The sequence below is a fragment of the Candidatus Omnitrophota bacterium genome (genome assembly GCA_028699255.1).
In the GTDB taxonomy this organism is placed as follows: Bacteria; Omnitrophota; Gorgyraeia; order 2-01-FULL-45-10; family 2-01-FULL-45-10; genus FEN-1322.
Window position 1 is genome coordinate 1 of sequence record JAQVUX010000008.1, and the last position, 114,348, is coordinate 114,348.

Here is a 114,348-nt window from a genome sequence, read left to right on the forward strand (position 1 = left end):
TATCAGAGCTGAGAAGATTATCAGGGCTGAGGAGGTTATCAGAACCAGTGAGATTATCTGAACCAGGGAGATCAAAAGTCAGGCCGAGGCTCGCGACTGGGATAGCGCCGGTTATTTTCAGGTCTCGACCGATATCAAGCGTTACAAACTTATCGCCTAATAAATATTTAAATGTGGCGCCTGCCATATCCGGGGTAATCCCGGTAAAACACGAGGAGACGAGCGTATAGCTTTTCAGGGAATCACTTGAACTTAGCGTCTGGGAATTTAGATTTGAATTCGTCGAGAGTTGTTTTTTGGTAGTAACTGAGATCTCCTTTTCCTCCCGGGCGAGGGATGTCGTGCCAGTATTGTCCGCAGACTCTGCACCGATATAAGTTATCGTCGCCAGACCAGGCAATAAGGTTGAGGAGCTTGAGTAACTCGTCTTCTTCAACAGACTCTCTATGCCTTGATTCTCTATCTCCTTCGTAAGTACCGTATATGTCCCGTCTTCCTTCGCAACAAGATCCCATATGAATTTTTCTCCTTTGTTATTGACACTGTAAATATGTTCTATAGATAAGCCTTTTAACTCAAAGTCCTGGATGGATAGGTTTTCAATAGCCCATTCCCTTGCTCCGCTTAAAGTCTTGCCTGTACCAAGATTGCCAAATCCGCGCTCCGCGGCGTTTATAGGTGTTGAAAGACCTAAGTCTTCGGCGCCTCTAAAGACAATAACGGTATCCACGTTAGTGCGAAGCTCTGTGGCCTCAAAATCTCTAAATAAACTGAATCTCGTCGCAATCTCTTCGGGAGTAATGGCATTGGCCACATCTTTATATGCGCCGATGAAAGCCTCGTTCCGGGTATTTTCACGAGCGAATTTTACTGTTCCGCCAAGAAGCTTTTCTGCGTTATTTGCGCTCATTGCCCTAGCGAATAGGCCGTCTTCAGGCAAAGGGTTGGCAAGTTTTGTAAAGAGCTTACCGCCGTCTGAGAGAACCGCTCCATCAGCCTTACCGAGAAGTTTGGATAAAGGCGAGGCCATGAGCTTTTCTCCGGCGGCAGGCATGACTACAGCCAGGCCTATCAGGAGAAATTTGTTATTCAGGCCGAACTCATCGTTTTCGGCGATGCTTAACGCCGTAACCCCGGGGAATACCCAGTCGGTTCCCAGATAATCGTTATCAAGGCCGGTGTCGTAATCACCTGCCGCCCAGTCATGAAGAGAGCTATAACCGGCAAACCCAAGCAGGCTATCGGATACGGATTCCACCCTGTTGGCGATGTATAGATTATACGACGTATCTATGGCCGCGTCCATAACGGAAGCGCTTGGGGACAACCCCGGTATGATGACAGAGGATAAGGCTTTACCAAACACCGTCGATAAGAAGCCTTCCAATGACGATGCCGCCTTTCTCACGGGAGCATCACCTCCGGCGGTAAGCTCCATGGTTATGGCCGAGGCAAGGTTAGAAGTTTTAATATAGTCTACAAGTTTCGTTTTAAACGACTCCGCCATATAATTAAGGCCTTTGGCTATGTAAAACTTCATCGAAAGATAGTTTACCAAAAGCCCTTTTAACGAATCGGATATAATGGCAGTCGAAACATACCCCGCAAGATCGGGACGGATACTCGATAGCGCCTGTGATAAGGCGATGAATGAGCCTACCGCGTCCCGCACCGAGACCGCGGTACCAGCCGGTCCTACACCCGGAACGGAAAGCGCCCAGAACTCTTCGGGGATATCGGAGGGCTGGAGGCTGTATCCCGGATCAGACAGGCGTAGAATCTGTTCGGAGAGTGCGGCCATAGCCTTACCATCGGTTCGTATATCGTTTGCCGGGACTGTGTCTGCCTCGTGGCCGGGATAGGTTTTTACCAGATTAAAAGATTTGAATGATCCATCGGAAAGCTCGGCAAAATAAGTCTCGGTTATGGATAAGAGAGAGCCTTCGGAATAAGCGTAGGAGCGGATCGTAATGAGCTCGCCTGTTTTATCGTAGATGTCTTCCTCTATAACGCGTCCTTTCAAATCCTTCGTGATATCGATTTCGCCTATCGATATACTGATAGACTGGTACTTCTGGCACTTGAGGCCTAAGTCGAGCGAGTAGGCGCCGGTAGCGACATCTATCGTGAATCCGATAGATGTGGTAGTGCTAAAGAGAGATTGCTTCGTCGCGGCTTCGCCGCTCCTCGCAATGACGGATGCTTCATTGATACCTAATTTAGCCAGAAGTCCCGGAGAATCCATGAAGACAGAGGCCAATACGGTTACGTTTATGACGTAATTCCCCTTGCCGTCTATCGCGAGCAGTATCTTGAAATCTTTTAAATTACTGCCCGCTATTTTGACGAGGCCGTCGATAGCCTGGGAGAGCTTATACTGGCGCAGGTCGCCTTTGGATAATTCCTTTATTATGGCCTTGATGTCGGCCGTATCGGTGCTTATCTTAATGGCTTCTATATCTACCTTGCTCGAGGAGATATCTATAGCGAATATGATAGAGTATTGACCGTCTTTTAAGAACGCGAAATTAGTATTCAAATAAGCGGTTACGGATTTTTTCAGATCCTCGTTTTTGATGGCGGTAGTGCCTTCCACTTCGAACGTCGCTCCGACTATCTCGGAGGAGGAATCGGGGGATATCCTCACGTCGATATGCAGGCTCTTCACGTCAGAGATAGCGATATTTTTCGTTATGGCGTCTTTGAGCTTTGAGACATCCTTGCGGCCGTCGGAGTGCGACAATAGCTTCTCGGCGTCTTTTACATCGAGGAAGAGATAGACCTCGCCTGTCTTCAAATCCATCTCGATATTAATCCTGTCGCCGGATTTAAGTCCCGACATGGCGGCCCAGTCTTTTGCAGTGCCTTTTAAGCTATCGAATCCCACCTCACCCTGTAGATACGCCTTCTGCCCATCCTCTGTCATCACTATGCGGGCGTAGTCACCTTCCTTTAGCGAGAAGTTGGCGTTGTAGCTCGCCCGCGCCTGGTCGGAAGCGAGTATATTGAGCACTCCTTCTATCTTCGTCGCAATGTCCTGCGATATGTCGAAGACGACGTAGAACTCCCCGTCGATGGAATTATATAAAAGAGTAACGGAGGTTATGTCGAGCGCCTGGGCTACTTCGAGAGCTTTACCGGTGAGGAATGAGGCATCTATTTCGGACATATAGATGAAGCCGGAGGCGGTTGCGTTTTTGTAAAAATCGCCTGCCCTGACGGAAGAAGCGGCCTCCTCGAGAAAATCGGCGGAAGTGTATTCGGATGCCGCTTTCGAAACGCTGTAAGCTTGAGCATATGTGTCCTGCAATATGCTGTTACGCTCCGTCGCTAACTGATAGAAGTCGGAGGTCGACCGAATGTCAAATGTCCGCAAATCATACGAATCAAGGTAGAAGTCTTTCGCGGGCTCGTATATATTATAGTCGAAAGCCCTGAGCACACTCGCTTCTTTGGCGTCGTTATAAAATCTCTCTTCGCTCGTCTCCTGATACTTATAACTATCGAGACATTTATCACTATTATAGGTCTGGTGTAATGAAGGTGTTTTCAGATAATCAAAATACCCGCCTATAACATTCTTCGTGACAGCCGAGAGCGCGCTATTTAATTCCGACGGATTCTGCTCGACGTAGTAGTCGATCGCGGCGATCGAGACAGACTCTATGGCGGCGAGCGTCATGTATACGTCACTACCCGCGGCGAGGTTTATTTTGCCTATCGCGTTATCGTAGCCATAACCTATCGCCATAGAAGCAAAGGATGAGACCGCCGAGGTAAGAAAAGTGTTCCAACCACAGGCGTCGCCTGCAATGACTATGCTCTTCGACACAGCCGTCTGGATGAGCCCTTTGCATACAGCGTTCCAATAATTTTCCGCGGTAGTCGCCGATTTCCCGGCATTGATGAGATTACTGAAAATACCCTGCACAGATTCGGGAAGTAATTTTTTTGCGGCGGCGAAAAGATTATCAAAGAAATGGTTCATTTGCAAAATATCTAACCCTATCGAAACACCGAAATTGACCCAACTAAATGTACCGTTTGCCATCGACATTATCGCGTCAAACACCGTGGCCAGGATACTGCCAACCCCCTGAAAGCCCGGGATGACATTGATCGCCTGGAGAAATACGTCTACTATCGACTGGAACCAACTGCCAAACGAATCCCAGAAGCCCGACTCCACGTCCATGTTGACATATTCATTTTTCGTCTGGGAGGTCTGCGCGCCGTATTTATCGTAGTCCGTCCATGTCTCACTGTGCTGGTGCACGGTAATGGTGGAGTCCTTGCCCTGGCTCTCGCTGTATGAATAGTCGTAGTAGTAATGATTTTGCGAAGTAAGGAGATTCCCGATAGAGTCATATGTATAAAGATTTTCACTGTAACCGTTTTCGATCGCGGTGTAATTTTCTACAAGTTGTCCTAAGCCGTTATAACGCGAGCTGTCCACATGCGAAATCGCACCGTCGATCGTGGTCGTGTAACTGCACTGCCGGCCGTTTGAGTCATACTGGATACCGTTGGTTATAGTGGTCTTGGCGGACAGCGTATTGCCGCTCGAATCTTTGGTCGTGACTATATCTTTTTCGTACAGGATGAGGCTATCGGTATTATAATACGTGGCCGTCCGCTGGGTGGTAATCTCGCGCCATTCCAGCGCGGAGCCGGAGGAGATATCGACGAGCCCGGTATCGGTCTCGGTGAAAGTCTTGATCCTGCCCGAGGCGTCGTAAGTCCCGTCGGTAGTAACTTTATGAGTGGTTATGCTGGTTACGTCGGTACGCGTCGTAGGAACCGTAATATCCTCCGTCCAGCCGGTAAGATTACCTTTGGCATCGTAAGTCATGTCGTATCGCACTGTCGCAGTGGTGACATCGATGGCGGCGGAGGTAGAAGAGTCGGTGCCGTAGGTGCGCGTTATTTCGGTGTAGCCGATTATCCTGCCGTAATCGTCGTAGGCCACGTTACTGAAAACGCTGTCGGTGATCTCATCCGGGGCGGAAGAGCTGACGGATACATCCTCGTATCCTGTGAGAATGCCGCCTTCGTACACCATATTCGAGCGCGTGGTAGTTACCGTAAAGTCGAGAGTACCGTCGGAGCTTACGGTATGCGCGACCTCGGTGTAGCCGGTAACTTTATTCGCCGTGTAGCCTGTGGCCGTCCAGGTCGTGGTGGTGGTAACGGTGCCCTCGCCGGTGTCGCCCCAGTAGCCGCTCCAGGCACACTCACTATCGACCTTTGTATATTGCAGTATGTTATTTTTTTCGTCGTAAACGTAATCCGATGTCTGGCTCGTCTTGTGGACAAGATTGACTGCGGTGTAGTCGTCGGAAACGGCCTGCATTTCGTACATGTAATGATAGATGTCTTCGTTACCGCCTCCGGCGCCGTCGTCCACCCTCTTGGCCTGACCGTAGAGTCTTACCTGTATCTGAGTAACACCCGTCCAGCCGGCAGAGTCAGTAACAACAGTATTATTCTGCGAGTAACCGCCGGACCAGTCGCCGCCGCCGGAGCCGAATTCATCGGCCAAGACGGTTGTTCCGCTATCCGAAGTTATGGTTATATATACGCCCCACGCTCCGGAGTTATTAGAGGCGCCCGACCATGTCTGGGCGAAACAGTACAAAAGCCATGACAATGATACTATGTCCTGGGGCGTCGTGAACGTCCATGTCCAGTAGGTATAGTTGCCGTTATAGTAATATCCGGAGCCGCCTCTTTCTCTGTAGTAATATCCACTGTAGGTATCCAGGTCCCCGTCGCATGCGTTCGAAGCCGAAGTGCTAAGACTGCTGACATACGAATTCACTGTAAGGATGGTGGACGAGCAGACATCGGTCACCTGCTCATACTGGTAGTCGTCCTCACTCGTTTCGGTTGTAGCGACGCGCCCTTCCTCGTCGTAAGTCGCCGCCCACGTCGTGCTGTAGATTACGGCTTCGGCGGCGCCGAATATGTTCATGTCGTCCGATGAAAGGCTCGAATATCCCCCGGCGGAAAAGATATCGATATACGCGGAGATATTCTGCGAAAGCGCGGCAGTGCCGTCGAAGAGACTGTAGGAAGCGGCCTCACACCTTATATCGGTGGAATAGACCGCGTGTCCGTCCGAATCGTAGGAACATGTCCATTTCGACACGTAACTACGCTCGTCGGCCTTGTGATAATACGTGACTATCGAGACCGGCTTTTCGTTTTCATCGTATCCTTCCACGCTATCGACTACGACGGCAATCGAGTCCTCGTAATACTCCTTATGCACAGACACCGTCAAGACATTACCGTCGGAAGTGTAAGTGTAGGAATACGTCTCAAGCCGCGTCGCTACGCCGGTAGAATCGGTCTCCTCTACGAGGACGCGCCGGCAATCCGCGTCATAGGTAAACTCCGCGGACGAGCCGTCGGAGAGGTTGGACACTGAAACGCTCAAGGCCCCGTCGGAAGAGTCTGTGTAGGCTATCGCCGCTATCGTATTACCGGAGCCATCCTGTAGCTCCGAGAACCTGTTGTCCGAATAAATGAATACGTTGCCTTTGGCGTCGGTGATTTTTGCAACCTCGCCCTCGGCATTATATTCTATCGACGTCGCGCCGGATAGGTTTATGTCCTGATAAGCCTCGCTCGCCTCAAGCACACTTATGATGTCGTTGAAATAATCCGCCGCGGAGGCCGAACCGGACCTTGAGCCGGCGGCCTCGTCCTCACCGCCGGATAAACTGCCGGAACCAATTAAGGCTTGGTAGCTTTCGGAATATTCGAAATATATGAGCCGGTTATCGGTGTCGTAGATAGCGGTGTAGTCGCCGTTTGTCACGACGGTGGTCTCAACTTCGCCTTTCGTATTATATTTATACGTGCGCAGGGAATAATTTTCGCCGAAAAATATCGTATCGTCACCGGAGGCCACCTTGTCCTCGATAATTTTGTCCTTGTCGTAAACGATGTCATAAACGGTCGATATGCTTATGGCGGAATCGTCCGACGTGGTAAGCGTATAGCTTTTCATGCGGCCGCGGCTATCGTAAACTATGCCGCTCTGTTTGGAATAATCGCCCGTCCGGACAAGGTTTTCGTCGAGCTCCCAGGTGGTTATCGCGCAAGCGTTATCGCCTGAATAATCGTCGAGAGTTACCTCCTTGTACGTGGTATCCTCGTTTGGGACTACCGTTATCACATTGTACGAGGCGAGGTGCTCGTCGGAGTCGTAAATGTAGTTTTCCTGTGTCGTGACCTCGCCTGTCCGGTCATACGCGAGCGTAGCATCATTCCAGACTACGACACTACGCACCATACGATTATAACGGCCGTCGGAGTCGAAGTCCGAAAATGCCACCTCCGTCGTCCGGGAGAGCGTACCGGAAGAAGCGTCCCACGCCCATTCACCACCGGGCGTGTATATCGCCTCGATATATCCCGTATTCCGGCCTTCGGAGTCGTAGGTAAAATCCGTCCTCGCGTAATAGTCCCACTCGGCGGTATCTTCCCCGGCATACTGGCAGGTCGTGCCCTCCATGTAGCAAATCTCTTCATGGCCCCTCGCGCCGGAATATTCGGCCATGCAGTTTTGAGTCAGTCCTGTCACATCGGATGAGCCTTCCGCGCCGTCAAAGTAGGTATACGATTTGGCAAGCGTCCACCCGGCGCCGTATTCATATATAACGGTAGACTCGATCTGCGCCACGGAGGAATCGGAAGCGGTGGTATGGGCTTGCGAAAAAAACATAACCTCGGCGCCTTTCAAGCCTTCATAATACGCAATATTCACAAGCTCGCCCGTCTGGTCATGCGTCTTCGCCGCGGTAAGCGCGTCCTGGACAAACGCATCCGGCGCGCGTAAATTATCAGGGCCGTAATAATAATATACTGTCGACTTCACCGCGCCGTCGTCATAATAATTTACCGTGTAATCGCTTATTTCAAAACCGGCGAGCCCCGCGAAATATGTTTCGGAAAGTTTTGTTGCGCCGAGCGAATCGTATGTTATTGTTTCCGCCAAAGCGCCGGATAAAGAATAAACGTAATTTGTTATACTATCGACGGCGCCGTTATAATAATTCGTGCAGGTGTCGGCTTTCTCTTCTCCTGACAGGCCTTTGTAAATCGTTTCGGATGTGATGTTGCCGTCGGAATCCGTGGCGATGGTAAGTAATAGGCTCCCTGTAACGCCATCGTAAGTATACGAGGTAATAGTATCAAGATATGGACTACCGTCGGGATCGACGCTATAGCTTGTTGTGAAAATTATTTTTTCGCTTCCCGATAGGCCGGAATATTCGCCTACCGATGTTACAAATCCTAAAGAGTCTTTCGTTATTGTTCCGGTTATAGCGCCGGATGTAGCGTAGGTATAGGTTGTGACACCAACGATGTTATAATTCTCGTCGAAGGTGGCAACGCTTGTTAATTTTTCGCATCCCGAGAGGCCTGAATAAGCCGATTCGGATGTAACAATGCCGCTCGAATTACTCATTACAGTTTTAGTTAACGCGCCCGAAACGTCATAAGAATAGATTGTGGCGGTTAATATATCCCCGAGTTTATCAAGGGTGGTGGAGCTTGCGATCTTTTCTTCGCCCGAAAGTCCGGAATACGCAGATACGGATGCGACGACATCCTCAGAGTCAACCGTAACGGTCAATACAAGAGCGCCGGACCCGTCGTACGAATAGGTTGTGACCGTTAAAGCATTACCTGCGTCGTCAAAAGTTGTGACTGCGGAAGCTTTCTCGTATCCCGATAGGCCTGAATACACGGATTCGGATGTAATAACGCCGCTCGAATTTTTAGTTACGGTTTTAGTCAAAGCGCCCGATGCGTTGTAAGAGTAATTTGTCATCGAAAGCATATCGCCGGACTTATCATAAGAGGTAGCCGACAATGCCTTCTCGTAGCCCGTAGGGCCCGAATATGTGGATTCGGATGTAATTATACCGTCGGGATCGGTCGTAACAGTCAGGATAAGCGCGCCGGAGAGGTCGTAAGTGTAATCTGTTTGGGTTAAAACATTATAGAGCTTATCGAAAGTTGTTACGGATGAAATTTTTTCTTCGCCGGTTAATCCTGTATAAAGAGTTTCGGAGGTAATTATGCCTTGCGAATCGCGCGTTACAGTCCCGGCAAGAGCGCCGGAGGCTGTATAAGAGTAGTTTGTAACTGTAAGAGCATTATGAAGCTTATCAAAAGTCGTCGACGACGTTATCTTCTCCTCGCCGGAAAGGCCGGAGTATGTGGATTCGGATATAATGATACCGTCGGGGTCAGTAGTTACTGTGCCCGCAAGAGCGCCGTAGGCATCGTAGGAATAACTTGTCGTCGAGAGGGCATTTTCCAGTTTATCAAAAGTAGTAACGCCCGATACTTTCTCTCCCCCTTCGCGGCCGGTATAAACAGAACTTGAAGTAATAATGTCATCCGCGTCTTTAGTTATAGTAGCTATCAGGGCGCCGGAGGCGTCGTAAGTATAAGCAGTGACCGATACAATATCATGAGATTTATCGAACGATATCGTGGATGTGATTTTTTCGAATCCAGAGAGTCCGGAATATACAGACTCGGACGTAACTACACCGTCGGAATCAACCGTAGCGGTCGAGGCTAATTCTCCGGAGGCGTCATAAATGTAGCTGGTCGCAGTAACGACGGTGCCGGAATTGTCAAAGGTTGTAACCGTAGAAATTTTTTCATATCCTGATAGCCCCGAGTATGCGGATTCGCATTTAATCATACCCGTCGAATCACTCGTTATTGTTTTCGATAAAGCACCGGCGTCATCATAGGAGTAGATCGTAGTAGTTAGAACATTGTCGGAAGCGTCATATGTTATGATGGACGATACTTTTTCCTCACCCGAAAGTCCGGCATATAAACTCCTGGAGGTAATAACTCCGTCGGAATCGCAGGCTACAATCGACGCAAGAGCGCCGGAGGCGGCGTAAGAATAAGCTGTGGTAGTTAATATGCTACCGAGATTATCAAAAGTTGTTGAGCTTACGATCTTCTCCTCACCTGATAGGCCTGAATAAACGGATTCAGATGTAGTAACACCGCCGGAATCGGTCGTAACGGTCAGAGTTAATGCGCCTGAAGCGTCGTAAGCATAGTTTGTAATAGTGAGGATATTGCCGGTTGCGTCAAAAGCCGTAACTGTAGAGGCCTTCTCTTCTCCCGACAGCCCTGAGTAAACCGTTTCGGATGTAATGACGCCACCCGAATCTTCTGTTACCGTTTTTATCAGCGCGCCGAAGGAATTGTAAGAATAACTCGTCGTCGCAAGAACATTGCCCGTTTTGTCAAAAGTAGTAACAGACGCTATATTCTCCTGATTCTCAAGGCCGGAGTAAGACGTCGCGGAAATAACAACGCCGGTCGAATCGGTAGCCGTAGCAAGTGTAAACGCCCCGGCTACATTATATGTATAGGAGGTGGTCGTTAAAACATTATGCGATTTATCGTATGAAATTACCGACGAGATTTTTTCATAACCCGAAAGGCCTGAATAAACTGATTCAGATATGATTATACCGTCGGAATTATTCGTGGCTGTCGATATAAGAGCTCCTGAGATATCGTAAGAGTAGGTTGCAATCGTTAAAATATTGCCCGATTTATCGTATGCCTTTACAGTAGAAACCTTCTCCTCGCCCGATAGCCCTGAATAAACTGTTTCGGACGTAACAACACCGGATGAATCTTTCGTTATATTTTTTGTCAGCGCGCCGGAGGCATCGTAAGAGTAATTTGTAATCGTAAGAATGTTATGGTTATCGTCGTATACGGCAACATATGAGATTTTCTCATAACCGGATAAGCCCAGATAGATCGTCTCGGATAAAATTGTGTCGGCAACATCAGAAGTTACTGTTTTCGCGATAGCGCCGGATGCGTCATAAGAGTAAGTTGTGATTGTAAGAGTGTCGTGCAATTTGTCAAAAATGGTAACGCTTACCACTTTTTCCTCGCCCGATAGCCCTGAATAAACGGATTCGGACGTAACTACACCCGAGCCATCGGTAGCGGCGGTTTTTGTCAGGGCGCCGGAGGCGTTGTAAGTATAATTTGTAATTGCAAGCGCCACTCCGGATTTATCGAATGTTGCAATCGTAGAAATTTTTTCGGCGCCGGAGGGGCCCGAATATACAACTTGCGATGTAATTACATCATTTGAATCGCAAGTTACAGTCGAGCAAAGAGCTCCGGAAGAGCCATAAGAGTAAGACGTCGCTGTAAGAATAACGCCAAGGCTGTCGAAAGTAGTGATGGTCGAGACATTCTCGTAGCCGGATAATCCTGAATAAATAGTCACGGACGTAACGATGCCATCGCTATTTTTTGTGATCGTCGACTCAATAGCGCCGGACGAGGCGTAAGAATAAGTTGTGATCGCGAGAATACTGCCTGACTTATCGTATGTTGTTGCGGTGGAGATTTTCTCTTCGCTCGACAGGCCGAAGTATGTAGATTCGGATATAATAATACCGTCGGAGTCAGTAGTTACGGTGCCCGCAAGAGCGCCGGAGGCCGCATAAGAGTAAGCCGTAGCGGTTAACACATTCCCGTTTTTATCAAAAGTCGCGGAAGAAATTATTTTCTCCGCACCCGAGAGGCCCGAATAAACGGTTTCGGAAAGCTTTATGCCATCGGCGTCAACCGTTATTGTGTTTATCAGGGCGCCGGACGAGGCGTATGAGTAACTCGTGGTTGTAAGAATAGCGCCGAGCTTATCAAGCGTCGTTACCGCAGAGACTTTCTCGTAGCCTGAAAGGCCCGAATAAACGGTTTCGGAAAGCTTTATGCCATCGGCGTCAGCCGTTATTGTGTTTATCAGGGCGCCGGACGAGGCGTATGAGTAAGCCGTAGCCGTAAGAATATTTCCGGACTTGTCGAATGTCGTAACCTGCGATATCTTCTCCCGGTTTTCCAGGCCGGAATAAGAGGCTTCGGACGTAATTACGCCGCTTGAATCGCAAGTTACCGTCGATGTAAGAGCGCCTGAGAATGCGTAAACATAATTTGTCTTTGTAAGAATTGTACCGGATTTATCGTACGATGTAACTACAGATACCTTCTCCTCGCCCAAAAGACCGGAATAAGCCGATTCGGATGTAACGATACTATCCGCATCGCAGGTTACTGTATTGGCAAGCGCGCCGGAGGCCGTATAAATATAATTTGTGACGGCAAGGATATTGCCGGATTTATCGTAACTCGTGACTGTGGACGTTTTTTCATAATCCGAAAGGCCTGAGTATGTTGTTTCGGAAGTTTTTATACCGTCGGCATCGCGTGTTATTGTCGAATCAAGCGCGCCGGAGGCGTCATAAGAGTAGCCCGTTGTGGTAAGTATACCGCCGATATGATCAAAAGTAATAACGCTTAATACTTTCTCGCACCCCGAGAGGCCTGAATAGACAGATTCAGACACGATAACACCGCCTGAATCTTTTGTAACCGTTGACAAAAGAGCGCCGGAGGCGTCATAAGAGTAACTTGTGATGGTGAGAATATTACCGGTTTTATCGTAAGTGGTGGTTAAAGATATCTTTTCCTGACTTTCCAGGCCTGAGTAATCTGTTTCGGAAGAAACTATACCGCTCGAATCGCAAGTTACTGCTTCAGTCAAAACGCCGGATACGCCATAGAAATAACTTGTGACGGTAAGAATAGTGCCGAGCTTATCGAGCGTTGTTACCGTGGAGACTTTTTCCCTGCTCGATAATCCTGAATAAACCGACTCGGATGTAATAATACCGTTCGCATCATAAGTCACGGTCGAGTAAAGAGCGCCGGACGAGGCGTAATCATATTTTGTCAGCGCGAGAATGTTACCCGTTTTATCATATGTAGTAACACTCGCTACCTTCTCGTCCTCTTTACGGCCCGAATATGACGTCTCGGACGTGATTACGCCGTCTGCGTCTATAGTTACGGTAGATTCCAACGCCCCCGCCGCGTTATAGGAATAATTCGTTACCGAAATAACATTGCCAATCTTATCAAAATTGATGGCCGACGCGATTTTCTCGTAACCCGATAGGCCGGAGTAGAAAGATATGGCCGTAATTATACCATCGGGATCGGCCGTCATCGTACTGGTAAGGGCTCCGGATACGTCATAAAGATAACTTATTATCGTCAATACGTTTTGCGACTTATCGAAACTTACGGCATACGAGATTTTCTCATAACCGGCAGGGCCGGCATAATAAGTCTCGGACGAAACCGCGCCGAAGGAGTCGTAAATTACGGTCGAAGTGATAGTTCCGGCAATATTGTAATTATAGAATGTGGTTGTGAGGATAGCCCCCGCAAGATCGTACGCTGTGATGGATATAGCTTTTTCACAGCCCGACCTTCCATCATATGTAGTCTCGGACGTCTTTATACAGTCGGTGTTATATATAACGGTTGTCTCGAGATTATTTGCTATTCCATAACTATAATACGAGATCGTAAGAATATCGCCTGAGAGATCAAAGCTTGTTACATTTGTTATCTTCTCCTGCCCTTCGGAACCTGAATATACGCTAAGGGATATCTTCACGCCATTTGGATCAAATGTCATTACAGTACCGAGAGAGCCGTTAGCATTATATTGGTATGCGGTCGTGGTAAGAATATTGCCTGAGAGATCGTAGCTGGTACCGCCGGAGGCTTTTTCATAGCCTTTATTGCCTATGTATAGCGTATTCGAAACGAGTACACCTTTTGCAGTATCATATCCTATATTCGAGTCTAATAGACGGTATGTATCGGTCTCGGTAAGGGCATTATTCACATATTTATAATCTGTGCGGACGGTAATGGCTCCAGCCGTAATATCAAACGTAAAGGTATGCGTTTTTAGCTCTTTACCTTCAGAGCCTTTATAAAAAGTTACCCCTTCCACCACAGCGCCTGTCAAGTCATAAGGATCGCTCGTCCCAACATATGCCGTAATCTTATCGAGGGTGCGCTTATTACCGTCTCCCCCTATCGCCGAATTATCGGCGTCTACGGCTAAATCATAATTATAAACGCTTACGCTCGCTATGGTCGCGCCATCGGGCGCGTAATCATAAGAAAGCGTTATTACCTCATAATCTTTCAAACCAGTATACTCAGCGCACTGGCTTAAAACATAAGCGCCTTCCTTTATATAATAAGTAGCGGTCTTTTCGAGATGGCCATCGGTATTATAGATATAGCTTGTCTGGTATGCGGCCTTATAACTATTTGTGGACGTATCAAGATAATACGATGTCAAAACACTGTCTACTACTTCATGGCCTTTTGCGCCTGTATAGTTTGTTTTAGAAATTAGGTATTGGTCGCAGGATTCGGAATTAGCTCTAAGATCTGTAAGACTGTCGGAAAGCGTCAAACCTTTTATGTTATACGCTCTCGTCTGACTTATGGCGTCGTCGCTGTTATAATCGTAGCAATCGATCCTTCCCGCGACACCATCGGCATAGTCACTTAAGGCGTAAGCTTCCTTCTCCTCACCTGACGAGCCTTCATATATGGCCTTTGAAACTAAAGAACCGCCGGTAGACAAATCGCCCTTCCATGCGTTAGAACCCGATGCTTCAAAGTCTATCGTCACAGCCGTTATATCGTAGGTATTTACTTCCGCAAGAGCCGAGGATGAGCCATATTCATAGATAGAGACAGATTCAGGCGTTCCGTCGACATAATCGGATAATATATATTCGATTTTTGCACTGCCCGATGAGCCGGAATACACAATAGTTTTTACTTTGAGCGAATCGGATAACTGGGTATAGTCGCCTGCCGTGTAACTTGCCATAACTAAGCTTTCGCCGTCTTCGCTCACCTTCTCAAGGCTCGAATTAGCCCACGACGCTTCCGCAAAATCACGGATGTCATACGAGGCTATCTTCGATAGGGCGCCTCCGGAAGTATATGTATAGACGTATATCTGTTGCGGCTTGCCACTGGGGTCATAATCGGTAAGAGTGTACGCGACCTGTTTGCCGGAAACCGCGGCCGAGCTCGAGCGTTTCTTCTGCAATACCAGTGACTCGCTCTGGACGGGCTGTTGGCTCTGGATGGTGTAATTGGATTGGGTCTCGACTAAGTTTTTCTGGCTTATGACCGCCTCGTGCCTGGCCTGCGCATAAACAAGATAGGCGGGCGCAATATAATTTTGGGATTTTTGAGAATTGTCGGGAAGAAGAGATTTGGATGCGGAATATTTGTATTTGTATGAGAATGTGTCGGCGGCGAACGCAATCTGATCCCACATAAAAGTAAAGGATAGGATCAAGCACATAGCTCTGAATAAAATATTTTTATTATTCATGGGCCGCCTTCTTCCTGATAATAACTCCGTAAATCAAAAATGTAAAGGCCAATATGATAAGGAATAGCTTGGTCAAAATATCGCCGTGCGCCGAATAGAACGTCTTTGCCTTTACCTTATATATATCGCCCCGCAAAACCCCCGCTTTGTCCGCAGGGATCTCTTTTATGACTTTACCGAACGGGCTTATCACTTCGGTTATACCGGTCTGTGTCACCCGTCCCAGATACCGCATACTCTCGGCCGCGCGAGAACGGGCGAAGAATGTCACATATCGCTTTAGCCAAGAATGATCCAGGTCGACGTCGCTTAGCATGGTGATAAAATATTCGGCGCCGGAGTTCACATAGGCCCTGAATATCTCCGGGCTGAATTCCTCCCAGCATATGGCAAGGCCTGCGTTATCTGCATAAAGCTTGGCGCTGAATTGCCCGGGCATGACATGTTTATTAAAAACAAACGGTTTGCACGAATAGTACGTTTCTTTAATATTACCGTCGGGACCTATAATAAGCGCGCTGTCATAATATGCGCCCTTTCTTACGGGGTCGTTGCGTATGGAGCCTATAATGAAAGTTTTCCCGGATCTCTTCACCTCGTCGAAAAGAGGCTTTGCCTTATCTGGAAAGCGGGCTATTATATCCGTAGGGAAAGTGTATTCCGGCCAGATCACGATGTCAACGCTGTCGTCCGCCGCCGCGCTCAACGCGGCATAACGCCTCACCCTGTCGTCGATATTATCTTTATATCCGAAGAACGTCCGTCCCGGTATAGCGCCCTGGACGAGCGCAACTTTCACGAGTTTTCCCGTCACATGCAGATAGCCGGGATCCTTGATCGTCGAGAATACGAAAGACGCGATAAAAACCACGGCCAGAATGCACGATAAGATGAACGACGAGCGGCTTTTATCCGCGATGAATTTCGCCGTAGCGGAATTGAATAAAACCACCAGTGCGGTAATCCCTATGGAGCCCGTATACCATATTACCGGAGCGGATACCGGGATCAGGACACCCACATCGAACATCGCCGACAACACCGATTTGAAATTGAAAACATAAAGCATCCCCGTCCATACAAAGCACGGGATAAATACCGTCGGAAAAGTATTATTAAACTTATGGATTAGAAATACGCTCGCCGCAAAAAACGTGAAAAGAAAGGCCGCAATGATAAAAACACCCATTATATAGATGAAGGGGTTATATAATATAACCGGCAGAAACGCCAGCATGGCGGATACGCCGGTAACTGTAATAATGGAGCGGGTGCCTGTTTTTTTACGCGCATCGGCGGAATAGGCTGTATAAAGAAACGGCACGAGGAAAATAAGCACCGCGTAATTGGAGATCGCGTAAGGACTGACCAGGAATAGGATAGACAGAATGTTCATAGCGCCACCTATGGAGTAACCGGAATTTTTAACGGTTTAGTTATCAATATACTGCTTATTTCAATATTTGTCAATGTCTTTTTGACAAATGACGAGAACCAACGCTTTTGCCGCCACAGTCGCATTATTTCCGCCCTGTGATATCCCAATAGGCCCGGTCTTTCCTTAAGATAAGCTCCGCGCCGAGATCGCCTAATTCGTGGTCCTCGACCTCTTTCTCGAATCTTCCCTTCTTAAGCGCGATAGCCATAGCCTCCGGATGCTTTCTCTGCCATAGAAGCTCCCTGACGTTTCGTATGTCATCCTGTGAGTAAAGCTTAACCAGAATGTTTTTCCCCGACGTTCCCGCTATCACTAATATTATACGCATCGTCACTCACCCCTTTCGCCAGTTCGGTTTTTTTAAACGCAATGACTTTATGGCGTCCGCCGCATTTGGAACACCTCACATATTTTGGCGCCGCCGTGAAACCTATACTGCCGCATTTGACGCAGATAACCTTTTTCACTTGAGTATCTACCTTTCCTAATGCCTAATTCAAATATACCATGTAAACGATTTTTGTCAATAGCTTCTAAAAACAAAAGTCGTTTTCTACATACGGTAAACGCCACATCTTATTCATGCCCAATATGTTACGAATTTCTGTTAAGATTTCAAATAGATATATATTACGATTATTTTCCATATTTTATTTCATGAAAAATCGTTTTTGCTATTGACAAAGATGGTTTGATGGTGTAAAATTTAGGCATGAAACTACATGAGAAGATAAGATATATACGCAAGAATGTTTTAGGGCTGACCCTAAAGGAGTTTCACGCGAAATTGGTCAGCATTTTTGATGATGATGCCCTCACCTACGATAGTCTTATGCGGCTGGAAAAAGGATATCGCGAGGATATCCGGTTGAGCAGTCTGGACCAGATATGCACAGGTTTGGGTGTATCTTTGAAGGAGCTAAAAGAGGGCACAGAAGCCGAAGGGTCGAAGCTCGTATCGATAATAAAATCATCCGATAGAAACGATAATAAGTATATATATAATGAGAAGGCCATCGCGGAGATCGTAAGCCCGGGGACTATAAGGTTCTTAACCATGGAACTTGAAATATTACCCGGGGGCAAAACACATCAGGAAGAAGATCCTGCAGACACAAATAGATACGAAAAACTGATAGTCATGCTCCAGGGGACATTACTCACGCATGTCGGCGGCGAGAGCCACCTGATAAAAAGAGGAGACAGCCTCGCTTTCGCAAGCTCCCTCCCCCATTACTTCGAAAACCCTTCCGAAAAAATAAAAGCGCGCTGTATGGTGATCCAAAACCCTAAATCTTACTGATAAACTGGCCGCGCGTCTTCAATATCTTTTGTATCTTCGATTCCAATACCTTTAAATTCACAGGCTTTACGGCATAATCGGTAGCGCCATTCTCAAATGCCTGCTCCGCCACATCATCACTCATGTAAGCCGAAACCACCAGGATATCGATCGTGGGGTTATATTCCTTAGCCTCTTTTATCACCACTACCCCGCTCTTCTTCGGCATCTTTATGTCGAGAAGTACAAGGTCGCAGGGATTGGATTTTATGTAAAGGACCGCCTCCTCACCGTCGGAAGCCTCCTGGAATTCAGCCTCGTACCTCATCTGCAAAAAGTCGCGCAGGGAGCTTCTTATCTCTTCTACGTCATCGACTATCAATATAACGGGCTTTTTCACGCCTTCTCCTTTAATAGTTCCTGTATCTTTTTGACTACAACCTCCTGCAGATATTTTACTTTGAATGGCTTAATGATATATTCATCAACGCCCAGCGCTTTTGCCTTTGTAATGGTCTCGCTATCGCCTTGAACCGTAAGCATGATAACCTTGATATTCTTATCTATCGCTTTGACCTTCTCGAGCACCTCGAGGCCGGTCATGCCCCCCATGACTATATCGAGAAAAACAATGTCGGGCCTGTCTTTATTTACAATGTCGAGGGCTTCCTCGCCGCTGTTTGCGGCAAGGACATGGAACTTCCTCTGTTTAAAAAAACTGCACAGTAGGTCCGTTATGCCCTTTTCATCGTCGACGGTTAAAAGCTTTATCATGCACCTGCCTCATTATTTTTATTTGCCATCACTTAGATGGAGTATATTCTATTTTGCCGGCGTAGTCAAATCTTTCCTGGGCTGATTACAAGCCTTATTCTTTTATTCCTTTAATCCGATCAATAATATTTTCCAATTGACGGTTGAATTCATCCGGAGATTCAACCATCAGGAAATGTCCAAGACCCGGCATTATTTTTAAATGATAGGACTTTAAATATTTGCTATTTATCTCCGGATAGCTCGGCCATAAATCCGCGTTCAAGCACCACAATGGCACATGCACATCAGCCAGGAGCGGGATAACCGGAGTGCCGAAATAACATTCGATAGTGCTAATCGCTATTTCCGGATTAGCCCGGGCGACATTTTTGACTACCTTATTAACCAGTTTAGGATCGGCGTTCTTAGTAAACATTTCCCGCATAAAAATACCGGAATTTTTTACGAAATCTTTTTTCATCGGATCAATGTATTTTATTTTATCTTCAGCGGTAGCCATATACTCAAAATTCTCCAGAGTATCGACGGCGACAAGCCCGTATACTTTATCTTTAAGAATCCGATTTGCTTCAAGAATTATCGTGCCCGACATAGAATGCCCTATAAGGATAACCTTATCGGCATTCTCCGCGTTTACCACCGCGGCCACATCTTCGCCAAAGAGTTCCTGAGTATAAATCTTTCTTTGGCGTCCGGATGCGCCATGGCCGGCCAGGTCCAAAGCAATAACCCGGTATTTCTTGGAAAAATACGGTATCTGTTTATACCAAACAGAGCGGCTACCGCACCATCCGTGCACAAAAACCAATGCCGGCGCTCCTTTGCCATACACAGAATAGGCTATCTTTACGCCGTCCTTGGAAAGAATGGTTTTATCCTTTACTGGCGCAAAAATTAAGAATACAGCCGTTACGCAAATAACCAGAAAACTCAAACGATAAAATAATTTCTTCATATGAACCTTCTCCGTTGAAACAAGTTTACACCTTAAGCAGGGTGATTTCAAATCAAAAACGAATACTATTAAGAAAAAAAAATTGATGATCACTCTATATAGGCATCATACCCTGGCATTTTTGTTATTAAGATTCTTTCCTGTCTTTGCCTGGGGCATAGATATCCACAATCGTAGCGCACCCTTAAGGGTGCGCTACTTGCTGAAAATAAATAACCCCTCGAAAATTGAGGGGTTTAGATTGTCCCACTTCGCTACTACCAGTAAATTGTAATGAAGCTTCGTAGAGACATTCTCCTTCGCCTGAGAAAGCGATATTCCTACGAAGCTTCATTACAATCTAACTGCTACAGCGAAGTAGAATGGTGAGCCGCGCAGGACTCGAACCTGCCACAACCACATTAAAAGTGTGGTGCTCTACCTGATGAGCTAGCGGCCCAGCGATTTTCTCCGAAAATCGCGCCTCGAAAACGAAATAATTTATTTTAAATTCTCTCTTGAGAATTTAAAATTCTAAAGAGGTTTTCGAGGTAAATAAATATTTTTATAGAGCGCCGACGAAGTAAATAACAACTCTAAAATCTACTACGCTTATCCGTTAATCTCTTTCTCTTTCGTCCCAAGGAGCGTATCGATCTCTTTTATATACTTATCGGTAAGCTTCTGTATGTCTTCCTGGCCCTTAAACTTCTCGTCTTCGGTTATAACCTTGTCCTTCTCGGACTTCCTGATATTCTCGATCGCGGCATGTCTGGCAGTCCTAACGGAGACGTGACCGTCCTCGGCTATCTTCTTCAAAACCTTGTCGAGTTCCTCACGTCGCTCCTGTGTAAGCGGCGGCATGGTCAGACGCAACACTTTACCGTCGTTGGTGGGAGCTATGCCTATATCCGATTTTAATATGGCTTTCTCGATCTCGGCCATCGAATTCTTGTCCCACGGCTGGATCACGATAAGCCGCGCGTCGGGAGTTGAAACGGCCGCCAGTTGTTTTAACGGCGTAGACGCGCCATAATAATCAACTCTGACGTTTTCGACTATGGCCGTCGAGGCCCTACCGGTACGTATCGTCGCGAAATCCCTGTGCGTCGCTTCTACCGTCTTCTTCATCTTAGTTTCCGCGTCATGCAAAATGTCTTTGGCCGTCATAATATCTCCTTCACCCTTTTACGATGGTGCCTATCTTCTCGCCCGTTATAACTCTCTTTATATTACCCTCTTTAAGAAGGTCGAATACTATTATCGGAAGCTTATTATCCATGCAAAGGCTGGTAGCGGTCGCATCCATAACCTTGAGCCCCCTCTTCAGGACGTCGATATACCTTAGCGTGTCGAATTTTTTCGCTTTCTTATCTTTCTTCGGGTCGGCGGAATATACGCCGTCGACCTTGGTAGCTTTCAATATAACCTCGGCACCTATCTCGATAGCGCGAAGCGCCGCGGTAGTGTCGGTGGTAAAGTAAGGGTTCCCCGTCCCGCCGACGAATATAATGACTCTGCCTTTTTCGAGGTGCCTTATCGCCCTGCGGCGGATGAAAGGCTCAGCCAACTGCTGCATCGCAATCGCCGTCTGAACCCTGGTAAATACGCCCACTTTTTCGAGCGCATCCTGCAAAGCCAGTCCGTTTATAACGGTAGCGAGCATGCCCATGTAATCGGCATTAACCCTGTCGATACCCCTGGCGCTTGCCGCCTCGCCCCTGAAGATATTACCGCCGCCTATTACTATAGCGACATCGACGTTCAGCTTGCGTATTTCTTTGATCTGTTTCGCGATAGAAGCCGTAACGTCATAATCGATACCGTAGCCCCAACGGCCCTGTAACGCCTCGCCGCTCAGCTTCAGCACAACTCGTTTAAAAATAGGCTTTGCCATTAATTTTGCCTGCCAAATCGTTGACTACAACTCTTCTCCAACCTGAAATCTCGTGAACCGGCGGACTATTATATTCTCGCCGATAGTGCCTATCTTGGAAGCGACCACGTCTTTGACTTTTAAGCTCGGATCTTTTACAAAAGGCTGTTCCATAAGGCATGCGTCCTCAAAGAACTTCGCAAGCTTGCCTTCAACTATCTTCTCGGCGGCCTGGGCGGGCTTCCCCATGATCTGCGCCTTTATTATCTCTTTCTCTTTCTCGATGGCGGATTCCGGCACGTCTTCCTTATTCACATACATCGGATTCGACGCCGCAACCTGCATCGCGAGGCTCCGGACGAATGCCTTGAAATCGTCATTGCGCGCCACAAAATCGGATTCGCAATCGACTTCGATCAGCACGCCTATCTTGCCGCCCTGGTGCAGGTAACTCTCGATCCTGCCTTCCTTGGTCTGCCTGCCGACTTTCTTCGAAGCAAGCGCCACCCCGCGCTTCCTGAGTATCTCTATAGCCTTCTCGATATCGCCGTTGGACTCTTTAAGCGCCTTTTTGCAGTCCACCACTCCGGCGTTCGTCTTTTCTCTAAGTTTCTTTATAGCATCTATCACCGTAGTACTCCCTTTTATGTTTTGCGTTCCCTCTTTTATTACATTTTACGCTTTTCGATTTTCGCTTTTCGTTTTATCGGCACATCCTTTGGCATGGCTTCGTCTTCTTTTAACTTCAGGTCGCCGGCAACAAGTTCTTCGACTTTTTCATCGATGACTTTAATGCTTTCCCCGGCTTCCTCCGCCGCTTCCTCTTCCGCGTCTTTCTTCGCCTGCGCTACTCCCGCGGCAAACGCCTTGCGAGCCCCGGCAACGCATTCGGACACCATCGAAGTGATGAGCTTTATCGACCGTATGGCATCGTCATTGCCCGGTATTACGTATTTGATAACGTCGGGATCCGAGTTCGTATCGACAAGCGCCACGACCGGTATACCGAGTATATTGGCTTCTTTCACCGCGATGTCCTCTTTCTTCGCATCGACTACGAACATCGCTTTCGGAAGTTTATCCATCGACCTGACGCCTTCCAGGTTCTTATTCAACTTATACATCTCTTTGTTCAGTTTCGATGCCTCTTTCTTCGAGAGCTTCGCCATGGTGCCGTCTTCTTTTATCCTCTCGAGCTCCTCAAGGCGCCTTAAACTCTTCTTTATCGTCTGGAAGTTCGTCAGCATACCGCCCAGCCATCTCTGGTTAACGTAGAACATCCCGCACTTGGAGGCCTCTTCCTTTATAATTTCCTGCGCCTGTTTCTTCGTCCCGACGAACAATATGGACTGCCCTGCCGCGACTACGCCCCTCAAAAACTCACAGGCCTTCTTTATGGCATCCTCGGTCTTTTCCAGATCGATGATATAAATGCCGTTCTTCTGGCCGAATATGTACTTCTTCATCTTAGGATTCCACCTCTTCGTCTCATGCCCGAAGTGGACGCCTGCTTCCAGCAAATTCTTCATTACCGTCGATTCCACCATTTTCCTACCATTCCCCTCTTTATAGCTCAAGATTTTTCAGAGGAAATCTTAAGTTTTACCTGCAATTTGATAAGCCCGGGCCTCGCTCTGCCAAGACCTGGGCTCGTATTTTGAGTAGCATATTATAAACCTTAACCACGGTTTTTGCAACAACTTATTTCAGGAGGTTTTCCTTGAACTGCATCTCGTAAAGGCGCTTATAAAGCCCCTCTTTTTGCAGGAGTTCTTCGTGGGAGCCCTTGTCGATTATACTTCCCCCGTCAATTACGTAGATAGTGGAGGCGTGTTTTATGGTGCTCAGGCGGTGCGCTATGACAAACACCGTCCTTCCTTTCATCATCCTGTCTATGGCTTCCTGCACGAGCATCTCGGATTCGGTATCGAGCTGGGAGGTGGCCTCGTCCAGTATAAGTATTGGCGGATCTTTAAATACGGCCCGGGCTATGGCTAAGCGCTGTTTTTCGCCGCCGGATAGACGGAAGCCGCGCTCACCCACTATCGTATCGTACCCTTGCGGCATCTTCATTATAAAATCGTGGGCATTGGCCACACGCGCCGCTTTTATCACAGCGTCCTTCGTATGGATACCTGATCCGTAGGATATGTTCGCGGCAACGGTATCGTTAAAGAGTATCGTCTCCTGAGTAACTATGCCTATCTGCTCCATGAGCGACTTTAACGTGCAGTCGCGTATATCCACACCGTCGATCGTAACGCGCCCGGCGGTCACGTCATAAAATCTCGGTACGAGATTGACAAGCGTGGTCTTACCTGTCCCGCTTGGCCCTACAAAAGCCGCGACATCTCCTATCCGTACATCAATATTTATATCTTTAAGAACATCTCTTTCTTCATATTTAAAATAAACATTTTCAAATCGAACGCCCTTCTTTATCACGGGCAATATCATAGCTCCCGGTTTCTCCACCACCGACGAAGGGGTATCGAGCGTTTCAAATATCCTCTCGGCCGCGGCCATCGCCTGCTGATTTATGGTATAAACGTTGGTGAGCCGTTTTATAGGCTTCATGAGGGAAAGGATGCTCGCTAAAAACGCCATAAAAGCGCCCGCAGAAAGCGCGCCCGAAATTATCTCTTTAGCGGCTATCCACAATATTATCGCTACACAGGCAATACCTACAAATTCGGTAATGGGGCTGATCACCGTCATTCTTTTAGTCTGCTTCATCGTAAGTTTATAAAGATCCTGATTCTGCGCGGAGAATTTTCGCGCTTCATAATCCTCCATCGAAAAAGCCTTAACGACGCGTATGCCGGATATCGTCTCATGCAGTGTCGTCGTCATATCGCCCACCTTCTCCTGCGATTTCCTCGATATCGACTTCAGGCGGCGGCCTATTCTCGCGATCGGGTATACAATAAGGAGGAATAAAAATACGCTGATGCCTATAAGCATCCAGGAGATCGAAAAATATATCTTAACGAAAAGTAAAAGCCCTGTGTACACCAATAACTGGACCGGCTGGTAGATAAGATCGGTTAGCCCCGTCGATATCGAGTCGCGTATTACAGCCGCGTCATTCGTTATCCGCGACATCAGTTTCCCGGTCGCGTTCTTCGAATAAAAATCCATTGATAGTGTAAGAAATTTCTTATATATGATAACCTTTACATCCCTTATTACGCGCTGGGCAACGTCGTTCATGAGATAGGTCTGGCAAAATTCGAAGAAGCTCTTCAATAGCCACAGCACTATAACTATGAGAATCATATTGTTTAAAAGTTGCAGTGGGGATAACGAATTCGCGAGATCGACGATGTTTTTTAACGGGCCTGGGAGCGCAATACCTTGCGGGATGATTATCTTCTTACCGGTTATTATATTGTCGACCAGAGGGATAATCATGCCGATAGATACGCCGCCGAAAGCAGACGATAATATCATGAATAGTCCGGCCAAAGCCAGCACCCATACATGCGGAAGAACGAATTTTACCAGTCTTTTATAGTTTTTCATAGGCGATAAAGTGCTATACTAACATAGAAGAAGGCCTTTGTCGAGGCAAAATTTATTGCAAATAATGGCCTCTTGATGATATAATTTTAACCTAAACAATAGGAAAACTATGGAAAAGATAAGGGTAGGGGTGGTGGGCGTAGGCCATCTGGGAACGTTCCACGCCAAAGTTTACTCAAGATTACCCAAGCACGTTAAGCTGGTAGGTGTTTGTGACTGCAATATCGAGCAATCCCTTGAGGTAGGAAAGAAATACCATACGGTAAGCTATTCCGACTACGAGGATCTTTTTGACAAGGTCGACGCCGTAAGCATAGCCGTACCGACGAGCCTGCATTATAATGTCGCCAAGGATTTCTTAAACCACAATATTCACGTCCTGGTCGAGAAACCCATTACTAAGACGCTTTCCGAGGCAGACGAGCTCATTGATATAGCAAAATCGCGGAATCTTATAATGCAGGTTGGCCATATCGAACGGTTTAATTCCGCGGTCCTTGCCATAGAGCCATATCTGAAGAAGCCCAAATTCATAGAATGCCAGCGTCTTGGTCCATTCCATAAAAGGGTCGAGGATGTGGGCGTCGTCCTGGATCTCATGATCCACGACATAGACATAGTGCTGGGGCTTATGAAGCAGGACGTCAAAAGCATAGAAGCGGTGGGATTAAGCACCATCTCGAACTACGAGGATGTCGCGAACGTACGTCTCACCTTCGAGGATGGCACCATCGCCGACATAACCGCCAGCCGGGTTACGAAAGATGTCGTCCGGAAGATGCGCATATTCCAGGAAGACTCATACGTTTCGCTCGACTATGTCACGCAGGACGCGGCCGTATTTGAAAAATCGGACGAGAAGATATTAAAAGAGAAGATCAAAATAAAGAAAAAAGAACCTCTTAAGAAAGAGCTCAAATCGTTCGTCGAATGTGTCCGGACCGGCAGGAAGCCGATCGTCTCCGGCGTTGAAGGAAGACGCGCGCTTCAGGTGGCGCTGGAGATAATAGATAAAATTAATTCGTCCGCGCATAGAGCCCGTTCATGACCCAAAAGAAGGTCCTCATAGTCGCCGGCGAACCATCCGGCGATCTTCACGCCTCGAACCTCGTAAAAGATCTGAAAAAACTAAAACCCGATCTGCGATTTTTTGGAATGGGCGGATCGCTCTTAAAAGATGCCGGTGTCGATACGATATTCGACATATCAAAACTCGCGCTTATAGGCCTGAGCGAGGTATTGAAGAATATATTTACCGTCGGGCAGGTGTATAAAGGACTGCTAAACGCCATCGAAACCGAAAAACCCGATCTTGCCATACTCGTAGATTACCCCGGGTTCAATCTCCGGCTTGCCAAAGAATTAAAAAAGAGATCTATACCCGTCGTCTATTATATAAGCCCGCAGGTGTGGGCATGGGGACGCGACAGGATCGGTATAATACAACAGTGTGTTAAAAAAATACTCGTATTCTTCAAATTCGAGGAAGAGCTTTATAAAAAATACGGCATAGACGCGGAGTTCGTAGGCCATCCGCTTCTTGATTCGACCGCTGTTTCCAGGGCAAAAGAGGATACGCTCAAGACCTACGGCCTGTCAAAAAACAACGCCACCATAGCAATCCTTCCCGGTTCGCGCGCCATAGAGATAAAACGGCTTTTGCCGGTAATGATGCGCGCGGCATCGCTCATAAAAAATCGCCTGCCAGATACTCAGTTCCTTATAGCCAAATATCACGGACTGCCGCGCGAAATGTATGAAAAGATCGTAAAGGGCACTGGAATTGATGTAAAGATAGTGGACGGCGATACCTATAATGTCGCCGGGGCCGCGGATCTTGCGATAGTCGCGTCGGGCACAGCGACACTCGAGACCGCGATAATAGGGACGCCTCTTATTATCGTTTACAAGGTAAACTTTATCACACACATGGCATATAAACTTGTCATTAGAATAAAATTTCTCGGGATAGTCAATATCATAGCGGGAAAAGAAGTAGCCCCGGAATTACTGCAGTATAATGCCACCGCGCAGAATATATCAAAAACAGCTATGGCGATATTATCCGACCCGGTAAAATTACGGTCTATGCGCGAAGACCTTTCTAATGTGAAAGCTTCTCTCGGCCGGCCCGGCGCAAGTAAACGCGCGGCGCAAGCCATACTTCCCTTACTACAGTAAGATCGATCTGTTTTAGATTATAATTATCGAGATATTCTTTTCGTCGGCAAGTTTTATCAGCGCATCTCTGTCCATGAGGAGCGTTTTGTCGGCTTCGAGGGCAAGGGCCGTGCCGCCGGAATCGGCAAGGGTTTTTACGGTATCGAGCCCGACGAGCGGAACATCGAAGCGCATATCCTGATTGGGCCTGGCAACCTTCACTACAACGAACCCGCCCTTCATCAGCCTGCCGGAGCGCGCTATCGTTTCATCTGTACCTTCGATCGCTTCCACAGCTATAACCGTCTTCTCTTTCACGACTATCGTCTGGCCTATATCGAAACCGGAAAGAGATTTAGCGACTTCTTTACCGTAATTTATGTCCGCGAGCTCTCCATCGGATGGGCTACGTTTTGTCAGCGTGCCTTTTGCGGGGATAAGCTCTTTCAAGTATGTCGTGGAATCTATAACCTCGACGCCGAATTTAGAAAGGATATTATTTATCTCGTTCAATACGGCGTAATCCTTTTTATCCTTTAGCTTATCGAGCATCTTCGCCGCAACCGGGTCGAACACTTTTTCATCGTTAAAAAGAATGTCTTTTTTAATCTTACCAAGCATTATGATTTTTTTTATCCGCTCGGTAGCCAGGAGCAGTATCGCCTTCTGCAGGCTTCCCCATGGCACCCAATGGAGTTTGTCGACATGCTTCTCAAGGTCGGGCGATGTTATCCCTTTAAGGCCGAACGCTATCACTGTATCGCCTTTTTCCCTGGCGAGGCGTGAAAATATTATCGGCAGTTTCCCTTCTCCGGCTACAAGGCCTATACGCGCCATTAAACAGCTACTCCTTTACTCACTTGGTGCCGTCGGGATTGATGAACGCGAACATCATGTCCGCTTCGGCCGCCACTTCATTATCAACTTTGGCCGTGCCGTGGATCTTCATAACGCCCATCTTTACTTTTAATAGATCGACTTCCATCCTTAAGACATCCCCAGGCAGTACCGGCTTGCGGAACTTCGCGTTATCTATGGTAAGAAAATATGCCAGCTTTCCTAAATTCGTCTTCAGATTAAGAGCGCCGACACCGCCGACTTGCGCCATCGCCTCCATTATCAAAACCCCCGGCATTATCGGATGCCCGGGGAAATGGCCCTGGAAAAAAGGTTCGTTTATCGTAACGTTCTTTATGCCTACGACCCTGTTCTCGCCTATCTCGATAATCCTGTCGACCAGTAAAAACGGATACCTGTGCGGCAGTATTTTTTGGATCGCGTTTATATCTAAAACTTTACCGGCTATATCGAGCCCTTCTGCGCCCATCATTTATCTCCTATCGTTATTTTATTTTTGTCTTAAGTTTCTTCACTAATTCCGCATTCAACCCATGGCCGCTCTTTATCGCGACCACATGGCCCAAAAAAGGCATACCCAGGACATATAAGTCGCCCATAAGATCCAGTATCTTATGCCGCACCGGCTCGTCGGGAAATCTTAATACCGTCTTGATCGGCCCCGATTTGCCCATCACCAGCGTATTATCGTAGTTGGCCCCTTTGCCGAGACCGCGCCTCAATAGCTCCTGCGCCTCTTCTTCGAGGCAGAATGTCCTGGCAGGGGCTATATTTTTTTCAAAGTTTTTTTCGTTAAGCGTAATACTGTAAAATTGTGTTCCCAGCGCCGGGTTCGCGTATGCCAATGTATATGATATCTTAAATTCTTCGGCAGGAAAAACCGCGATAAAGCGGTCGCCGTCTGCACACCATACAGGTTCATCGATCTTCAAAAATTTCCTCGGAAAATCCTGTTCTATTATGCCCGCATTCTGTATTATCTGCCCGAACTCTTTGGCACTGCCATCGAGACCGGGTAATTCAGCATTGTCGAGTTCTATTACAATATTATCTATCGATAATCCTGAGAGGGCGGCAAGAAGATGTTCGGTCGTCTGTATTTGGAGCGGGCCAAATCCCAGTATCGTTCTTCTTTTGCCTGGGTCAAAATCACCGGGGTTTATCGAGTTGAGGCTGAGTGTGGGCTTATCCGGGAGGTCGGTTCTTACGAAAATTATGCCGGTGCCGGCAGGGGCGCTCTTCATAGTCAAGCGCACCTTCGAACCGGTTTGAAGTCCTATACCGTCGATTATAGCCGGAGTTTTGATCGTTCTCTGCTTCGTCATAGCGCGGCTTCCGCTCACCATTACTTCTGCAATTCTTCTATTTTGGCTTCGAGCCGCCGGACGCGTTCGAATAATTTCGGGAGAAGCCCTAATGCCGCAAATTGTTCGCGCGCTTTATCTGCCGGTTTCGACGGATAACCGAAGAGCGTGGTATTTGATGGATAAGATTTATGGATGCCCGTTTTGGCGCCCGCGATTACAAAATCCCCGATCTTTACGTGGTCGGATACGCCTACCTGCCCGCCGAATATTACGTTCTTTCCGATCTCGGAGCTTCCGGCTATGCCGGACTGAGCCGCAACGACGCAATCCGGTCCTATTATGACATTATGCGCTATCTGCACAAGGTTATCGATCTTTGAGCCATGGCCGATAACGGTCTTATTAAACCTTGCCCTGTCTACCGTGACACAAGCCCCCAGCTCAACTTCATCCTCTATTATCACTGTGCCGATCTGTGGTATCTTTGCCTGCGTCCCGTCTCTCTGAACGTCATATCCGAACCCATCGCTTCCCACCACACTGCCAGGGTGGATAATAACACCGTTACCTATCGTCACTTCCTCGCGTATGGTTACGTTCGGATAAAATATGCAACCTTTGCCTATTTTTGCGTTCTTACCGATATAGCAGAAAGGATATATTATCGTCCCATCTCCGACGGAAGCGCCATCTTCTATAACCACATACGGCCCGACGCCAACATCCTTCCCGATGTTGGCGGTCTTTGAGATAACGGAGGTAGCGTGTATCCCTTTCGGATGCGGTATCCGCCCGGGCATAACCATCCCTATTATCCTGGAAAATGCTATGGACGGATTATCGACCTTTATCAGCGGTTTGTCAAATACTCCGGTGAGGCTCTTAGGCACTACGACACATCCTGCCTTCGTCGCATTTATCAGTTCGCCGCATCTCGGATTGAGAATAAAAGCCAGATCCCCTGCCCCGGCCTCCCTGACACCATTTATGCCTTTTACAAGAACCTCGCCGTCGCCGACAACTTCTCCGCCGACAAATCTCGCTATCTCTTTTACTTTTGCCTGCATCACTTCCTTTATTTCTTATTCAGCTTTTCCAGTATCTGGCTGGTAAGGTCATACTGTTCGGCTCCGTAAAGAAGCATACGTGAGTTGAGCACGAAATCATACCCGGAAGCCTTCGCGTAATCATTTACAACTTTTTCGATATCCTTCATTATGCCGGCGAGAATATCATTGCGCTCTTTTACAAGTTCATTGCGCGCCTTCATGTCATATTCCTGCAGTGCCTTTATCTTCGTATCGATAACGCCCTGCTTATCGGCTTTCGCTTTTTCGGAGAGTAGCGCCTGTTCGTCTTTGAGCTTCTTTATCTCTTCGACCAGCTTCATCCTCTCGGCCTCTTTTGCCTTACCTTTCCCCTCGAGTATCTTTTCCGAATCTTTAGTCTTGCCATATTCGTCAAATACCTTCGCAAGGTCAACATAGGCAAACTTCATCTCCTTAGCGAACGCCTTCTCGCATATCGGGCCCGCAAAAAGTCCCGCAACAAACAACGCCGCCGTCAATATCACTATACCTTTCTTCATCTTACTCCTCCTTTTTAATTTTTGTTTTCTGTTTCTTCATTATTAAATTCTACTTAAAATCCTCTGCTCATACTGAAATACACCTGACCTTCCCGCTTGTCCTCATGATTCTTGCTGAGCGGATAGCCATAATCAACCTTAACCGGCCCCAGCGGCGTCTTGACCCTGACACCGACGCCGACGCCGGCCTTGAACTGCGACGCCTCGTCGGCAAAATCGCCTATCTTTCTCCACACGTTTCCTACATCGTAAAAGACCGCTCCTTTAATAATCTTCTCATATACCGGGAATGTAACTTCCGCATTACCTATGAGTAGCGCATTACCGCCTATCGGATCATTGGAAGCGCTATCTCGAGGGCCGACATATCGTTCTCTGTATCCGCGTATCGTATTTGCGCCGCCGGCGTAGAACCTTTCGTATATCGGAACATCGTTACTGTTACCATATGCGTCCGCAAAACCCATCCGCGCTTTGCCTTCTAAAACTATTTTGTCGAAAATGGTATAGTATATGCTCGCCGACGCGGTACCCTTCCAGAAATTCTTATCTCCGCCGAATACGCCGCCGGCATCTTCTATGGTGCCGTTGATCACATATCCTTTGGACGGAGTATAAATATTATCCCTGGTATCCTGAGTTACCCCAAACGTCATACTGGAAATAATGTTACTGCCTTCTTCGTCTTTCATGTCCTGCGAAACATTGGAGTCAAGATTCGATATCTTTACATCTTCGACACGGTAATATATATCTCCTCTAAAGGTATCCGTAAACTCTTTCCCGACTTTAAGATCGCCGCCCGTCCTGGTTTCATCATACGACCATCCTACGTCGGAATCCTTATCATGCGAAGTCCTGTATACGTCGAACCCTCCGAGAAACGGGAAACCGAATATCCACGGATCGGACCATCCTATATTATAATTCGATCTGACCATACCTATCTCGCCCTTGATCGTCAGGCTCTGGCCGCCGCCGGTAAACGTCGGGAAGTTCAGGATATCGAAGTTTCTCTGTGTTATCTCCGCGAAGCCCATCAACATATCTATGGAACTGTATCCACCGCCGAAGGAGAACTCGCCCGTCTTGGTCTCTTTTACATTAACCACGAGATTCTGCACATTCGGGTCTTCGGTCGGCTCGGTATCAAAACTGACGTTTTCAAAGAATCCAAGATTATACAACCTCTCTTTTGAACGGCGTATTTTATCCCCGCTGAATTTATCGCCCGGGAAAAGCCTCAACTCTCTTCGCACGACAACGTCGCGCGTTTTAAGGTTGCCGCGGACATCTATCTTACCCACATAGACTACCTCTTTCGGGTCAATATTATATGCTATGTCTACACTGCTGGTCTGTGGATTGAGGTTCTTCTCGACATCGATTATGACATTCATATATCCGTATTTATAATAGAATTGCCTGATGGAAAAAATATCCTCGCGCAAAGCCCTTGTAGAAAACGGCTTGCCCTTCTTCATAAATATATTTTTTCTGACTTCTTTTTCCGGATAGACGAGCGCGCCGGAGAATGTTATGTCGCCGACCAGATACTGCTTGCCCTCTTTTACCTCGATATCTACGGCAAGAACCCTGCCCTCCTCGGAGTGATCGAGATGAGGTATGACTTCCGCATCCATAAATCCTATATCGTCATAAAGAGCTTTGATCTTATCGATATCGTCCTGTAACGTCTCCTCGTTAAAAACGCCGGGATTGAAAAGCCATGCGGGCTTAGTCCCTAATATCCGTTTTATCTCTTTCGTCTTGACGGCTTTATTGCCGGAGATCTTTACGCTCGCGACTTTGACATGCAATTTTTCGTCGATGGCAATCGTGATCACGGCTTTATTGGTTTCTTTATCCGTATCGATCGTATACTTTACGTCAACCTGAGGGTACCCCTTTTTCACATACATAGCTTTTATTTCACTGATGTCCTGGGCTAAAAGCGAAAGGTTGAGCATTTCATTCGGCTTCGATTTCATGCTTGTCTTAAGTTTCTGCGGCCTGAAAACGTTATTACCTTTAAATACGATATCGTCTATTACGGGTTTTTCCTCGACGACAAAAGCTACGGAGACCCCGCCCGCAGAATCCTCCACATCTATGGATATATCGGTAAAATACTGCGTTGCGTACAGTTTTTTAAGGTCGTCATTCAAGACCTCCTGGCTGAACTTGTCGCCCGGCTTGGTCCTTATCTTCGACAGGATGGTTTCAGCGCTGATCGTCTTGTTGTTACGAACGCTTATTGCCGTTATGGCCTTGCCCTCATTAGTAACGGGCGGCTGGTCATTATCTGAATACGCCGCAGTCGTTATAAAAAGAAGTAAAAATGCGGCAGACGTACGGACAATTAATTTTTGGTATATCGCTATCATGCATTCTCCATGTCTACGCTTACGAACTCTTCGCTCTTCGGCGCAAGATTTTCGAATCTCATATACTCGCCCAGGAATGCCAGGTTAAGGCTTCCTACCGGACCGTTTCTCTGTTTCGCGATTATAACTTCCGCTACGCCTTTATTCTCTTCGGTAGCATTATAATACTCTTCGCGTAAAAGTAACAACACTAAATCCGCGTCCTGCTCTATAGCGCCGGACTCCCTTAAATCCGAAAGCTGGGGCCTGTGGTCGGAACGCTGTTCCACCGCGCGCGAAAGCTGGCTTATCGCGATAAGCGGCACGTTAAGTTCCCTTGCGAGAGCCTTCAATGACCGCGATATCTCCGATATCTCCTGTTGTCTATTGTCGGTTCTCATGGGGCCCTGCATCAGCTGGAGATAGTCTAAGACGATGAGTTTAATGTCGAACTGCGCCTTCAGCCTGCGGGCTTTGGCGCGTATCTCCAATACCGTCGAGCCAGGCGAATCGTCGATATATATCGGCGCTTCCGAGAGTTTCCCGGCGGCGCTTACTAAACGCGGCCAGTCTGCCTGCGACAAAAATCCAGTCCTGACTTTATGGGCATCGACCCTGGCGTGCGAACATAGCATCCTCTGGACAAGTTGTTCTTTTGACATTTCAAGCGAGAAAAACGCCACCGGCTCCTTCTCTACGACACCGATGTGCTCGACTATGCATGAGGCCAAAGCGCTCTTACCCATCGACGGCCGCCCCGCTACAACTATAAGATCGGACGGCTGAAAACCGGCGGTCTTTATGTCAAGATCCCTGTAACCTGTGGCAAGGCCTGTTATATGCTCTTTTCTCTGATAAAGGCTGTCTATCGTCTCGATGGAATTCTTGATAATTTCACGCAGGGGCGAGAAACGCGATTCTACTTTTTTGGAACTTACGTCGAATATAAGTTGTTCGCTTCTATCGAGGATGGTATCAATATCTTGCGAGGTATCGTAACAACTGGAAACTATCTGGGTTGCCGTAGAGATGAGATTTCGGAGAAGCGCCTTCTCTTTGACTATCTTCGCGTAGTGAACAAAATTCGCGGTCGTAGGTACGCTTGAGGAAAGTCCCGTTATGTAGGCCGGTCCGCCCACATCGTCGAGAGAATTGGTTTTTCGCAGTTCTTCGATGAGCGTTATAATATCGACGCCTTTGTTCTCATCGAATAGTTTAAGTATGACAGAATAGAGTTTCTTATGCGCCTCTTTGTAAAAATATGAGGCGTTAAGCGTCTCTATAGCCTGCGATATGGAATCGCGATCCAACAGCATCGAGCCGAGTACTGCCATTTCGGCCTCGATGCCCTGAGGCGGTAGTTTTTCGATAGCGTCTTGTGCGGGCATTATACCCTATTTTTTAATGATGGAAACTTTTAAGCTTACCTTGATTTCAGGATGGAGCTTTACAACAACCTGATGCTCGCCCAACTTTTTGATGTGCTCTTCCAAAATTATACTACGCTTATCTATCTTCACACCTTCGGCGGCAAGCGCTACGGTAATATCCTCACCGGATACGGAGCCGAACAGTTTGTCTTCCTCTCCGGCCTGGGCCGCTATGCTCACGGTAAGCGCCGTCAACTTATCCGCCAGCACTTTCGCGGCGGCAAGTTCTTTGGCGTCTTCCACTGCCTGCTTCTTTTTCAGCAACTCCAATATCTTCATATTGCCGGCTGTGGCTTCCTGGGCCGCGTTTTTCGGTATCAGGAAGTTTCTGGCAAAACCCTCTTTGACATTGACTACATCGCCTGCCTTACCCAGCTTATCTATGGCTTTTAAAAGTATAACCTTCATGATTATAAACCTCTTTCGCTTATTCCGCTACGAACGGTAATAAAGACATTACCCGCGCTTTCCTTATAGCTTTGGCAAGTTGCCTCTGGTGCTTCGCGCAATTGCCGGATATTCTCGACGGGACTATCTTGCCGCGCTCTGTAAGGAATTTCTGGAATCTCAAATACTCTATGTAATCGAGATTTTCCACTTTATCCGCGCAAAATCTGCACGGCCTCTTTTTAAAAACCTTTTTCTTTGAAGGATCCTTTTTGACCCTTTTCTTTTCAGGCTTGCCAAACGGTTTATTGAACGGCTTAAACATCGTTATCTCCCTATTTTTCTCATATCAAACAAACTACAAACTACCGATCATAACAACCTTAAAACGGTACTTCCTCGTCCTGCGGGCCCGACGCCTCTTTTTTAACATTACCGGGCGCTTGAGCGGCATGCTCATCATTAAGATTTATCGTTTCCATTTCGTCGGCGGAAGAAGCCGTGGCGGGCTCTTTGGCCGCTTTCCCGCCGGCGCCTTTAAGAAACTGTATATTATCCGCGATAACTTCGACTGTGTTGCGCTTCTGCCCGTCCTGCGTTTGCCAATCTCTCGACTGGAGGCGGCCTTCGACAAAGACAGGGCTACCCTTAGACAGGTATTCTCCGCAAACTTCCGCCCTGCGCCCCCATACTACTATGCGTATGAAAGACGTCTGCTCCTTTTTCTCGCCTGCCTGATCCTTATATACCCTGTTAACTGCAACAGTAAACGTAGCGACCGCCGATCCGCTCGGGATATAACGCAGTTCGGGGTCTCTGGTCAGATTGCCTATTAACAGCACTTTGTTTAAATTTGCCATTCGACCCTCTCTTATCGCTTCGTCACCATAAGGCGTAAAATATCGGCATTGAGCCGGTAGCCGGCCTCAAGCTTAGCTATAGCGGCCGCAGGTGAAGTGAATTCAAGCTTAAAATAGTAACCTTCCTTGGCTTTATTTACAGGATAAGCGAGCTGTTTTTTGCCCCAATTATCTTCTTTTATTATAGTGCCGCCGTTCTTTATGACAGAATCGGTTATCGTTTTAGTGGCGGTTTTAAGCTCCTCTTCTTTAAGCTCCGGCCGTATTATGAAGAGTATTTCGTAATTATTCATCGTGTTCTATTCTCCTTATTTTATGTAGATTACCATACGGGATTTAATAAATCAAAGGATATTTCCTTTTACGATGTGCCGATCTTCCTTTTATTGAATTTGGTCATAGCCACCTCAATGCCATCCTCCATCATACAGATAATGGCGTCTTTTGCCATGGCCACCACATGCAGTACATTTTTATGCTCTTTATGTTTGAAAGGGCTCAAAACGTAGTTTGTTATATCGCCTTTATGCACTTCCGTAGCTATGCCGACCCGGAGGCGGGTAAAATCATCCGTTCCCAGGGTGCTTATTATAGATGCCAACCCTTTATGCCCTCCCGAAGAACCGGATGGTTTCAGACGGATACGGCCGAGCTCTATGTTTATATCGTCGCAGATTACTATAAGCTCGCTCATATCCTTCATTTCACGGCCGCAAACTTCACCGGCGGCTTTGCCGGACAAGTTCATATATGTCTGCGGCAGGACGAGTATGGCTTCCTCTTTGCCTATCCTCCCTTTACCGGCAACGGAAAATTTTAGCTTCTTATTAAGCTTTATCCCGTTCTCTTTGGCAAGGGCCATGACAACCTCAAAGCCGATATTATGCTTTGTGCCTTTATACTCCGGACCCGGATTACCCAACCCCACTATTATTTTCACGCGTTATTTCTTCTCTTCTTTCTTTTCCGCCGGCTTCGCAGCTTCCGCCGGTTTTGCCTCCTCGCCCTCGAGAGCGCCCTCCTCCTTCTTCTTCCTTATGAGCTCCGGCTCAACGGCACCTTCGGCGCCCGCTTCAGCCGCGGCGACCTCGACCTTAGGCGGTTTCACGATCATCGCTATCAATTCCTTGTCGTTAAGCACTTTAATACCTTCCGGCACTACTATATCTTTAACATGTATCGCATCGCCTATTTTGAGGTTGGCAACATCTGCCTCTATCTTCTCAGGAATAGCGGTCGGCAAACATTCGATCTGCAATTCGCGTATAACGTGCTCGAGAATGCCGCCATCCACTTTTACGCCAACGGGCTCGCCACGCGCGACGAGCGGAACGTTCACTTTTAAAGCCTCAGTGAGCGATATCTCGTTAAAATCAACGTGCAGGATATAGTCCCTAACCGGATCACGCTGTATCTCTTTAACAACCACCGTCTTGTCCTTACCCGCGGCTTCTCCTGTCATTTTCAGCGTTATAATTACGTTCTCGCCGGCTTTTGTGTGCAAAATACTCTTCAACTCATCCGCCGCAACCTGAAGACTCGTAGCCCCCTTGCTTCCTTTGTAGACATTGGCAGGGATAAGCCCCTTTGCCCTGAGGTCTTTTGCTATCTTTTTCCCGGCCCCGGTCCTTACTTCCGCTTTCAATATTATCTTTTCCATTGTAACTTCACTCCTTGGTTTTTAACGCGATTGCATCAGCTAAACAGAACGCTTATCGATTCTTCCTCGTGGATCCTCTTTATGGCCTCGCCCAGAAGCGAGGATACGGACAGGACTTTTATCCTGTCGAGTTTCTTCTCTTCCGGTAAAGGTATCGTGTCCGTAACTACAAGCTCCTTTAACTGCGATCTCTTAATCCGCTCTATCGCCGGTCCGCACAGCACCGCGTGAGTAATGGCCGCGTAGACGTCCTTAGCGCCTGCCTTTTTAATAGCGTCGACCGCTTCGACCAATGACCCGGCCGTAGCGACCATGTCGTCGGTTATCACCGCGTTCTTGCCTTTGACGTCACCCATTATATGCATGACTTCCGCTTTCTGATCATTCACGCGTCTTTTGTCAACAATGGCGAGCGAGCATTTAAGCCGCTTCGCATATGCCCGTGCCGTCTTTATGCCTCCGACGTCGGGAGAGACTATGACAAGATTTTTGTCGAGCTTGAGTTTCTTTATATATTCGGCAAATATCGTAAAAGCGAAAAGATGGTCGAGCGGTATGTCAAAGAAGCCCTGTATCTGGCCGGCGTGCAGGTCGATCGTGAGTACCCTGTCCGCTCCGGCGACGGTTAGCAAATTCGCAACGAGCTTCGCCGTAATGGGAACCCTCGGCTGGTCTTTCCTGTCCTGCCTGGCATATCCGAAATACGGCAGGACTGCCGTTATTCTCTGGGCGGATGAACGCTTAAGCGCGTCTATCATTATCAATAGCTCCATCAGGTTCTCGTTGGATGGCGAAGATGTCGGCTGGATCACAAAAACATCATGTCCGCGGACGTTGGCGTTTATCTTGGCGCGTATCTCGCCGTCGGAAAAATGATCGACCGCGGCATCCGCCAGTTTAACCTTCAGGAATTTACAGATATCTTCCGCAAGCTTCTTATTGGAATTGCCGCTGAAGATCAAGAGATTATTTTTCATCTATCTTCCCCTTATTATTTGCTTTTTTTATATACTCTCGCCGGCACTCCCACCACAACCGCGCCCGGCGGAACATTATGATTCTTCGGCACAACCGCTCCCGCGCCGACAGTAGCGCGCTTGCCTATCCTGAGGGGCGCTATCAGCACGGCACCGACACCTATAAATGCGCCGTCGCCTATTATTGTGGCATTCTTCGATTTACCGTCGTAATTTGCCGTTATCGTACCGGCACCGATATTGACATTCCTGCCTAATTGGGCATCGCCGAGATACGTATGGTGTTTTACCTTAGTTCCGTCGCCTATCTTCGTCCTGTTCACCTCGACGAAATTACCCACCTCTACGTTATTGCCTATTCTAACATGCGGGCGTATTCTCGCAAACGGGCCTATACAGCACCCTGATCCTATCTCCACATCCGACTCTATTACCGTATTCGAGCGTATAATCGTATCTTTCCCGATCTTTGCCCCCGGGAATATCGTCGTCGAGAAAGGATCTTCTATCGTTACGCCGGATAACATCAATTCCGCGAGAAAACGTTTTTTTAAGATCGCCGCGGACTCCGCCAAATCTATCCTCGTATTCACACCGACCCCCTCACCCGGATCGTCGGTCTGGAACGACTCTATCATTTTACCGGCATCTCTTAAGATGGCTATCGTGTCGGTAAGAAAAACCTCTTTCTTCTTATTGTCGGGGCGAACGCGTTTTAACGACTGGAATAATTCTACGGCCTTAAAGCAGTATGTACCGACATTTATCTCGTTTATGCGCCTTTCGGAATCGGAAGCATTCTCTTTCTCCACGATCCCCGTGACCCTGCCGATAGCGTCCCTGGTTATCCTGCCGTAACTTCCCGGATCATCGAGTTTGGCCGTAAGAATAGTCGCGGCCGCGCCTGATGAGACGTGCTTTGCAATAAGTTTTTTTATCGTCTCCGCGCGGATAAGCGGCGTGTCCCCGCATATCACAAGAACGTCGCCCGAATAATTTTTAAGCGCGCTATGCGCGGAGAGCACGGCGTCGCCGGAGCCCAAGAGCTTCTTCTGTACCACGATACGCGCGTCTTTAACGGTTTCGCGCAAAAGATGACTGCCGTAACCGGCCACCACGATAATACCGGACACCCCCGCATCGCCGACGGAATCAAGCACATACTCGATCATCGGCTTACCCAGGATCGCATGCAAAACTTTGGGCTCGTCCGACTTCATCCTCGTGCCCCGTCCTGCCGCAAGTATAACAGCTTTTATTTTAGTCATCTTTAATGAGCTTTTCTTATTTTACGTCGCATGCTTTTTTGATGATCCGTCAGCACCATATCAGCCAATTCGTTCATTAGCCTGATACCTTCCAACTTCTTTTCGGGCGATATCTTGAGAGCTCTTAAAATTCTTTCTTTTTTTGTTTCCCACCCGAATTTCATCTCAGGCTCCTTGCCTGTTTAATCATTTTTGCATCCTCTAAATCCTTATCCCTGCCCGCGGATGTTTTCATCTTTATAAAATCTTCCGGAGAAACAATAGTGATTTCCAATCCTTTTATTTTAACTTTTAAAGCGTTCTTTATAGCATTACCATAGCTGACAGGAGAGTCTATAACTATATCAACCTCTTCATAGCTTCTCTCCCCCTTATAAAAATTAAACGCTTTCATGTTTTTATTCTTAACCCATCCTTCACGAATTTTTTTATCGGCTATACCCATCGGGTCGATGGGTTGCTTCACATGGTAGCCTGCATTTTTTAATACCTTGACTATTTTACGAAGATTCACGTCCGTCATCTCAACAATGACGTCCATATCGAGAGTATTCCTCGCTCCTCCTAAAAGATTAAATGCCATACCTCCTACGAGGATGTACTTCACTTTTTCTTTCTGGAACGCCCGCAATATTTCCTCATAAAGTATCATAATATCGCCGTCCACCATCGAACCATGGTTGCCCAGCTAGGATTCGAACCTAGACCCTCAGCTCCAAAGGCTGGTGTGCTACCATTACACCACCGGGCAATGATTACAAATAATAAGAACCATTATCCCGCCAAGCATTAGACTCTGGGCGGGACCCCGCCCCGAGTTAGATAAATGGCGGGGCACCACCGGGCAGTAAACTCCAGATACGAACCACTAATCTTACAGCTCTATATCGTTATCTTCCTCGACCCCGCGGCGGGACATAACGCCTGCCGAAGCGCTGTGAGAGATGCCGGCTGAAGCGCTACTGGAAACACCGGCATGGGGCGATAAAGCGTTCTTTTCGTTTTCGTAAGCATCCAGCACCTTCTTCTGGATGTAGTCTCTGCATTCGGCCGTGATCGGATGAGCAATGTCTTTGTGTTCGGACTGTTTGCCCGCGTCATCTCCGGGCTGAAATGTCCTGGGTTCTGTCATTGGCAGTGATGCGCCGCACTGATTGCAGAATTTCGAACGGATGGCATTCCTGAAATTGCATTTGGGGCACGGGTCCTTCATCTTTCTCGAAGGCATGGCAACAAACATCCCCTTATTACCTTCTATCACTTTAACGTTCCTGACAACAAAACAGTTGTCGAAAGTCAACGTCGCGTACGCCTTAAGCTTCTTATCCTGCCCCTCTTTCAAAAATATCTTTACTTCCGTAATGTCCATGGTGTAAATACTCCTCAAATTTTCACGCAAATTTTTAATTATCTGTCCCTGCGATAAATACCTGCCAGGCTCTCCTTTGAACCGCCGGTATTTTACGGAATAACCGTTTCTTGGCCGATAGCGCCTCCTTTCTATTCCTGCATAGACAAAATACGCTCGGCCCACTTCCCGATACAATAGGTCTCACGTCAAGTTCATAGGCCAAGCGTTCTATAATACGCCCTAAAACCTTCTTTTTAGCTATCGCGATATGTTGTAAATCGTTGTAAAGCATGCGTTCCAATGTTGCGGAACCGGTAAAACAGGGATTTATTTTAACATTCCTGCTTTTACTTGTCAATAGGTCAAACGCTTCATAAATATCTTTGGTCGCAAGCTTAAATCCGGGATATATAACAAGGTGCCATAGCCGCCTGCCGGATTTAACGACCTTAAGTTTATCTCCTTTACCGGTGCCTATGGCAAAAGGCGCTCCCAGTATGAAAAATGGCACGTCCGCCCCCAGGCGAGCGCCCAACTCCATCAATTTGGCGCGTTTCAGTTTTAACCCGAATAATTCGTTTATACCCATAAGCACGGAGGCGGCATCGGAGCTACCCCCGCCCAGACCGGCGGCTATGGGTATGCGCTTCTTTATGCTTATTTTAACGCCTTCGGCAATACCCCTATGCCTCAGTATCGACTCCGCCGCTTTATACATAAGGTTGTCTTTGGCTTTGGCGGTAATAAATTTATCGGATTCGATAACTATACCGCACGGAATCCTGGAAATAGTGATTTCGTCGGCTAAGGATATTCTTTCGAAAAGCGTCTCGATATTATGGTATCCGTCGGGACGCCTGGATTGGATTTTCAGGAAGAGATTAACTTTCGCGGGTGCAGTGAGTGTGATCGAGCGCATCGATATCTTCTATGATTTCCTGCTCTTCATTAACAATACTTCTTTTGCGGATTTTACTATATCGGCGGCGGTAAGCCCGAAATATTTGAACAGCTCTTCCGGATCGCCGGAGACACCGAAACGGTCGCGCACGCCTACCATCTTTATCGGAACCGGGCAATCCTGGCTCGTCACTTCCGCGACAGCGCTACCCATCCCGCCCATGATCGTATGCTCTTCGGCGGTAACGATGGCTCCGGTCTCGAGCGCGGCCTTGATGATAGCGTCTTTATCGATCGGCTTAGGTGTATGCAGATTTATGACGCGCGCGCGGATGCCTTCTTTGGAAAGCGCATCGCACGCTACCAGCGCCTCGGAAACCATCTGCCCGCAGGCAATTATCGTCAGATCGTTTCCTTCCCGTAGCGTGTTGGCTTTGCCTATTTTAAAAAAATCGCTTTCTTTTGTAACTACCGGGACAGCGGAACGACCGAGCCGTAAATAAACTGGCCCCTTTATCTTCGCCGCTTCTATGGTTGCGCGTTTTGCCTCAATCGCGTCCGAGGGCACAACTACGGTCATATTCGGTATTATCCTCATGAGCGCTATCTCTTCTATCGCCTGGTGCGTAGCGCCATCCGGGCCGACGGATATGCCGCCGTGAGTCCCGGCTATCTTTACACCGAGGTTCATATAAGCTACCGAGACCCTTATCTGATCCCACGCTCTTCCCGAGGCAAACACACCGAAGGTGCACGCAAACGGTATCTTGCCCATAAGCGCAAATCCTGCCGCGACGCCAAACATATCCTGTTCGGCCACACCGAGGCCGAAGAAGCGTTCGGGAAACTCTTTCTTAAACCATGCCGCGCGCGTCGAATCGGTCAGATCCGCCGAGAGAACGACTATATCCTTATTCTGAGCGCCCAATTCGACCAGGCCATCCCCGAAACCGTCTCTAGTAGATGTTATCTTTCTTTTTTCCGCCATTATACCCTCGCCTTAGTTTTCCGATCGACTCAATATATTATCGAATGTAAGCTTCTTTTTTCTGAAATCTTCGAGCTCCTGGCGCGTAGCTTTCAGCGTCCTGCCGGAGGTCTCATCTACCAGCACTATGTATTCATAAGTATCGTAAGAATAGCCATGCAGAACATCGGCGGCAACCTCGAGCGATTTTTTAAATACCGTATTTACGACATCGCCACTACCCATCTGTGAAAATGCTTTGGATTCAAAGAGAAGCTCTATTTGAAAATAATGATTTCCGTTGCCGGAAGCATACGTCCCTTTGGATGCCTTGACCACGATCGTATCCGCAAGCGCCTTATCTTCGTAAAAGTCCATCCTTATGCGGCTGGCGACCTGCTCCGCCAGAAACTCCGGCATGGCTATGTCTTTTACGTAGAACTTGTCGTTCCAGTACCCGATATCGCCGAGAGCCGCCGGCTGGGCGCGAAAGAAGTCGTTCATGACCGCGTCCTGCCACTTATTGTCGAGGCCCATCTTCTCAAAGACCTCTTTTATCGCGTGCTCTTTCTTAGCCTGCGGATTTATCCGCTTATCGACGAGCATCCTCTTCGCGAATTCGCCGCGGGAGATGTCATTTAACATGAACCGTTTCACATCCTCCACGGATTTTATTATGATTATCTGTATTTCCGGTATGCGCATATCATGAGCGATAACGACGTAAAAATCGTACTGCGCGTCGGTCGATAGCGCCACCCTTGAGACACTCAAGATAACATCATTTATCTCTTCCCCCGCCTTTTGGGTAAGGGAGAATGTCATGTCCCATAGCTCCGGAAGCGGCACGTATATGGTTACCGTCTTACCGATAGTCGCAACCTTAACGTCGAGCTTATACTCGTCTTTACATAACCGGACGATCGAGTCTGCGAATTTTTCTTTCGGATAGGTTGGAGCACAACCGAATAAAGCGGTTACCAACAAACAATAGCCGGTAATAATTAAAAAAACAGCTCTGTTCTTCATGCCAGCTTTACGTGCGACTTGCCGTATTCATTGAATATGTTTTCTATCTCGTCGTATTCGAGCTCTTCTTTTTCGAGAAGTTCTTTTACGAACCGCTCCAGAAGCGGCTTCTCTTTAATTAAAAGCGCCTCGACGTCTTTAAGACATGCGCGGAATATTTTATTAACCTCTTCGTTCAACAGCTCTTTAGTCTTGTCCGACAATTGCGCTTCAGGAATAGCGGTATAATCGCCCAGATACTGGGCGTCGCTCATGCCGAACTTCCATACCATGTTATGAGCGACTATCATCGCCTGTGTGAAATCCATGGCGACACCGTCCGACGTCGTTCCGAAACGCATCTTTTCCGCTACGTATCCGCCGAGCGCCACTTTTATATCGGCCAAAAGGCGGTCTTTGTTATGCGTAAAGACCTCCTCGCGCGGCTGGTGATAAACAACCCCGAGTGTATCCCGCCTCGACGCTATGGACGCTTTAAATACGTCATCGATAGGATGGAGTATGTACAGCACTATAAGGTGGCCGGATTCATGATACGCGACCATCTCGCGCTCAAGCGGCTGCATCGTCCGCTTGTGTTTCATACCCATATCAACCCTTTCCATGGCTTCCGAAATATCGTCAAGCCGTATCACGTCGCGGCCGGATCTCGTAGCTACAAGAGCCGATTCTTTGATTATATTTTCTATGTCGGCCGGAGATTTATAAACGGCTTTCCGGGCGAGACGGCCTACATCTATGGAAGAATCATGCTGAACCTTGCCGAGATAATAAGCGAATAGCTTCTCCCTGTCTTCCAGTCCCGGCTTGTCGATATAGAGCTTTCTGTCAAACCTTCCGGGCCTAAGCAGGGCTCTGTCGAGATTATCTTCCGGCGCGTTGGTCGCGCCTATAACTATAACGTTCTGCGCGGTGCTGGGCTCTCCTTTTTTATCTTTTATCTCGGAAAGTCCGTCCATCTCCGCCAAAAGCTGGTTCTGGGTAGAGTTAGTCTCTTCCGTACCGCCGAACGCCGAGAATACCCGCTTCCTGGCTATGGCGTCCAGCTCATCTATGAATATGATACAACCGCCGTGCGCATACGCGAGTTCGCGCGCCTGTTTGAAAAGCTTTCTCACTCTCGAAGCGCCGACACCGACGAATATTTCTACAAATTCGCTTCCGGACATCGACAAAAACGGTAATCCGGTCTCGGTCGCGATCGCTTTGGCCAGGTATGTCTTGCCGCATCCCGGGGGACCGAACATCATGATCCCGCGCAATATCTTGCCGCCTATCTTCTTCACGCGGGCCCTGTCCCTGACAAGCTCAACGACTTCTTTCGCTTCTTCCTTCACGTTCTCCATGCCAATAACATCGGCCCACTTGACGTTGACAAGTTCACCCTGAACCTTAGATTTTGAAATCTTAGCCATGCCGCCCTGCAAAAATACCGTGTACATAAGTACAAATATGGTGGCATTGAGCGCTACCATTATCAGCTGAATCGGCATCGTAGCGAGAGTTATCTTCTGGTAGAACGATTCAAGCGACATCAACCCAAGGATCGATAACCGCACGAGAACATAACCACCGACTATGATCGACAACATTACCCAGCGGGATCTCATCCACATCTTCGCCGGCCGGTTTAGAAGGTATACTGCCGTCCCGGCCAGACCGATGACAAGATACACTAAAAGTTCGAATATAAGCCACGGTGTCATATTACCTCCGATTTACTATTGTTTGAGTCAGGTAAATCGTCCCGCCCCCGGTTTTCACTCCCGGCGGGACTATCATAATATTAACTCGGTAAATTTTCCCGCCCCCGGTTTTCACTCCCGGCGGGACTATCATAATATTAACTCGGTAAATTTTCCCGCCCCCGGTTTTCACTCCCGGACGGAACCTTTTTATCCTATTTTTGCCAGTTCAGCATCGAGCTCGACGCATGCGCGCTCGTATTCTTCTTTCTTTGGAGCGATGCCATGCCATTCCGCTTTATTTTCAACGAATGAAACACCCTTGCCTTTTATTGTATGCGCTATTATAACAGTGGGTTTTCCTTTTAACTTCCTGGCTTTATCGAATGCCTCTATCAATTTCGCGATATCATGGCCGTCGGTCTCGATAACGTGCCACCCAAAATCATTCCATTTGTTTACGTATGAGCCCATATCTTTTATCTCACAGCAAAAACCGTCGATCTGCAGGCCGTTAAGATCTATGACGGCACAAACGTTGTCCAATTTATAATGCGCGGCTGTCATCGCCGCTTCCCAAACCTGGCCTTCGTTGGTCTCGCCGTCGCCCATCAGGCAGTATATTCTTATATCCGAGTGGTCGAGCCTGGCGGCGAGCGCTATGCCGTTGGCTATGGATAGCCCCTGACCCAGGGAACCGCTCGACGCCTCTACGCCGGGGATACCTTTCTGCGCGTGCCCCTGAAGAGGGCTTCCGAGTTTACGCAGGCGCCAGAGCTCCTCCCTCGGGAAATATCCTCTGTCCGCCAGTACGGCATAAAGCGCCGGGCACGCATGCCCTTTGGAAAGTAAAAATCTATCACGATCTTTCATGCCGGGATTTTTAGGATCGTGTTTGAGTTCGTTATAATATAATGCTATTAAAATATCGACGATCGATAGTGAGCCGCCGGTATGCCCGGATCCCGCTATCATCAGCATCTTTAAAATGTCTTTGCGTATCTCTACCGCTTTTTTCTTTAATGTTTTGATGTCGGACTGCATCTCTTCAACTTTCTTTAATTTGTAATAAATAATGCCCATGGTGTAATGGGCCTGATGATTTTGAAAGCGTTTGGTAACGGCGGGGCAAAAACCTTAATCAATCCAGATTCGGAAGCTTGGTATTTATGCCTCCGAACCCGGATTGGAAGGTGGTTATTTCTTCTTGTGGCGGTCTCTTCTCATCCTTTTCTTTCTTTTATGCTTCGCCATTTTGGCGCGTTTTCGTTTCCTTCCGCAGGGCATGAGTCGATCACCTCCTCCTGATAAATTAGTAGATAACTTTATTCAAAGGGTACTCGATTATTCCCTGAGCGCCGGCTCTTTTTAATTTTGGTATCAGATATTTTACCGTCTTCTCGTCTATTATCGTATCTACATCCACCCAATCCGGATCGGAGAGCGCGGAAATCGTAGGTTTTTTCATCGCCGGTAGCAACGCCAGGATGGCTTTGAGGTCTTCCTTCTTTAAATTCATTTTGAGCCCGACTTTGTCTTCCGCAAGTATCGCGCCCTTTAAAAGCATTGCCAGGTTCTCGATCTTGCCGCGTTTCCACGGGATCATCCAGCTTTTTCTATTGGCAATAAGCTGTGTCGTAGACTGGCATACCGTTATCACTTCGCGCAGTTTGTTCGCCCGAAGCGATGAGCCTGTCTCGGTCACTTCCACTATAGCGTCGACGCCCACGGCCGCTTTAACCTCGGTCGCGCCCCAGCTGAACTCCACTTCGGCCTTAACGCCGTTTTTCTTCAAGAATGACTTCGTTACACTCACAAGCTCGGTAGCTATTCTTTTCCCCTTCAGATCCTTAACGCTTTTTATTTTGGATGCCTCCGGCACGGCCAGAACCCATCGGACGGGCCGCATGCTTTGCTTCGCATATATAAGTTCGGCGACTCTTATGACATTCGATGAATTTTCCAGTATCCAGTCATTCCCGGTAAGTCCTACGTCGAGAATACCGTCTTCCACGTAGCGCGACATCTCCTGCGCCCTGAAAAGTATCACTTCTATCTCTTCATCGTCTATCGACGGAAAATATGAGCGCTCGCTTATGCCCAGCGAAAAGCCCGCTTTCTTGAACATACGAACAGTGGCTTCCTGTAGACTGCCCTTAGGTATTCCGAGTTTTAATTTCGAATTTTTATCTTTCACCTTAATATTCCTTCCTAATCATACAATTCTACATAATATAGTTACAAATGTCAAATATTACCGGGCTTGCCTTAAGACCCCATCTTTATCGTTCCCAGCGAAACGCCTTCCCTTTCGGTCTGCTCCTTCACTTTGGTATCCATGTTTTCCTTCGCCTTAAGGGAGTCTTCGACCCGGGCTTTTAGATTGAGGTACTCGGCGTTGGCCTGGTCGCACTTTTTCTGCAGATCCGCCTTCGCGGCCTTTTCCGTCTCAAGTTGTGTTTTTAACGAACGCAGTTCATCCTCGCGCACCCGGAGGCTGGCAACATTGTCATTATTCGATTTTTGTTCTTCTTCGAGTTGCCCCGTTATTTTAGCTATCGTCTCTTCCTGGGTAGTAAGACGGGTCTTGAGTTCAATATTAAGTGTATCCGCGTCCTTTAATTTCGTCTCTAAGTCCTGTTTCACCGTTATAACCTCGTCGAACCGTTTCTGTAAAGCCTTCTTCTTCCCCTTTTCGGACTCCTCCATCGTGTAAAACGCTACGGTGGCATATAAAAGGATAAAACACGCTAAAATCAGGGAGATAACAACTGCTTTATTTCCGTCTTTTATCATAAAACCAACTCCTTTTTCTTTTAAATCTTCTCCGGCATAATATCATTATTCATTCGAAATATCCACACTGAAACGCTTATCCCCTGGACCCATCATCTTGGGAAATGACGGGAAAGGCGATGCGGCCTTGACTGCATTTATGGCGGCCGTATCGAGTTCCGGGTTCGATGACCTGACGATATCCGGCCCGCCCTTTATCTCGCCCTTTGGCGACAATAGGAAAGTAACCCGCACGCTACCCTTTTTTAAGGTACCGCGTTTTGCCTTCGGGAGGCTCGCATTTTGCATTATCAGGCTCTTCAGCGCGTAACCGTAATCCTCCGAAGTAGTTGTTACGAATTTTTTGGCGGCCCAGCCTTTTTCCAATTCAAGCGCAGGCTGTTTCTTGGTTTTAAACATACCGGGATCTATCGGATATTCATTCCTTCTCTCGAATGTCGGTTTCTCGTTCGTCGTAAATCCTTTTTCATTGATCGGATATGTTTCCGGCTGTTCCAAAAGATCGTATTCACCGGTTACTATATGAGGCGTCAAAAATACTACAAGCTCCTGTTTCTGCACTCTATCATTAGTCTTCTGGAACGCTTTACCTATGATCGGGATATCTCCCAGCACCGGTATCTTGTCAACGGTACTCGTTCTTTCATCTTTTATCAACCCGCCTATTATTATGGTCGTCCCATCCTTTACCGTAACGGATGTCTCCGCCTGTGTGGTCTGGACTATCGGAACGGTGGTGGAGGGGCTTCCGTAAGTATAATTATCCGTTGACGAACTGACTTCCGGCTTTATCTTCATAGTTACGAAACCGTCTTTATTGATGGTTGGCGTCACGTACAATTTTACGCCTATATCGATAAAGGTAAGATTTGTCGCAGTGGTAGCAAGGCCCGTCGTCTGAGTAACGGTATTTGTGGCGTATGGCTGGGATACACCCACCAGTATCTTCGCCTCCTGATTATTGAGCGCCGTTATCCTCGGGCTTGATAGCAAGTCAGTATTGCCGATGGTTTTTAATACCTGTATCATCAGCGCCCAGTCGGATTCACCGATGGCACCTATAACTATCTGAGCGCCGGGGACGAAAGCGCCCTGTACCGCCTGCTGGAACATACTCGATATATTGATACCTTTACTTGCCGAACCGACTTTCTGTATGACAGACGTCCAGTCGACACCAAGCTTATATTCGTCGGTCAACGTTATCTGCACTATCTTCGCTTCTATTAAAACCTGTTGGAGCTTATCATCAAACGCCGTAACAAGCGCCTCTACCTCCGACATTTTTTTATCGAGATCGGTAACGGCTATCTTATTCGTCCGCTCGTCGATCTGCATGGTGCCGATGCCTTTGGTCAGCGATTCCGATACCTTGGCTTTAAGATCCGCGGCCTTTGCGTATTTGAGCTCAAATACTTTCGTTACCGTCAGCATATCCATCTTGGCCAGTGCTTCCGATATCTGCTCCACCGTCTGCGGTGAATCGATAACAACTATGGTGTTGGATCCGTCATCCACCACTATCTTGCCTACCTTGGTCTTCATCTGATTCAGCGCTTTCGAAGCGTCACTCGCCTTCGCGTATTTCAGCTGGAACACTTTGACTTCTTTCCTGTCGCCGTACTTCTCACCGTAGGCCGTCTCATACTCCCTTTGCGACATGACATACACTATGTCGCCGCGCCTATCGCAGGCCAGGCCGTTGGAGGCGAGTATTATCTCGAGGGCATCCATGATATTGACGCTCTTCAAAAATATAGTAACGCGGCCTTTAACATCGTTCGAGAGGACCACGTTCATATTGCCTTTCGTCGCGAGCATCTTTATAACCTCCACGACGTCCATGCCTTTCAGGTCGAGCGATATCTTATCGGAAACAGACGTTTGGATCATGGGGCCTTTAACCACGGATGGCGTGGACTCCAGCTGGGCATAGGCCGGGCAGATATTGCCGGCGGGCAAAATAGAAGTAAAAGCAATCATGGTAATTATCGAAACTATCTTCTTCATAAAATCCTCCGTGTTTACGCTAAGCTTCTGGAATTGTTTTTTTACAAAAATAATGATATCTTCCGGCCGCCGTAATCGAGGACAACTTTGCCCTCGGATATCTCCTCGACGACATATCCATTGAAGGACTGGCCCTTATTAAGGTAGTACGTCTTCTGAGCCTTCTTATCCTCTACGATCGCCTGGGGATTGTCACCGGTTATTATGCCTACAAGCCCGAGCTTCTCGGAGATGCCGTCGGAGGATCCCACCTCTTCCGGAGTTGACGCCTCGCCGGGTGACTGGCCAAATACCACAGCCCCGCCGCCCGCGGTCGAATACGATGAATAATCCTTAACCACAACCGCCTTCTTGGCAGTGGCTTTCCTTGTCGATTCAGGAATTGGTTTGGAAATAAGCGCCTGGATGTTTTTATACGGCCTGACGAAGATAAGGTCTATCAATAAATATAAGGCGAGCACGCCAAGCACGATAAAGAGGTATTTGTTTAAACTTTTTAGTGTTTGCGGCTCAAAAGCCTTACCTTTGAATATATCGCTTTTCAACATACCGGATATGCGCTCATCCGCCTTCGACGCTATCGTGGCGGAAGTCTTCGCAATATCCGCCTGCAAAGCGGTCGGGCCATTAGACTTGGCCTTGTTTTTTATGAGTTTTAGCAATCGTTCTTCCGGAGATACGTCTTTTACCATCTATATGCTTTCTCTTTCGATTATCTTCGATATAAGGGTGCTGTCTACCACGGATTTATTGTGCATCACAAGCGCTTCAAGCGCATTATGGCATATGAGCGATGTCTTCCTCGGATATCCTTCGGTGTATTCGTATATGCTCCTGATCGCTTCATCCGTAAATACCTTCCTGGATCCGTCGAGGCCCGCCTCGACGAGGCGGAACTCTATAAGTTCTTTCGTCTCTTCTTCGTCTAGAGGATTGATAATATATTTTAGGGCGATGCGATCGTAAAAATTCTTCACCTTCTTTATGCGCGGCAAAAGTTCCATCTGCGACACAAGAACTAATTGTAGAAGTTTGTATTCGTTCGTCTCATAATTAAGAAGCGTCCTGAGTATTTCAAGAAACGGCGTGGACAGCTTCTGCCCTTCATCTATTAATAGCACCACCGTCTTATTCTCATCGACGCCCTTCTTAAAAAGATACTTCTCTATTTCTTCCCTGTAGTCGAGAGTAGAGCGGGCATCCGGCTTTATACCAAACATCTTGGTAAGGCTTTCTAAGAATTGAAACTCTGATTTATAGGATGGGTCGAGTATTATGTGGAATGTGTAATCGTCGTCGTTGGCAAACGTCTGCAGAAGCGCGCGCGACATCGTCGTCTTGCCGATGCCCACATCGCCCAGAATAACACTTAGCCCCCTTTTCAATCTTATTGCTATCTCCAGGCGTTGTATCGCCGTAGAGTGCGCGGACGAACGGTAAAAGAATGCCGGATCCGGGCTTGTCGAAAAAGGCTCTTTTTTTAGTCCAAGTATTTCGTAGTAACTCATGCTACTTCTTCCTTAATAATATTCTCTATCTTTTTCAACGACACTTTTTGATGGCGAAGCTCGATTATCTTCTTCAATTCTTCGAGCGTAGAATCGTCGAAGTACCTGAAATTAGTACCTTCGCTCCTCGATATTTCTTTGATAAGGCCAAGTTTGAGGTAGTATTTGATAGTATAAACGGATAGCCCTGAAAGGCTGGATAGGTCTTTAATAAGGTATATGTTCTTCTCGCTCATATCACTCTCTACTTGGAGAGTAGTATATTACTCTCTGGTTAGAGAGTATAGCATAACGACCTTCTATGTCAACAAAAATCTTCACAATAACGGTTATTCTATGATTATCTTGCTGATAATAAAACTTCCGCGGAGGGCGCCTTCCTGACCCGCTTTTGAGGTCAGTACGAAGTGGCGGACTTTGAGAATGGCTGATTTGGTATTTTCTATATCATATAAAAATTTGGTAAACTGGCTGAGGCTCCCTTCCGAAGAAAGATCGACCATTATCTCTTTATATTTACCGTGATCTTTAGTACCGACAGGCTTTATATTCAGTATAAGGCATGAGTCGGACCGCGATAGATCCTCGAGGTATGATAGAATTTCGGCCGCGGTTTCTTCCTCATTCTTCTCCGACTTAACATATTTGGAAAATTTCGAGTAGTCCGATTCCAGAGCCTTACGTTCCGCGAGTATGGCCAGATCTTTCTTAAGTGTGACCGCCTTCGACCTCATCTCGAAATTTAAAGCCTGCCATTCCCGCGCGATGGGCTCGAGGATCAACACATAAAGCGCGGATACGATGACTATGAGCACCGTAGCGTATGCTATCGAACTTTCACGCTTGGACATATTTTTTAAGATATGGCGCATATTATCTCGAAGTCGGCCGCATTCAAACTCTGGCCGATCCTTTTATTTGCGTATTTGACTTTGACGTTCTTAAAATACTGCGACTTGCCGAGGACACTCACATATTTGAATACCTCGCTCAAGCTCGAGGCGGCACCCCGGAGAGTAACGCTCTTGCGTTCTTCATACTCTACCATACCGAGCGTTATGCTTTGCGGTGTTATCTTGAAAACCTCGGTAACGAGATCTATCGCGAGCGGACGCTCCGAGAGCTTATCTGTAACGAGTTCTATGTCCTTCGCCATCTTTTTCGCGGCCTTGACGCGCGGAGCTATCTTTTTAAGTTCGGAATCTACGTAAGCGATATAGACACGCTTGTCGTGGAGTTTTTTCATCACCACGATGAATGTCGTCAGCGCTATAAGGATAATAACAGCGCCGGCTATAATTATATTCTTCTTTACCGCCTCGAGGCGCAGTTCTTCCCTGCGCGAGGCAGGCAGAAGGTCTATTTTCACGTCTTCATTCTTTAATGCCAGGCCGAAGAGTTCCGTGAACGATGCATCGCCGCATTCCATCCTGGCGCCTTCGCGCACAGGTATATTATGCATCTGGTCTACAACCTCGACAGAAGCATTCAGTCTTACGGCTATAAGTCCTTTTAATTCATCTATGCGGGAAGAGACACCGGTCAATATTATTTTGCCGACAGAATGCTTCGACTCTTTTTTATACGCGGCCAGCGAGACGCTGATCTCTTTTATTATCCTCTCCGCCGCGGTCGCGGCAGTTTCCGGAGAGCATAAGGCTCCTCTGGTAAAGACAAGCTTATCCCCTGCGATGATATCGATATCGATGTGCCCTGAATCTATGTTTGCCAATAGGACGACCGCGTCCGACTGAGTGTGGTTGGCCGCGAGATACCACAGAAGGAGCGCCTCCGAGCTTAAGGAAACGGATTCCACCACAAGGCCTGAGTTCGTTAATGTCTGTATCTGAGCGCGCACGCCGTCGGCCTGCGCAACGGCTATCATGACGCTCGAATAGCCGTCTTCCTGCTTCTCTATAACGCGGTATCCGGACACCATTTCCTCATCGGCATATGGAACGTGCTTTGCCGATTCTATCGCGGCCATTTTTTTTATCTCAGCATCATCTGTGGACGGAAGCTTCAAGAATCTGACCGTTACGAGGTGCCTGGGTATATTAAGCCGCACGCGGCGGGGAATGCTAAGGGAGGTAAATATGCCTTTTATCTCTTCGGATACGTTTTCGACGGCGATCGTCTTCTTTAAGGCAAGCGCTGTCTGCCGAACGCCTTTAAGTTCGGGCGCCCACGCAAGTTTTATGAAATCGTCGCCCATCTCGAGCGCTATGAAGTCGTTCGTATCGTCGAAGACGTCTCTTATGTGCTCTGTCAACCGGGGTAATGTTTTGATAGTGTTCCTCCGAACTCTATATTAGAGCAACGGGATTTAGTTGTCAATTCTTTCGATTTCCAAACGTTCCCGAACCAGGCCTGTAGAAACAGTTTACATGCTCAAGCCTGACCGGGAAATCAATGCTCACGATAATATAAACACTTAGCGCCGCTCGTTTCGGATTTCGAAACGACCAAAACCACCGATTTGCCTATCTTCGAGCCTTTTACCAATCCCGTCGATTCGATCCTGAAAAAATTGGATTTTATTTTGAGCCGCCCTTTAAGCTCGGCGATCTGCGCGGCGGAAAGCTCCGGCAATACATTCTCTATCGAAACGTCGGAATTAAAACTATTGTCGTCCTTCGTCCCCTTCTCTTTGTCGGGGCCGTTACGAAGTTCGATTATCCTGTCGGCAAAGTAATCGGACGTTACCTTATCCTGCGCGGCGTCGGCCATAATAAGAATACTCAATACCTCTTTCAGCGCCGTATTTATATTTACCGTGAATTTAGCGGCATCGCCGTATATTGTTACATAAGGCTTCAGCTTATCGAATATCTTCCGGCTTATGCCTTTAACGAGCAGGAGCTCTTCTATAACGCTAAATGCGGCATGTTTGCACTTATATGGAGCCGGGAGGGATTCATAGTAACCGTCGTCTAAGCCCGTTCCGGAACTGCGCCACTGCACTATGTCGGAAGCGATCGTAGGGTCTTCACCGACATATATGAGGAGATTTTTTAAAATATTCTCGGGCGCAGTATTTATGTTAATCTTGCGCTCTTCATCGGACATCCCCGGATATACAGTTTCGCTTTCCTTATATGACACACTAAAAATACCGTCGGTAAGAGAGCCTTTGAATATGGCTTTCATCTCATCGGGGTCACTCGCCTCTTCGGCAGAAAAAGCTGTGCCGCACTCATAAATGGAATCTGCGGTACTCGGGCTTTTTGAAAAACGGTATTTCGCTTTTACAGCGCCGGCTTTTGCCAGATAAAGCGCTTTCGCGGAATCCATGTTGTATTTAGAAAGTCTCGCCTCCACTGACACGCGGAAGCCTATGCCCATCGCGAGGATGGCAAGTATCGCAAGTATCCATAAAGATGTTATAAATATCGCTCCGCGTTTATTTCCTATCATTCTTCCTCGCCCAAAATGCCTGTGGGGACAAAAACCGTTTTTCGGAATTCGCCCACTTTTATCCTGACACCACGCGGGACATCCTGCACGTTTTTTTCTTCCCACGCGTCACGCCATTCATATTCGTATTCGGTATTCGATAATTTTGCCTTGTAACAGTACTCGATCCCAAAATCTTTTTCATTAATATCCTTCAAGATTTCCGACGACCGGGCGTTGTCCTCGTTCAAGCCCTCCGCCGCTGTAGCGACGAGCCGCCGCAAACATTTTTTGTCCTTATCGTAAGCGTAAGTAACTCTCGCGAGCTCTTCGCGAAAACCGGTCTCGGGATCGGACACGCCTATTACGGTAATAAAAGACATCCTGTCGGCGGCGCCTTCAAAGTTTATCCTGCCTTCGTATTCCGCGCCGAAAACCGGCTTTGCAAGAGTTTCCGATTTCGGATAATATGCTACGGCGTTCTTAAGATCCGCCGCCACGGTACCAAAGAAAATCCTCAAGCTCTGGTTCTCCTCTATCATAGGCGAGGTTTTAAGCCAGACACGGATACCTGCGTTGAATGTGCTGTATATGCTTACGGCTATTACCGCAAATATCGTAACCGCGATAATAAGTTCGATGAAGGTAAAAGCCCTGTTGTGCCTCGGGATATTTTTTAGCGTCATTTTTTCTTATCCAGATATGTGTAAAGCGAATATTTATCCGGCGAGACGCCGGATATGTTTTTCCCATCGAATACGCTCAGTCTCACAGAACACAGGCCGTCCAAACGCTGATTTACCGGCGCGAGCGAAGAGGCCTCCACTTCCCAGCGATAGTTCTTATTGTCGGGGAAACTCCCGCTATCCTTATCATCTTCAATAACACCCCGTTCCTCAAAATCATACATCTTCTCTTCCAGAAGTATCGAGTGACGGAATATAACTCGCGAGCGATCGAGCATCTCCTTTGCCGTCGAGTACACCCTCATGACAAAGAGAAGCCCGCCGGTTATCACTACCACACTTGCCATGACTTCCAGAAGCAGAAAACCTCTCCTACTCTTCACCGATAACCTCTTTTATCCCGGCTCCAAAGCCGAAGCCTTTGACGGCGACGCTGTAACCGTTACCTTTCGCGTCAACCACCTCAAGCGATAACTCATCACAATGCCCGTCCGGGTAAAATAATACATGCTTCTTGTATTCTTCCTGCGTCTTTTGTGTAACGCCCGTTTTTGCGTCCCGGAAAAATAATCCCTGCGGCAGGAAAAAAACTTTACCGAACCGCTTATCCCCTTTTACATAAACTATACCTTCTGCCGAGGAATTGGATTCGAAAAGTTGATACGTGCGGCGGTTAAAATCAAAAGTTATCCTGTAGTTCTTCCTGTCGATAACAGCGCGTTCCTGAGCGTAGCTTACTAATTTGGATATGTTGAATACCGCGTCTTTGGCTGAAAGAGCCGCGAAGGTTTTTCTGAATAGAGGTATAGATAATCCGACGAGAGAAAGAATTATAACCGTTACGAGAGTCAACTCTATTAATGTGAATGCCCGGACTCGCGTCATCTAATCCTGCGTTTCCGTTTCAGTGGCGGTGGATGTCGTCGCTTCCCAGTTCGTCACATCGTCACCTTCTCCGCTGTTATCGACGCCGTCCTTGCCGAATGAGTAAAGGTCATAGTCGCCGTGCGTCCCGGGATAAGTATATTTATACTCATGGCCCCACGGATCGATGGCTTTTTTCTTAAGGTACGGCCCCTTGCCGTCCTTCTTTTCGAGGAGAACCTCGAGATTCTCGGAATATGAACCATGATCTATCTCATACAGGTCGAGCGCCGAGGATATATTCGCCTCTATGTCCGCCTTGGCGGCGGCACGCTTGGCCTGCTCAGTCCTGCCGGCAAGGCGCGGCATGACCATGGCTACAAGAGTACCTATAATGATGACCACAAGCATCAGCTCGACCAGTGTAAAACCTCTTCTATCTTTACGCTCCATCTCATCCTCCAATTTGCTGTTGCTTTTTACCTCGTCATAAAATTTATTTCAAATATCGGCAAAAGCATCGCTATCACTATAAACCCGACTACAACGCCGAGTGTAAGTATGAGCGCGGGCTCCAGAAGCGACATCATCATCTTGACCGCCTCGTCCGATTCCCTATCGTATCCCTGGGCCACCTTAAAAAGAGAGCGCTCGATATGGCCGGCCTCTTCTCCTATGGCGATGATATTCACCACCACCGGTGGTATCACTTTGCTGTTAAAAAGACCTTTTGAAAGAGACGCCCCTTCTTTTACGGCGCCATAAGCGCGCTCGAGCTCCTCTTTCATAACGGCATTGTCTATCGTATCCGAAGTCACCTTAAGCGATTCCAATATCGGGACGCCGTTCTCGAGAAGCGTGGCAAGTGTCCTGGCAAACCTGCCTATTTCGACTTTCATTATCAATTGGCCGAATATCGGCATCTTCAATTTCATGCGATCCATCGCCAGACGCCCTTCCTTAGTCGCGTATGTCTTGACGAGGAACGCGCCGATAAAAAATATTGCGATGGCGATAACCCACCAGTAGTTCTTTACCGTATTGCTTATGAAGAGAAGTATCTGCGTCGGCAGGGGAAGCGCTTGTCCAAGGTCGGAGAACATCACCATCATCTTCGGGATAACGAACGTCATCAGGACTATTATCGTGACAAGGCCTACGACCGACATTAGTATCGGATACGCCAGAGCCGTCTTTATCTTCGTCTCCACCTCAAGCTGTTTTTCTCCGAAGTCGGAAAGCCGTTTTAATATATTTTCCAGGGCTCCGCCCATCTCGCCGGAACGAACCATGCTGACGTAAAGATTTGAAAATACCCTCGGGTGGCGGCCGAGCGCGTTGGATAAAGGATTGCCGGCCACGCAAAAATCACGCACATCCATTATGACATATTTCAGCCGTTTATTGGATGTCTGGTCATGTAAAAGGTCGAGGGCCCTTACTATGGTAAGCCCTGATTCGAGAAGATCGGAAAGCTGTCGCGTAAAATTAGCTATGTCTTTCGACGATATCCTGCCGAACATGCCCGAGGCGGCACCTTCGGCTTGCTGTGTAACGGCGCTTTCCTCGTCGATCGATACGAGATAATATCCCATACCTGCTATCTTCTGGATCGCGGCGGATCTATTATCGGCGACAAGAACGCCTTTAACCGTTTCCTTCGGGTTCTTCTTCGCCTCATATAAAAATCGCGCCATAAAAACTCCGCTTTCCGGCTATTCCTCTATCTCTTCGAGCACTTCCTGCTGGGTAACCCTTATAACTTCGCTCGGAGTGGTCATGCCCATCACTATCTTTTCCCACCCATCCTGCCTGAGCGTTCTCATACCCAATTCTATCGCCTTCTTCTTTATCTGGTCGGAGGACGCCCTTTTCAAAACCAGTTCCCTTATCGGCTCGCTCATTTCAAGAATCTCATAGATCGCTGTCCGGCCTTTATATCCGGTAAATCTGCAGGCGTCGCACCCTTTGCCTTCATATATCTTTACGCGCAAGGCCTTGGAGCCGGAAACACCAAGCTCCCTTAAAAGCTCTTTGTCGGGCTTTATCTCATGTTTGCATTTAGAGCATATCACCCGGACGAGGCGTTGCGCGATGAAGCACTCCACCGCGGATGCCACAAGAAACGGCTCTACGCCCATATCTATAAGGCGCGTAACGCCGCCGGCCGCATCATTTGTATGTATAGTAGAGAATACGAGGTGGCCCGTCAGGGCTACCCTTATGGTGATCTCCGCAGTCTCGTAGTCCCTGACCTCTCCGACCATCATGACATCAGGGTCGTGGCGAAGCATCGAACGCAGGGCATTGGCGAATGTAAGTTCTATCTTCGGCTGAACCTGTATCTGTGTGATCCCCTTGAGTTGATATTCGATAGGATCTTCTATGGTTATTATTTTTCTGTCCTTGGTGTTTATTTTACTTAAAGAAGCGTAGAGTGTGGTCGTCTTACCGCTCCCTGTAGGCCCGGTAACGAATATTATCCCGTGCGGCATCTTGAGTAGCCTCTCGAGGACATCCTGGTCTTTCTTTAAAAGCCCAAGGTTCTCGAGACCGAAGCGTATGTTGCCGGATAGTATTCGGATCACAACACTTTCACCGAAAGGCGTAGGTAATATCGAAACCCTCAAATCAACCTCTTCGGCGCCTATGCGTATCTTTATCCTGCCGTCCTGCGGCAGGCGCCGCTCCGATATATCGAGATTGGCCATTATCTTGATACGCGATATTATCGCCGACTGGTAATGTTTTATAGATTGCGGGACCTTCGTTTCGTGGAGGATGCCATCTATCCTGTACCTGACGAGAAGTTCGTCCTCGTACGGCTCTATGTGTATATCGGTCGCCCTGTCTCTGCATCCCTCGAGGAGTATCTGGTTGACGAATTTTATTATCGACGCGTCTTCGGCGCTCTCTCCTACGTCCTGGGTCTCCTGCGCCTGAACGCTCGCACTGCGCTCGAGCGACGCATCCGGCGCCATTTTTTCTATCGTTTCGGCGCCGACGCCGTAATATTTTTTTATCATCTCAAGTATCTCACGCCGCGATGCCAGGACGGCGCGGATCTCGCTCTTTAAAAGAAGCCGTATGTCGTCGATCGTGTGAATATCAAGAGGGTTGGACATTGCCACCGTAATGGTATCGTCCTTTATCTCTACGGGGATCAATTCATAATGGCACGCGAACTTCGCGGGTATCTTATTTATTACGGAAGGATCTATTTTTATATCTTTGAGTTTTATGTATTCGACGCCGGATTGCTCCGACAGTATGCGATAGAAATCGTTCTCGTTCACAAGGCCCAGTTTTATCAATATGTCGCCTATGCGCTTTTGCGAATGTTCCTGCTCGGCAAGCGCTCTCTCCAGGGCCTCAACGGTGATAATGCCCTTCTGTATAAGAAGTTGTCCTATAAGATCCGTCTCTTTGAAACTCATAATTCTCCCCGTTAGGTCATAATATGTATGATATATAGATTATACTTGCCAATCCCCGCAAAAGCAAGCGACGGATGCCGCGGGTAACGCTTTTACTATTCGAGCGAACGAGGTGAGCAAACACGGAACTTCCTTGCACGAAAAACCTTTGCCCACCTACGAGGAGAAATCACTTAGACAGGTTTCACCTCGTAGGTGATTCCGCCAACCTTACTCCCTCGGTATTTTTTTCACTGCCTACGTTTATTCTTGCGCTCCGCGCGGCGATGAAATATAATCTATGGCACAAGGGAGGCAGTAATGCTAAAACTATTCAGAAGCAAACACGTTACCAAAATAGTCCTGTGGGGACTACTCATACTGATATTACCCGCGTTTGTTCTGTGGGGAACCGGCAATACGGGGCGCTCGACTAAAGGCGGCCCGAAATATGTCGGCATTATAGAGAACAGGAAGGTATCTTTCGAAAATTTCGCGGACAGCCTTTACAGTATACGCTGTCAGGTGGTCTTAAACTATTATGGCCGCCCTGAAACCCTCGACGCGATACTGGGTAATAAAGAGTTCCTCGGAAAACTCGCCTGGGATCGGCTTATAATGCTGCAGAAGGCGCGCGCGGCAAGAATAAAGGTTTCGGATAAAGAGGTTGTAGGCTTCATAACATCGCATCCCCTCTTTCTGCGAAACGGAAAATTCGACGATCATATATATCAGTATTTCCTGAAAAATTCCCTGGGGATTTATCCCAGGAGTTTCGAAGAGCTCGTCAGGGAAAACCTGATGATACAGAAACTTACCGATATTATAACTAAAGATGTAAAGATAGCCGATGAAGAGATTGCGGCGGACTACGGGCGCGATAATTCGCGATTCGCTATATCCTACATAACGATACCTCTAAAGGACTTCACGGGCAAAATAACCGTAACCGACGGAGAAATCGTTGCTCTCCATAAGAAGCATGAAAAAGATTTCATGTTCCAGGCCAAAGACGCAACCGGCAAAAAAGGCGTAAAGAGACAGGCAACCCTGGAAGAAGCCAGGGAAACGATAAGAACCTTACTGGTTGAAGATAAGGCCAGGCCGCTGGCGGAGGAAAAAGCAAACGCGGTATGCGAAGAAATAAACGGATTGATATCCGGAAAAAAGCTATCGTTCGAGGATGCGGCATCTAAACTCGGCTTTAAAGCGCAAGCTTCGGGACTATTCGGCAGGACGGATAGCGTCGAAGATATAGGAGAGATGGCGCCTATAATACCTGTGGCCACAGCGCTCAAAAAAGACGAAATTTCAAAACCGGTTGGAGTTAAAAAAGGCTTCTTGGTATTTACAGTTTCCCAGACGCAGGCCTTCGACCCGGAAAAATTCAAGAAAGAGAAAGACGATTATTCGCGGATAGCGCTTGCCGTTAAAAAGAACGCCTATATGGAAGATTGGCTGAGAGAGCGCGAAAAAGGCGCAAAACTTAATATCGATCTTCGAGATTACGAAAAATATTACAAATAATCAAACGTTCCCCAGGTATACGTATTTGAGCTTCTTCCTCGCTATCCGCTCCGCCTGCTTCAGCGAGTCAACAGGCGTGGGCGGCAAGGACAGTTGGTAGCACGGAAAATACCGCGAGAAGTGGAGCGGTACTTCCGGCCCTACGTTGTCATATATCCAGTCAACCATCCTCGTTATCATCTCCGGAGAATCATTAAGCGTCGGTATCAATAAATTAGTAAGTTCGATATGACAGCTCTTGTGCGAACGTTTTATCACCTCGAGAACCGGCCGCAGACTACCCTTACATACCTTGGAGTAAAACACTTCATCGAATGATTTCAGGTCGATGTTCATGGCGTCTATGTATGGGAGCATCCCCTCGAGCGGGGCCATATTAACATAACCATTCGTAACAAGGACGTTCGCGAGAGCCGACCGCTTCGCCAGTTTCGCCGTCTCCAATACAAATTCATACCATATGAACGGTTCATTGTAGGTATACGCGATGCCGAAAGATTTCGCATCCTTCGCTTTTTCTACGGCCTGCTCGGCTGTTATGTCCTGGACGGGGGCATCAAGCTCCTGCGATATGTGCCAGTTCTGACAGAATTCGCAATGGAGATTGCATCCTTTCGTTCCGAGAGAAAATATGTATTCGCCGGGGTGGTAATGATAAAGGGGCTTTTTTTCTATGGGGTCGAGAGCTATACCTGTAGTTTTATTGTAAACTTCCGTATATAACGTGCCGGAGCGGTTTATTCTGACACCGCATGAGCCTCTGAGGCCGTCGGAGATGAGACAATTATACGGACACAGGTGGCATTGCACTTTACTGCCGTCGAGTTTCTCGTAGTATAGGGCTTCTTTCATCCGTCCTCCCTATTTAAGAAATGTCTTCAACTCCTTCATGAACTGGCCGACATCCCTGAACTGCCTGTAAACGGAAGCGAACCTGACATACGCTATCTCATCTATCTCGTGCAAACCGCGCATTACGAACTCGCCGATCTCTTTTGAAGCCACTTCAGTCTCGTCCTTCTTGCCGAGACGGCGCTCTATGTCGTCGACGAGCTTCTCGATGCGCTTAACGCTTATGGGGCGCTTTTCGCAGGCAACCATCACGCCATTAACCAGCTTCTCCCTGTTAAATGGTTCCCTGCGGCCGTCCTTCTTCACGACCATAAGAGGAACGCGCTCGACATACTCATAGGTCGTGAAACGCTTCTTGCACTTAAGACACTGCCGCCTGCGCCGCACGCTCGAACCGTTGCCCGGCGTTCGCGAGTCGATTACACTGTCTTTCCTGGATCCGCAATACGGACATCTCATAACGCTTCCTTACAAATTTTTCGTTTCCCTCAAGAAGAAGACCCGCAGGGATTCGTGCCAAGCGGGGCGTAAAATTTCGAGCAGATGCGAGAAATTTTCTCGCAGCGAAATTTTGCATGGCCAAAATTTCGCGTCCCGCGAGGCATGAATCCCGAAAGGGTCTTCCTCCGGGGAGCGAAAAATTCTACTGGTGCGTGTGCTCGCTTAAACGCTTGATCCTCTTCAGCATGTTCGGATGCGTGCTCAGAAGCTCCATCATCTTATCGCCGAAATTAAGTTTCACGGTCTTTTTCTGCAATGCCATAAGTTCGCTCTCGGAGATCGTGCCGCTCCTGTCGAGATCAAGGTCTTTCAACTCTTTAAGCTCATACATCGCTCTCGACGGGTCATTGGCAAAAAAAGCTTTCATCCCCTCAACGTCCTTGATGGCCTCTTTCGGCATCCTGGCCGAGCCATACACGAGCTTGTACAAAGCCGACGCAAGTTGCGACGGCTTATTACCCAGCTCGACCGAGCCCTTATCCGCGAAATATTCGCGTATCCTGGAAGCGTAAAGGACCAGAAGGTTAGTAAGAAAATAGAACAAAAAGGCCGCCAACCCTATCAGCATCCCGTTCGACTGCTCCCTATCTCTCCTGTCCCCAAAGAACAGGAATTGCCACGCTATCCTGTATAGAATTATAGGTATGACGGATAATAATGTTATCGTCAGGACATCGCGGTTCTTTATGTGGCTCATCTCATGGCCAAGCACCGCCCTGAGCTCATCCCTGTCGAGGAGCCCCATAATCCCTTCGGTTACGCATATGCGCCCATCTTTTATCGACCTGCCGAAGGCAAACGCGTTGGGCACCGATATTTTGGCTATGCCTATACGCGGCGCCGGTATATTCGCCGTAGCGGCGAGGGAACGAACCATCGTTTCCAGCTCAGGGTTCTCTCCGGGCTTCAGGTACTTGACCCGCATAGACCACTCTATAAGTTTCGGGCCCATCATATATTGTATCAGCATCATAACCAGCGATAACACGAGATAAAAATAGAAGTTGCCGATACCAAGTTGCGTGCCGATAACTGTTATTATCGCATAGATTATGCCGAGCAGAACCGTTGTCAATAACCACATCCTTAACCTCAAAGCCCACATCGTATTACCCTCCTTTTAAAACTATGCTTGGATGAAAATCTCTCTGGCCGCCAATGCCGCGGCGCCCAGCACAACACCGTCTTCTCCCAGGAAGCTCGGCGATATCTTCACCATGGCCGCCGGTTCCTCGAAAGCGAATTTTTTAACCGCATTTTTAAGCGGATCAAAGAGCATATCTCCGGCCGCCTCCATACCGCCGCCTATAATAACAAGCGATGGATTCAAAAGATTTATCATATACGCTATCCTGACGCCCAGGTCGCCGCCCGCCTTTTCAAGAAGGGCCACAGCTTCCTTATCGCCCTTTTTCGCGGCGTTTATGACGGTATCTTTGGTTATATTCTCCGCCTTGCCCTTCGCAAGTTCCAGCATATCTCCGGCGCCGCCCGCCTTCGCGGCCTTCCGCGCTTCATGCGCCACACCCAGATCCACACCCCACGGTCTAAGATAAGCGAACTCTTTTACATAATCCTTCTCGTTGGTCTGCAAACCGTTATGCGCTATCTGCGTCTCGCCCGCGCATCCGCTTGCGCCCGTATAAACGTCGCCGTTGACTACCATGCCGCATCCCACATCCGAATACATGTAGACGAGGTTATCGACATCCGCGCCCGGGTTCAGAGTCCTCTCGCCGAAAGCGGCGCAGGAGGCGTCATTACCTATATAGACGGGTATGCCGAACTTCTCCTCCAGGGCTTTACTAAATTTCAAAAAACTGACGCGCGTTCTTCCTCTGGTGGGGTCGGTATCGCGTATGGTGCCGGACGGATAATCTATTATGCCCGATATGCCCATCCCTATATTTTTTATATCCTGCGGCGCGGCTTTACTCTTCGCGATAACTTCCGCTATCGCGTTTATCACCACCGGCATGAGCTCTTCCATGTTCGTCTGCGGACGCAGTACCTTAACCTTCGCTATAACATTGACTTTGAGATCGGCAACTATCGCCGATATGCCGGCAGGGCTTATATCGACGCCTATCACATAAGCGCTCTTCGCGTTCAACTCCAGGAGTTCCGGCCTCCTGCCGCCCGACGATGTATCAAGCCCAACCTCGAGTATTATCCTTTTATTAATGTAATAATCCGCGTAATTTGTAACGGTAACTATGTTAAGCCCCAGATTTCTCGATATCTCCGCCCGGGAAACAGGCCCGCGTTTACGCACAAGTTCAAGGATGGCCAGATTACGCCTTTCCCTGTCCTGCGTTATATGGAAGCTAAAGACATTACTGCCTTTCATCATACCTCCCTTCTCTTCGTTTTCGTAACGCAAATATCTTTAATAAATATCGTCGCCATGGAACTATTCCCGGCAGTAAGACTGCCGAACTCAAAGCGTATCGTAACAATATTTTTAAGATCCACGGCGTTCTTCAAGGGTTTAAGATTTATCGTATGCGCCTGCCACTCTTTAGATAATTTCGATGTTATGTTTTTCGGGATCCTGTAAGAGCGGTTGTCGGAATCGACTATCGATATCGCGACATATTCTTCACCCGTCTCGCCCCTGGCGGTATACCTGATGTCGAGTTTCGTAAGATCTACCGGTTCCTTCAGAGTTATCTCATAGTTTGCCCATCCGTTACCTCTGGCATTACACAGTATTATCTCGTCTTTGTCGATCTTACTGAATGTCCGGGCATCGCCCCTAAAACCGGCATCTTCTACCAGATATTTATTTACCTCCGAGCCTTTTATCAGGTACAGCCCTTTCTCGCGTAAGCTTCCGAATTTATCGGGCGTGCCTGTATTAAAAGAAGGTATCTCGCCTAATATTTTTATCTTCACATCGATATTGCTTTTGAATAAGAACATTACGACGGCTAAAAATAATGTTACAGCCGCGATGGCCCATGGGAAAACGGGAACACGTTTTTCCTTCCTGTGCTTGGTCTTGTCGGAAACCTTAAGATATATCTTGGCTATCTCTTCCTGCGCGGAAGATCGCACCCTTTCCTTTTTGAAAGGGTTGTTCAGAGTATTCATGATCTTGCTCATATCACCCCTTTATACCCGTAAGTTTAATACCCTCTATAAAGAAACGCTGGTTGAATAAAAATATTATGATTATCGGTACCATCGTTACCAAGGAGCCGGCCATGAGGAGCCCCCAATCCGGTTGCGCGTATTGATACAGCTCCTGGAAATAAGCCAGGCCTATCGGTAAAGTCTTCTTCTCTATGGAGTTCGTAACCAAAAGAGGCCACATGAAGCTCACCCAGTTGCCGAGCGAGACGAGTATTGTGAGTGTGGCCAGCGCCGTATTGGAAAGCGGAAGTATCACCCTCCAGAATATGCCCCACAGACTGCACCCGTCTATCTTTGCCGCGTCCTCGAGGTCGCGCGGCAAGGTCATGAAAAATTGCCGCAAAAGAAATGTCCCGTAAGCCGTAAAGATCGACGGTATTATGAGCGCTTTATACGTATCGATCCAGCCGAACCAGCGCATGAGCGCGAAAACCGGTATCATCGTAACCGAGCCGGGTATCATCATCGTCGCCAGGTACGCGAAAAATATCTTGTCGCGCCCCGGGAATTTCAGCCGGGCGAAAGCGTACGCCGCCAGGGCGCTGGTGGCGACCTGGCCGAAAGTAACGGCGACGCAGACGAATATGCTGTTCAGGTAGAACCTGGCGAACGGCACAACCTTCCACACGTCGACATAGTTCTTCCAATAGATCGGGTCCGGTATCCATTTTATATCTTTAAGATCGAATATAAAAACTGAATTGTAAGATTTGAGTGATGTGGAGATCATCCATAAAAACGGCAGTATCATGGTTATGCCGCCTAATATAAGAAAAATATACATCAAGGTCGTTCTGGCGGCCTTATTCTTTTTAATAATGGGAGTATTGGACAAGCTTCCCTCCGAATCGCCAGTTAAAAATAGTAACCAGGAACACTATCATGAAGACGAACCACGCGATACACGCCGCGTATCCTACGTGCTGCCAGCTGTACAGGTGGTTATATATGAGATATTCGAGCGTCATCGTCGAGCGATCCGGCCCGCCGCCGGTCATTATGTACGCCTGCATAAAACCGCCCTGAAAGCCGCCTATCACCGCCATGACCGTTATGAAAAACGTAGTTGGGCTTATCATCGGCCAGGTTATCGACCAGAACTTTTCCCACGAGCCCGCCCCGTCTATCTCGGCGGCTTCGTACAGCTCCCTCGGCACGCCCTGCAGGGCGGCAAGGAATAATATCATGTTGTATCCGCCCATCATTATCCATAATCCCATCATCATGAGCGACGGCTTTGCCCACTCTACAGACGTAAGCCATGGTATGCCGTGGGCATGTATGCTCAGAAAATTGGCGCATTTTATGATAATGCTGTTTAAAAGACCGAAGTCGCTGTTATATATCCAGGCCCACAAAAGGCATATCGCCACGCCGTTCGTTATTGTAGGTAAAAAGTATATCGTCTTGAAAAGGTTTATGCCTCGTATCCTGTGATTTACTACAAGCGCAAGCACAAGCGACGCCATTATCTCTACCGGGATTATCAGCATAAGATACAGCGTGTTCCCGAGACATTTCCAGAATAACGGGTCGTTAGCGACAAAACCGGCCGCTTCCTTGTGAAAACCCACGAGATTGATAAAATTGGCCAGGCCGACCATCTTCGGAGGGGAGAGCATATCCCAGTTTACAAAGCTTAAAACGAGAGATAGTATGACAGGAACGAGGGTAAATACCGCAAAGCCTATAAAATTAGGCAGGACAAATAGATATCCGGCAACCGCTTCTTTATCAGAACTTTTTAATTTAATCAATTAAGTAGCCCCAATTATGCCTTTATTTAACGCTATTGGCAATATAATATAACATTTATTATCTTAAAAGTAAATTATTAATCGAAAAGATTTTCTACTTTTAACAACTCTTCGGCATTTTTGGCGATGGGGTCGTTGTGGAAGCGCTTGCGGATGGCGCCTTTATTGAGGTAGTTATTGATGGCTATGAAAGACATGGCCTGATCGAGGCACATATATTTTACCGCGACCTTGCCTGTTTTTACATCTATAGCGTCATAAAAACCGTATTCACCGTAAGCGTTATATTTTTGCAGAATCGTGCGCAGATTTTTAACGCACTCCTTAGGAATGAATTCGAGCGCCAGGAACGTAGCGTGCGGAGTTACCACGCCCGCTTTATACCCTTTCATTCCAAGCGGCTTTGCCCCATATTCCGAATAGCCTCCTTCCGGCACGCACGAAGGCGACATGCCGAAGACGGGGTATTCGAGCTTCTCTAACGCATAGCGCGCCTGGATCACGGCGTGCCTCTCGTCGTTTAAACCAAGCCCCTTGGGCGCAAGCCTGCGTTCATCTATTATCAGCGTCGGCATAAGAGCTTCGAACATGCTTCCGCCCCAACTCGGAACGAACTTAAGATCGCCATAGGTGTAGTAACCGCCCATGACTTTGCATCCGAGATACGTCTTCTCTCGCCTATCTTTGGGCGTCTCGGTCTGCCAGAACCATGTTTCAGGAAAAGTCCTCATAAGGGAGAACCAATGCTCCTTTGGGACATCGCCTTTACCTATGGCGATGTAACTGATCGCCCGCGGCTCCGTGTAGAACGCGCCGTAGCGGTATTCCGAATAGTAATCTATGTTGGTGTAAAAGCCGTGATACATCTGACGCTCGACCGGATCGTAAAAGAAAGAGAAATTCATGGAATCGATCAGGTTCTGGCAGGTCGACCCGAGTTCTTTAGGAAAAGCGTTTTTCGCCACGATAAGGCCGGCCGCGAGCCAGCCGCTGTCTACGAACGATACAAAATTGGATGTGCGCTGGAATATAGTTATATCGTAATAATTATAGGGGAAATTTTTGAACTTTTCGAGTTTTTCGATGGAGGTAAGTGTCAAACTAAGCCGCTTTACCGCTTCTTCTTTCGTAATAAACCCGAGGTCGCTTGCGGAAACAACGCACATGAGATAGACGCCGACATTCGTTATATTGGTATAGTCACCTATCCTGGTATCTTTGGATATAACGGCATTTTCGGTAAATTCTATATTGTCGAGAGGCAAGCCGTATTCTTTATCCACGCAGGCGTCGAAATACTTCCATGTATCTTTAGCTATCTCTTTTAAGAACGCCCTGTCGTCTTTCGGAAATTCTTTTTTGACAAATACTTTGGAGGGAAAACCGCCCAGGCGGGCTATGAGGAACTTCGCAAAATCTTCTGTGGATATGCCTTCAGCCGTCTTTTTCTTTTTATGCTCGACGGGATCATTTACGCCGGGGCCCGGGTTGCCGGTACGGACGAAGGCGAAGTCGTCGAAGTATAACACTCCTTCCGGAGAATCGACGCGCCTCTTCTCAAAAGTTATAACCATCTCCCTTATGTCGCGCCAATCCGTTATGCCGTTCATCACATTCAGGGGAATGGATATCTTCTGCCAGCGCCCGGTAACGCCTTTTACCACAAAACTACCGGTTATCGTCTGCTCGTAACCGTCGGGACTCTTCTCGAACTTATGAAACTCTATTTTGAAGACCGAAGGGAAGAGTTTCTTCTCGTCCCCCTTCACCCAGAATTCAAAATGGTCGTAGCGCGACGCGTCAAAATCGCGGAGTTGCGTCCAGAAGCCGTTGACAGCGTCGCCAGTGGAATCGACGCTATATTCGAGTTTCAGAGAAGAACCTGAATCGCCGCACCTTGTAACGCCTTCGAGAGAGGCGACCGCCCACTGCGTCTTATCCTCGGGGTTCTTCTCCCAGGTGCCGGATTCGCCGTTAAGATTATTTACCAGAGAGTCCCTATTAAAATCGGCTATCACCACCGAGGCCGGGGTCTTCGCGTCGTTGCGGGATTTAGCTGACGACTCCTGCGCAACACCGAACCTCATTACGAAAGCCGATAGTAACAGCAAAAGTACCGCTGTTATGCCAAGCTTCTTCATCGCTATCCTTGCGTGATGAACTTTAACGGGCTCTTCTTTACATCTCTGCGAACACTGGTAATTTTCAAATCACCTCTGGGCTCGCCCAAATCCGCGGGAAGAATGATTTCATTCTTGGATAAGGACGCGCCAACCACACCTTCCATCGCCTGGCGCAGCATCCAGCCCGCGGCACCTGTATAACCGTGCCATATCATGCGTCCCGGGTCAAACTTCGTCAGGATATCCGCCGACTGCTTGTTCGGCTGTCCGCCGTATAGCTCGGCTTCATTTGTATGCGATATGGCCGAGACCTTAAGCCACAGCCTGTAGGCGGTCTTGCGATACTCGCCGGCCTTCGCTTTTTCTCCGCGTTTATCAAACTCCTCAGCCAGTATCCTGGCGGCCCTAACGAGCCACTGGACGCCGTGGCAATACATACCATTCTCGCGGACGCCTTCGGGATATTTACTCGACCTGCCGAGATACGGCTTGGTGTCTTCGCGAAGCGCGGGCCATCCGAGCAATATCGCGTTATCCTTCTCGAGTATTTCGAGGGCTGTATTGAATATGGCCAATCCCCGCTCGAAATTAATACCGCTCATCGCCGCCCATGATGCCGTCAGCGCATCTATCTCCCAAACGCCACTGCCTTTAACGCCTATCTCGGTACCGTCATCGTGGATCGCCCTGAGATACCGGTCGCCCCTCCATGTCTTCTCGATGGACTCTTTCAAATCTTCCATCCTTTTGGCGTAATATCCGGCGCAGGCTTTACCTTCTTTTGTTTCGATAATACCGACCATCTCTTTCAATATATAATAAAGGAAGAAAGCGAGCCAAACGCTTTCGCCCCTGCCCTCAGAGCCTATTTCATCAAGGCCGTCGTTCCAGTCGCCCGTCTGTATAAGCGGCAGGCCGTTCTTTCCCGTCCTGTCCTTTAATATCAGGTCGAGCGAACGCATGCAGTGTTTATACACGGAATCAGAACGCGTCGTCCTGTGATATAAATGCCCCCATCCCTGTTTATTCTTAGGAAGTTTGGCAAACGGGAACTGCGAAACGACATACGACGCCATCTCGTCCAGGATCGTCTTATCCCCCGTGCACCTTATGTATTCGACAACGCCCCATACCAGCCACAACGGATTGTCGGAGGCGTGAGACCTGCATGAAAATGCCGTCCTGCCGTCTGTTAAAGTAAAGAACCAGTGGAAGACGTCGCCTTCTATGAATTGTTGCGATGCGTGCAGAAGTATCTGTTTGCGCGATAACGCCGGGTCTACCCATATCAGGTTGACCGTATCCTGTAACTGGTCGCGGTAACCGTATGCGCCGCTCGTCTGGTAGAAACCGCGCCTGGCCCAGATACGTTCGGCCAACGCCTGATACTTAAGCCAGTTCTGGTAGCGGTCGAACTCCGGCTTATTCGTCTTTACCTCGAGGGTCGACATGAACTGATTCCACCAATTCCTGGTCGCCTCGAGAGATTTTTTAGCCGCCTCGACGTCTTTGTATTTAAGGACCAGCCGCTCGCCCTCTTTACGGTCGTCGGATTGGCCCATTACAACCGCTATCGTGGTTTGGCCGCCGGCGGGAACATCGATGGTTCCCATGAATGCCGCCACCTGCGAAGAATCGGTCACCTGCGTTTTATCGGACGAGCCCTTCTCGACCATGAACGGATGTACTACATCTCCGCCCGAGCCGAAGAACCTGCCGCGCAGAGTTTCTACGACATCCGCTTTTAGCGAGCTCGATACGAAAGCCCAGCCTGAACGGAATATATTGCGCGGATTACTGAAGTACAGCGCATCGGTTTTTTTGTCGCGGCGCAGGACGAGCGGGCCCGCTCTCTCCGGCTGGAAACCCAGCACCATCTGGAAATAGGACGCCAGGCGCATCTTACGATCGTGCGATGAAGAGTTCTTTACCGTAAGCAGATAAATGCCTGCCGGTTCCGACGGCGGCACAAAGACCGAAAGTTCCGTCGAAATATCGCCTTTTTGCATGTGGAAAACAGCCGTACCGTCAACACTGAATACGGATTCCGTCTTCGCGGATTTGTCGCAAAGCGGCTGATATGTCGGCGAATACCATTCATTCGATTCCGGCTCGTAAAGGTACATCGCCTCCGTCGGTATCTCTTTTGTTACTATATCCGGCCAATCCGGCGTAAGACGGTTCTGTTGTGAGTTGCCGTTGCATGAGGTATGCAGACCGCGGTTCGTCACCATGATGGAATGCAGAGCGTTGGATACAGCATGGTCTATCGGACGCGGAGTGAACGGTGTATGCACTATAAGTGAATTGCCGTCCTTGGAGAATGTAGAATAAGGCTGAGGCGTACCACTGGGTATCTCTCCGTGGCCTATCAAAAGCCCGCCCTTCTTTTCCTCGGACACATACTGCTTTCCGGAGTTGACACGGGGATTTAAGTGTTTAGCGATCAGATCGAGCGCCGTCTGCCTGTTCCTGGCAAACCCTACCATGAAGCGCACGTTAGAGGAACCGTTGGCCGCGACTTTTACGTTCACGGCGAGCGACCCTATCGGATCGAATGTCGGATGCGGGCTCGTATCACGCGCGGTGGGAAATTTTAGTGTCTCCATTATCCGTGGCGTCCAGATACTGCGCGCGCGGCCGATAAAATCTACACGGGATGCCAGAAATCCTTCGGGAGCTACATCGCAGGCCAATATACCCATATTCTTGGCGCTCTTCTGCCAGGCGAGTATCGCGTTCGCTTCGGAGGCGTATTCCATCTCCGGATAGAGCCGGGCATACTGCGTATGGAACCTGTCGTGTATGCCTCCGACGAGAACCCATTCCAAATAAGGTACAACTTTAAGTTCGCGGGTTTTACCGGTCATGTTCTCTACGGTAACTTCCCACATCTCGACGGTGCTGTCCTTATCCGGCAGGGATATCTTTATCGATGTTTTAACACCATTGTTAATATTTATCACTTTAAACGCGTCGCCGTCTTTTTCTATCTGTGAGGCCGCAAACCTGCCCGTCGGGAAATTACCGACGACAGGCCAGTAACGTGATGCGCTCGAGGTGTCTTGCGCGGGATCGACTACATATAGTATCTTGCCGCATGGATCCATCGGATCGTAGGAGCGCCTGCTGACGTCGCATTCTTTATGTATGCCTTCGCTGAAACCTTCTCCGTTCTTTCTAAGCACGACCCTGTATTCCCTGTTGGAAAGCTCAAAGCTCTCGAGGCTCGCGGATCGGCGCTTCCGGTGAAACGCGCGAAGAGCGAAAGAAAGCGCTGTAAAAATTATTATCGCGGCGGCTATAACGAGCAGTAGCTGAGGAAGCGGCAGAGATTGTATCGTAGCGACCATCCCCTTTTTGCCTGCGGCGGCGTTCTGCATGGCAAGCGACGAGTTCCACACCTGGTCCCACTCGGCGCCGCGCGGCATATAAAACGGTATTAGAAGAGGCGCCCATGTAGCAAAACGCTTAACGGCGTCGGGGATATAACGCTGAGCCGCGGCCGGGCCTATGAAGCGAGCCAGTTTTTCATCCAGCCTGTCGAGACCCAGGAAGCTCAAGTTAACAAGCGTCGCCACGCGAAGACCCATATGATCCATCCAAATAATTATCCGGAAAAGATCGATGGCAATTATATACGTGAATAACTGCAGGCTCCAGGTACGGAAAGCGTCTGGCGTCATCGTAAGGCTCTGAAAGGTCGCTACCACCGTACGTATCGCGCCGTCCTGGTTATACCATGTCGGGTCCGGCATCATGCGAAGGCCCGTAAATATTATAGGCGACATCCAGAGGCCCCACCTCAACACATATATCATGTGCTCGACGAGCTGGGCAAAGCCGGCCTTAGAAAAGAAAAACTTTATCGGGGTCTTGTCCTTCTCGAAATAGGCCTGCATAAATACTTTGTTTATCGCGAAAAGCCAGGCCGCGATAGACCAATTTATGACACCGGCCAGCGACTCTGTATAAAGAAGCTTCACGCCTCCGGTATACGTACCGAGATCGATGCGGCCCCATTTATTGACAAGCGGATAAGTAATGTATTCCACCGCCGAGAAACCGGAACTCACATATAGCTTGAGTTTTTCTACTACCACCGGCACCTGCAAAGCGTCCATATAGAACGCCGCGGCGCTACCCATAAATATGCCGCAGAGCGAATCGACAAAATACAGTTTCCATGTATGCACCCTGCCGCGGCCCTGTAAAGCGTATACCACATCCCGCAGAAAACTCACTCCGCCGGAGGCAAGGAGGCCTATTACGAAACCGAAGAGCACTCTTTCGCCCATCGGACGAGTAATCATACCGTTACTCACGCCGTAAGCAAAACCGAACCCTACTATGGCTCCTCGTGCATATAACGAAAAATCGCGATAACTATAACGCACCCTTTCAAAGAAGGGCAGGCTTCCATCGAATGATTCGATGATGGTTTTGATAAACGGGAAAATAAGCGCGCCGACAAGTATACCTATGACCGCGGGCGCTAAAGCGATGAGCTTCTGGGCCGCGGACGAACCTATGAGCATATTCGCTACGAAAAGGATGGCCATGACTATCGCGCTGAACGCCATACCTTTCTTCATGCCGGCATTGACGTGCTTCAATACCGTTCCCGAAGACGGCGCTATAAGTTTACCGCTGTCGAGAAGCATACCCGTTATAAGATAGACCTCCGCCCAGAGGCCGCCAAACGACAACATGCTGGCGAAGATGCAGGCGATTGCCCGTAAAAAGGGTGGGAACGATGCCACAAGCATCGTAGACCCCATGTCCGCGATGATCGGAGCGGCTACTACGCCGACAGATACAAAGAATACCGAAAGATGCGCCTTCATCGTCTTGAGCGGCTGGTCTCTCAGGGCCAGGCCTATACCGTTGGCAACGATCTCATTGAACACGAATAGAACAACAAGGCGGCCTATATTCTGAAGTATGACCGACCAGTAAACCCACATTCCAAAGGTAACCGTGTTGCCTATCGACTCAACCATACCCGGGCTTTCCACCAGGAGAAGCCAGTTAAATATATACGGCGTCCCGGCGATAAGCGCAACCGTGATGGGCCTCAAATGCTTGCCCGACGAGGCGAGCGAACGCGCGTTCGCGGTGTGATATATAACGAAGGTTACCGCGGCGATGAGATTATTGAACATTAAAAGTTGCACGAAAGACGACGGCGGCTGAAGTATCTCCGCCCTGCTCGAAGCGGCGGCAAGAAATCCCGACACTATCGCGTTCTGAAATACCTCGGACGGCGTAAGGTGTTTTCCGGTAAGAGCGTACTTCAATATTCCGGCTATAACCACACCCATCAGCGCCACAAGGATAAAATTGATGCCGAACCCGGCATCCAGTGAACTCATCGTTCCCATGGAAAGTATGCTCATACCTGCGCCCAGGATCAACACAGTCGTAACGGCATACAAAAGATCGCGTTTAATGCCGGCGGCCGGGATTTTCCGGCCGGCATTTTTACCGGCAAAAGCCCTACCGATCAGTAGAGCCACAAAAGCCAAAAGAAATCCGAGGACAAGAACTATCGCGGCTTTTATAGCGGCAAGATATTTTTGTAAAAACGTCATCCTGAAGAAATCGAGATCGAAATATAATATGCCCTCGAGCTTCTTGCCGGCATCCAGCGGACTTATAACAAAGACTACCTCTTTAAGCTTGCCTATCTTATTCCAATCGACCGACTCGCGGACATGGCTCCAGCCGTATTTTATAACGAGCGGAACGGTCTGCACACCCGTTTCGCCTTTAATCTCCAGTTTTACCGAAACCTGTTTTACCTGTTCCTCGGTTGGCACCCTTACGCCTATCCTGACAGCGTCTACCGCTTTGGCACCCAGTTTCGAAGGAAAACTCTTGGTCCACACGCCAGCGATCGCCCCGTTAAATATGGTGTAATCGAATTTCAAGACGTTTTTATTTAAGGATATCTCACGCTCCGGCACAACATCGCCCATGGCCGGGCCCATATTGAACATGCCCTTTTCGCCGGCCTCGAGGATGCTGAATCCGGTGGGGTCTGTCACCACGGATACGCGTTTCTCATCGGCGGATGCGCAGGAGATCATAGTAAAGGAAAGGATTGCGAAGATTAACGCAAAAATACGGTTGAACGATTTACTCATGAGAACAACTCCTTAGTTTAATTTCCGCTCTTTACTTCTTCTGTTACATTCACTATCATGCTCAATTCTTTGACAGGGTCTTTCCTGATGCCTTTGTCCGGCTCGCGGACTAAGCCCAGATCGTCGGCAGTTATCGATATCCTATACCGGCCCGGCTCCTGCGGCGCCTGCCATGCCTTGTCCCTGGTCTGCCTCTCATCGATAAACTTACCGCCTTCGGAGGTCCATTGCAGACTCAAAAGATCCTTTTCGCTCTCATCTTTAATCTTCTTGGGCAGGCGGCTCACATCTTCTTTGTCCTGCAGATATTCCGCGAACCTGTCTTCATCCGCCAATGTCGGCAGTGTAAATTTTATCTTCGCGCCGGGCTTCACCGTAACGACCGGCGTGCCATTTTCCGTATATGTTATTTCGAGTTTCTTATCTTCGCCCTTTGCGCCGCCCTTCAACCATTCATTGGCATCACCCGCTTCTACCGGCACTATCTCCACGGTAGCCGGTTTCAGCGGTTCCCACATCCTATATTTATCTTTCGCTCCGAATGTATAGGAAGGATTCGAACCCTTCTTTATCTCTTTTATGTCTGTAATAATAATATCGGCGGTATAAGCATAAACACTGTTTATGTCTATCTTCTTCATGTCCTCGAGCGCTTTATCGTATTCCTTGTCGGCATAATGGGTAAGGCCTATGAAAACGTACGCGAGATCGCCTGTATTTTTCCTGTAATAATTCTTCACAAGTCTCTCAAGGCCGGGGAGAGATTCCTCTTTTGGAAATTCGCAGAAGTATATCCGGCAGAGTGTCTCAAACGCGCGGTCGAACCATACGGAATTCTGATAGGTGCCAAGAAACTCCTCCAGACTGTTTACGGCGTTCTTGTAATCTTTCTCGTTGTAATAACATAAAGCGGTCTTATATTTACAATAATCCATAACCTTGGAGTCCGGATAATCCGCGGCATAGGCTTCATAATATTTTCTCGCTTCACGATACCTGTTGCCCCCGAAATATTTTTCCGCTATCTCCATCGCCTTGGCGCCCATAACATCTTTATTAAAATAAGGGGCTCCGGCCTTCATATATATGTCGTATATCTCGGATGCGGCCCTGGTATTACCGCGGGCAAAATTCTTGTCGGCATCCTTCCTTATGTCCTCGAGTATCTCCTGGGCCGTCTTCTGGTCGACCTTCGCGAGATACGCTATCTTCAGTTTGAGCGCATAGTCGCCGAGCCCTTTATTCACGAACTCGTCGGTCATTCTGTAGAGCTGTCTCTTGTTAAGCTCGCTATCGTTTGAGTATTTCGCTATCTTGTCCGACATGTCCGACAAAAACTCTTCCGCCATCTGCGGCTGGAACTCTTCTTTCGCGGCGAGAAATTTTAGGAGGTATATGTCGAGCATCAAATCCTTGGACTGCGCAGTAGCAAGCGCCTTCTCTATATAATCAGCGGCTTCATTACGATAGGTTTCGTTCAATGACATGTAGCGCCTGCCGGACTCGATATCATTCCTGCGCGAAAGGAACGCGAGCTCGTCTATCCTGGCCTTTGCGATAACATAATACAGCGAGGCCATATATTTAAAATTCGATTTCGTCTCGGCCATGCTCCGGACGTTTTCGGCAAATCTCTGGAAATCGTCGGCGCGGGCGCATTTAGCCATAGCCTCTTCGGCGGCTTTTATCACAGCCGCGTCGGAATCGGCGTGGGACATCCGCGCAAGTTCTTCGTCAAATTTTGCCGGTGGAATCTGCTCCTGGCCGGAGGTGTCCTGAGATGCGTTATCGGCGGCGTGCGTAAAAGACAGCGGCGTTAAAAAAGCGCAGCTTATGGCAACCAATACGAATATTATCTTTCTCATTTTTGCGCCCCTTCTTGTTTTTACTTCTTACCTTTTACTTTCGTAAAGCCCGCCCTCTGCAGGGCGCGTTTTATATCGGCATTCTTCATAAAATTTTTCCATATAAAACCCGAACGGAAATTCTCGACCGGCAAAAGCATCATCGCTTCCCCTATGCCATAGTAGGTGGACGCGTACCAATCACGCGCCGGGTTAAACGAATCCTTAAGACCATATTGGCCCCAGAGCTTCGGATAGTTCACGTACATGTGCTTGAGCGCCGCCATCGAAAGATACGGCGTGAATACCATAGATCCTGCCGGGGCCGTCGGAGACAGCGTATTGTCGTTCTCCGGCTCTCCGTTACCGGTCGGAGGAACTCCGAAATGCATCGTATAGCCCTCAGGCCTCGACATCGAGGTTATCCCCCAGTTGTTCTGGCCGAACCCTTTATATTTTTCCGCGTTGTCTATGCAGAACTGCCTGTTGGCGAGGGTGGCGTTAGTAGAATTTTCGAACCAGTTTATCCCCTGCCTGTCCGCGATATCCTGAAAATTAAACCATATGTTAGCGTACTGGTATGAGAATAGGCTCCCGTGCCAGCTGTATATAAAACTCTTCCCGTCTTTGTAGGCATCTTTATTTCTTGCCCAGGCGTAAAACACATCAGGTGGCGCCGGATAAGTAGGAGAGCCTATGGCAAGAAGAGTTATCAATACGACTTCATCCGTATAGTAGTCCCAGTAAGAACTTAAAAATCCACGCTCCGGAGACCATCCCATGGAATAACAATTATACCATCCGCCCTGGTCTGTGTTCAGGAACTTTTCCCACTCGACTCTCTTATATAATTCTTCGGCTTTAGTTTTTATCTCCTGGCCGAAATATTCACCGGCCGTAATGGCGCCCGCCACAAGTATAGCCGTATCGACCGTCGATATCTCACTCTTGCCGGCGCGCTTACCATTGTGGGGATTCAGGAAATGGTAGAAAAATCCGTATTTACCTTCCGCGAGCGGCTCGGCATCTTTAGACTTCGGCAGGAATGTATCGAGTGTCTTCGATATCCGCCCCTTCGCTTCCTTTTTATCTATCCAGCCGCGCTCGGCTCCGACGCACAGGGCGGCCAGGCCAAAACCTGTCGATGCGATGGACGCGTCCCCTCCGCCGGAAGTATCGGCGAAAAGTCCCGTCACAGGATTCTGGTGTTCATTAAAAAACTCAAAAGCTTTCCGCTCGACCAGATCTAAAAACTCATCGTCTGTAATAGGCTCAACGCCGCAATCTATCAGGACACCGGTGACTTTCTCAGTGCCATTGATATCGGTGGCAACCGCCCGGACCTGATAATTGTAAAGCTGTCTTGCGTTATCGAGCGTCCACTCTACCTTATATATCTTTTTGCTGACATCGTAATCATACCCTATCGTCTTCCAATTCGTGCCCTTATCTACGCTGTATTCAAATCTTACACTCTCTATGAGGGGATTGTCTTTAGAGGTCTCGGCCTTTATCGCAAGTACGCTCAAACCTTTCAGGGCGAAACATTGTTTGGCGGCGGAACCGTTTACCGTAAAAGAAGCCGCTATCGGAGAGTTTATCTCGTTGCCCGGATGAACATCGAATATTTCCGGCGGCTTGGAACCGAATATTATGTCGTCTATGTAAACTGTACCTTCCTTATTACCGGATTTATTCTCAAATACAAAAACAAGCTCGATTATCTTCGACCAGTCGGTAATCTTCGAAAAATATTTTAAAGGTATCGTAAGCTTCTGCCATTCCTTAGATATCTTGCCGGATCTTAAAAATGCGTTCGCGTATACGAAACTCGTTATATCCTTATCGAACATGAAGAGCCCGTTACCATCGGCATCCTGATGAAGCTCTATCTTCATATCGCCCTCTTCCTGGGCGCCTTTTATCCATAGCGAAATGTAATTATATCCGCGCAGATCGAGCGGCGCGGTCGCATCCTTTTTATCAGGGAGCTGTTTGCCCAGCTTCATCCAGTAAAAAGCGTATTCGCCGAGGTTCCGGACATCGAAATCGAGCCGGACGGAATAACCGTTGTCTCCGTGCGTGAATCCTTCGTCAGGGATGGCTGTGGGATACATTGTGCCGGGCTTTGTGTCTTTACCGCCGGAGATGCCGCCCAGGGAATTGGTAAGAGTTCCGTCGTTGTAATTCATAAGCACGATCGGCGCGACCGCTTTAGCGGCGCCGGACGTGGAAGTGTCTTGTGCCGAATATAATGGTGATATATTTAATATAAGCCCGATGATGGCGGAAAGAAAAGATATGAATGCTATTTTTTGTTTTATTGGATAGGCCATAGTTACCTATTTTTTCATCGTTGCGAGTGAAGCAATCTCTTTTTTTCAAAGAGACTGCCTCACTTCGCCCGCAACGAAAACTATTTTTGTGCAGTTACTATTTGTTCTTTGTAAATCTGATATCGTCGATGTAGATTACGCCCTTCTTGTTGGACGCGATCCTGTCTTCAAATACGATAACAAACTCGGTCAGGTTAGAGAAATCGGTAAGCCCTTTGAAATCCTTCAAAGGAACCACGATATCCTGCCACTGATCGGATATGTTTGTAACGTAATAACGGCCAACCTGCTTGCTCGCGTTCTTCAGCTCAAGCTTGAAAACCGTAGTATAACCGGCTTTCGCATCGCCCTTTACTCTTAACGCTACATTGTCATACTTTGAAGCATCCAGGTTCTGAAGGAACATCCAGAATCCGTTGTACGCCGGGTTCTTTGACTCGACGCTGTACTCAAGTTTCATAGCGAAACCTTTGGTGCCGTACCTGTTGACGCTGTCAAAAGACTCCGTGCATCCCTGCGAAAAATCTGTGGGATCCTTGCTCCACGCGCCAAAATCACCACCGATATTATTCGGCTTCTCTCCGGCATCGAAATCGGATACCATAAGCTCACCGGCCGCGCTGGCTACCGGCTTTTCGGCGGCAAACGCCTGCGGCAACACTACCGCGCACGCCATGGCTATAACTGCAAATACATAAGCCATTTTTTTCATCATAACTTCCCCCTTTCAAATTTACGAAGCTTCCTAAAGCTTCATGCCCTAAGTATATCTTAATAGCCATTAAATACCTATTAGAGCAGTATTAAAATATTTTAATGTTAGGAAAAAAAGACAGGTCATAACGGCAGGATTATTACGAAGGATGTTCCTTTTCCTGGAATGCTATCTATGTCTATGCGGCCTTTATGCGCATCGACGATCGATTTGACTATGCTAAGGCCGAGGCCGAAGCCGTGGACGCCCCTCGCGCTATGCACACGGTAAAACCTGTCGAATATGTGCTCGATATCGCCTTTAGGTATCCCGACACCGGTATCTTTGACTATAACTTTTACGTTTTTATCGCCCCCCTCCACCCTAACCCCGACCGATCCCCCTTGAGGCGTATATTTAACTGCGTTATCTATTATATTAAGGAAGAGCTGTTTCAACTGTTTCTCGTCTCCTGTAACAGCGGCCCCCTCTATTCCACCGAAACTTACATCAACTTTTTTCAGATCGGAGAGCTTCCTGATACTATTTATAACGCTTTTAAGCAGTAGCCCCACATCCACCCGTGTCCTCTCCGGCATTATCTTTTTCGACTCGAAACTCGCCAGCATCAGAAGGTTCTCCACAAGCCGAGTCATCTTGTCGACTTCCTCAAGACTGGATCTGAGTACAGTTTCATATTCGTCGGGAGCGCGCATCTTTTTCAGGACAACCTCGAACTCTCCTTTTAATATGGTAAGCGGCGTCTTGAGCTCGTGTGATAAGTCCTCGAACAGATGCCTCTGCGACGTAAAAGTAGCGTCGAGACGAGCCAACATATCATTGAATGTTTCGGCAAGCTTCTGTATCTCATCCTTGGTGTCCGGAATGGCGAGCTTCATCTTCATGTTCTCGGCCGTTATATCGTGGATAGTGCGAATCATGCTGTCGACCGGCCGCAACGTCATGGTCGCGAGGAACGCGCCCATGACCCCCGTAATCAATACAGTGATCGGAAAGAGTATGAATATGGTGACTTTAAGACTATAGAGCGCGTTATTTATGGGATCGAGGGGGCTTCCGACCTGAACTATGTATTCCACGCTTTCATTCTGTATCGCGGGCGCGATGAATACGCGGAAGAGTTGTACTTTTTTCGTGGGAAACGACGAGCGCAGGGTCTCGAACGTACTTCTGCCCTGCAGGGCCGCGTAAAGTGTCTGGTCGGACACGCTCGTTATGCCCTGGGTATTTTTCGACGATGCTACTATGTCGCCCTTCGCGTCGAATATCTGCACTATGATATTAAGCAGTTTCGGGTCTTTCGATTTTGCCTCGACCCAGCGATGCGCGATGGTGGGAAAATCGACATATTCTCCGTCGGTCTCGGCGTTAGCGCCATAACGCATCGTCCCGAGCCTCTCGGTGGACCAATAGGTGCTGATGGCCGATACTATGCCTTCCGCTCTCGACCTTAAGAGGGTATCCATGTTTTCGCAAAGGGACTTGCTCACCTGATGATATAGTATGGCGCTGAATACGGAGAGTGTCATGGCCAGTATGGCCATGTAGATGATCGTTATCTTAAAGCGGATGGATTTATGGAACATGAGCCTTATTCCTTCAGTATATACCCTCTGCCTCTTACAGTGTGGATCAATTTCTTTTTGGCGCCGGAATCTACCTTATTTCGCAGATAGTTTATGTACACATCTATTACGTTCGTGAACGTATCGAAATCTATGTCCCAGACATGCTCCGATATCATGGTGCGCGTAACGACCTTGCCGGCGTTGCGCATAAGATATTCCAGGAGAGCGTATTCCTTCGATGTCAGCTCTATTTCTTTACCCGAGCGCGTAACCTTGTGAGTATGAAGATCAAACAGGAGATCGGCCACGTGCAATTTCGTCTCCTCCTGCACTTCGCTCTTCTTCCGCAATATCGCCCGTATCCTCGCCAGAAGCTCCTCGAAAGCAAACGGTTTAGTCAGATAATCATCCGCCCCGGCGTCAAGACCGGTTACCTTGTCCTTGACGGCATCCTTGGCGGTGAGCATTATAATGGGTGAGGGTATCTTCTCTTCTCTCAACACTTTACACACCTGAATACCATCGAGCTTCGGCAGGAGCAGATCGAGAAGAATGAGATCGTAATTATTCGTTTTGGCGAGAAAAAGACCGTTTTCGCCGTCGCCGGCGGTATCGACAGCATACCCCTCTTCCTTAAGTCCGCGCTTAATGAAGTCGGCTATCTTCTTCTCGTCTTCGATGACCAATATGCGCATATTGCCTCTTGGTGACCCTTAACCCATTACCACTTTTTAGACCAAATCAACCGCGTAGGTTGAAGCACATGGACTAAGTCAACCGCGTAGGTTGAAGCACATTTACCACCTGTAACCTACGCGGTTGACTTACTATGTGATTTACTATCCCATTACCACTTTTACTTGATGGGTCTTGCCGTCGCTTAAGTCTTTGATTATGTTCGAATCTATCTTTTTCCCGTCCAGATACGTTTGCCTTACGCCTTTGCAGACATGCCGGGGATTTTCCACTTCTATATTATACACCGATTTGCCGTATTTGCGTCTCATTTTAAACCCGCCCCACTTCGATGGTATGCATGGGTCTATCAGGAGCCCTTCATAGGTCGGCCTGACCCCGAGGATCCAGTTGGTCGCAACCCTGTACAGCCACCCGCCCGAGCCGGAATACCACGTCCATCCGCCGGCGCCGTAGTCGGCGGCCTGCGGGCCATTAGTGTTGCCGGGGGTAACATATGGCTCGCACTTATAAACATCCGGGGCCATGCCGCGTTTTACTGGGCAGAAACTCGAATAGAACTCGAACGCTTTGTCTCCCCGCCCGAGACAGCACTCGGCCATGATAGCCCAGCACGCCGCATGCGTATATACCGCGCCGTTTTCCCTTACACCCGGCGCATACCTGGTAATGTACCCTATATGCTCGTCGGGCACGGAAAATCCCGGCGCTATCAATAACGGGCCATAATCTTTCTGCAGATATTTCCAGACAGAGTCCATCGACTTTATCTTGCGCTCTTTCGTAGAAACATCATTAATAACTCCCCAGGTTTGCGTCATAAGATAAGTCTTACCCTCTTTACACTCCCGGCTTCCGACGAGCTTCCCGTCGTCCCTGGTCGCCGCGAAGTACCATTCGCCGTCCCAGCAGTATTTATTTACCGCGGCTTTCAGCTTCCGCGCGCGTGTCATGTAATATTTCGCGCGGGCGTTATCTTTTTTCCGTTCGGCAAGCGGAGTAAATTTCGTAAGTACACCGTAAAGGAACTGCGCCAGCCACACGCTCTCGCCCTTCCAATCGCCGCCTATAAGATTAAACCCGTCGTTCCAGTCGCCGTCGCCCATAAAGGGAAGGCCTCTTTCGCTGAATCTCGACAGGACTTTATCGATCGCCTTACAGCAATGCTGGTAGAGCGTGCCCGCCTTACCGTCGAGGTACGGCACTTTTGCGTCGAGGAACTTAAAATCCTTCGTCTCTTCTAAGTAACTGAATAGTATGTATGGCATCCACAGGAGGTTGTCGGTCATGTTGGTAAGGGCGCCTATCTTTGTCAGCTGGTGCCACCAGTGGTGAACCAAACCGTCGGTAAATTGATGGGCGGCGTGCATCAGTATCTGCTCTTTACACAACTCGCTCTTGAGCGGCAGGAATACCTGAGAATCCTGCAACTGATCCCTGAACCCGTATCCGCCGGAAAACTGATAGTACGCCGTCTTCGCCCATAATCGGCCCGCGATCGTCTGATATTTGAGCCACGTATTCGTCAGTATATCGAATGCCGCGTCCGGGGTTTCTACTTCGAGGGGACTTAATAGATCCGCCCAGAAATTCTTAGTGCGCTTAAACGCCTTGTCGGCCTCCGCAACGCTGTGATATTTTTTTATAAGCGCTTTGGCCTTCTTCTCGTCCTCCAGATGGCCGATGGTATAAATTACGACCTTCTCGGAACCAGGCTTTATATCTACATTGGTTTGCAGACACGCTATCGGATCGTACCAGGCTCCGGCGGTGTTTGTAAGCTTGTCCTTCTCCAGTCCTACCGGGTTTATTATGCTCCTGTACATGCCAAAAAAGCGCTCTTTATCTCCTTCATAAGAGGCGCATTTCCCGCTGATGGAGGCGAAACCTCCCAGAGGATATTCGGCCATGCCTGATGACACGTATTTCGGGACGAGATGTTTTTTCTTCTTTCCGAAAATAGCGCCCAGTTTTTTATCGAACCAGGTATCTATAAAAGTTTTTTGGAATTCGCGGTGTGTGTCGTCGGCATTACCGAGACACCATTCAAGGTAGGTATATAAACTTAAACGCCGGGCGCGGGAGCCTTCGTTCTTTATCGTTATTTTCCATATCTCGAGATTTTCACCGGGCGGGACAAATACTGTAGCGGAGGATTTTATATCGTTGATTTTCGATGTTATTACGGTATATCCGATACCGTTACGCACTTCATAAAAATCGAACTTGGGGCAGAGCGGTTTCCAGCCAAGCGACCAGACCTTTTTGGTATCCCGGTCTTTTACAAATACGTACCGGCCCATGTCGTCTTTGACCATGTCCTGGAGCCATCTGGTCATCCGCGCGAGGCTGGCATTCTTCCACCAGCTGTACCCCGAGCCTGTCTGCGACATAACAAGCCCGTATTCGCCGTTCGATAATATATTTATCCAGGGCCTCGGCGTATCCGGCCTTGTTATGACATATTCTTTACCGTCGTCGGTAAAATAGCCGTATTTGGTTTTGAATTTGGGCATGATGGGGGGCTTTACTTTGCTTTTAACAAACCGTTTACTTTGTTTATAAACGCCCCGACGGCTTCCTGCGCCGTCTTTTTGCCGTTAAATAAAAGGTCAATCTCCGGATTTATATACACCTCTTTTGCTTCGCGCCAAACAGAACTGAACGGTTCATATATAACGTACTTCATCGCCTCGTTAAGCATCTTCTTGTTCTTCGGAGGCGCGTCGCCCCCTATCCAGCTGGGCCCTTCGGCTATCGCCATCATGGCCGGCTGGGCAAGGCCTGTCTCCGCGAGCATAGTCTGGGCAGAAGAGCCGGTCATAGCCTTTATGACTTTGTACGCTTCCTTCGGATGCTTTGTCGTCTTCAATATGCAGTAGCCGGAACCGCCCGTGCCGAAACCTCTTTTTCCTTTGGGCCCTTTCGGGAACATCGCCACGTCCCACTCGAGGCCCTCGGCCTTGCGCAGGCTCGGCGTCTCCCATATCCCCGACGAGAACATCGCAAGACGTCCTGTCATGAACATGCCCTGAACGCCCATGGCAAGATTTGTCATCGTGGTGGAGGAAGGATGGACTTTGTATTTATTTATAAGGTCGGAATAGAACTGCAGGCCTTCCATCGATTCCCTGGAATCGAGCATACACTTAGCCGGTTTCCGGACATTATCTACGAGAGAACCGCCGAAAGAATATACGAAGTTTTGCCATGCCCACGCGTAGAAACCATACTGTATCACCCTGCCGTCCGGGTCGATCTTCGTAAGTTTTTTCGCTTTGGCGAGCATGTCGTCCATGTCCCAGTCGTCTTTGGGATATGGCACCCCGGCCTCATCGAAGAGCTTCTTGTTATAATAAACGCACGCGAAAGGCGCCGTATCCCTGGGGATCGCGTAAAGATTGCCGTCGACGTTAAAGCGGTTCATTATCTCGGGGTAGAATGATTTTGCGTTGAACTCGGGGTCGTCTTTAATAAATTCGTTGAGACTTAACAGGACGTCTTTGGATTGAAAAGTTACGAAGAGATCGACTTCCGTGCAGATAACATCCGGCGCGGCGTGCCCGGCTATCCTCGTCAACAGCTTATCGACGTAGCCGCGGTACGGGGTATGCTCGAGTTTGACTATTATCTCGGGGTGCACTGCCTGCCATTTCGCGACGATGCCTGTGAGGATATTGAGCTCGTCGGGCGCGCCCCAGAAAGCGACGTGCACTTCTACCGGCCTGGACGCGTCGGCGCCTTCACCGCCGCTTCGGGCACACCCTGCCGTAAAGAGCAAAACGACCAGCAATACCGTCCATATTTTAATTTTCATACGGATAATATGTGTCTGTTACATGAAGAAGTAAACTTTGAAATAGATGGAGGACATGTAATCTTCGATATTGTAATAATAGTTGCCCCTATAACCGACATCGACTCTGATAAGGCCCGGCGCGTAATATTCGAGGCCCGTCAGGATGCCGCAGTTATCGAAATCGCACATATTGGTACCGGCCGCGAAGTCAAAACCGCCCTGCGCCCACAGCTTGTCGTAGAAATTATACTGCGCACGTGTTTCATTGCCAACCCATCCTGCCATATCAAATATGGGATTTGAATCAACATATGTTGGCGCCTTATTATCGTATTCATCTCTGTACGCAAAATTGGCCCGGGTTGTGTTCGTGGCGCTGAGCTTCGGGGTAAAGTCATGGCCTATCCTGAATGAAAACTCATATTTGCTGAATCTGTTCAGGAACGGATAATAGTCGTCGCTCGAATAGCTTACTCTCGGAACAATAAGCGTCTTGAGATCCTTAGATTTTATCCTGAGCTCGCCCGCATACAGGTAATGGTCCGGATTATAGGTAAAATCGGACTTCGGCCGGCGCGATTTGAAATATTCAAACTGGCCGAATATCTCAAATCTCTCGGTAGGCGCGAGCGAAAAATACGCGAAATACGTGTGCCTTGTCTCGTAATAAGCGTTTGTTGAGCCGTCATTCTTGGCATTCATTGTGGAATATCTATAGCCAAAGTTCATAGTCTCGGTCCATTCACAGCCGGGTATGCGCTTGGCGTGCATCCAGAGTATTTCATTCTGGTCCCACTGTTCGTGATTGTAGTTTACGTTTCGATACGATTCTTCGCGGTATATCGGGAACTGGTTCTGATATATGTCACGGTAATCGTGGGTATAACGCCATTGCCCTTCCTTATTCTTCGGATCGGACATCGTTATTTCAGTACCATATGCCCTCGTGAATATCGGCTTTATCTGACTTCTAAAATCGGCCCGGGTATTCCACGGCTGGTTGGCGTGGAGCCATCGTATCTTCTTGGCGTCCATTATGTAAGCGTCTATCGGCCTGGGCTCCTGATATATCTCCACTCTCTGGGCAATGGTAAAATACTTGGCCAATCTTAAACCTTCGAATGTCTCGTAAGAGGGTTGGGCGCTTATCCTGTTTATGTCTATTCTCTTGAGAACCGGCTCCGCCTGAATGTTTGTCGTCTTTACAAGGCCTTGCGGAGTAATAACTATGCCTTCAGCTTTAGGCATAGTTATATCTGAAGTTGTGGCATCCGAAGCGGCAACAATGGAGGGGTCGTCGGTTTTTGAAATTGAAGAAGTTGAAGTTGATTCGCTGAAAGCAGGAGCTATGAAAAGAAAACTGCAAAAAACTATCGTCACAGTTTGAAAAATAACGCCGCGAAATTTTTTCATAGCCTTCCTTTCCCGATTTTCTATTAATCTTAACATATATTAATTATTTGTCAACCATTTACCTTAAAACAAAGTTTTATCCACCTCTTTATCGGAGCTAAGCGCATAAAATGGCTCCAGACAAGGCCGGTCTTGTAATTCTCGAGCATAAGCACGGTTATGCCCTGATCTATGCCGAGATATTCTTCCGCCCACCAACTTTTGTCGAGATTAAACGCGTCCTTGAACCCGTATTTCCCATATAAAAAACTCTTGTGGTTGTCATAAAGATATTTGAGCCCGGCAAACGAGGCGGCCCAGTCGAATACCACCGAGCCTGCCATGCCGCTCGGCGCTATCGTACCGTCATTAAACGCTTCCCCAGGCCGTGCGCCGTACCCTTTGTAGCCCTTCGGCCCCAGACACGCGGTGAGCCCCCAGCAATCTTCGCCGTACGTCTTATACTCGTCCGCCCTGTCGGAGCAGAAGGCGCGGTTCGCCGTCGTAGCGGCCACGGAATTTGCGTAATAGTTGGTGCCGTCGGTGTCATTCAGGCGGCGGAAGTCTATCCAGGCGTGGGAATACTGGTAGGTGAAGATGCTTCCGGTGTAGCAATATACGACTTTGTTATCGGCATAGGTGTCGACGGGACGGGCCCATTCGTACCAGGAGCCGGGAGGGATCGGATGCGTCGGCGAGCCTATTGCGAGAGCATAGAGTATCATCGCCTCGCTGTAGGAATCCCAGTAGTACGGCAGGAAACCTTCCTCCGGCCGCCAGCCCATACATATGACCTTGCGGCCATTCATCATCCATGGCCAGTCGACTCTTTCGTATATCTGACGGGCCACATCCTCGGCCTCGGTACCTTTAAAATACTCCCCCGCGAATAACGCGCCCGCCATAAAAAGAGCCGTGTCGATGGATGAGAGTTCGGAACTCCACGTGCGTTTGCCCGTGCGCATGTCCAGAAAATGATAGAAGAAACCGTGTTCGTTCGGGACATCATCGCGAAAATATTTAAGCGTCTTCAGTACCCGCTCGTAGACCTGCTCCCTGTCGATCCAGCCGCGGGAGTCGCCTATGCACAGGACGGTTAATCCGAACCCCACGGCGGCCACACTGCACGGCGCGCCCGGGCGGGAAGAGTCCTTTATAAGGCCGTTGGCGGCGTTCGCCTCACCCGCGAAATAGTGGAGCGTGTCGTATTCTAATCTATCAACGAATTCGGCGTCTGTGGAAAAAGCGGGCAGGGCGGTCGCAAAGACAAGCGCCAGAGATAAAAATAACGCTATGGGTATTTTATATATTATCACGTTTTATATTTTAATAAGACCGAACCGATTCCGGCGAGGATATCCTTTAATCGATCCGCTTCATCTCTGGGTATGAACCCTTTGCCGGAGAGGATGGCGATCTTCTCCTCCAGGGCGGCGGATTCGATTTTGATCTTCCTGATATCCTCGTGGAGCGTTTCGACCATCTCCTCGAGGGCAGAGGCGACATCGTGCATCTCGTCGTCCCTGCGCAGATTAAAATGCACCCGCAGGTCGCCGCGCTGTATAGCTTCTGCGGAATGCTCTATTCTGAACATCGGGCCGGCGATCTTGTGTGAAACGAATATGCCCGCTATGAATATCAGAACGGAGAGTATCGCTATCTTCGGGACAAGCGAACGGTTCACCGACTGGAGGGCGTCTTTCAGTGTATTCTGCTCCTCGGCGCTCAATAGCTCCGCCTCGCGGAATATCTTCTCTAAGCGGTAGTCGCCTGTGCCGTACCTGGCCTCCTCGTAACCGGCTATCCGCCGGGCGGTCTCGAGGTTCTGCGAGACTTTGAACTTCGAGAAGTTCTCTATGATGGAGCCCCACATGCCCATGTAGAGGCCGAAGCCCGTGGCGAGCATTATCGCGAGCATGAGAGCCACTATCCCGACGGTATATTTGAGCTGGAATCTTTTGTTTATTAAATAATGCTTTCTCTTATATGCCCTTTCGGCCATAGCGGTCTCCCTTTAGGTTTATTTTATGTTTTATTAGCCTAATTATATCATATAAACCGTAAAATAAAAGAGCGCGTAAAATAAAACCGCGCGGAATGTGCTTCCGCGCGGTTAAACTGAACTACCGATTCGACCTCCGAGGTCGCACCTCGGAGGTCGAGAATATGGTTACAGCGAGTGGCCTGCCGCTTTTTCGCCTCTCTGCAAATCGTCGATATTGTTAACATCGACAGGCGTCATCGGTTTAAGATGTAATTGACCGCACAAGATCCCTGCCAGGTCACTACTGGTGAAATGCTGGCCGGTTCTTGCGTTAACCGCTATGCTGTTTAAACCTCTCAATATATTCTCATCGCCTTGATTGAACGCTATCCTCATATCGACATCGATAAGCCCGAGCACGGAGAATGCCCTCTTGTCGCGATTATCCATTTTAAGTAACGCGCTTTGACCAACCGGCTGGCCGTTTTGATCTGTAAGGCCTGTGTTCGTCTCTCTTACTATAACGTTCAACTGTTCTTCGACGGCGCTATTCACAGACGTATTTGTATTAATAACTACCGCAACGCGTTTACCAAGGGCCGTTAAACGCGTTCTTTCTTTATTAATAGCCTCTACCAGGCCGGCTCCTGAAGCTCTAACTATTACTACAGCGTCATCGCCAATCTGCATATCCCTGAGCCGATTTTCAACCGCCTGGGCGATGTCACGTGCGCCGCGGTCGCCTATATCGGTATCGATCGCGACAATGGCCGCGACGTCGGAATTAACACCGACACCCTGACGAGTCGCGACACTCCTTACCGTTTCACTGAGCGTAGCGCGCGACGCTTCAATATACGCGCTTAATGGAAAATTGCCCGGAACCCACGAAGGTATCTGATCAATCGTATCAGTAGTAAGCGGCGCCAAGGCTTTGGCAATCTCCACATCCGGGGTCGTATCGTCTATAGTCGTAACTACTGAATTGCTTCCGGCAGGAGCTGACCCCGTCGGTATAACTTTTTCCTGCGCGACGATGGGTTGGTCAAAAGTTGCCGCAACTATAGCCGCAGGCCGTTGTGGAATTTCCGGAGATTTGGCGGGTTGCGCGATATCGTACTTTTTACTTACACTGGAGGCGTATTCACTGAGATAATTTTCACCGCCGGATTTCAAGGAATAATTTTGCAGGCCAAGATATTCTAAGAGAGGCCTAAAATACGTAACAAGGTTCCCTGGGTTCGGATTTGCCTGCGGCTCGAATATTTCGAGATAAATGCGTATCAAGCTCTCGGTCCCGGAAGCCCGTAATAAGGTTCGCGCCTTTAGAGTTCCGTCAGGATTATATATCGCTATACTTGGCCCTTCCTGGTCATTCCTGCCTGTATGAAAGACCTCAATGACTTCTCCATCCTCAAAAACAAATCTCTTTGCAACCGGCTGGATATGTTGCCAATTATCACCCTCGCCTACCAGAAGTATGGTATTAACCACCGGCACCTCTTGAACACTAACTATATTTTTTGCGGACTTACCGAATAAAGAAGCAAGGGTGCTTATATTTTTTGGGTCATCAAGATTACTTTTGACAGCGCCCGGCTCCGTGACATGATCGATCGCACGGTAGTGCCTGACAAAATCCGCTTTAATTCCTTCCGCGGTCTGCTGGTCTTCAAGACTGAGACTCTCGGCCATCTGTTGATTAGGCAAGTAAGCGTCTATTCTTTCATAGTAGAAAAGTCCGCCGAGTTTTTCAGCCATGTCGGAATACAGGTCGAGAAGATTCTTATTACCGTCGTTATATAAACGCGACGCTTGCGAAAATAGCGCAAGAGCAAGCACTATCGTATCTTTATCTTTGTGAACACCTCGGCCGCGCGTGTCGCGCATGAATGGCGCTATCTGTCCCCCGCCGGATTCTTCCGTAAGCGCTACTACTATAGCATTTGGGTTTTCGCGCTCTATCCGTTCGGCCTCATATCCGAGATTCTTGTACCCAACTGTAGTAAGTATAACCTTGCCGCCGAATTTCTCCATCATCTGTTTTGCGATCAGGGAGGACGGTATAGAGGTCAATAGGTAGAGTTCGGGCGCCCGGCCTTCGGCTATCGCCTTTTGTATCGCGTCAAAACCTCTCGTGCCGATCTTGCGCTCGTATGCCTGGAGAACCCGTTCATATGCTATGAGAGTAAATATCTGATTTGGTGTGAATCGGACGATATTCACCGTATTGCCGGCGAACCTCATCTGGGAAACAAACAGGCCGCATCTCTTCGCGCGCTCCACATCTTTGTCCGGTATTATGACCGATGTGCCTATCCTGTCGGCGTCCATATCCGCGGTCGCCGCGATGAGGACACCCGGAGTCGACGCAAGTTTTTCGAGCACTCCCGAAAGTTCGAGCGTCTTGGGATTCGATGGATCTGGCCGCGCTATACCGCCTATAGCCGAATCCGGAGTGCCGTTCATAACTATTATCTTGCCACGCCAATCATAATCGGTAAATATCCTGTTTAGATAGTATTCCATGCTCGAGCCCGCAACACCGTATAAACCATCGAAGATAAACCGCGCGCCATTATCCATCGCCTGTTTCATCGTCGTAACGGTATTTGCGTCAAAAAGCCGGGACATATAATTTTCATAATATATTTTTTTAGCAGGTACCGTGCGTATTGTAGAGGTGTCATACGCCGCTATCTTAAGCGTCCCTTTGCCTTTAAGCCCATCCTCATATCTCTTTTGAATGTACGAGGCGATTTTTGCGCTTACATCATCGGTGTCGACGCCTCCATACCACGTCATGGATTTAATGCCATTCTGGTTGGGCGGATTATGACTGGACGTGATCTCGATGCCGCAGGCTAATTTGAAATGATAAGCCATATATGATGTTACCGGCGTTTGGCTGTACGCTTCATTCTCATCCCTGTAAACAATAATGCCGTTGGCCAGAAATACCCTTGTAATTATCTGCGCAAATTCTCTCGAAAAATATCTAGGATCAAATCCTATAAACACCGCCTGCTGTTCCGCCGGGAAATTATTTTTTATGTAATCCGCGTATCCCTGCGCCATAAACGCTACAACGGCCGCATTCAATTGCGGGCCGCCAAGAACGTCGTCTTTATCAATTATGCCACGCGTACCTGCTGTCGATTTCTGCATCCTGTCAATGGCCCATTTTATATTCGCGCCATATTGCTCGATCAATTGCGTCATGGGAATTTCATACGTATCGGACGGGTTATTAAGTACGTCTCTCAGATTTATCGTACCGAGTTTTTGATCAGCGGATGATGCGGCGGCCAGATCGTCTATATTAACGGTCGTTAACACTACGCCCGAGGTTTTTATTGTCAATATCGGCCCTGCCGCTTCGAACCTGAAGGAGCCTGCGCTGAGAGAAATATGGTCTGTATACACATTACGATCGAGTACCGCGCCGGCAGAAAGATCCAATATCGCCGTCTTCCTGTCTTCGCTATCGCCGTATGCCGCAATCCATATAAGACGGCTATTTACCAATATAATACTGCCGCCGGTCAAAAGCGCTCGCGAATTAGGGTACAACTCCCTGCTAAGCCTTTCATGAAGACTCGAAGCCTGTTCATGAGTAATACCCATTAAATTCTCCATAGAGCCCATCACCGCAGACTTGCTGTCGCCTGCTGGGATAGCCCTGCCTTCTACATACACCTGCTCGTGTTCCATCATTTGCCCGGTCATAAAACCGTCATTCTTCACCGCGCCGGCAGGAGTATTATTATTCAACCCTGCCGCCAGCTCAAGACCGGTTATGTTAACGCTATCCCGTGACCGCTTCGCTTCCGCTATAGCATATTTTCTGAAAACAGGATCGGAATCCTGTTTAAGCGCCCCGCCGACGCCGTTCTCAAGAGTAGCGAGATCTTTATAATCGGTAAGCTGGCGGGTCGTTTCCATAGCCCAGCCGGCATTCATACCTTTCAACATTGTAATATCGCCGGTAACGGTCTCGGCATAGAGATAACCATCGCGGAATCTCAAATAAACCGGCAACCCCTGTCTTTTCACTTCGCGAAGCGCGAGCCGTTTATAAAAATTAAAGAATCTATTCTGCGGTTTTCCCTCGCCTATAGCTACCTTTCTCACCTGAGCCGACATCGCTACCTTCTCAACCAAGAATTGCCTGCCGCCCGCCTGGATAGGCGCGGCGCCTTTTATGCGCGGATCCGAACCAACCTGTTCAAGAACCGCATTTTTGCCGTGAGATAAAGTATCGACGTCTTCCATCTGGCTCAAAGTTAACGCGAGTATGCCCATATCGACTTCGTGCAAAGCTAATTCGGGATGTTGCGATTTAGTATATCCCAATTTTAAAATATCGTTTACGCGTCCCTGCACCCAAAGCCTGACCCCGGTTTTTTTATGAAGGTACGTTTCCGCGTCTTCGTTTATATTATGGATACGGCCGTTCTTGTCTACCCAGAATGCCCTGCCTTCATTAAGAGCCTGCATGGTAGCGGAACCATGACCCGGCGGAGTGGGCCTGGTGCTGTCAATGCGTACGGCTCTGCCGTTTTCATCATACGAGTACCCGTGGAAAGTGGGCTGTACCACAAAAACAACCCGCTCAGGATCAAAACCATAATGATTATGCGCCACCATCTCCTGCAATAACGGAAGTCCGCTCTCATCATTTACCACTATAATCCACGACTTTTGCGCCATAATTTTTTCGCGTTCTTTTCTTATCTCTTCTTCGGCTTTGCCTGTGCCTTCATACTTTCTTTTTAGCTCTTCTTCCACATCCAGCCATTTTTGAAGAGCTATACGCGTCATAACGTTTAATCCTTTAATAGCGTTATCGGGGAGTGTCATGCCCTGTAATTCCGCTATCTGATAAATATCATGCCCGGCAAAAGATAACGACGTATCCGCGGCCTGGCCCTCACCGAACAATCTCGACGCGGCTCCGCCGTATACGTCCAGTTCGCCGATAGATGAACCAAGCGTCATCTCCCTGGCCATCGCCATATATTTTGAATAATCGGGTGATTTTCTAAACTCTTCTAATGTGGGGATATCGGAAACGAGGCTATCGCTCGTTATACCGGCAAGTGACCCCACAAACTGTTCGGCCATAGGCGAATTATATTTTTCCGAAAGAAGATCGTCTATAACCGCGACCCGTTTTTTTATCATGTCGTCGATCTGTTTTTTAAGCTCTTTCGCCTTACCGCGGGAATCTTCCGTATTTTCCTGTTGCAACGCGGCAAGTTGTTTTTCAAGAGGCGCTACTTCGGCCTTCTTCCAACTGTTATAATCCGCAATAAGTTTAGGCAACTCCGGTATGATTTTAGCGGCCCCGGAAACAGCCTGTACGATGTATGAGTCAAACAACTCCGGGGTGGAATATGCCTGTGCGAGCGTAATATTTTGACTGACGCCTGTCCCGCCGCCGGAAACTTGCGTCATTTTGCCTGTAACGGGGTCTGTATAACCCGCTATACCGCTTGCTACTTCGAGAATAAAATATCGGCCGTCTTTTAACCGGATAATGCGATAGTCATTAGAATTATTCGAACTAAAAGATGAATTATTTAATTGCCCATTTTCGGTAAATATCCCCGCGGCGGTAAGTATTTCAGATTTTGCCGCATTTCCCGATACGAGTGTTTCGCCCGGCACTACCACAGCGCTACGGCGTATATATGAAGCAACGCCTGCGGCGGGCATAACTCTGTTAAATATGGTAGTGAATATGCGATCGAATTCGGGCAGGCTTGATATAGCCTTCACAACCTTGTCCGCAGTCTTTATATCCATTCCGCTATCAGTAAGGCCCGCCTGCATCGCTTTAAGATACGCTTCTTTCATTATAGCTTCATCGCGCGCATACGGATGCTTCGCTACAAAAGGCAATTTATCGATAAGCCACTGCTGTATAAACCGCGTGATCATTTGGCGACGCACATCCTGCGCTTCGCCTATAAAGCCTTCTATGGTGCTCTTCAATCCCGCGTCTATTTTATCGCGGGCGCGGGGATGCGTGGTTGCCGTATAAAGTAATTCGCGCAGGTGCTCTTCATCTAACGGCGCGTAGAGAACTCTTGAGAAGGGCGCGAGCATGCTCTTCTTCGCTTCGGGGCTCGTGAGTATATCTTCGAGCGGTGTTCGCTGGTTTGTGAGTATCTGTATATATGGCGTGGGCACGTCTTTGGTGATGGACGGGCATATCACTATATATGATACGCCTTCTTTTTCTAACAGCCTCGACATGCCTTCGGAGTGAAAACCGCCCGTCACGAGGACCGCGACATTCTGCTTCTCCTTCGACATCTCTTTCAACGTATTATCCACGAGCGCCTTGTCGCGCTTAATCGCTATGGAGTAAAAATCCTCGAGCTTCGGTATGCTCTTCGCGACAGCTTCGGTAGGCGGCTCGACTTGATAAGCGAGGCCGTACTGTGTCGTCTTCTTTTGAATAAATGAGGTGAACGCCTCGTGCGAGAACTCTTCGCGGTGCGTCTGGTAATAATTAAAGTCGCCGTTTAAGAGTTTTATATTGACCATGCCGAGCAGGATATCGATGTGGCGCGACAGCTTGTCGAGCGTTCTCTGATCGTCGTTCTGGAAGAGCTTCTCTTTTATCGTGTTCTCGACCAGCTTTATGTCGTTAAAGAGCTTTTCATTGTCTATCTTTGCGTAAACGGAATTATATACGATGTAGTTGTAGAGATTGACGTATTTTTTGGAAAGATCGATGTCGCATTCATTGGACAGCTTCTTCAGGTGATTGTAAAACTCTACCGACGATATCTTGCCCGCCTTAAAGTCGATCGACTTGGCGACAAGTTCCGTCAGCGCGTCTTTCGATATCGAGCGGCTGAGCTCGTCTATCAGGGCACTGCGTTCTTTGTCGGTGACATTAAAATCTATCTTCTTCTCATATATGAGAACGCTCACGAGCCGGAAGAAATTCTCGTAACCGCGCAGGTTTATCTTCTCTTTCTCGGCCTCAGCCTGCAGAAAACGGATGTATTCGTTAAACTGTATCTTCTTCGACTCATAGTCCTGCGACTTAGCGTCCATCGCCTTCAGGCCGTCATTATAAATAAGCGTTTTCAGGCGGCTTAGAGCGCCCTTTATCGAGTTATAATATTTTTCGACTTCCGCCTTCAGCGGATAGCTCGACGTGAAAGCGTTAAGGTTCTCTAAGTAGGATTTCCTATCCTCCGCTCCGAACAGGCTTATGGGATAATCCTTCGTAATGGAGAGAAATTCGGGGCCGGTGATCTCGCCCTTCTTCATGAAGTATGTCGCGACCTCTTTGCGTACTTCTTCATCGGGGAATGCCTTAAACCACGTGGTGTCGATAATGCCGTCGGCGCCTTCTACGGAGACAAGTTTAAGGTCGTAGTGATTGATAAGCCCTTCGAGGATATTAACGATATTGGTCTGCGCTTCGTAATTGCAGTGCGCGTCCTGGATGTTTATAACAAGCTTGTTGCTGTTGCCGGCAAACCTGGATTTTATTATGCCGAAATCTTTTTCGACGGTAACATTGTCGGCGGTCGCGGCTATCGGGGTGATCTTGGGTGCCTTGGATTTGTCCTTTGTAATTGCGGCGAACGAGATGCTCGACAGGATGAAAGATTGGATTACAACCAACGATATTATCTTTGTAATAAGTTTATTCCGTCCGAACTTTGGCAATATTTCCATCACACCCTCCAGTAAATGATTCGAATGTTAATAACTGACTTTTTATTTATTTATACTATGTTCTGCAAGTTTAGCATACTATATAAGGTATGTCAATATTCAAAATCTGGCTTTTTTATACCTAAACTTGACCCGTTCGACCTCCGAGGTCGCACCTCCGAGGTCGAAAATGGTTAAAGTGGTTGGCTCCGTCTCGCGGGTGCTTGGCAGACCCACTTAAGACGAAGCCAACCCTAACCCCTACAAGTCTGCAGGACCTGACGGGTTAGTTAAAAAACATTGCTATTTCCACCCCGGGGTGGAAAATATAGTATTACGCCGCGGCGGCCAGTACTAATATCGCCGCGCGATACGTCTCTAACTCTTCACCGTAGTTTATGGGCAGTGTCTTGGGCAGATACCTGAACATGCCCGTCCTGGAGTCGAATATAACACCGGGCAGTATGCTGTCCAAAGCGACGCTTTCTATAGGCGCGCCTTCGGTGAGTTTAAGTATCTTGAGCAGTACCTCATATGTATCCATGGTCATGAGGATATTTCTGCCGTTTATCGTTATCGGTTGTATCTCGAGAGTTACCGCAAGAGACGAATCTATGTCTTTGAACTCACCCTTAGCCGTTCTGATACCTATATTGACAGCGTTGGGGGCCTTCGACTTTACTTCTTTAATTATCTCTTCGTAGGTTTTGCCTGTCTTGCTTACGAACCTGATGTTATCGAAGTTGCCATTGTAGCCGGACTCTACCAGGAACCTCTTTGCCTGAGCTTCGTCTTTGAATATATCGCCGTGGATGAAGACATTGGTTACGCCTAAGCTTTCTGTTTTATTGAGATTGCGGCCGTATGACCGATCCTGCACCGCTACTTCTTCAGTCGTTGAATGGATAACGCTCTTATTTATGATATGGGGCGCATTCATACCTTTGTAGAGCTCATCCTGAGTGTATTGAGACTGGCCCGCGACAGCGTTCTGTTGCAAGGCTACGAGCCCCGCTAACCGTGCTATCTTCTCTTTTTTAACCGAATCTTTGACGGCTTCGCCTACCCTTAAGAATATCTCCGCGGCGTTCAAGCTCATGGCGTCATCACCGAGGATATCTTTAATGAGGTCGGTTATCTCTTTTACCAATGCCCTGTCTATATTGGCTGTAGCCAATACGCCGGAATAGTTTGTGGCGAGCTTCGCTAATAGGATGTGCTCTTTTATGGCTTCCCCGGAGATATCATTATCTATGAATATCCTCGCCGTGCCTCGATCAGCGGACTCATCGGCGAATACTGCGATATTATCGACGGTTACTACTTCGTATTTACCGCCTGCCGAGCTTAAGATCGTTTCGATAGCCGCCTTGCGGGCAGTGATTGCCGAGGGCGGTATTCCGACGGTGATTTTCGTTGGAATGGCGGGAGCGTTTACGCCGAATATCTTCTCTGCCTCAAGTCTTGTATTTTCTATGGCGCGCGATACACGGGTCAAGTCTTCCGTAATCTTAGTAGGGATGCCGGTAGGTAAACTGATGACCGACGTCGTGCCGGTGCCGAAAATGAACCCTTTTACCGCGCTCCAGGCGAGGTTAATCCACATCGCAAGGCGCGGGAACATCGTAACCAGGATAAAACCCATGAACATCGGCCCAGCCGCAACGCGCGGATGGCGGGCTTCGGACACAGTTTTTGACTTAACAGATTTAGCGGTAAAAACTTCAGTGAAGACTTTGTAAGCCGACTCATGGTTTATACCAAGCATATCCGCAAACCTGCAAATTTGTATTTTGGCATCGGAGATATCTGCATATAAAACGCTACCGTCATTATCCTCTTTACTTTCAAGCATTATGGTATCGTAATCGAAGAATGTCTGCCAATTACAGTTGTGGCCGCTAAATACCGAGCCGTATTTGTTATGGCATGTGCCATTAAGTTTCTTATGTACTATATAAATAAATAGAGCGCACCTGGCCGCGAAAGATAATAAAATCTTCTTTTTATCTTCCTCCGAAGGGATCTTGTTGCCGAATACATGTTTGAGAGTGTTGGTTTTATTTAGCTCGAGCATCCTCCTGTTGGAAAATACTCTATAGATATATATGACGGGATCGTTCTCTTCTTCATGTTTAAGGGGAATACCCGCGATCTTGAGAAAACGCTTTATAGGAATAAAACTAAGCTTAGCCTGGCCATTGGATTCCATCTCATACGCGGGCAGGTGCGTCGGACGAGCCATCGCTATGGGAGCGCGGAACATGCCTATGTCGATACCGTATTGCGCCGCGGCGGTATAGACAGGGTCCCCGGTATTTTTTAACTCTTCGAATTCCTTCCTTAGCAGGCCGTCTTTGTCCATACTCGCTTCGCTCGCCGGCAGGCCGCCGTATAAAATATGAGGGGTTTCTCCTAACTTAATATTCATTAATCTTTTAATGCCGGAGCCATCCTTCCTATAAAACGGATGGGATGCGCCTTCGCCTTTATAAATAACGTCTCCCGCCTCCGAATAGAATACGAGCGACCTGTTATTTATCGGTTCTTCGTCAAGACTGATCGGCAGATCGTATTTATAGAGAGGGTTTTTGAACACAAAGTAATACCTGTTCCCTCTTTTCACTATCCGCCCGGCTTTTACTTCCGCATTAAATAAACTTTTATCCGCTATCTTAAGACGGCTGACCGGCACGAAAAGATACGGCTTTAACGTTTCCGGGTCAGGACCACGCTCACAAGCCATAAATAAGCTTTCATCGGCAACGCCTGACAGGTCTTGAACATTGAAATTGATCTTGTTCAGGGCCACTCTCGCCATCACGCGGACAATCAGGTTTTCATTATCCAATGCCTCCTTGAGAGCCGAAACTGCGGCTGATACGCCGTGGCCTATCTCGGCGAGGACCTCCACAACTTTACAACTGACAATAATCGATTGGGACTTTTTCAATATCCGAACGAGGGCGGGGACGGCCGCTTTAGCAGACGGGCCCATTTCGCCGAGGACGGCTACGATTGTCATAATGCGGCTATCCGTGGCAGAGTATTCCAATATATTGATAAGGATCGAAACTGCGTCGTCGCCAATCTTTACAAGGGCTATCGTGGCTTCCCGGCAGACATTTATGTCAGGATCATCTAACGCCTTGGTAAGAGCGGGGACGGCCGCTTTGGCGTCCGCGCCTATCTTACCGAGGGCTATTACTGCTTCCCGACGGACATTTATATCATGATGTTTTAATGCCTTGGTAAGAGCGGGGACGGCCGCTTTGGCAGACGGGCCCATCATACCGAGAACTATCGCGGCCTCCAGGCCGACATATGCATAAGAAGCTCCCGCTTTGGCAGGCGAATCCATCTCGCCTATGGCTATTGTGGCTTCATACCAACCTCCTGCATTAGCATCTTCCAGTGCCGCAATAAAAATAGAAATTGCGGCGGGATCGATCTTTACAAGGGCTATTGCGGCTTCCTGACGGATGTTTATGTCATAACCTCTTAATGCCTTAGCGAGGGCGGGGATGGCCGCTTTAGCAGACGGGCCCATCTTACCGAGAGCTATTACAGCTTTCCGACTGACATCTTCATCAGGATCTTCTAACGCCTTGGTGAGGGCTGGAACAGCCGCTTCCGCAGGCGGGCCCATCTCGCCGAGGGCTATTACAGCTTCCCGGCGGACGTTTATGTCATGATGTCTTAACGCCTCAGCGAGGACAGGAATGGCCGCTTTAGCAGACGGGCCTATCTTACCGAGAGCTATCACGGCTTCCCGGCGGACATATGAATAAGGATCTCTTAATGTTTTAACAAGGGTGGGAACGGCCACTTTGGCAGGCGCACCTATATTACCGAGGGCTATCGCGACTTCCCGGCGGACTCCCGCGTCAGTATCTTCCAATGCCTCGGCCAAAACAGAAATTGCGGCAGGACCCTTATTCGTAAGAGCTGTCGCGGCTCCATGACGAACATCTGCGTCATGATCTCTTAACGCCTTGGCGAGGGCGGGAACAGCCGCTTTCGCAGGCGGGCCCATCTCGCTGAGGGCTATCACAGACTCCCAGCGGGTCCTTCTATCCTGAGATTTTAATGCCCTTATCAGAGCGGATATCTTCCCGGCTCCCGAAGGAAACGCTAAAACCGCGGCAAGGGCAAATCCTAACATGAAAGCTGTGTTCCCAAGCCACATCGTGCCGGTGTTATTTAAATACGCCTCTGGAGCCGCGGCGCCCATCAGTACCGTGAGAAGGCCCGCGCCCGCGATTGTAAACACTATCTTTTTTAACACGTTCCGCGTTATCGCTAATTTTTGGACCAATCGCTTTACGAAATCCATGGGCACTGTGAATAGTAATACAAGCGGTGAAATAATAAGCAGTGCGGCTTGCGAGATTATGGGCGCAACCTGTTCCAGAATCATATCCCCTAACGGCGCCGGTGAAGCATTTTTAACAACGGGCATAAAATATTCCGTGAAAGTTATGCCAATAGAGGCCGTTCCCATAGTAGCGACAAGCGCTGTGGTAGAAATTCCGGCAAGACTTATCATCATCACTCCGGAGCCTGGACGGCTGATGGTTTTCTTTATTATTGTCGTTAGCCACGACCAAAACCCGGAATGATAAGCCGGGGATACTGACTGCCGGACTTTAGCTGATACGGTTTCCACATGTTCATCAAAAGCATTTCGAATCTCTTGAGTATAAAAACTACGCATTATGACAAGTGACGGATGATTATCGAATTCGCTCAATACTTTTTCATGAACATCCTCTTGCATGTAGAACAGTATTTCACTGGCTGTAACTGCAATTGCCAACATTATATCGTCTGGAATAAACGAGTCAGAAATCCCGGCATAAATACAGGCCGCTTCATCCAGTGCGCTAAGCGCTATTTGCGACAAATTTTTATGCCCGGCAAAAAACTGCGCCTTTAAAATAAGAGTCGCCGCCTCCCTTTCTATATTCCTGATCTCATCATATATAAACTTTGCCGGAGGCGGACGCGGAATACTGCTTTCGATTTTCCATAGTTCGGTGGCAGTGAAAATACCGATTTGAATAATATGCAAAATGTATGCGGCAAGTAGCGTGAAGACCGATGCCGCAAGCAATGTAACGAACGCGGGGGTATAGCCTAACGCATACGCCACGATCGCCGCAAGAGCGGCTGTCGCGGCAGTGAGCTCCAATAAAGCTTGTCCTGGCCTGGCGGTATGTTTCGCGGCGCTGGCAATAATTTTTTTGTGCCCGTTAAATCTTGCTCTCTTGATTTTGGCGGCGGCTAATTCTTCCGGCGTCTTTTTTTCATCTGATAATGCTTGTGCCACTTCATGCGGGCCCATACCGTGAAAAGCCAACTCGCTTATTGATGCGGGGGTTCTTATATCAAATTCCCTTAAAATAATTTTACCGTAAGGCGTCTTTCGAAACTCGTCCATCACGCTTCGAACCTCAGGAAGCTGATTCGCGGTGAGATCCGCAAGCGCTCTTTTGAACTCTTCACGATCGTTCCTCAGCAACCAGTCCAACCGGTTCGCGGCAACCCTATTATTCGAAATCATCTCATATTTGGAGCGCGAACCATTATTGTCCGCTATCCACCCGATGACTGTTATCAGATTGTTGTAAGTTTCCGAGCGCATGATTTCAAATATCTGCGGATCATTAACACGAAAATATTCCATCCGCTCATACTGTATGTGGTGCAACCCGAACGGCGTCAACTGCTCATCGACTTTCCCTTTCTCTTCAAGCGCACCCTCTACCCTATCCGCAATCTCCGAAGAAAACATAATATCCGATTGATCACAATAGTCGTTCAGGATCTGGAGATCCCCGTAATGCCTATTCTCTATAAACCGTTCGGCTTCCCGGTCAGCCGCTTCCTGCGTTCCTATGTGCCCGTATTTAAACATGACATTGCTTACCCCTACGCGCATGGTCCTCTCGTAACCGAGCCATACTTTTATGCGGGTCAAGCCGCCGACGGATTTCACCATACGGCTTAAGTCTTTATCCAGATTGACGGCATCTTTGCTTGGAAATGGCTGAGCATCCAAATCGCGCTGTGTATCTTCAACCCAATCCTTCAGCTCCGCATCATTTTTCGGAAGGCGTTCATTTATCATCGTATAAAGTTTTTCGCAGACGGCGCGCCAGGTCGGATCAGAAAACTCCGGGCGGGCTATTACGGGCTCCTTCTCTCTCCCACCCGCCTTCTTCATCGTCGAAAACCCGAGGTTTTTACCTTTTGCTTGCTCGGATTCCACATATCTATTAATACGGCGATGATATGATATGGAAAGCATGGCCATTATACCGGCAATGAATGGTAAAAACGCCGGGAGCCCAATGAACGGAAGGACCAGCAAGGCCATAAAGCCGCCCTGTAAGGCGACCCTGCGCGGAGCCCAGAAAAGATCATGGCGATTTTCTTTGGAAAGCGATTTTATTGTGAGAAAAGTGCGGGAGAAGATATTTCTGCCTTCCAGCCCAGGAGGAGCCCTGACATCCAGCGCGTGCGCGAATACAAACGCCACACCCGCGGCAACCAGCAGTCCGATAAATATACCGGCATTCAGTACAGGCATATTGTGATTGAATGTATTGAGTAAGCTTAACGCTGTAAGAGGCACGCCGACTTTAATAGCCTCCTCCACCCTCGGTGCCACAACGAACGGATCGTACCCTATCCCCGTCCGCGGTTTGATGTGTGCGTCCCACCAGTCGCCGATGAGGCGGATGGAGGCCGCCATCATATTATGTCTGGCCCTATATTCTTTTGAAAATCTTTTAAACTCTATCGCCCGCAATGCTCTGGACTCTATAAGACGCTCAAAATCTCTCACCGCGAGATCAAGCGCATCGCTCATATCCGGTAGCATTGCCGGATCCGTAACGGGTTGAACATCTTTGAACAGCTCAAAACATTCTTTCACCGTCGTATGCCGGATCATCTCTTTTAACCGCGGGATAACGCCCATATTCGACGTTACCGATATTCGCGGATGTATCTCCTTTAAACGCATAACGAAAAAAGCAAATCTGGGATTCGATGCCGGTTCGCCGCAAAAACCGAGATCTTTACCTTTGGCCTTGGCCTGTTCGGCTATATAAATCAACCTGCCGAGTACCGTAGGATTTAATGTGCTGAAGTATTTTTCAAACTCGGGGAGATCCCTGTCGGCTCCCGGGAGAGATTCTGTATAAAAATCGTTCATGCCCACTTTCATGAAATCGAAATAATCGAAAAGCTCTGCCGCCTGGGCGGCGGCATCCGGGGTTTCGAACATTCCGCCTATTTTTATACCCTCTATTTCTTTCGCAGGTACTCCTTCGGCTATGAGCTCCTGTTTAACGCCCTTTATGAGAGCGTCGATACGAGGAATATAAGCGGCAGATACCATCGGGAAAAGTATCTCGAGATTCTTCTTATCGCTGGAGGCGTATGCTTTCATAATAGCCCGTAATTCTTCGCGCACAACCTTCCGGCCTTCATTCTCCGGACTTTCATTAAAGTAATATTCGCAACCGCCCAGCCTGGTAGCTTCGAGAGTCATCGGTTTCTTGTCCATGCGCATATCGATAAGACGTATGGTAAGAGGTTCGCCCGGCTTCATGGCATCAGATGCGGTATTAAACAGCTTTTCCATCTCTTCTTCGGTCGGCCTTTGTGCGGCGTCATAAAGCCACTCAAGCCTGTATAAACCGGTACCGAATGCGCCATTCTGCCTGGCGGCTTCGATCTGGCCCAGATTAGCGACGTCCGCCAATACCGTAAGCTCCGCCGCAGTATCTTTTGTCCGGGCGGGCGATGCGGCCCTGGTCTTATAAAACGCTTCTCTTTCCTTAAGCCGCTTACTGACCCTTGCGTATCCGGCCATCGTCCGTTCCGAAGGATCTTGTATGACAAGCCCGTTAGCCGCGTCGACAATCACCGGCCTGTTCGCTTCTAATCTTTTGGTCGCCAGCACAAAACCTTCCGCGTCTTTCACGTGCGCGCCCGGGATTATTATGAATCCCGCCTGCCTGGCCGCGACCGTTACATGGGCCGTACTACTGCCAACGGGCGTCACAAGAACCTTGACATCGGGCCTGTTACGTTTTATCCTCCACACCTTCGCAGGATCAATACTATCGCATATCAATACTATACTATCGCCATCGCATGAAACATCTCCAACGTATGCGCCTTCTATTATCTCCGCTATCCGTGTCGCGGTATAACGCACTCCGAATTTCATGCTTTCCTTTTCCGCCGGCGGGATTTCTGATCTTTGATTGATATTGGACTCCTCAAGTTCGGCAAGTTCGTAAACTGCGCTTACCGCTGTTATCTTTTGTGAAGCTATAAGATGCACTGCCGTTTCCTCGAGGTCTTGCACAAAAGGCTTAAAATAATATCTGTTGCCGGAATCCATCTCCTGCCTTATCTGGATAAGCGCCTCCTTAAGTCGTGTTTGAGCGGAAGTAACTCTCTGAGCTAAAACTTCAGGGGCAGGCCTGCCTACATCGAGTGAGTGAATACCATGCAGATGAATCAGCATATTATTATACACATTGTACCCATCATTTTGCGCACTCGCGAAATGAGCGTTTCCTTTAGCTATGGCCTTTTCGGCTGAAAGCCGCATAATCGCGGCCTTTTTATATATGATTGAGGCGGCTCGGACACACCTTTCGCCTTCGGCCCCCGCTACACCTTTTATCTGGTTTTCGATCCCTTTAAATTCGTTAATAATCCCGCCCTTACCTTCAAAACCATAAGTTATAATCTCAAATCGTTCTGCGTACTCCTCCTCGCCGCGATTCCTGAATGATGCTATTATATTGGCAAGCTCCTGCTCAACCTTACGGCGGGCATTCCTGAAAAGCTCGAGTTCCGCAGGTATATCCTCAGGGCTCAACTGCTCCCGGTCATTCATTATCTTCTCTGCCGCATCGGCAATCTTATTTAAAAATTCTGTTTGATCGGGTAATTCATCCATCGCTTTCGCAAAAACAGCGTCAAATGACAACTCGCAACGCTTCCATCTTTTCCTTATAAGCGATATCGTATCGTCCGTCAGCCTTTTTATTATTTCAGACGGGGCAATATTATCAGGGATTTTTTCCATGACACTTAGAAAATAACCTATCTCCTTTTCTATCTTCAATTCACGCACGTGCGGTTTATCGCTGGGAAGCACAACCGATGTCATGTATATATCCATGCCATGTATCGTGTGCAACTCGTCTGTGATCCCAAAAACTATCTCCTGTCTGCTTGAACCTGCGCCTTCTATAACAGCTTCTTTATTTTCAACCGCGTTTATATCTATACCGAGAAGATTTTTTCTTAAAGATTCGATTCCATCTTCCGGGATGGGAGTATCTATTACAGGCGCTCCAGCGGCATCCGCCCGGCACGCCTCTATTACCATAACGATGGCATCTCCGTACTTGTAATGCCACATCGAGACCCAGGCACCGACGTCTTCCACGGCCTTAGTAACTATAGGTACCAGCCCTTTGGCATTCTTTATCACAAGCATTATATCCGTATGCCCGACAAGTTTACCCGATTGGTCGCGGGGATTAAATATTTCCAAACCAAACCCGGCGTCATCCTGCAATGACTTATAATGCCGGTACGCCGTCAACATTTGATCATAAATACGCCCGAAATCGGCCTGCGTCCTATGCTCATGAGGCATTGATGCGGCGAATCCTTCCAGAAACTTGCGCGCTTCCGCACTTTCCTCGTTTATATCCGGTATCGCGAGTATCTTTGCTATAACTTCCTGTATCTTATCTTCAGTACTCTGCGGGCTGTTTGATGGAGCGGCGGCATTAACCGCAACGACTGCAGGCGCGGCCGGTTTTTCCAAAAACAAGACTGGGTTTTTCGCTTCCACCGCTACCTTCGGGCGGGACCATTCCCGCCATAGCATAATACCGGCGCGGACAACACCAAAAAGCAGTAAAGCCGTAAACGCTAATGTTATCGCATAATTTCCCGTCGACACAACCGGCCCATGCGGAGCGGTTTGCGCGCAACCGGTCGCAAGAGTTACTATGAACGCTATGGGTATTAAAGATACGAATCTGTTGAAAAATAGCGACGGCAAAGAAAATGGCACGGTAGCGGCCTTCCCCAAGCCCAGTTTTTCCATCGCCACTGCGGCGTTTTCCCTCGCATATATCCGGTTACCCGCCTGCGTCCAAGCCTTTAATTCCACACGAGCTACTTTTCCCGCCATATACCGCTCTTTGATTATCCGCCTTAAAATTACAATGGCCTTTTCCCTGTTACTTTCACGCATATCATGAACTGCGACTTCCACCAGCTTGGGTATGGCGGGAACTCCTATTTTTCTCAATTCAAAGGAGACGGTTTTAAAATTATCCCATGTTCTTTTTTTAAGCTCCTTAATGCTCTCGGCTATCGATGTAGATATACGCGCATACTTTTTGTCCCGCGCGTCTCTTATGCGTTGCCAGATAAGCATTGCTATTGTGAAAGCGATCGAGCAGACTATGCCTGCCGCCATATGATCGGAGCTTAGCGCGAATAGCGGTAAGACAGAGAAAATACTTGGGCCCTTTGACGGCTTTTCAGGCTCATTGGCGCCCATAGCCTCCGGCTTCGTGATGAGCGGATCCGGCAAGGGTTTCGTCAGGTCATTCCGAGTATTATCTATAGTGCTTTGCACTTGCGACGGCATCGATGACATAGCTCTTATCGCGTATGCCTTTAAAGGCGTTTCTTCAACCTCATCGGCAATAATATTTTGGCAGAAACGCAAAGCCGAATAGGTACCATTTCTATCAAACTCCTGAACTACAGAGAAAATTATATCGTATGATATACCTAATCTCTCATTTATATGGCGGACAAGTTCATTGTCGCGGGTAAATCTGACATATCCGCCCTGTGCGGTCAAATCCACAAAGACAGCGTCCGGAGATTCGGCATTTCCTTTTCTTACAATGAAATCGTTAAGAGTAATATCAAAAGGATAGCGTCTTGCCGTGTGCAGTTCACTAAACGACGCAACTAGCATTTCGCCAATATTGGCATTAAATTCCGTTATGCCGCATATATTGCTCAAGAAATTCTTTCTATCATTATCGAGTTCGACGCCATTCAATTTTGAAAGTTCACGGTTTAATCGTTGCACATCATCTGCCCTGACATTTCGATCGAGCATGAATTTTTCGGCAATGGCATTATAAACGAGTTGATCGTGATTATGATAGTAAAGCAGTTTCTTTACTATCTCTTTCTTGATTGCGCTCAATATGGCAGGCTTAACGGAGAGGTCTTCACCCTTATAGGATTGATTTATTAGCACTTCCTGCGCGGTAGGATTTCCGGACAAGATTCGTACCTTACAACCAAAATATACGTGATCATCGGTGTCCATATACAGAATGTTCGCCGGCAGGTACGGTGTCAATACGCACTGCGACTTTTGATACTCTGTTTTGGTCTCGGAGAATCCTACGATAGCAAAGGCTTTTTCGATAATATCAGGTGGAATATTTCTTTTTACGAGATACGCATATACGGCACCTACCCCCTGCTGTCTGACATAATCAATGTTAAGGAAATCGCTCCATGTAAGCCTATCCTTATATTCTTTAAAAATGCGCCTAAGCCGTGGCTCGATCTCATTTATAATGTCATGATAGTCTATGCCGCATTTTTTTAACTCGCTGTCATAATTTTCCAGCCTCATGTCGCGATATAGATAGAAGAACCTGGATGCTACGCACTCATAAGAATTGGAAATACTGGGATCTAGATTATACCCTCTTCTATATAACACTACGGAAAATTGTCGAACACCGTCAGGCGTATAAATACTTAACGTTAATACGTCTCTTCCCCATGGAGCTCTCGGATGACCTGCCGTCCTAACTTCGTCTATAGTAACTTTCTGCACTGTCTCTCGCGTAACTCCGAATTCTTTAAATTTATTGTAAAAAACGTTCGATGCTAAAATCTCATGCACCGCCATAATAATATCCGGCGTCATGTAGCGTTGAGCAGACGGGCGTTGTTCAACCATAAACGGCAATGATGCGGGAGCGGCCCCTATGGCTACCTGCTCTCCAGTGGGTATCAAAATCTTATCCCCTATGAGCGTATCTTTACGATTATATTTATTGTGAAAGGCAACGACTGCATTGTAAATAAGGAGGGATTTCAGATAAGCCCCTATTACGACTTCTTCGTTCTCAAACTGCAATTGCATGTCACTACTCAAAACAGGTTTCTTCTGCGGCGGGACCATTATAGGGTGCGGAACAAAATCTGCCACTTTTGAGACATTATCTATTATCTCCTTCGCCTCTTGCGTAGAAATCCCAAATACGGCACTGATATCTTTCTCCTTCAAGGTAGGATAGTCCGGCATGGACGAAACGCGCCACGATCGCGTGGCCCCGATGAATATTTTTACTTTTATCGGCCTCGGAGTATTGACCGTCTTTTTTTCAATGATATATTTTGTCACAAAATCAAATGACCCGTCCGCAAATTCATCGACGACGCACAATGTACTGTTCGGCTGAAGATTGTCCAATATGCCTGATGTTTCGTATTGGCGATAAATGGCGTTCAGAAGCTCGGCTATTGGCAGATAATTATTTATATCTTCCACTGTTATGTCCATCTTGGCCGCATTTATGGTATCTTTTATTTTGCCTGTAGCGGTAGCCGACACAGGAACGCCGTCTTTCATGCAAACCTTCCCAATCTCCGTTGATCTGTCATGTGGGCTTAATACGGTAAAATATTCTATCTTGGTACCGTCAGACATCCTGCGCGCCATTACATCTCTGACGCGGGATATGCCCAAAGTATGCTTTGCGCCGGTTACCTTGTCCCGCGCTATTATTTCGCATTCACCCATATATATAGTATCCAGGAAATAATTTACCACGGCATCCTCAAGCCATTCGTATGTCGGAGTCTCAAGGTTATCTTCACTATACCGCTCTACCATACTGTTAATAGTATGATTCATAATGCGCGCAAAAGATTCGCCAACGGTATCTTTAGAGATGAAAAATATATTGCCACGATCGGGATTACCTTCAAATAGATTCCCGATACTGAAAGTCTGGAAACAGCTTCCCGCCGCACGCGCCAAAAATACATACCGATCTGCATTCTGTCTCCGTACGAATTCAGCAAAGAACGGATTGGCCCCGGCAACCTTTTCCAGATCATTGTAAGAACATGCATTCTTTAGGCGGTCGGGATCATCGTATGACTCGATCTTTATAGCCTGCAGGTCGCCGTATTTGGCCGGATCTTTGACTATATTTATGAGGCCTACATTCTTCTGGGTACCGTCACCATAGAAGTATGTTTCGAGATTTTTGCGCTCGGCAGATCCGGGAGGCATAGCGTATAAATATGTTCCGACTCTTTCTTCAAGTTTCGCGATTATTTCGTCTTTGGTTAACTCTCTATAATTTGCGGTTTCTTCATCGAATTTAAAATCGCCGGTGCCCAAGGCCAGCCATATTCTTCGTAAATTACCGATATTTACATTTACATTAACGCATATCTCGGTTATGGATTCGAATTCATCTCTTTTCGTCACCGACACATCGGCGCTTATTCCCTCCTCATGCAACAACTGCGCTATCCTATTCATAATTTGAAGCATTCTTGTTTTATAGGGGCTTTCATTCCGGACTGTCAAAAATATTTTATATTCCGGTTTTAATAAAGCGCCGAGAGTAAAATACGTGTTTCTTTCGCGCTCCACTGTCAGATAATCTTGCGACGTTTCACCTTGCTCCGACAAACTCTCTTTGATCTCATCGTCAACCGCTTTCCATGCGAGGCCTATTATACTGCGTTGTTTTGCCGCAACAAAAGACGATGGCCTTATTCGCGCGGTCGCATTCCCATCGATATATCTGGGCACTGTATCGGTATCACCCTGCGCGAACCGTTGCGTTTTGAAAAATGCGGCCAGGAGCGCGATTGAAACAAGCAGGGCAGGTGCGCCGGGTCCCATAAGCCATTTATGTACGTCTCGTATGTCCACCGATGCGAGCTTTACCAGTACCTCCGAAACGATCGAGGGACAGTTCAGGTTGATCACGCCAAAGGCATGGAGAGCGACAAATACCGTCACGATCCCGGCAACTTCTAATGCGGTGATAATCCACAATCGGTTTTGTTCAGGTATAGCATTCCAACTAATTTCCTTAATGTCCGGCATAGTCCGGATAACATGATTTTTAAATGACCTTAATAACGACGAGATAGACAAACCGGCCTGCCCGGTTTCGACTTTTTTTGTAACACTCTCGGACGGAACGGCGCGGGAATCCGCGGCGGGAGTCGTGGGAATGTTTGCCGGCGCAGGGAGTTCGGATCTATCGGCAGAAGCCGGAATACGTTGCTCGGCGGAAACAGCCGGTTTTGGAAGCGTCGTTGGTTTAGCAATCTCCGGAGCGGCGGCTTTTGGCGTTTCGGCCACCGGTTCGACTTTCCGCGGCTCGAGTGGCTGAGATTGCTTTGAAACTTTTAATCTGCTTATTACCTCGGTTTTTATATCATCCTGATAAATCTTATACTCTTGAGGAATTACCGCATTACAGACCCTACCAATGTTATTTTCTGCATCGCCATTAAGTGTTTCGAGCCTCGTCAATACCGCTTTGATGAGACTTTCCTTTATATCTGCCGATGGCACTGGCGTCGGGGCAACTGTGGCCGGCGCACCGACAGGAGCCGCCACGATCGACGCGGCCTGTAATTTCTGCTGACCTGGGAATTCACTCGCTACAGTAGGCGTAACTCTGGTGGTCACTACTCCTGAGAAAGAATCCCTCAGCTCTTCAACAAAATAATACTGGGTTGATCCATCGAGCCCGGTATATTTCACCACAGATTTCGTGGCACCCTTGCTTCTGGCATCAATATATTCGATAACTCTGGCAATATTCTCAACATTGAATTCCCCTGTGGCGGGGAAGTTCGTCGTCGTCGCTATATGCTGGTCGCCTAAACCATCGTCACCCGTACAACCGCGTAGGTTACCTACGCGGTTACCTGCGCGGTTATCCGCTGTGTCTTTCGCGTTCCCCGTAATGACGGTCGAAGGAATTTCTTCCTCTTTCCGCAATGACGCGGAAGCTTCATACGCTCTCTTGTAGCTCTCGATCCACAGCTTCTTGACACTGGCGATGTCTTTACGCTCTATGGCCGCCTGGCCTATGGAGACTACTACTATCTCCTTAATAAAGCCTTCTATCTTCTTGGGGTCCTGGATGCCGTCTTTTAAGTAGTTATCGGTTAATAGCTGGTACTTACCCGATTCCAATAGCTCTTCGTAGTTGTCTTTCTTATTGGTCAGTATCGCTACGTATGGCCTTTCAGGCTTTGAGGCGTCGAACTTAGGCAGTATTACTAAATAGGAGGTCTCTTTCTGCTTTAGTAGCTCGGATATACCTTTGGTGTGGTAGCCGCCTGTGATAAGGGCCGCTACTGTCTGGCCTTCTTTATTCATGCGGGATATGGTGTTATTCAGGATGACGTTGATACGTTTCTCCGCGGTATTGTAGAATTGTATGGCTATGGGCAGATTCGAGAAGATGTTATCGAGGTCGTAACCATCGTCACCAGTACAACCGCGTAGGTTACC

74 protein-coding genes and 2 tRNA genes are annotated in these 114,348 nt (G+C 48.2%); 4 read left to right on the forward strand and 72 right to left on the reverse strand.

Features of this window, described 5'->3' with window-relative positions:
• The 3 genes from PHS46_06930 to PHS46_06940 form a co-directional block, all read right to left on the reverse strand.
• Nucleotides 1-15,313: hypothetical protein (locus PHS46_06930; protein MDD3906240.1), on the reverse strand; the 15,313-nt coding region annotated here is incomplete at its 3' end.
• Nucleotides 15,306-16,709 (reverse strand): hypothetical protein, encoded by a 1,404-nt coding sequence (locus tag PHS46_06935; protein MDD3906241.1) that lies wholly within the window; start codon nt 16,707-16,709, stop codon nt 15,306-15,308. The genes PHS46_06935 and PHS46_06930, both read right to left, overlap by 8 nt.
• A 124-nt stretch (nt 16,710-16,833) precedes the next feature.
• Nucleotides 16,834-17,079 carry a hypothetical protein gene (locus tag PHS46_06940; GenBank protein MDD3906242.1) on the reverse strand — a complete coding sequence of 82 codons (246 nt, stop codon included), beginning with the start codon at nt 17,077-17,079 and terminating at the stop codon, nt 16,834-16,836.
• Nucleotides 17,080-17,463: 384 nt separating this feature from the next.
• Between PHS46_06940 and PHS46_06945 the strand changes: the two genes are divergently transcribed.
• Entirely contained in the window at nt 17,464-18,054 is a 591-nt protein-coding gene (locus PHS46_06945) for a cupin domain-containing protein (protein MDD3906243.1), read from the forward strand.
• On the opposite strand, the gene PHS46_06950 is transcribed toward PHS46_06945, so the two are convergent.
• From PHS46_06950 to PHS46_06990, 9 genes are all read right to left on the reverse strand, one after another.
• Nucleotides 18,041-18,433: a response regulator gene (locus PHS46_06950; protein MDD3906244.1), complete on the reverse strand. Its 393-nt coding sequence runs from the start codon at nt 18,431-18,433 to the stop codon at nt 18,041-18,043. The two genes, PHS46_06945 and PHS46_06950, sit on opposite strands and share 14 nt — an antisense overlap.
• Entirely contained in the window at nt 18,430-18,807 is a 378-nt protein-coding gene (locus PHS46_06955; GenBank protein MDD3906245.1) for a response regulator, read from the reverse strand. The genes PHS46_06950 and PHS46_06955 overlap by 4 nt, the downstream gene beginning before the upstream one ends.
• Before the next feature lie 94 nt (nt 18,808-18,901).
• A complete protein-coding gene (locus PHS46_06960; protein MDD3906246.1) occupies nt 18,902-19,765 on the reverse strand; it encodes an alpha/beta hydrolase in 864 nt (287 codons plus the stop codon).
• A 363-nt stretch (nt 19,766-20,128) separates the two neighbouring features.
• Nucleotides 20,129-20,204 (reverse strand) — tRNA-Lys (locus PHS46_06965).
• Between the two features lie 152 nt (nt 20,205-20,356).
• On the reverse strand, nt 20,357-20,914 hold the full coding sequence (gene frr, locus PHS46_06970) for a ribosome recycling factor (GenBank protein ID MDD3906247.1): 558 nt from the start codon (nt 20,912-20,914) through the stop codon (nt 20,357-20,359).
• A gap of 10 nt (nt 20,915-20,924) precedes the next feature.
• Nucleotides 20,925-21,641: a UMP kinase gene (pyrH, locus tag PHS46_06975; protein ID MDD3906248.1), complete on the reverse strand. Its 717-nt coding sequence runs from the start codon at nt 21,639-21,641 to the stop codon at nt 20,925-20,927.
• A 24-nt stretch (nt 21,642-21,665) separates the two neighbouring features.
• Nucleotides 21,666-22,250 (reverse strand): translation elongation factor Ts, encoded by a 585-nt coding sequence (tsf, locus tag PHS46_06980; protein MDD3906249.1) that lies wholly within the window; start codon nt 22,248-22,250, stop codon nt 21,666-21,668.
• 38 nt (nt 22,251-22,288) lie between these two features.
• A complete protein-coding gene (gene rpsB / locus PHS46_06985) occupies nt 22,289-23,149 on the reverse strand; it encodes a 30S ribosomal protein S2 (protein MDD3906250.1) in 861 nt (286 codons plus the stop codon).
• Nucleotides 23,150-23,321: 172 nt separating this feature from the next.
• Nucleotides 23,322-25,145, reverse strand: a complete 1,824-nt coding sequence (locus PHS46_06990) for an ABC transporter ATP-binding protein (GenBank protein ID MDD3906251.1) — start codon at nt 25,143-25,145, stop codon at nt 23,322-23,324.
• A gap of 109 nt (nt 25,146-25,254) precedes the next feature.
• Here PHS46_06990 and PHS46_06995 point away from each other — a divergent pair, with 109 nt between their 5' ends.
• Together PHS46_06995 and lpxB are read left to right on the forward strand one after the other, a co-directional pair.
• Nucleotides 25,255-26,193 carry a Gfo/Idh/MocA family oxidoreductase gene (locus PHS46_06995; GenBank protein MDD3906252.1) on the forward strand — a complete coding sequence of 313 codons (939 nt, stop codon included), beginning with the start codon at nt 25,255-25,257 and terminating at the stop codon, nt 26,191-26,193.
• Complete coding sequence (lpxB, locus tag PHS46_07000; protein MDD3906253.1) at nt 26,190-27,326, forward strand: lipid-A-disaccharide synthase; 1,137 nt, start codon at nt 26,190-26,192, stop codon at nt 27,324-27,326. The genes PHS46_06995 and lpxB overlap by 4 nt, the downstream gene beginning before the upstream one ends.
• 12 nt (nt 27,327-27,338) lie before the next feature.
• Here lpxB and lpxI read toward each other — a convergent pair whose 3' ends face one another.
• The 39 genes from lpxI to PHS46_07195 all read right to left on the reverse strand — a co-directional run bounded on the left by lpxI (nt 27,339) and on the right by PHS46_07195 (nt 60,635).
• Nucleotides 27,339-28,142 (reverse strand): UDP-2,3-diacylglucosamine diphosphatase LpxI, encoded by an 804-nt coding sequence (gene lpxI / locus PHS46_07005; GenBank protein ID MDD3906254.1) that lies wholly within the window; start codon nt 28,140-28,142, stop codon nt 27,339-27,341.
• A gap of 19 nt (nt 28,143-28,161) precedes the next feature.
• Entirely contained in the window at nt 28,162-28,635 is a 474-nt protein-coding gene (gene fabZ / locus PHS46_07010; protein MDD3906255.1) for a 3-hydroxyacyl-ACP dehydratase FabZ, read from the reverse strand.
• Nucleotides 28,636-28,648: 13 nt separating this feature from the next.
• Complete coding sequence (gene lpxC / locus PHS46_07015; GenBank protein MDD3906256.1) at nt 28,649-29,488, reverse strand: UDP-3-O-acyl-N-acetylglucosamine deacetylase; 840 nt, start codon at nt 29,486-29,488, stop codon at nt 28,649-28,651.
• Between the two features lie 20 nt (nt 29,489-29,508).
• On the reverse strand, nt 29,509-30,537 hold the full coding sequence (gene lpxD, locus PHS46_07020) for a UDP-3-O-(3-hydroxymyristoyl)glucosamine N-acyltransferase (protein MDD3906257.1): 1,029 nt from the start codon (nt 30,535-30,537) through the stop codon (nt 29,509-29,511).
• An 8-nt stretch (nt 30,538-30,545) separates the two neighbouring features.
• Nucleotides 30,546-31,058: an OmpH family outer membrane protein gene (locus PHS46_07025; protein ID MDD3906258.1), complete on the reverse strand. Its 513-nt coding sequence runs from the start codon at nt 31,056-31,058 to the stop codon at nt 30,546-30,548.
• Nucleotides 31,059-31,111: 53 nt separating this feature from the next.
• Nucleotides 31,112-33,445, reverse strand: a complete 2,334-nt coding sequence (bamA, locus tag PHS46_07030; protein MDD3906259.1) for an outer membrane protein assembly factor BamA — start codon at nt 33,443-33,445, stop codon at nt 31,112-31,114.
• Complete coding sequence (dnaB, locus tag PHS46_07035; protein ID MDD3906260.1) at nt 33,442-34,812, reverse strand: replicative DNA helicase; 1,371 nt, start codon at nt 34,810-34,812, stop codon at nt 33,442-33,444. Before dnaB ends, bamA begins: the two co-directional genes overlap by 4 nt.
• Before the next feature lie 6 nt (nt 34,813-34,818).
• Nucleotides 34,819-35,262, reverse strand: a complete 444-nt coding sequence (gene rplI / locus PHS46_07040) for a 50S ribosomal protein L9 (GenBank protein MDD3906261.1) — start codon at nt 35,260-35,262, stop codon at nt 34,819-34,821.
• A 19-nt stretch (nt 35,263-35,281) separates the two neighbouring features.
• Nucleotides 35,282-35,566 carry a 30S ribosomal protein S18 gene (rpsR, locus tag PHS46_07045; GenBank protein ID MDD3906262.1) on the reverse strand — a complete coding sequence of 95 codons (285 nt, stop codon included), beginning with the start codon at nt 35,564-35,566 and terminating at the stop codon, nt 35,282-35,284.
• Nucleotides 35,567-35,624: 58 nt separating this feature from the next.
• Nucleotides 35,625-36,101, reverse strand: coding sequence for a single-stranded DNA-binding protein (locus PHS46_07050; protein MDD3906263.1), 477 nt, complete (start codon nt 36,099-36,101; stop codon nt 35,625-35,627).
• 11 nt (nt 36,102-36,112) lie between these two features.
• Nucleotides 36,113-36,394, reverse strand: a complete 282-nt coding sequence (gene rpsF / locus PHS46_07055) for a 30S ribosomal protein S6 (GenBank protein ID MDD3906264.1) — start codon at nt 36,392-36,394, stop codon at nt 36,113-36,115.
• Between the two features lie 68 nt (nt 36,395-36,462).
• Entirely contained in the window at nt 36,463-37,041 is a 579-nt protein-coding gene (gene pth, locus PHS46_07060) for an aminoacyl-tRNA hydrolase (GenBank protein ID MDD3906265.1), read from the reverse strand.
• Between the two features lie 3 nt (nt 37,042-37,044).
• Nucleotides 37,045-37,761: a 50S ribosomal protein L25 gene (locus PHS46_07065; GenBank protein ID MDD3906266.1), complete on the reverse strand. Its 717-nt coding sequence runs from the start codon at nt 37,759-37,761 to the stop codon at nt 37,045-37,047.
• A 35-nt stretch (nt 37,762-37,796) separates the two neighbouring features.
• Nucleotides 37,797-38,738: a ribose-phosphate pyrophosphokinase gene (locus PHS46_07070; GenBank protein MDD3906267.1), complete on the reverse strand. Its 942-nt coding sequence runs from the start codon at nt 38,736-38,738 to the stop codon at nt 37,797-37,799.
• 14 nt (nt 38,739-38,752) lie between these two features.
• The gene (locus PHS46_07075; GenBank protein MDD3906268.1) at nt 38,753-40,006 is read right to left on the reverse strand and encodes an NTP transferase domain-containing protein; all 1,254 of its coding nucleotides are present in this window, start codon (nt 40,004-40,006) and stop codon (nt 38,753-38,755) included.
• A 2-nt stretch (nt 40,007-40,008) separates the two neighbouring features.
• Entirely contained in the window at nt 40,009-40,170 is a 162-nt protein-coding gene (locus tag PHS46_07080; protein ID MDD3906269.1) for a hypothetical protein, read from the reverse strand.
• Nucleotides 40,167-40,658 (reverse strand): nucleotidyltransferase, encoded by a 492-nt coding sequence (locus tag PHS46_07085; GenBank protein MDD3906270.1) that lies wholly within the window; start codon nt 40,656-40,658, stop codon nt 40,167-40,169. The genes PHS46_07080 and PHS46_07085 overlap by 4 nt, the downstream gene beginning before the upstream one ends.
• A gap of 25 nt (nt 40,659-40,683) precedes the next feature.
• Nucleotides 40,684-40,757: transfer RNA gene (locus PHS46_07090), tRNA-Gln, on the reverse strand.
• Between the two features lie 123 nt (nt 40,758-40,880).
• On the reverse strand, nt 40,881-41,375 hold the full coding sequence (locus PHS46_07095) for a septation protein SpoVG family protein (protein MDD3906271.1): 495 nt from the start codon (nt 41,373-41,375) through the stop codon (nt 40,881-40,883).
• Nucleotides 41,376-41,409: 34 nt separating this feature from the next.
• Nucleotides 41,410-42,276: a 4-(cytidine 5'-diphospho)-2-C-methyl-D-erythritol kinase gene (ispE, locus tag PHS46_07100; GenBank protein ID MDD3906272.1), complete on the reverse strand. Its 867-nt coding sequence runs from the start codon at nt 42,274-42,276 to the stop codon at nt 41,410-41,412.
• Nucleotides 42,277-42,285: 9 nt separating this feature from the next.
• On the reverse strand, nt 42,286-43,245 hold the full coding sequence (locus PHS46_07105) for a transketolase family protein (GenBank protein MDD3906273.1): 960 nt from the start codon (nt 43,243-43,245) through the stop codon (nt 42,286-42,288).
• Nucleotides 43,246-43,257: 12 nt separating this feature from the next.
• A complete protein-coding gene (locus PHS46_07110; protein ID MDD3906274.1) occupies nt 43,258-44,253 on the reverse strand; it encodes a hypothetical protein in 996 nt (331 codons plus the stop codon).
• Nucleotides 44,250-45,959, reverse strand: coding sequence for an AAA family ATPase (locus PHS46_07115; GenBank protein MDD3906275.1), 1,710 nt, complete (start codon nt 45,957-45,959; stop codon nt 44,250-44,252). The genes PHS46_07110 and PHS46_07115 overlap by 4 nt, the downstream gene beginning before the upstream one ends.
• 189 nt (nt 45,960-46,148) lie before the next feature.
• Nucleotides 46,149-47,021, reverse strand: a complete 873-nt coding sequence (locus PHS46_07120) for a transketolase (GenBank protein ID MDD3906276.1) — start codon at nt 47,019-47,021, stop codon at nt 46,149-46,151.
• Nucleotides 47,022-47,250: 229 nt separating this feature from the next.
• A complete protein-coding gene (gene hisG, locus PHS46_07125) occupies nt 47,251-48,135 on the reverse strand; it encodes an ATP phosphoribosyltransferase (GenBank protein ID MDD3906277.1) in 885 nt (294 codons plus the stop codon).
• A gap of 71 nt (nt 48,136-48,206) precedes the next feature.
• Nucleotides 48,207-48,734, reverse strand: coding sequence for a hypothetical protein (locus PHS46_07130; protein ID MDD3906278.1), 528 nt, complete (start codon nt 48,732-48,734; stop codon nt 48,207-48,209).
• 45 nt (nt 48,735-48,779) lie between these two features.
• Nucleotides 48,780-50,744 carry a TonB family protein gene (locus PHS46_07135; GenBank protein MDD3906279.1) on the reverse strand — a complete coding sequence of 655 codons (1,965 nt, stop codon included), beginning with the start codon at nt 50,742-50,744 and terminating at the stop codon, nt 48,780-48,782.
• A 41-nt stretch (nt 50,745-50,785) separates the two neighbouring features.
• Nucleotides 50,786-51,436, reverse strand: coding sequence for a hypothetical protein (locus PHS46_07140; protein ID MDD3906280.1), 651 nt, complete (start codon nt 51,434-51,436; stop codon nt 50,786-50,788).
• Nucleotides 51,437-52,252: an AAA family ATPase gene (locus tag PHS46_07145; GenBank protein ID MDD3906281.1), complete on the reverse strand. Its 816-nt coding sequence runs from the start codon at nt 52,250-52,252 to the stop codon at nt 51,437-51,439.
• Complete coding sequence (locus PHS46_07150; protein ID MDD3906282.1) at nt 52,249-52,488, reverse strand: MerR family transcriptional regulator; 240 nt, start codon at nt 52,486-52,488, stop codon at nt 52,249-52,251. Before PHS46_07150 ends, PHS46_07145 begins: the two co-directional genes overlap by 4 nt.
• A gap of 93 nt (nt 52,489-52,581) precedes the next feature.
• A complete protein-coding gene (locus PHS46_07155) occupies nt 52,582-53,124 on the reverse strand; it encodes a GspMb/PilO family protein (protein ID MDD3906283.1) in 543 nt (180 codons plus the stop codon).
• Nucleotides 53,109-54,524: a pilus assembly protein PilM gene (pilM, locus tag PHS46_07160; protein MDD3906284.1), complete on the reverse strand. Its 1,416-nt coding sequence runs from the start codon at nt 54,522-54,524 to the stop codon at nt 53,109-53,111. Before pilM ends, PHS46_07155 begins: the two co-directional genes overlap by 16 nt.
• Before the next feature lie 137 nt (nt 54,525-54,661).
• Nucleotides 54,662-55,669, reverse strand: a complete 1,008-nt coding sequence (locus PHS46_07165) for a type II secretion system protein GspK (GenBank protein ID MDD3906285.1) — start codon at nt 55,667-55,669, stop codon at nt 54,662-54,664.
• Nucleotides 55,666-56,334, reverse strand: a complete 669-nt coding sequence (locus PHS46_07170; protein ID MDD3906286.1) for a type II secretion system protein GspJ — start codon at nt 56,332-56,334, stop codon at nt 55,666-55,668. Before PHS46_07170 ends, PHS46_07165 begins: the two co-directional genes overlap by 4 nt.
• On the reverse strand, nt 56,331-56,717 hold the full coding sequence (locus PHS46_07175; GenBank protein ID MDD3906287.1) for a hypothetical protein: 387 nt from the start codon (nt 56,715-56,717) through the stop codon (nt 56,331-56,333). Before PHS46_07175 ends, PHS46_07170 begins: the two co-directional genes overlap by 4 nt.
• Entirely contained in the window at nt 56,707-57,219 is a 513-nt protein-coding gene (locus tag PHS46_07180) for a hypothetical protein (GenBank protein ID MDD3906288.1), read from the reverse strand. The genes PHS46_07175 and PHS46_07180 overlap by 11 nt, the downstream gene beginning before the upstream one ends.
• Complete coding sequence (gene gspG / locus PHS46_07185) at nt 57,220-57,651, reverse strand: type II secretion system major pseudopilin GspG (protein ID MDD3906289.1); 432 nt, start codon at nt 57,649-57,651, stop codon at nt 57,220-57,222.
• Nucleotides 57,652-57,677: 26 nt separating this feature from the next.
• A complete protein-coding gene (locus PHS46_07190; GenBank protein MDD3906290.1) occupies nt 57,678-58,895 on the reverse strand; it encodes a type II secretion system F family protein in 1,218 nt (405 codons plus the stop codon).
• A gap of 18 nt (nt 58,896-58,913) precedes the next feature.
• Nucleotides 58,914-60,635 carry an ATPase, T2SS/T4P/T4SS family gene (locus PHS46_07195; GenBank protein ID MDD3906291.1) on the reverse strand — a complete coding sequence of 574 codons (1,722 nt, stop codon included), beginning with the start codon at nt 60,633-60,635 and terminating at the stop codon, nt 58,914-58,916.
• A gap of 300 nt (nt 60,636-60,935) precedes the next feature.
• On the opposite strand from PHS46_07195, the gene PHS46_07200 reads away from it, so the two are divergent.
• Nucleotides 60,936-62,141: a SurA N-terminal domain-containing protein gene (locus PHS46_07200; GenBank protein MDD3906292.1), complete on the forward strand. Its 1,206-nt coding sequence runs from the start codon at nt 60,936-60,938 to the stop codon at nt 62,139-62,141.
• Here the strand turns inward: PHS46_07200 and amrS are convergent, their stop codons facing one another.
• The 21 genes from amrS to PHS46_07305 all read right to left on the reverse strand — a co-directional run bounded on the left by amrS (nt 62,142) and on the right by PHS46_07305 (nt 114,213).
• Nucleotides 62,142-62,993 (reverse strand): AmmeMemoRadiSam system radical SAM enzyme, encoded by an 852-nt coding sequence (gene amrS / locus PHS46_07205; GenBank protein ID MDD3906293.1) that lies wholly within the window; start codon nt 62,991-62,993, stop codon nt 62,142-62,144. It lies immediately after the preceding gene.
• A 9-nt stretch (nt 62,994-63,002) separates the two neighbouring features.
• Nucleotides 63,003-63,452 carry a transcriptional regulator NrdR gene (gene nrdR / locus PHS46_07210; GenBank protein MDD3906294.1) on the reverse strand — a complete coding sequence of 150 codons (450 nt, stop codon included), beginning with the start codon at nt 63,450-63,452 and terminating at the stop codon, nt 63,003-63,005.
• Between the two features lie 184 nt (nt 63,453-63,636).
• Entirely contained in the window at nt 63,637-64,599 is a 963-nt protein-coding gene (locus PHS46_07215; GenBank protein MDD3906295.1) for a zinc metalloprotease HtpX, read from the reverse strand.
• Between the two features lie 21 nt (nt 64,600-64,620).
• The gene (locus PHS46_07220; protein ID MDD3906296.1) at nt 64,621-65,847 is read right to left on the reverse strand and encodes an ROK family protein; all 1,227 of its coding nucleotides are present in this window, start codon (nt 65,845-65,847) and stop codon (nt 64,621-64,623) included.
• On the reverse strand, nt 65,844-66,602 hold the full coding sequence (locus tag PHS46_07225) for a hypothetical protein (protein ID MDD3906297.1): 759 nt from the start codon (nt 66,600-66,602) through the stop codon (nt 65,844-65,846). Before PHS46_07225 ends, PHS46_07220 begins: the two co-directional genes overlap by 4 nt.
• Before the next feature lies 1 nt (nt 66,603).
• Entirely contained in the window at nt 66,604-67,467 is an 864-nt protein-coding gene (locus PHS46_07230; GenBank protein MDD3906298.1) for a carbohydrate ABC transporter permease, read from the reverse strand.
• Nucleotides 67,445-68,389 carry a sugar ABC transporter permease gene (locus PHS46_07235; GenBank protein MDD3906299.1) on the reverse strand — a complete coding sequence of 315 codons (945 nt, stop codon included), beginning with the start codon at nt 68,387-68,389 and terminating at the stop codon, nt 67,445-67,447. The genes PHS46_07230 and PHS46_07235 overlap by 23 nt, the downstream gene beginning before the upstream one ends.
• Nucleotides 68,390-68,466: 77 nt before the next feature.
• On the reverse strand, nt 68,467-70,530 hold the full coding sequence (locus PHS46_07240; protein ID MDD3906300.1) for a glucoamylase family protein: 2,064 nt from the start codon (nt 70,528-70,530) through the stop codon (nt 68,467-68,469).
• Between the two features lie 2 nt (nt 70,531-70,532).
• Nucleotides 70,533-76,661, reverse strand: coding sequence for a hypothetical protein (locus tag PHS46_07245; protein ID MDD3906301.1), 6,129 nt, complete (start codon nt 76,659-76,661; stop codon nt 70,533-70,535).
• Nucleotides 76,662-76,678: 17 nt separating this feature from the next.
• Nucleotides 76,679-78,526, reverse strand: coding sequence for a tetratricopeptide repeat protein (locus PHS46_07250; GenBank protein MDD3906302.1), 1,848 nt, complete (start codon nt 78,524-78,526; stop codon nt 76,679-76,681).
• A 20-nt stretch (nt 78,527-78,546) separates the two neighbouring features.
• On the reverse strand, nt 78,547-80,841 hold the full coding sequence (locus PHS46_07255; GenBank protein MDD3906303.1) for a glucoamylase family protein: 2,295 nt from the start codon (nt 80,839-80,841) through the stop codon (nt 78,547-78,549).
• 97 nt (nt 80,842-80,938) lie between these two features.
• Nucleotides 80,939-81,556, reverse strand: coding sequence for a CIA30 family protein (locus PHS46_07260; protein ID MDD3906304.1), 618 nt, complete (start codon nt 81,554-81,556; stop codon nt 80,939-80,941).
• Between the two features lie 122 nt (nt 81,557-81,678).
• Nucleotides 81,679-83,142, reverse strand: coding sequence for an ATP-binding protein (locus tag PHS46_07265; GenBank protein ID MDD3906305.1), 1,464 nt, complete (start codon nt 83,140-83,142; stop codon nt 81,679-81,681).
• A gap of 5 nt (nt 83,143-83,147) precedes the next feature.
• Complete coding sequence (locus PHS46_07270; protein ID MDD3906306.1) at nt 83,148-83,819, reverse strand: response regulator transcription factor; 672 nt, start codon at nt 83,817-83,819, stop codon at nt 83,148-83,150.
• 144 nt (nt 83,820-83,963) lie between these two features.
• Complete coding sequence (locus PHS46_07275) at nt 83,964-86,336, reverse strand: glycosyl transferase family 36 (GenBank protein MDD3906307.1); 2,373 nt, start codon at nt 86,334-86,336, stop codon at nt 83,964-83,966.
• An 11-nt stretch (nt 86,337-86,347) separates the two neighbouring features.
• Nucleotides 86,348-87,637 (reverse strand): sugar ABC transporter substrate-binding protein, encoded by a 1,290-nt coding sequence (locus PHS46_07280; GenBank protein MDD3906308.1) that lies wholly within the window; start codon nt 87,635-87,637, stop codon nt 86,348-86,350.
• An 18-nt stretch (nt 87,638-87,655) separates the two neighbouring features.
• Nucleotides 87,656-89,032: a hypothetical protein gene (locus PHS46_07285; GenBank protein ID MDD3906309.1), complete on the reverse strand. Its 1,377-nt coding sequence runs from the start codon at nt 89,030-89,032 to the stop codon at nt 87,656-87,658.
• A 50-nt stretch (nt 89,033-89,082) separates the two neighbouring features.
• Nucleotides 89,083-90,327 (reverse strand): glucoamylase family protein, encoded by a 1,245-nt coding sequence (locus PHS46_07290; GenBank protein ID MDD3906310.1) that lies wholly within the window; start codon nt 90,325-90,327, stop codon nt 89,083-89,085.
• Complete coding sequence (locus PHS46_07295; protein ID MDD3906311.1) at nt 90,324-91,013, reverse strand: methyl-accepting chemotaxis protein; 690 nt, start codon at nt 91,011-91,013, stop codon at nt 90,324-90,326. The genes PHS46_07290 and PHS46_07295 overlap by 4 nt, the downstream gene beginning before the upstream one ends.
• A gap of 168 nt (nt 91,014-91,181) precedes the next feature.
• A complete protein-coding gene (locus PHS46_07300) occupies nt 91,182-98,705 on the reverse strand; it encodes a hypothetical protein (protein ID MDD3906312.1) in 7,524 nt (2,507 codons plus the stop codon).
• Nucleotides 98,706-99,018: 313 nt separating this feature from the next.
• Nucleotides 99,019-114,213: a HEAT repeat domain-containing protein gene (locus tag PHS46_07305; protein ID MDD3906313.1), complete on the reverse strand. Its 15,195-nt coding sequence runs from the start codon at nt 114,211-114,213 to the stop codon at nt 99,019-99,021.
• Between the last annotated feature and the right edge of the window lie 135 nt (nt 114,214-114,348).

Coding starts and splice junctions, on each gene's coding strand:
- PHS46_06935 (MDD3906241.1), bottom strand. CDS start 16,709: ATGAACATTCTGTCTATCCTATTCCTGGTCAGTCCTTACGCGATCTCC.
- PHS46_06940 (MDD3906242.1), bottom strand. CDS start 17,079: ATGCGTATAATATTAGTGATAGCGGGAACGTCGGGGAAAAACATTCTG.
- PHS46_06945 (MDD3906243.1), top strand. CDS start 17,464: ATGAAACTACATGAGAAGATAAGATATATACGCAAGAATGTTTTAGGG.
- PHS46_06955 (MDD3906245.1), bottom strand. CDS start 18,807: ATGATAAAGCTTTTAACCGTCGACGATGAAAAGGGCATAACGGACCTA.
- PHS46_06960 (MDD3906246.1), bottom strand. CDS start 19,765: ATGAAGAAATTATTTTATCGTTTGAGTTTTCTGGTTATTTGCGTAACG.
- frr (MDD3906247.1), bottom strand. CDS start 20,914: ATGACGGCCAAAGACATTTTGCATGACGCGGAAACTAAGATGAAGAAG.
- pyrH (MDD3906248.1), bottom strand. CDS start 21,641: ATGGCAAAGCCTATTTTTAAACGAGTTGTGCTGAAGCTGAGCGGCGAG.
- rpsB (MDD3906250.1), bottom strand. CDS start 23,149: ATGAAGAATTTGCTGGAAGCAGGCGTCCACTTCGGGCATGAGACGAAG.
- PHS46_06990 (MDD3906251.1), bottom strand. CDS start 25,145: ATGAAAAACTATAAAAGACTGGTAAAATTCGTTCTTCCGCATGTATGG.
- PHS46_06995 (MDD3906252.1), top strand. CDS start 25,255: ATGGAAAAGATAAGGGTAGGGGTGGTGGGCGTAGGCCATCTGGGAACG.
- lpxB (MDD3906253.1), top strand. CDS start 26,190: ATGACCCAAAAGAAGGTCCTCATAGTCGCCGGCGAACCATCCGGCGAT.
- lpxI (MDD3906254.1), bottom strand. CDS start 28,142: ATGGCGCGTATAGGCCTTGTAGCCGGAGAAGGGAAACTGCCGATAATA.
- fabZ (MDD3906255.1), bottom strand. CDS start 28,635: ATGATGGGCGCAGAAGGGCTCGATATAGCCGGTAAAGTTTTAGATATA.
- lpxC (MDD3906256.1), bottom strand. CDS start 29,488: ATGACGAAGCAGAGAACGATCAAAACTCCGGCTATAATCGACGGTATA.
- lpxD (MDD3906257.1), bottom strand. CDS start 30,537: ATGCAGGCAAAAGTAAAAGAGATAGCGAGATTTGTCGGCGGAGAAGTT.
- PHS46_07025 (MDD3906258.1), bottom strand. CDS start 31,058: ATGAAGAAAGGTATAGTGATATTGACGGCGGCGTTGTTTGTTGCGGGA.
- bamA (MDD3906259.1), bottom strand. CDS start 33,445: ATGATAGCGATATACCAAAAATTAATTGTCCGTACGTCTGCCGCATTT.
- dnaB (MDD3906260.1), bottom strand. CDS start 34,812: ATGCCCGCACAAGACGCTATCGAAAAACTACCGCCTCAGGGCATCGAG.
- rplI (MDD3906261.1), bottom strand. CDS start 35,262: ATGAAGGTTATACTTTTAAAAGCCATAGATAAGCTGGGTAAGGCAGGC.
- rpsR (MDD3906262.1), bottom strand. CDS start 35,566: ATGTTTAAGCCGTTCAATAAACCGTTTGGCAAGCCTGAAAAGAAAAGG.
- PHS46_07050 (MDD3906263.1), bottom strand. CDS start 36,101: ATGGCAAATTTAAACAAAGTGCTGTTAATAGGCAATCTGACCAGAGAC.
- rpsF (MDD3906264.1), bottom strand. CDS start 36,394: ATGAATAATTACGAAATACTCTTCATAATACGGCCGGAGCTTAAAGAA.
- PHS46_07065 (MDD3906266.1), bottom strand. CDS start 37,761: ATGGAAAAGATAATATTGAAAGCGGAAGTAAGGACCGGGGCCGGGAAA.
- PHS46_07070 (MDD3906267.1), bottom strand. CDS start 38,738: ATGAAAAATAATCTCTTGATCTTCAGCGGCAATTCCAATAAGAAGCTT.
- PHS46_07075 (MDD3906268.1), bottom strand. CDS start 40,006: ATGACTAAAATAAAAGCTGTTATACTTGCGGCAGGACGGGGCACGAGG.
- PHS46_07080 (MDD3906269.1), bottom strand. CDS start 40,170: ATGAAATTCGGGTGGGAAACAAAAAAAGAAAGAATTTTAAGAGCTCTC.
- PHS46_07085 (MDD3906270.1), bottom strand. CDS start 40,658: ATGATACTTTATGAGGAAATATTGCGGGCGTTCCAGAAAGAAAAAGTG.
- PHS46_07095 (MDD3906271.1), bottom strand. CDS start 41,375: ATGGACATTACGGAAGTAAAGATATTTTTGAAAGAGGGGCAGGATAAG.
- ispE (MDD3906272.1), bottom strand. CDS start 42,276: ATGCGCTCGATCACACTCACTGCACCCGCGAAAGTTAATCTCTTCCTG.
- PHS46_07105 (MDD3906273.1), bottom strand. CDS start 43,245: ATGGCGGAAAAAAGAAAGATAACATCTACTAGAGACGGTTTCGGGGAT.
- PHS46_07110 (MDD3906274.1), bottom strand. CDS start 44,253: ATGAAGAACAGAGCTGTTTTTTTAATTATTACCGGCTATTGTTTGTTG.
- PHS46_07115 (MDD3906275.1), bottom strand. CDS start 45,959: ATGACACCGTGGCTTATATTCGAACTTTTAGTGTATCTTGTCATCGGT.
- PHS46_07120 (MDD3906276.1), bottom strand. CDS start 47,021: ATGGGCATTATTTATTACAAATTAAAGAAAGTTGAAGAGATGCAGTCC.
- PHS46_07130 (MDD3906278.1), bottom strand. CDS start 48,734: ATGATAAAAGACGGAAATAAAGCAGTTGTTATCTCCCTGATTTTAGCG.
- PHS46_07135 (MDD3906279.1), bottom strand. CDS start 50,744: ATGAAGAAGATAGTTTCGATAATTACCATGATTGCTTTTACTTCTATT.
- PHS46_07140 (MDD3906280.1), bottom strand. CDS start 51,436: ATGGTAAAAGACGTATCTCCGGAAGAACGATTGCTAAAACTCATAAAA.
- PHS46_07145 (MDD3906281.1), bottom strand. CDS start 52,252: ATGAGTTACTACGAAATACTTGGACTAAAAAAAGAGCCTTTTTCGACA.
- PHS46_07150 (MDD3906282.1), bottom strand. CDS start 52,488: ATGAGCGAGAAGAACATATACCTTATTAAAGACCTATCCAGCCTTTCA.
- PHS46_07155 (MDD3906283.1), bottom strand. CDS start 53,124: ATGCGCCATATCTTAAAAAATATGTCCAAGCGTGAAAGTTCGATAGCA.
- PHS46_07165 (MDD3906285.1), bottom strand. CDS start 55,669: ATGATAGGAAATAAACGCGGAGCGATATTTATAACATCTTTATGGATA.
- PHS46_07170 (MDD3906286.1), bottom strand. CDS start 56,334: ATGACGCTAAAAAATATCCCGAGGCACAACAGGGCTTTTACCTTCATC.
- PHS46_07180 (MDD3906288.1), bottom strand. CDS start 57,219: ATGACGCGAGTCCGGGCATTCACATTAATAGAGTTGACTCTCGTAACG.
- gspG (MDD3906289.1), bottom strand. CDS start 57,651: ATGGAGCGTAAAGATAGAAGAGGTTTTACACTGGTCGAGCTGATGCTT.
- PHS46_07190 (MDD3906290.1), bottom strand. CDS start 58,895: ATGGCGCGATTTTTATATGAGGCGAAGAAGAACCCGAAGGAAACGGTT.
- PHS46_07195 (MDD3906291.1), bottom strand. CDS start 60,635: ATGAGTTTCAAAGAGACGGATCTTATAGGACAACTTCTTATACAGAAG.
- PHS46_07200 (MDD3906292.1), top strand. CDS start 60,936: ATGCTAAAACTATTCAGAAGCAAACACGTTACCAAAATAGTCCTGTGG.
- amrS (MDD3906293.1), bottom strand. CDS start 62,993: ATGAAAGAAGCCCTATACTACGAGAAACTCGACGGCAGTAAAGTGCAA.
- nrdR (MDD3906294.1), bottom strand. CDS start 63,452: ATGAGATGTCCGTATTGCGGATCCAGGAAAGACAGTGTAATCGACTCG.
- PHS46_07215 (MDD3906295.1), bottom strand. CDS start 64,599: ATGTGGGCTTTGAGGTTAAGGATGTGGTTATTGACAACGGTTCTGCTC.
- PHS46_07220 (MDD3906296.1), bottom strand. CDS start 65,847: ATGATGAAAGGCAGTAATGTCTTTAGCTTCCATATAACGCAGGACAGG.
- PHS46_07225 (MDD3906297.1), bottom strand. CDS start 66,602: ATGAGCAAGATCATGAATACTCTGAACAACCCTTTCAAAAAGGAAAGG.
- PHS46_07240 (MDD3906300.1), bottom strand. CDS start 70,530: ATGAAGAAGCTTGGCATAACAGCGGTACTTTTGCTGTTACTATCGGCT.
- PHS46_07245 (MDD3906301.1), bottom strand. CDS start 76,661: ATGAGTAAATCGTTCAACCGTATTTTTGCGTTAATCTTCGCAATCCTT.
- PHS46_07250 (MDD3906302.1), bottom strand. CDS start 78,526: ATGAGAAAGATAATATTCGTATTGGTTGCCATAAGCTGCGCTTTTTTA.
- PHS46_07255 (MDD3906303.1), bottom strand. CDS start 80,841: ATGGCCTATCCAATAAAACAAAAAATAGCATTCATATCTTTTCTTTCC.
- PHS46_07260 (MDD3906304.1), bottom strand. CDS start 81,556: ATGATGAAAAAAATGGCTTATGTATTTGCAGTTATAGCCATGGCGTGC.
- PHS46_07265 (MDD3906305.1), bottom strand. CDS start 83,142: ATGTTCCATAAATCCATCCGCTTTAAGATAACGATCATCTACATGGCC.
- PHS46_07270 (MDD3906306.1), bottom strand. CDS start 83,819: ATGCGCATATTGGTCATCGAAGACGAGAAGAAGATAGCCGACTTCATT.
- PHS46_07275 (MDD3906307.1), bottom strand. CDS start 86,336: ATGCCCAAATTCAAAACCAAATACGGCTATTTTACCGACGACGGTAAA.
- PHS46_07280 (MDD3906308.1), bottom strand. CDS start 87,637: ATGAAAATTAAAATATGGACGGTATTGCTGGTCGTTTTGCTCTTTACG.
- PHS46_07285 (MDD3906309.1), bottom strand. CDS start 89,032: ATGAAAAAATTTCGCGGCGTTATTTTTCAAACTGTGACGATAGTTTTT.
- PHS46_07295 (MDD3906311.1), bottom strand. CDS start 91,013: ATGGCCGAAAGGGCATATAAGAGAAAGCATTATTTAATAAACAAAAGA.
- PHS46_07300 (MDD3906312.1), bottom strand. CDS start 98,705: ATGGAAATATTGCCAAAGTTCGGACGGAATAAACTTATTACAAAGATA.
- PHS46_07305 (MDD3906313.1), bottom strand. CDS start 114,213: ATGAATAAAGAAGGCCAGACAGTAGCGGCCCTTATCACAGGCGGCTAC.